At 74.3% G+C, this 115,343-nt stretch carries 88 protein-coding genes, 2 tRNA genes and 1 pseudogene (1 of these 91 running past the window's edge); 65 read left to right on the plus strand and 26 right to left on the minus strand.

The window, feature by feature from the left end; genetic code table 11:
* The first annotated feature begins 22 nt into the window (after positions 1-22).
* The 5 genes from ACZ7LB_RS00005 to ACZ7LB_RS00025 all read left to right on the plus strand — a co-directional run bounded on the left by ACZ7LB_RS00005 (position 23) and on the right by ACZ7LB_RS00025 (position 4,752).
* On the plus strand, positions 23-1,084 hold the full coding sequence (locus tag ACZ7LB_RS00005; RefSeq protein WP_471464236.1) for an iron-containing alcohol dehydrogenase family protein: 1,062 nt from the start codon (positions 23-25) through the stop codon (positions 1,082-1,084).
* A gap of 243 nt (positions 1,085-1,327) precedes the next feature.
* A complete protein-coding gene (gene rplU / locus ACZ7LB_RS00010) occupies positions 1,328-1,648 on the plus strand; it encodes a 50S ribosomal protein L21 (protein WP_004931419.1) in 321 nt (106 codons plus the stop codon).
* A gap of 14 nt (positions 1,649-1,662) precedes the next feature.
* Positions 1,663-1,917, plus strand: a complete 255-nt coding sequence (gene rpmA / locus ACZ7LB_RS00015) for a 50S ribosomal protein L27 (RefSeq protein WP_006132816.1) — start codon at positions 1,663-1,665, stop codon at positions 1,915-1,917.
* A gap of 102 nt (positions 1,918-2,019) precedes the next feature.
* Complete coding sequence (gene obgE / locus ACZ7LB_RS00020; RefSeq protein ID WP_471464239.1) at positions 2,020-3,456, plus strand: GTPase ObgE; 1,437 nt, start codon at positions 2,020-2,022, stop codon at positions 3,454-3,456.
* 132 nt (positions 3,457-3,588) lie between these two features.
* Positions 3,589-4,752 (plus strand): glycosyltransferase family 2 protein, encoded by a 1,164-nt coding sequence (locus tag ACZ7LB_RS00025; RefSeq protein WP_471464241.1) that lies wholly within the window; start codon positions 3,589-3,591, stop codon positions 4,750-4,752.
* Positions 4,753-4,843: 91 nt separating this feature from the next.
* On the opposite strand, the gene ACZ7LB_RS00030 is transcribed toward ACZ7LB_RS00025, so the two are convergent.
* A complete protein-coding gene (locus ACZ7LB_RS00030) occupies positions 4,844-8,407 on the minus strand; it encodes a bifunctional glycosyltransferase/CDP-glycerol:glycerophosphate glycerophosphotransferase (RefSeq protein ID WP_471464243.1) in 3,564 nt (1,187 codons plus the stop codon).
* Between the two features lie 23 nt (positions 8,408-8,430).
* A complete protein-coding gene (locus ACZ7LB_RS00035; RefSeq protein ID WP_471464245.1) occupies positions 8,431-10,662 on the minus strand; it encodes a bifunctional glycosyltransferase/CDP-glycerol:glycerophosphate glycerophosphotransferase in 2,232 nt (743 codons plus the stop codon).
* Positions 10,663-11,640: 978 nt separating this feature from the next.
* On the opposite strand from ACZ7LB_RS00035, the gene proB reads away from it, so the two are divergent.
* The 5 genes from proB to ACZ7LB_RS00060 all read left to right on the plus strand — a co-directional run bounded on the left by proB (position 11,641) and on the right by ACZ7LB_RS00060 (position 16,643).
* The gene (gene proB / locus ACZ7LB_RS00040; RefSeq protein WP_471464247.1) at positions 11,641-12,744 is read left to right on the plus strand and encodes a glutamate 5-kinase; all 1,104 of its coding nucleotides are present in this window, start codon (positions 11,641-11,643) and stop codon (positions 12,742-12,744) included.
* 241 nt (positions 12,745-12,985) lie between these two features.
* Positions 12,986-13,483, plus strand: coding sequence for a hypothetical protein (locus tag ACZ7LB_RS00045; protein ID WP_471465091.1), 498 nt, complete (start codon positions 12,986-12,988; stop codon positions 13,481-13,483).
* Positions 13,484-13,578: 95 nt separating this feature from the next.
* Positions 13,579-14,865, plus strand: a complete 1,287-nt coding sequence (locus tag ACZ7LB_RS00050) for a glutamate-5-semialdehyde dehydrogenase (protein WP_471464248.1) — start codon at positions 13,579-13,581, stop codon at positions 14,863-14,865.
* Between the two features lie 77 nt (positions 14,866-14,942).
* A complete protein-coding gene (locus ACZ7LB_RS00055) occupies positions 14,943-15,503 on the plus strand; it encodes an SCO2584 family spore wall biosynthesis protein (RefSeq protein ID WP_471464250.1) in 561 nt (186 codons plus the stop codon).
* Between the two features lie 84 nt (positions 15,504-15,587).
* The gene (locus ACZ7LB_RS00060; RefSeq protein WP_471464252.1) at positions 15,588-16,643 is read left to right on the plus strand and encodes an SCO2583 family membrane protein; all 1,056 of its coding nucleotides are present in this window, start codon (positions 15,588-15,590) and stop codon (positions 16,641-16,643) included.
* Positions 16,644-16,881: 238 nt separating this feature from the next.
* On the opposite strand, the gene ACZ7LB_RS00065 is transcribed toward ACZ7LB_RS00060, so the two are convergent.
* Positions 16,882-18,084, minus strand: coding sequence for a M48 family metallopeptidase (locus ACZ7LB_RS00065; protein WP_471465092.1), 1,203 nt, complete (start codon positions 18,082-18,084; stop codon positions 16,882-16,884).
* 198 nt (positions 18,085-18,282) lie between these two features.
* On the opposite strand from ACZ7LB_RS00065, the gene ACZ7LB_RS00070 reads away from it, so the two are divergent.
* From ACZ7LB_RS00070 to holA, 19 genes are all read left to right on the plus strand, one after another.
* Positions 18,283-18,444 carry a hypothetical protein gene (locus ACZ7LB_RS00070; RefSeq protein WP_471464253.1) on the plus strand — a complete coding sequence of 54 codons (162 nt, stop codon included), beginning with the start codon at positions 18,283-18,285 and terminating at the stop codon, positions 18,442-18,444.
* Positions 18,445-18,564: 120 nt separating this feature from the next.
* Positions 18,565-18,732 (plus strand): hypothetical protein, encoded by a 168-nt coding sequence (locus ACZ7LB_RS00075; protein ID WP_471464255.1) that lies wholly within the window; start codon positions 18,565-18,567, stop codon positions 18,730-18,732.
* 65 nt (positions 18,733-18,797) lie between these two features.
* On the plus strand, positions 18,798-19,514 hold the full coding sequence (gene nadD / locus ACZ7LB_RS00080; RefSeq protein ID WP_471464257.1) for a nicotinate-nucleotide adenylyltransferase: 717 nt from the start codon (positions 18,798-18,800) through the stop codon (positions 19,512-19,514).
* A gap of 16 nt (positions 19,515-19,530) precedes the next feature.
* A complete protein-coding gene (locus ACZ7LB_RS00085; RefSeq protein ID WP_471464259.1) occupies positions 19,531-21,570 on the plus strand; it encodes an LCP family protein in 2,040 nt (679 codons plus the stop codon).
* A gap of 87 nt (positions 21,571-21,657) precedes the next feature.
* Positions 21,658-22,101, plus strand: coding sequence for a ribosome silencing factor (gene rsfS / locus ACZ7LB_RS00090; RefSeq protein ID WP_471464260.1), 444 nt, complete (start codon positions 21,658-21,660; stop codon positions 22,099-22,101).
* Positions 22,098-22,772 (plus strand): histidine phosphatase family protein, encoded by a 675-nt coding sequence (locus ACZ7LB_RS00095; protein ID WP_471464262.1) that lies wholly within the window; start codon positions 22,098-22,100, stop codon positions 22,770-22,772. Before rsfS ends, ACZ7LB_RS00095 begins: the two co-directional genes overlap by 4 nt.
* A 387-nt stretch (positions 22,773-23,159) precedes the next feature.
* Positions 23,160-23,232: transfer RNA gene (locus ACZ7LB_RS00100), tRNA-Ala, on the plus strand.
* A gap of 197 nt (positions 23,233-23,429) precedes the next feature.
* Positions 23,430-23,594 (plus strand): hypothetical protein, encoded by a 165-nt coding sequence (locus ACZ7LB_RS00105; protein WP_161224679.1) that lies wholly within the window; start codon positions 23,430-23,432, stop codon positions 23,592-23,594.
* A 3-nt stretch (positions 23,595-23,597) separates the two neighbouring features.
* Entirely contained in the window at positions 23,598-23,831 is a 234-nt protein-coding gene (locus ACZ7LB_RS00110; RefSeq protein WP_003976229.1) for a hypothetical protein, read from the plus strand.
* Between the two features lie 246 nt (positions 23,832-24,077).
* Positions 24,078-24,150, plus strand: a tRNA-Ala gene (locus ACZ7LB_RS00115).
* A gap of 344 nt (positions 24,151-24,494) precedes the next feature.
* Positions 24,495-27,380 (plus strand): leucine--tRNA ligase, encoded by a 2,886-nt coding sequence (gene leuS / locus ACZ7LB_RS00120; RefSeq protein WP_471464264.1) that lies wholly within the window; start codon positions 24,495-24,497, stop codon positions 27,378-27,380.
* Between the two features lie 345 nt (positions 27,381-27,725).
* Positions 27,726-28,457 carry a hypothetical protein gene (locus ACZ7LB_RS00125; protein ID WP_471464266.1) on the plus strand — a complete coding sequence of 244 codons (732 nt, stop codon included), beginning with the start codon at positions 27,726-27,728 and terminating at the stop codon, positions 28,455-28,457.
* A gap of 72 nt (positions 28,458-28,529) precedes the next feature.
* The gene (locus tag ACZ7LB_RS00130; RefSeq protein ID WP_471464268.1) at positions 28,530-29,375 is read left to right on the plus strand and encodes a DegV family protein; all 846 of its coding nucleotides are present in this window, start codon (positions 28,530-28,532) and stop codon (positions 29,373-29,375) included.
* Between the two features lie 1,674 nt (positions 29,376-31,049).
* Entirely contained in the window at positions 31,050-31,706 is a 657-nt protein-coding gene (locus ACZ7LB_RS00135) for a ComEA family DNA-binding protein (protein WP_471464270.1), read from the plus strand.
* A gap of 638 nt (positions 31,707-32,344) precedes the next feature.
* A complete protein-coding gene (locus ACZ7LB_RS00140; RefSeq protein ID WP_471464271.1) occupies positions 32,345-34,858 on the plus strand; it encodes a ComEC/Rec2 family competence protein in 2,514 nt (837 codons plus the stop codon).
* A 4-nt stretch (positions 34,859-34,862) separates the two neighbouring features.
* Entirely contained in the window at positions 34,863-35,690 is an 828-nt protein-coding gene (locus tag ACZ7LB_RS00145; protein WP_471464273.1) for an arylamine N-acetyltransferase family protein, read from the plus strand.
* Positions 35,691-35,790: 100 nt separating this feature from the next.
* Positions 35,791-36,672 (plus strand): YceI family protein, encoded by an 882-nt coding sequence (locus ACZ7LB_RS00150; RefSeq protein WP_471464275.1) that lies wholly within the window; start codon positions 35,791-35,793, stop codon positions 36,670-36,672.
* Between the two features lie 41 nt (positions 36,673-36,713).
* Positions 36,714-36,959 carry a hypothetical protein gene (locus ACZ7LB_RS00155; RefSeq protein WP_471464277.1) on the plus strand — a complete coding sequence of 82 codons (246 nt, stop codon included), beginning with the start codon at positions 36,714-36,716 and terminating at the stop codon, positions 36,957-36,959.
* An 88-nt stretch (positions 36,960-37,047) separates the two neighbouring features.
* Positions 37,048-38,037: a DNA polymerase III subunit delta gene (gene holA / locus ACZ7LB_RS00160; RefSeq protein WP_471464279.1), complete on the plus strand. Its 990-nt coding sequence runs from the start codon at positions 37,048-37,050 to the stop codon at positions 38,035-38,037.
* 817 nt (positions 38,038-38,854) lie between these two features.
* Here the strand turns inward: holA and rpsT are convergent.
* Positions 38,855-39,121 (minus strand): 30S ribosomal protein S20, encoded by a 267-nt coding sequence (rpsT, locus tag ACZ7LB_RS00165; protein ID WP_471464281.1) that lies wholly within the window; start codon positions 39,119-39,121, stop codon positions 38,855-38,857.
* 298 nt (positions 39,122-39,419) lie between these two features.
* On the opposite strand from rpsT, the gene lepA reads away from it, so the two are divergent.
* From lepA to hemW, 4 genes are all read left to right on the plus strand, one after another.
* Positions 39,420-41,288 carry a translation elongation factor 4 gene (gene lepA, locus ACZ7LB_RS00170; protein ID WP_471464283.1) on the plus strand — a complete coding sequence of 623 codons (1,869 nt, stop codon included), beginning with the start codon at positions 39,420-39,422 and terminating at the stop codon, positions 41,286-41,288.
* Between the two features lie 319 nt (positions 41,289-41,607).
* A complete protein-coding gene (locus ACZ7LB_RS00175; RefSeq protein ID WP_471464285.1) occupies positions 41,608-43,485 on the plus strand; it encodes an AMP-dependent synthetase/ligase in 1,878 nt (625 codons plus the stop codon).
* A gap of 365 nt (positions 43,486-43,850) precedes the next feature.
* On the plus strand, positions 43,851-45,794 hold the full coding sequence (locus ACZ7LB_RS00180; protein ID WP_471464287.1) for a SpoIIE family protein phosphatase: 1,944 nt from the start codon (positions 43,851-43,853) through the stop codon (positions 45,792-45,794).
* 366 nt (positions 45,795-46,160) lie between these two features.
* A complete protein-coding gene (gene hemW / locus ACZ7LB_RS00185; RefSeq protein WP_471464289.1) occupies positions 46,161-47,393 on the plus strand; it encodes a radical SAM family heme chaperone HemW in 1,233 nt (410 codons plus the stop codon).
* A 610-nt stretch (positions 47,394-48,003) separates the two neighbouring features.
* Here hemW and ACZ7LB_RS00190 read toward each other — a convergent pair.
* Both ACZ7LB_RS00190 and ACZ7LB_RS00195 read right to left on the minus strand, forming a co-directional pair.
* Entirely contained in the window at positions 48,004-48,804 is an 801-nt protein-coding gene (locus tag ACZ7LB_RS00190) for a DUF3097 domain-containing protein (protein WP_471464291.1), read from the minus strand.
* A 34-nt stretch (positions 48,805-48,838) separates the two neighbouring features.
* Positions 48,839-49,573 (minus strand): MBL fold metallo-hydrolase, encoded by a 735-nt coding sequence (locus tag ACZ7LB_RS00195; protein ID WP_471464293.1) that lies wholly within the window; start codon positions 49,571-49,573, stop codon positions 48,839-48,841.
* 146 nt (positions 49,574-49,719) lie between these two features.
* Between ACZ7LB_RS00195 and hrcA the strand changes: the two genes are divergently transcribed.
* From hrcA to ACZ7LB_RS00235, 8 genes are all read left to right on the plus strand, one after another.
* Complete coding sequence (gene hrcA, locus ACZ7LB_RS00200) at positions 49,720-50,736, plus strand: heat-inducible transcriptional repressor HrcA (RefSeq protein WP_471465093.1); 1,017 nt, start codon at positions 49,720-49,722, stop codon at positions 50,734-50,736.
* Positions 50,737-51,873, plus strand: coding sequence for a molecular chaperone DnaJ (dnaJ, locus tag ACZ7LB_RS00205; RefSeq protein ID WP_471464295.1), 1,137 nt, complete (start codon positions 50,737-50,739; stop codon positions 51,871-51,873).
* A gap of 202 nt (positions 51,874-52,075) precedes the next feature.
* Positions 52,076-53,158 (plus strand): nitronate monooxygenase, encoded by a 1,083-nt coding sequence (locus tag ACZ7LB_RS00210; protein WP_471464297.1) that lies wholly within the window; start codon positions 52,076-52,078, stop codon positions 53,156-53,158.
* On the plus strand, positions 53,158-53,907 hold the full coding sequence (locus ACZ7LB_RS00215) for a 16S rRNA (uracil(1498)-N(3))-methyltransferase (protein WP_471464298.1): 750 nt from the start codon (positions 53,158-53,160) through the stop codon (positions 53,905-53,907). The genes ACZ7LB_RS00210 and ACZ7LB_RS00215 overlap by 1 nt, the downstream gene beginning before the upstream one ends.
* A 525-nt stretch (positions 53,908-54,432) precedes the next feature.
* Complete coding sequence (locus tag ACZ7LB_RS00220; protein WP_471464300.1) at positions 54,433-57,627, plus strand: S41 family peptidase; 3,195 nt, start codon at positions 54,433-54,435, stop codon at positions 57,625-57,627.
* 178 nt (positions 57,628-57,805) lie between these two features.
* Complete coding sequence (locus ACZ7LB_RS00225) at positions 57,806-58,159, plus strand: histidine triad nucleotide-binding protein (RefSeq protein WP_471464302.1); 354 nt, start codon at positions 57,806-57,808, stop codon at positions 58,157-58,159.
* 10 nt (positions 58,160-58,169) lie between these two features.
* Positions 58,170-59,075: a ribonuclease Z gene (locus ACZ7LB_RS00230; RefSeq protein WP_471464304.1), complete on the plus strand. Its 906-nt coding sequence runs from the start codon at positions 58,170-58,172 to the stop codon at positions 59,073-59,075.
* A 20-nt stretch (positions 59,076-59,095) separates the two neighbouring features.
* On the plus strand, positions 59,096-60,088 hold the full coding sequence (locus tag ACZ7LB_RS00235; protein WP_471464306.1) for an adenosine deaminase: 993 nt from the start codon (positions 59,096-59,098) through the stop codon (positions 60,086-60,088).
* 64 nt (positions 60,089-60,152) lie between these two features.
* Here the strand turns inward: ACZ7LB_RS00235 and ACZ7LB_RS00240 are convergent, their stop codons facing one another.
* A complete protein-coding gene (locus ACZ7LB_RS00240; RefSeq protein ID WP_471464308.1) occupies positions 60,153-61,514 on the minus strand; it encodes an MFS transporter in 1,362 nt (453 codons plus the stop codon).
* A gap of 250 nt (positions 61,515-61,764) precedes the next feature.
* On the opposite strand from ACZ7LB_RS00240, the gene ACZ7LB_RS00245 reads away from it, so the two are divergent.
* Entirely contained in the window at positions 61,765-63,000 is a 1,236-nt protein-coding gene (locus tag ACZ7LB_RS00245) for a carbohydrate kinase family protein (protein WP_471464310.1), read from the plus strand.
* A gap of 348 nt (positions 63,001-63,348) precedes the next feature.
* Here ACZ7LB_RS00245 and era read toward each other — a convergent pair whose 3' ends face one another.
* The 10 genes from era to ACZ7LB_RS00295 all read right to left on the minus strand — a co-directional run bounded on the left by era (position 63,349) and on the right by ACZ7LB_RS00295 (position 73,684).
* Entirely contained in the window at positions 63,349-64,302 is a 954-nt protein-coding gene (gene era, locus ACZ7LB_RS00250) for a GTPase Era (protein ID WP_265291303.1), read from the minus strand.
* Between the two features lie 430 nt (positions 64,303-64,732).
* Positions 64,733-65,596: an alpha/beta fold hydrolase gene (locus ACZ7LB_RS00255; protein WP_471464313.1), complete on the minus strand. Its 864-nt coding sequence runs from the start codon at positions 65,594-65,596 to the stop codon at positions 64,733-64,735.
* A gap of 333 nt (positions 65,597-65,929) precedes the next feature.
* A complete protein-coding gene (locus tag ACZ7LB_RS00260) occupies positions 65,930-66,283 on the minus strand; it encodes a cytidine deaminase (RefSeq protein ID WP_471464315.1) in 354 nt (117 codons plus the stop codon).
* Positions 66,284-66,653: 370 nt separating this feature from the next.
* On the minus strand, positions 66,654-67,013 hold the full coding sequence (locus tag ACZ7LB_RS00265) for an MmcQ/YjbR family DNA-binding protein (RefSeq protein ID WP_471464317.1): 360 nt from the start codon (positions 67,011-67,013) through the stop codon (positions 66,654-66,656).
* Positions 67,010-68,314 carry a hemolysin family protein gene (locus tag ACZ7LB_RS00270; RefSeq protein ID WP_471464319.1) on the minus strand — a complete coding sequence of 435 codons (1,305 nt, stop codon included), beginning with the start codon at positions 68,312-68,314 and terminating at the stop codon, positions 67,010-67,012. The genes ACZ7LB_RS00265 and ACZ7LB_RS00270 overlap by 4 nt, the downstream gene beginning before the upstream one ends.
* The gene (gene ybeY, locus ACZ7LB_RS00275) at positions 68,311-68,808 is read right to left on the minus strand and encodes an rRNA maturation RNase YbeY (RefSeq protein ID WP_471464320.1); all 498 of its coding nucleotides are present in this window, start codon (positions 68,806-68,808) and stop codon (positions 68,311-68,313) included. Before ybeY ends, ACZ7LB_RS00270 begins: the two co-directional genes overlap by 4 nt.
* Positions 68,809-68,820: 12 nt before the next feature.
* A complete protein-coding gene (locus tag ACZ7LB_RS00280) occupies positions 68,821-69,897 on the minus strand; it encodes a PhoH family protein (RefSeq protein WP_471464322.1) in 1,077 nt (358 codons plus the stop codon).
* Between the two features lie 147 nt (positions 69,898-70,044).
* Entirely contained in the window at positions 70,045-71,355 is a 1,311-nt protein-coding gene (locus ACZ7LB_RS00285; RefSeq protein WP_471464324.1) for a GH1 family beta-glucosidase, read from the minus strand.
* Positions 71,356-72,325: 970 nt separating this feature from the next.
* Positions 72,326-72,592: a protealysin inhibitor emfourin gene (locus ACZ7LB_RS00290; RefSeq protein ID WP_161224645.1), complete on the minus strand. Its 267-nt coding sequence runs from the start codon at positions 72,590-72,592 to the stop codon at positions 72,326-72,328.
* A 21-nt stretch (positions 72,593-72,613) separates the two neighbouring features.
* A complete protein-coding gene (locus ACZ7LB_RS00295) occupies positions 72,614-73,684 on the minus strand; it encodes a M4 family metallopeptidase (protein ID WP_471465094.1) in 1,071 nt (356 codons plus the stop codon).
* Positions 73,685-74,035: 351 nt separating this feature from the next.
* Here ACZ7LB_RS00295 and leuA point away from each other — a divergent pair, with 351 nt between their 5' ends.
* A complete protein-coding gene (gene leuA, locus ACZ7LB_RS00300) occupies positions 74,036-75,757 on the plus strand; it encodes a 2-isopropylmalate synthase (protein ID WP_471464326.1) in 1,722 nt (573 codons plus the stop codon).
* A 185-nt stretch (positions 75,758-75,942) separates the two neighbouring features.
* Complete coding sequence (locus ACZ7LB_RS00305; protein ID WP_161224642.1) at positions 75,943-76,638, plus strand: TerB family tellurite resistance protein; 696 nt, start codon at positions 75,943-75,945, stop codon at positions 76,636-76,638.
* 731 nt (positions 76,639-77,369) lie between these two features.
* Here ACZ7LB_RS00305 and ACZ7LB_RS00310 read toward each other — a convergent pair.
* Positions 77,370-77,939 (minus strand): GNAT family N-acetyltransferase, encoded by a 570-nt coding sequence (locus ACZ7LB_RS00310; protein WP_471464328.1) that lies wholly within the window; start codon positions 77,937-77,939, stop codon positions 77,370-77,372.
* Between the two features lie 322 nt (positions 77,940-78,261).
* On the opposite strand from ACZ7LB_RS00310, the gene ACZ7LB_RS00315 reads away from it, so the two are divergent.
* The 6 genes from ACZ7LB_RS00315 to ACZ7LB_RS00340 all read left to right on the plus strand — a co-directional run bounded on the left by ACZ7LB_RS00315 (position 78,262) and on the right by ACZ7LB_RS00340 (position 85,228).
* Positions 78,262-79,011, plus strand: a complete 750-nt coding sequence (locus tag ACZ7LB_RS00315) for an SCO2525 family SAM-dependent methyltransferase (protein ID WP_471464330.1) — start codon at positions 78,262-78,264, stop codon at positions 79,009-79,011.
* 50 nt (positions 79,012-79,061) lie between these two features.
* Complete coding sequence (locus ACZ7LB_RS00320; RefSeq protein WP_471464332.1) at positions 79,062-80,912, plus strand: SCO2524 family protein; 1,851 nt, start codon at positions 79,062-79,064, stop codon at positions 80,910-80,912.
* Between the two features lie 2 nt (positions 80,913-80,914).
* The gene (locus tag ACZ7LB_RS00325; RefSeq protein WP_471464334.1) at positions 80,915-81,832 is read left to right on the plus strand and encodes an SCO2523 family variant P-loop protein; all 918 of its coding nucleotides are present in this window, start codon (positions 80,915-80,917) and stop codon (positions 81,830-81,832) included.
* Entirely contained in the window at positions 81,829-82,827 is a 999-nt protein-coding gene (locus ACZ7LB_RS00330; protein WP_471464336.1) for an SCO2522 family protein, read from the plus strand. Before ACZ7LB_RS00325 ends, ACZ7LB_RS00330 begins: the two co-directional genes overlap by 4 nt.
* A 1-nt stretch (position 82,828) precedes the next feature.
* Positions 82,829-83,809 (plus strand): SCO2521 family protein, encoded by a 981-nt coding sequence (locus tag ACZ7LB_RS00335; RefSeq protein ID WP_471465095.1) that lies wholly within the window; start codon positions 82,829-82,831, stop codon positions 83,807-83,809.
* A gap of 246 nt (positions 83,810-84,055) precedes the next feature.
* Complete coding sequence (locus tag ACZ7LB_RS00340; RefSeq protein ID WP_471464338.1) at positions 84,056-85,228, plus strand: hypothetical protein; 1,173 nt, start codon at positions 84,056-84,058, stop codon at positions 85,226-85,228.
* 296 nt (positions 85,229-85,524) lie between these two features.
* On the opposite strand, the gene ACZ7LB_RS00345 is transcribed toward ACZ7LB_RS00340, so the two are convergent.
* Complete coding sequence (locus tag ACZ7LB_RS00345; protein WP_471464339.1) at positions 85,525-86,133, minus strand: helix-turn-helix domain-containing protein; 609 nt, start codon at positions 86,131-86,133, stop codon at positions 85,525-85,527.
* A 91-nt stretch (positions 86,134-86,224) separates the two neighbouring features.
* Between ACZ7LB_RS00345 and ACZ7LB_RS00350 the strand changes: the two genes are divergently transcribed.
* The 5 genes from ACZ7LB_RS00350 (at position 86,225) to ACZ7LB_RS00370 (ending at position 89,620) form a co-directional block, all read left to right on the plus strand.
* Positions 86,225-87,199, plus strand: coding sequence for an NAD(P)/FAD-dependent oxidoreductase (locus tag ACZ7LB_RS00350; RefSeq protein WP_471464341.1), 975 nt, complete (start codon positions 86,225-86,227; stop codon positions 87,197-87,199).
* Between the two features lie 359 nt (positions 87,200-87,558).
* The gene (locus ACZ7LB_RS00355) at positions 87,559-87,777 is read left to right on the plus strand and encodes a hypothetical protein (protein WP_471464343.1); all 219 of its coding nucleotides are present in this window, start codon (positions 87,559-87,561) and stop codon (positions 87,775-87,777) included.
* Positions 87,774-87,989: a hypothetical protein gene (locus tag ACZ7LB_RS00360; RefSeq protein WP_161224634.1), complete on the plus strand. Its 216-nt coding sequence runs from the start codon at positions 87,774-87,776 to the stop codon at positions 87,987-87,989. The genes ACZ7LB_RS00355 and ACZ7LB_RS00360 overlap by 4 nt, the downstream gene beginning before the upstream one ends.
* Positions 87,990-88,011: 22 nt before the next feature.
* Positions 88,012-88,758, plus strand: coding sequence for a DNA repair protein RecO (recO, locus tag ACZ7LB_RS00365; RefSeq protein ID WP_471464345.1), 747 nt, complete (start codon positions 88,012-88,014; stop codon positions 88,756-88,758).
* A 31-nt stretch (positions 88,759-88,789) separates the two neighbouring features.
* On the plus strand, positions 88,790-89,620 hold the full coding sequence (locus ACZ7LB_RS00370) for an isoprenyl transferase (protein ID WP_471464347.1): 831 nt from the start codon (positions 88,790-88,792) through the stop codon (positions 89,618-89,620).
* 140 nt (positions 89,621-89,760) lie between these two features.
* Here ACZ7LB_RS00370 and ACZ7LB_RS00375 read toward each other — a convergent pair whose 3' ends face one another.
* From ACZ7LB_RS00375 to ACZ7LB_RS00390, 4 genes and pseudogenes are all read right to left on the minus strand, one after another.
* Positions 89,761-90,177, minus strand: a complete 417-nt coding sequence (locus ACZ7LB_RS00375; RefSeq protein WP_471464349.1) for a Fur family transcriptional regulator — start codon at positions 90,175-90,177, stop codon at positions 89,761-89,763.
* A 119-nt stretch (positions 90,178-90,296) separates the two neighbouring features.
* Positions 90,297-91,196 (minus strand): annotated as a pseudogene (locus ACZ7LB_RS00380) (metal ABC transporter permease); the annotation flags it as partial.
* A 10-nt stretch (positions 91,197-91,206) separates the two neighbouring features.
* The gene (locus tag ACZ7LB_RS00385; protein WP_471464351.1) at positions 91,207-91,974 is read right to left on the minus strand and encodes a metal ABC transporter ATP-binding protein; all 768 of its coding nucleotides are present in this window, start codon (positions 91,972-91,974) and stop codon (positions 91,207-91,209) included.
* Positions 91,975-92,024: 50 nt separating this feature from the next.
* A complete protein-coding gene (locus ACZ7LB_RS00390) occupies positions 92,025-92,978 on the minus strand; it encodes a metal ABC transporter substrate-binding protein (protein WP_471464353.1) in 954 nt (317 codons plus the stop codon).
* Between the two features lie 273 nt (positions 92,979-93,251).
* On the opposite strand from ACZ7LB_RS00390, the gene ACZ7LB_RS00395 reads away from it, so the two are divergent.
* The 5 genes from ACZ7LB_RS00395 to ACZ7LB_RS00415 all read left to right on the plus strand — a co-directional run bounded on the left by ACZ7LB_RS00395 (position 93,252) and on the right by ACZ7LB_RS00415 (position 99,283).
* Positions 93,252-94,634: a glycine--tRNA ligase gene (locus tag ACZ7LB_RS00395; protein ID WP_471464355.1), complete on the plus strand. Its 1,383-nt coding sequence runs from the start codon at positions 93,252-93,254 to the stop codon at positions 94,632-94,634.
* A gap of 154 nt (positions 94,635-94,788) precedes the next feature.
* Positions 94,789-95,520: an NUDIX hydrolase gene (locus tag ACZ7LB_RS00400; RefSeq protein WP_471464357.1), complete on the plus strand. Its 732-nt coding sequence runs from the start codon at positions 94,789-94,791 to the stop codon at positions 95,518-95,520.
* Positions 95,521-96,690: a 5'-methylthioadenosine/S-adenosylhomocysteine nucleosidase family protein gene (locus ACZ7LB_RS00405; protein WP_471464359.1), complete on the plus strand. Its 1,170-nt coding sequence runs from the start codon at positions 95,521-95,523 to the stop codon at positions 96,688-96,690.
* Positions 96,687-98,672 carry a hypothetical protein gene (locus ACZ7LB_RS00410; RefSeq protein WP_471464361.1) on the plus strand — a complete coding sequence of 662 codons (1,986 nt, stop codon included), beginning with the start codon at positions 96,687-96,689 and terminating at the stop codon, positions 98,670-98,672. The genes ACZ7LB_RS00405 and ACZ7LB_RS00410 overlap by 4 nt, the downstream gene beginning before the upstream one ends.
* A gap of 74 nt (positions 98,673-98,746) precedes the next feature.
* Positions 98,747-99,283: a hypothetical protein gene (locus ACZ7LB_RS00415; RefSeq protein ID WP_471464362.1), complete on the plus strand. Its 537-nt coding sequence runs from the start codon at positions 98,747-98,749 to the stop codon at positions 99,281-99,283.
* Positions 99,284-99,401: 118 nt separating this feature from the next.
* Here ACZ7LB_RS00415 and ACZ7LB_RS00420 read toward each other — a convergent pair whose 3' ends face one another.
* Entirely contained in the window at positions 99,402-100,484 is a 1,083-nt protein-coding gene (locus ACZ7LB_RS00420; protein WP_471464363.1) for a chitinase, read from the minus strand.
* 475 nt (positions 100,485-100,959) lie between these two features.
* On the opposite strand from ACZ7LB_RS00420, the gene ACZ7LB_RS00425 reads away from it, so the two are divergent.
* Both ACZ7LB_RS00425 and ACZ7LB_RS00430 read left to right on the plus strand, forming a co-directional pair.
* Positions 100,960-101,757 carry a hypothetical protein gene (locus ACZ7LB_RS00425; protein ID WP_471464365.1) on the plus strand — a complete coding sequence of 266 codons (798 nt, stop codon included), beginning with the start codon at positions 100,960-100,962 and terminating at the stop codon, positions 101,755-101,757.
* 921 nt (positions 101,758-102,678) lie between these two features.
* Complete coding sequence (locus ACZ7LB_RS00430; protein WP_471465096.1) at positions 102,679-107,019, plus strand: HAD-IC family P-type ATPase; 4,341 nt, start codon at positions 102,679-102,681, stop codon at positions 107,017-107,019.
* Between the two features lie 105 nt (positions 107,020-107,124).
* Here ACZ7LB_RS00430 and ACZ7LB_RS00435 read toward each other — a convergent pair whose 3' ends face one another.
* Positions 107,125-108,519 carry an MFS transporter gene (locus tag ACZ7LB_RS00435; protein WP_471465097.1) on the minus strand — a complete coding sequence of 465 codons (1,395 nt, stop codon included), beginning with the start codon at positions 108,517-108,519 and terminating at the stop codon, positions 107,125-107,127.
* Positions 108,520-108,744: 225 nt separating this feature from the next.
* Here ACZ7LB_RS00435 and dusB point away from each other — a divergent pair, with 225 nt between their 5' ends.
* Both dusB and ppdK read left to right on the plus strand, forming a co-directional pair.
* Positions 108,745-109,911 (plus strand): tRNA dihydrouridine synthase DusB, encoded by a 1,167-nt coding sequence (dusB, locus tag ACZ7LB_RS00440; protein ID WP_471464367.1) that lies wholly within the window; start codon positions 108,745-108,747, stop codon positions 109,909-109,911.
* An 800-nt stretch (positions 109,912-110,711) separates the two neighbouring features.
* Positions 110,712-113,432 (plus strand): pyruvate, phosphate dikinase, encoded by a 2,721-nt coding sequence (gene ppdK, locus ACZ7LB_RS00445; RefSeq protein ID WP_471464369.1) that lies wholly within the window; start codon positions 110,712-110,714, stop codon positions 113,430-113,432.
* Positions 113,433-113,895: 463 nt separating this feature from the next.
* On the opposite strand, the gene ACZ7LB_RS00450 is transcribed toward ppdK, so the two are convergent.
* Positions 113,896-114,888: a LuxR C-terminal-related transcriptional regulator gene (locus tag ACZ7LB_RS00450; RefSeq protein ID WP_471464371.1), complete on the minus strand. Its 993-nt coding sequence runs from the start codon at positions 114,886-114,888 to the stop codon at positions 113,896-113,898.
* Positions 114,889-115,035: 147 nt separating this feature from the next.
* On the opposite strand from ACZ7LB_RS00450, the gene ACZ7LB_RS00455 reads away from it, so the two are divergent.
* Positions 115,036-115,343 carry the 5' portion of a hypothetical protein gene (locus ACZ7LB_RS00455; RefSeq protein ID WP_471464373.1) on the plus strand. Its footprint extends 73 nt past the window's final position, so the window shows 308 of its 381 coding nt (coding positions 1-308); it begins with the start codon at positions 115,036-115,038; the stop codon falls past the right edge of the window.

Consider the following 115,343-nt stretch of genomic DNA (forward strand, 5'->3'; position numbering starts at 1 on the left):
TGGCCCGGGGCAGGGAGATCGCGTGCCGGTACTGACGCGGCTCATCCCGTCGCCGGTCGTCGTCGACATCCGCCCCGGAGCCCTCGACGACCTCGCCACCGTCCTCGCGGACCAGCGGGTCTCCCAGTCCGGCCGGCTCGCCGTGGCGATCAGCAGCGGCTCCGGCGCGCGGCTGCGCGAGCGGGTCGCCCCGTCGCTGCCCGGCGCCGAGTGGTTCGAGGTGGGCGGCGGCACCATCGACGACGCGGTGCGGCTGGCCGACGCCATGAAGAGCGGCCGCTACGACGCGGTCGTCGGGCTCGGCGGCGGCAAGATCATCGACTGCGCCAAGTTCGCCGCCGCCCGCGTCGGGCTGCCCATGGTGGCCGTCGCCACCAACCTCTCCCACGACGGCATCTGCTCGCCCGTCTCGATCCTCGACAACGACGCGGGGCGCGGCTCCTACGGGGTGCCGACGCCCATCGCGCTGGTGGTCGACCTCGCGGTGATACGCGAGGCCCCGATCCGCTTCGTGCGCTCCGGGATCGGCGACGCCGTCTCCAACATCTCGGCGGTCGCGGACTGGGAGCTGGCCCACCGGGTCAACGGCGAGCGGGTCGACGGCCTGGCCGCCGCCATGGCCCGCCAGGCCGGGGAGGCGGTCCTGCGCCACCCCGGCGGCTGCGGCGACGACGGCTTCCTCACGGTGCTCTCCGAGGGGCTGGTGCTGTCGGGCATCGCCATGTCGATCGCCGGGCACACCCGGCCCTCCTCCGGCGCCTGCCACGAGATCAGCCACGCCCTGGACCTGCTGTACCCCCGGCGCGCCGCCAGCCACGGCGAGCAGGTGGGCATCGGCGCGGCCTTCGCCACGCACCTGCGGGGCGACGAGGAGGGCTCCCGGCTGATGGCGGAGGTGCTGCGGCGGCACGGGCTGCCGGTGCTGGCCGGGGAGATCGGCTTCGACGACGACGAGTTCGCGCGGGCGGTGGAGTTCGCCCCGCAGACCCGGCCCGGCCGCTACACCATCCTGGAGCACCTCGATCTGCCGCCCGGCCGGATCAGGGCGGCGTACGCCGAGTACACGGCCTCCGTCGGGGGCTGAGCCGCGCGGGACGTCCGGGCTCCGGCCGTGCGCGCGGCCGGGGCCGCCGGGCCCGGTTTGACCCCGGTCGGACGGGACCGTAATCTTGACCGTCGGCGTGTCGACTGACCCGCCACATCTCCGTAAACCTCTTCCTTCCGGGTGAGGGCCCTCGTCGGCCGCCATCGGGAGAGGCCGTCCGCGTGTGTCACCGGGTGGCTGGACTGCGGGGGTGCCGTTCCCGAGCGAGAGAGTGAGATCCGCGTGTACGCCATCGTGCGCAGCGGCGGTCGCCAGCACAAGGTTGCTGTCGGCGACATCGTCGAGGTTGACAAGATTTCCACCGCCAAGGTCGGCGACACGGTCGAGCTCTCGACCCTGCTCGTCGTCGACGGCGACGCGGTCACCAGCGACCCGTGGGTGCTGGCCGGGATCAAGGTCCAGGCCGAGGTCGTGGACCACCACAAGGGCCAGAAGATCGACATTCTGCGCTACAAGAACAAGACCGGCTACCGCCGTCGTCAGGGCCACCGCCAGCAGTACACGGCGATCAAGGTCACTGAGATCCCCGCGGCCGCGAAGTAAGGGACTGAAGAGACATGGCACACAAGAAGGGCGCATCGTCCACCCGGAACGGTCGCGACTCCAATGCCCAGCGGCTCGGCGTGAAGCGCTTCGGCGGTCAGGTCGTGAACGCCGGTGAGATCCTCGTCCGCCAGCGCGGCACCCACTTCCACCCGGGCGCGGGCGTCGGCCGCGGCGGCGACGACACGCTGTTCGCCCTGCAGGCCGGCTCGGTGCAGTTCGGCACCAGCCGCGGCCGCAAGGTCGTGAACATCGTTCCGGTCGCCTGACCCGAGCGCTTCGCGAGGCGGACCTCACTTCCCGGCCGGGAAGCGGGTCCGCCTTTCGCGTGTTGATACTGAGACATCCGCACTTTCTGGAGGCACCCCACCATGACCACCTTCGTGGACCGCGTCGAGCTGCACGTCGCCGCGGGTAACGGAGGCCACGGCTGTGCCTCCGTCCACCGTGAGAAGTTCAAGCCGCTGGGCGGGCCGGACGGCGGCAACGGCGGCCGGGGCGGCGACGTGATCCTCACCGTCGACCAGTCGGTCACCACGCTGCTGGACTACCACCACTCCCCGCACCGCAAGGCCACCAACGGCAGGCCCGGCGAGGGCGGCAACCGCTCCGGCAAGGACGGCCAGGACCTGGTGCTGATGGTCCCCGACGGCACCGTCGTCCTCGACAAGGCGGGCAACGTCCTGGCCGACCTGGTCGGGCACGGCACCTCCTTCGTCGCCGCCCAGGGCGGCCGGGGCGGCCTCGGCAACGCGGCGCTCTCCTCGGCCCGGCGCAAGGCGCCCGGCTTCGCGCTGCTCGGCGAGCCGGGGGACCTGCGGGACGTCGTCCTGGAGCTGAAGACCGTCGCCGACGTGGCGCTGGTCGGCTACCCGAGCGCCGGCAAGTCCTCGCTGATCTCCGTGCTCAGCGCCGCCAAGCCGAAGATCGCCGACTACCCGTTCACCACCCTGGTCCCCAACCTCGGTGTGGTGACCGCCGGTTCGACCGTCTACACCATCGCCGACGTACCCGGGCTGATCCCCGGCGCCAGCCAGGGACGCGGCCTGGGCCTCGAGTTCCTGCGCCACGTCGAGCGGTGCAGCGTGCTGGTGCACGTACTGGACACCGCGACGCTGGAGTCGGACCGCGACCCGGTCTCCGACCTGGACACCATCGAGGAGGAGCTGCGCCAGTACGGCGGGCTCGGGAACCGGCCGCGGCTGGTCGTCCTCAACAAGACCGACGTGCCCGACGGACGGGACCTCGCGGAGCTGGTCCGGCCCGATCTGGAGGCGCGCGGCCTGCGGGTCTTCGAGGTGTCGGCGGTGGCCCACAAGGGGCTCAAGGAGCTGTCGTACGCGCTGGCCGAACTGGTCGCCAAGGCGCGCGCCGACCGCCCCCGGGAGGAGGCGACCCGCATCGTCATCCGGCCGCGGGCCGTCGACGACACGGGCTTCACCGTCACCCAGGAGGAGGACGGGCTGTTCCGGGTCCGCGGCGAGAAGCCCGAACGCTGGGTCCGCCAGACGGACTTCACCAACGACGAGGCCGTCGGCTACCTCTCCGACCGGCTGAACCGCCTCGGTGTCGAGGCCGCGCTGATGAAGGCCGGGGCGCGCGGCGGCGACGGCGTCGCCATCGGCCCCGAGGAGAACGCGGTCGTCTTCGACTGGGAGCCCTCGGTGACCGCCGGGGCCGAGATGCTGGGCCGGCGCGGTGAGGACCACCGCTTCGAGGAGCCCCGCCCGGCCGCCCAGCGCCGCCGCGACCGCCAGGCCGAGCGCGACGAGTACCAGCGCGAGTTTGACGACTTCGAGCCCTTCTGAGTCCGGAAGACAACGCAACCAATTGTCCGTTGCGTAATCTTGAATCAGTGTTCGACCCGTGGTGAAACCGGTTGCCCCAGAGTTCGCTCTTAGGGAGAAAGTCCCTTTGTCGCGCGCTCTGGGGGAGACGATATGGGCTTCGCGCCCGCCGACACCCAACCGGCCGACCACCCCAAGGTGTCGGTGATCATCCCGGTCTACAACGCCGCCGAACACCTGCCGCAGTGCCTCCAGTCGATCGTCGACCAGTCGATCGGCTTCGGCAGCGTCGAGGTCGTGACGGTGGACGACGGCTCCACCGACGGGGGCGGTGCGCTGCTCGACGCCTGGGCCGAGCGGCACCCCGGCCGGATCAGGGTGGTCCACCAGGAGAACTCCGGCGCCCCGGGCGGCCCCCGCAACCGGGCCATCGCCATGGCGCGCGGGGAGTTCCTGTTCTTCGCGGACCCGGACGACTACCTCGGCACCGAGGCGCTGGAACGGATGGTGGCGGCGGCCGAGCGCAACCGGTCCGACGTGGTGCTCGGCCGGATCAAGGGGGTGGGCCGCTCGGCCCCCGTCACCCCCTTCCGCCGGAACGTCGAGGGCGGCGACGTCTTCACCGCCAAGGCCGTCTGGTCGCTGACCGCCCAGAAGCTCTTCCGGCGCTCGCTGGTCGTGGAGCACGGGCTGCGGTTCGCGGAGGGCCTGCGGCTGGCCGAGGAGCAGGTCTTCGTCGTCCCCGCCTATCTGCTGGCCCGTTCCATCTCCGTGGTCGCGGACTACGACTGCTACTACCTCGTCCACCGCGACGACTTCCCCCACCTGACCCAGCAGGTGCCCGACCCGGAGCCGTTCTACGGCAACGTCCGCGACGTGGTGGAGATCGTCGCCCGGCACGTCCCGGCCGGTGAGCGGCGCAACTCGCTGCTCTACCGCTGGCTCAGCCTGGAGGTGCTCGGCCGCTTCGGGGGGCGGTTCGCCGCGTTGCCCGAGCCGACGCGCCGCCGGTACATGGAACTGGCCGACGAGCTGATGGACGCCTGCTTCCCCGGTGAGGTGGTCGACTCGCTGCCGCCGCTGGCCCGGCTCCGGTGCCGGCTGATCCGCGAGGGCTCCCTGGAGGAGCTGACCGCCCTGACCACCCTGGTCCCCCGGCCGAAGAAGGCCGTCAAGCCGAAGCCGGCGCCCGCCGCCCCGGCCGCCTCCGCCGCCGCGCCGTGCCGCACCCCCCGCCGCCGTTGCACCCCGTCCCGCATCCTGGCCGCCGGGCGGCGGCGCATCCGGCGGCGACTGCGCGGCACGGGGGACGGCTGACCGCCGCTGACCGGCGGGCGCGGTCACGGGAACGGGCCGGGCCCCGCGCGTCACGCGCGGGGCCCGGCCCGTTCCGGGGCTCAGGGCCGGGTCACAGCTCCCGGGCCTGCTCCAGCATCCGGTCCACGACCCGCGCCGAGGCGCCGCCGTCGTCCAGGTCGCAGAAGAGGTGGTGGAAGCGGTCGAACCGCTCCTGGTACTCCGTCCGCACCCGGTCGACGTCCCGGATCGCGTCCACCAGCTCCTTGGAGTTGTTGATCAGAGGTCCGGGGGAGTCCTGCTCGAAGTCGAAGTAGAACCCGCGCAGCGTGTCCCGGTAGTGCTCCAGGTCGTAGGTGAAGAACAGCATCGGCCGCTTCAGGTGCGCGTAGTCGAACATCACCGACGAGTAGTCCGTGATCATCATGTCGGCCGCGAGGTAGAGGTCCGCGATGTCCGGGTACTCCGAGACGTCGAAGACGAACCCGTTGCCCGCGCCCGGCACCGCGTCCACCACGTTGGAGTGGCGGCGGATCAGCAGCACGTGGTCGTCGCCCAGCCGCCGCCGCGCGTCGTCCAGGTCGATGCGCAGGTCGAAGCGGTACTGCCCGGCGCTGTGCGACTGGTCGTCCCGCCAGGTCGGCGCGTACAGCACGACCTTCTTCCCGGCGGGCAGCCCCAGCCGCTCCCTGACCCGCTCCGCGATGGCGTCCCGCTCGGGCGAGTACAGGTAGTCGTTGCGCGGGTAGCCCGACTCCTGGATCTCGCCCTCGTAGGAGAAGGCGCGCTTCAGGATCGGCGTGGAGAAGCGGTTGGAGGAGACGAGCAGGCTCCAGTTCTTCGCCTCCAGCGCCAGGCGGTTCTGGTACTCGCGGTCGAAGTGCAGCGTCTCGATGTCGTGCCCGATCTTCTTCAGCATCGTGCCGTGCCAGGTCTGCACGATGACCTGGCCGGGACGGCGCACCACCCAGTCGGGCAGGTGGGCGTTGGTGACGATGTAGCGGCTGGAGGCCAGCGCCTCGTACCACTCCCGGCCCCACATCCGGACCGGCTCCACGCCCTCGGGCAGCGTGACCTGGCCGTCGCGGACCGCCCAGAGGTGCTTCAGCTCCGAGTCGCGGCGCACCAGTTCCTCGTACATGGCGCGCGGGCTGTCGGAGAACTGCTTGCCGTTGTAGCTCAGGTAGAAGACCTGCTCCTTGAGCGGCTGCTGGAACAGCGGCTCGTAGACCTCGGCGCGCAACTGCCGCTGGCGGTACGGTCCGCGCTCCAGGTCGCTCAGCTCGGAGCGGGCGTTGAGCTGCGGGAAGTCGCCCCAGCGGTTCTCCAGCCAGTAGCGCCGGCCGCGCAGTTCGGCCTGGACCGGGAAGGCGTCGGAGGCCAGCCGGTCGATGACGAAGGGCACGTCGGGCACGCCCTCCTCGTCCGGCCGCAGGAAGATGTTCCAGCGTCCGGCGCGCAGCGGAGCCCCGCCGTCGCCGCCGAGGAGGGACGGGTCGAAGGCCACCTCGAAGCGGCCGTCCTCGCCCCAGGTGGTCTCGACGAACCGCTCCTCGTACCGGCTGCGCGGCTTGAGCAGGAAGCGGGAGCCGGTGAGCCGCGGGTCGACCCGGGCGGAGAGGGTGATCCGCCCGTCCCGGACGTCCGCGCCCTCGAGCACGGCCCGGCGGGTGCGGCCGGAGAACTTCAGGAAGCCGGTGTGGCCCGCGATCACCGCGACCTGCACCAGGTGCGCCTGCTCCCCGAGGGAGTCGGGCAGCGGGAACTCGGCGTCGCCCAGCCCCTCGCGCATCACGGTGCCGAAGCGCCGCTCGCCGCCCCGCGCGTCGGTGGCGACCAGCACGGTGGACCAGGTCCGCTTCTCCGGCTGGGCGATCTCGTCGACGCCCTCGTGGAAGACCAGGGCCACGTCGGCGACCGGCACCAGGACGGAGAACTCCTGGCGGTCCCCGACGCGTTCGACGGTGACGGGGTAGTCGAAGGTCTCGGCGCCCTTCTGGTTCTTGACCCGCAGCGTCACCCGCTCGCCCTCGGCCAGCGGCTCGCGGATCTCACCGGTCACCCGGATCCGGTCGCCCTCCAGGGCGCGGTCGGTGATCAGGGCGCGGACCTTCTCGATGCGCAGCTTCAGCGCGCCCCGCTCGACGGCCGGCATCAGCCGGAAGTCCGGGCTCAGCCAGTGGTACGGCGGGAAGTTGCACGGCGCGCCGCCGCTGGAGTGGACGGAGTGCCGGCGCACCAGGCCGGAGGCGAAGATGCCCAGGCCCACGTGCCAGAGCGCCTCCTGCCACTCGCCGCCCTTGCGGAGCTTGGCCGGGTCGAGGGTGACCTCCCAGCCCGCCCAGTCGTAGTTGTAGCGGTCCTGGCCGGAGTTGGTGGTGACCTCGGGGCGCTGCACACCGCGGGCCGGCAGCAGGACGCGGCGCCGGGAGCGGTCCTTGCGGAGCTGGAGGACCTTGACCGAGGAGTGCCGCGAGGCCAGGTCGATCTTGTCGATCCAGGCGTTGCCGGACAGCACCAGCTTGCCGTCGACCCACTTGATCTCCTGGAGCGGGGCCCGCATCCGGAGGTGCTGGTCGATGCGGAGGGCGCCCCGGGGGAGCTGGAGGTCCGCGCCGGCCAGCGAGGGGAACGAGGCGTACTTCCGGAGCAGGCCGCTGACCTCGGGCGTCTCCCGGCGGCGCTGCCCGGCCAGGAGGGCGATCAGCTCCTCCATCTGGTGCTTGCGCACCAGCAGCCACTGCACGCGCAGTTCGGCCGGCAGCTCCATGACGAGCTTGGGGTCGATGCTGTCGAGGAAGCGGTTGGCGGAGCGCAGGAACTCGGCGCGGTACTCCTCGTCGCCGTCCGGCACCACGTTGAGGAACAGCCGCAGGTCGTCCATGAGGACGCGGGTGTCGTACTCGCGCTTGAGCCGGGCGTTGGTCTCACCGCTCCGTCCGGCGAGGAAGGAGCTGATCTCCATGACGGAGGTGACGCGGTCGCGGACACCGGCCGGGTCGGTGCGGCGCTGCGTGATCGAGGGGGCGGACTCGCCCTCGCGCAGCCGCCAGTAGTAGCAGGGCTCCGAGATGACGTCGACGTTCTCGGCCAGGTAGTGGGCCCGCAGGGTGACCGGGGTGTCCTCGTACAGCCGGCCCTCGGGGAAGGCGAAGCCGTGCTTGTCCCAGAAGGAGCGGCGGAAGACCTTGTTGCAGGCGATGCGGTCGGCGACGAGCTTGGCGTAGCGGGATATGTGGGTGCTCACCCGGGCCTCGCCGGCCAGCATCCGCATCAGCGGGACCTGCCAGGACTTCTCGCCCTTGAGGTGGAAGACGTTGCCGGTGGCGAAGTCGGAGCCGCTCTCGTCCAGGCTGCCGACCATCAGCCGGTAGGCGTCCGGGGGTATGAGGTCGTCGCTGTCGACGAAGGTCAGGAACTCCGACTCGGGCGCCAGACGGGAGGCGCCGGTGTTGCGGGCCGCGCCGAGGCCGCCGTTCTCCTTGCGTATGAGCTTGAACCGCGGGTCCCGGGAGGCGTATTCCGCGGCGATGTCGGCGGAGCCGTCGGGCGAACCGTCGTCCACCATCAGGACCTCGAAGTCGCGGAAGGTCTGCGCCGCGAGCGAGTCCAGGCAGTCGGGGAGGTAGCGCTCCACGTCGTAGATGGGGACGATGACACTGAGCCGAGGGGCCATGGCTTGGTGATCTCCTTTCCGGGTCAGGCCCGCTCGACCGGTGCGAGCGCCTGGGCGGGGGTCGGGGCGTGGGAGCGGTCGTCGAACGGGACGATCGGCAGGGGGCTCTCGTCACCGAGGAAGACGCGCCGGACGACGCGTTCGGCCGCGTGCCCGTCGTCGAACTCGCAGAAACGACGGCGGAAGGCGTCGCGCCGCGCGGTCGCCTCCGGGCTGTCGTACGCGCCCGACGCGAGCAGCCCGATCAGTTCCGCCTGGGTGGTGGCGACCACGCCGGGCGGCTCCCGGAGCAGGTCGAAGTAGGTGCCGCGGACGGCCGAGTACACGTCCCAGTCGGGGACGTAGCTGATGACGGGCCGGTCCAGCACGGCGTAGTCGAACATCGCCGAGGAGTAGTCCGTGATCAGCGCGTCCGCGGCGAGGTACAGCTCCTCCACCCGGGCGTGCCCGGAGACGTCCACGACGCGTCCGGTGCGGCGCAGCTCCGCGATGTGCGGGGAGCCGCCGTAGAAGTAGTGGCCGCGGACCAGCACCGTGGCGTCCGGGCCGAGTTCGGTGGAGAGCCGGGCCAGGTCCAGCGGCGGGGTGAAGCCCGGCTGGTACTCGCGGTGCGTCGGCATGTACAGGAACACCCGGGCGCCGTCGGCCAGTCCCAGCGTCGCCCGCGCCGCGCGCACGTCCTCGGCGGTGGCGCTGACGAGCACGTCGTTGCGCGGGTAGCCGGTCTCCAGGGTGGTGTACGAGCAGGGGTAGACCCGCTCCCACACCACCGTGGAGAAGCGGTTGGAGCTGACGCTGAAGTCCCAGCGGTCGCACCGCTCCAGGAGCTTCTCGAAGTCCATGTCGGTGGAGGCCGGGTACTTCTGCTGGTCCAGGCCCATGGTCTTCAACGGGGTGCCGTGGTGGGTCTGCACATGGACCTGGCCCTCGCGCTTGACGACCGAGTCCCCGAAGTTCACGTTGTTCACGAGGTACTTGGCGCGCGCCACGGCGGCCCAGTACTCCCGCGAGCCCACCCGGACCGCCCGCACGCCCTCCGGCACGGCGGCCGCGGACTCCGGCCGGATCGCCCAGACGCGGCGCATGTGCGGTGCCCGGCGGGCCAGTTCGGCGTCGATGGCGGCGGGGTTGCAGGAGACGCTGCGGCTCCAGTACGCGGAGAACAGCACCAGGTCCTCGTCCAGCGGCAGCCGGAGCTGCGACTGGTAGAAGGCACCCATCGCGCCGCGCTTGGAGCGGTTGAGGGCGGTGCGGGCACGGGTCCGCACGCGCTGGCGGAACTTCACCGCGGCCAGGGCGCTGACCATGGTGGCGTAGGCGTCGCGCTCCAGCAGGGCGTACTTGTGGCCGCGGCCGGCGGCCGGGCGCTCGAACCCCTCGGGGAGACGGGCGCGGTAGTCCGCCGAGGCGCGGTGGAAGAACTCCGCCCGCGCGTCCTGCGGGAGGCGGCCGGGGCGCTCCAGGACGGTCAGGTAGTGGTCGGCCATCTTGCGGAACAGCGGCGCGCGCCACCGGGCGAGTTCCTCGTGGGCGTCGAGGTAGTCGAAGACCCGCTGGTACTGGTCGAAGACGTCGAAGTGCTTGCGGCTGACGGTCTTGAGGATGTTCCCGCCCTCGCGGCGCTGCCGGTAGAGCACGCAGACCCGGTCCAGGACGGCGATCCGCTCGGCGCTGATCATCGAGCAGAACGTCCAGGGGGCGTCCTCGTAGTACCCGGGCGGGAAGGTCAGGCCGGTGCGGGTGATGAAGTCCCGCCGGTACGCCTTGTTCCACACGATCTGGAGCAGGTCCAGCAGTTGCGGGCGCTCGGTGAGCGGGAAGACGTCGGGGCCCTGGACCTTCAGCAGATCGGCGCGGAGGTTGGGGCGGACCCGCCCGTCCCAGTAGGTGCGGGCGTAGTCGAAGACGAGGATCTCCGGCTCTCCGGTGGCCTCGATCCGGTCGCTGATCGCGGACAGCGCGCCGGGGGACAGGGTGTCGTCACTGTCCAGGAACAACACGTAATCGCCGGTGGCCTTTTCCAGCCCCGCGTTGCGCGCCCGTCCCAGACCGACATTCTCCGTGAGGTGAATCACATGAATGCGGGAGTCCCGTGCCGCGTACTCGTCGAGAATTGCGCCGGACCCGTCGGGCGAGCAATCGTCGACCGCGATGATCTCGAAGTCCGCGCGGTCCTGTCCGAGTACGGAGTCGAGGCACTCGGGCAGATAGCCCTGCACCTTGTAGACCGGGACGACGAGAGAGAGTTTGGGCATCCTTACAACCTGTTCCGAGAACTGACCACGGGACCGCGGGCTGGTACCGGAAGCGTTCCGGGCGCCGGTCGGCCGGGAGCGCGCCGCCGCATCAGCGTAAAGGATTCACGTGGAGTTACGGCGGGCACGGTAGCCGGACGGCCCGTGCCGTGCCACCGAGGCAATTGCCCCGCGCGGGACGGATGAATCGCTCCGGGCGCCGCGCGGGGAGAACTTCCTCACATCCGGGAACCTGTTGGGCTTTCCGCACTCCGCGTCCCCCGGGCCCCGCGTGCCCCGGCGGCTTTCCCCGGCTCGGGGGCGGGACCGCGCGCGGGCCCAACTCCCGGGTGGCGCCGCGCGGAACGAAGGGGCCGGTCACGGGAGGAACGGGACACGCGGCGGGACGGAAGGGGCGGGAGGTCCCCGGGGCGGGGGCGCGGAGCGGGGCGGGCGGACGTCCGGCGGCCCGGGGCCCGGCCGTTCACCGACCGCGCGGGACGGCGCGCCGCCGGGCCCCGCGCACCGCACCGGCCGACGGGACGGACGGGTCCGGCGGTACGGACGGGGCGGCGCGATTCGTGACGAGGCTGTGACAGGTACGGGGGTGCCGTCGGATGAGGCGGGGCGGCCGCTCCGGCACGCAGGCGACCGCCGTGGGATGGCGGCGCCTGCGGCCGGGACGGGGCGACGGCGGGGGCAGGCGCGGCGGGGAGGGACGGGCGCGGTGCGGCGGCGCGGGCGTTGCGGGCCATCACGGGCCGCGCGCCCCGGACCGCCGGACCGGCACCGCTCCCACCCCGTCCGGGACCGTCCCCGGCCGGCCGCCGGGTGCGCGTCCGGGGCCCTTCCGGCGCCGGGTCCCGGGGTGTCGCGTCCGGGCTGCGGACGGGCACGCGGGGCGGCGCGGGTTTCGCGTAGATTACCCGGCGAGCGACCGGACCGGCCGCGGGGCGACGGGAGAGGGCGGGCGGCACTGTGGCAGGGGCGAGGGAGAGCGTGGGAGAGGCCCGCAGGGTCGTGGTGAAGGTCGGCTCCTCCTCGCTGACCACCGCGTCCGGCGGACTGGACGCCGACCGGGTCGACGCGCTCGTCGACGTGCTGGCCAAGGCGCGCGGCGGGGACCGGGAGGTCGTCCTCGTCTCCTCCGGCGCCATCGCCGCCGGGCTCGCCCCGCTGGGTCTGCGCCGCCGCCCCCGCGACCTGGCCCGGCAGCAGGCCGCCGCCAGCGTCGGCCAGGGCCTCCTGGTCGCCCGCTACACCGCCTCCTTCGCCCGCTACGGCGTCCGGGTCGGCCAGATCCTGCTGACCACCGACGACATGAGCCGCCGCTCCCAGCACCGCAACGCCTCGCGCACCCTGGACAAGCTGCTGGCGATGGGCGCCTTCCCGGTCGTCAACGAGAACGACACCGTCGCCACCGACGAGATCCGCTTCGGCGACAACGACCGGCTCGCGGCCCTCGTCGCCCACCTCGTCCACGCCGACCTGCTGGTGCTGCTCTCCGACGTCGACGGCGTCTACGACGGCGACCCCTCCCGCCCCGGGACCTCGCGGATCGCGGAGGTGCGCGGCCCCGCCGACCTCGCGGACGTCGAGATCGGCAGCGCCGGCCGGGCCGGGGTGGGCACCGGCGGCATGGCCACCAAGGTCGAGGCGGCCCGGATCGCCGCCGCCGCCGGCATCCCGGTCGTGCTCACCAGCGCGGTGCACGCGGCCGAGGCGCTGGCCGGCGGCGACACCGGCACCTACTTCCACCCCACCGGCCGCCGCTCCGCCGACCGGCTGCTCTGGCTCCAGCACGCCTCCGCCCCGCAGGGCGCCCTGGTCCTGGACGACGGGGCGGTGCGGGCGGTCGTGGAGGGCCGCAAGTCACTGCTGCCGGCCGGGATCGCGGGCGTCGAGGGCGACTTCGGCGCGGGCGACCCGGTGGAGCTGCGGGACACCGCCGGACGCGCGGTCGCCCGCGGCATGGTCAACTTCGACGCCCGGGAGATCCCCCGGCTGATCGGCCGCTCCACCCGCGAACTGGCGCGCGAACTGGGACCCGCGTACGAACGCGAGGTCGTACACAGGGACGATCTGGTGATCCTGCACCCGTAATGGGCCGAATCGTCCCCGAATCGGTGGTGGACGTTCCGCAAAACCGCCCCGGGATCTTCCGGGGCCTGCTCAACTTTCCTCACAGTGACGGGGCCCGGCCGACCACCGGGCCGACGTGTGGGTGAAGGAGGCCGTCGTGAGCGGAGCGCGCCCAGGGCCGGCGTCCCGCGGGGGACCCGGCCACCGCGGCGGCACGGGCTCCCGGGCCGGGGGCGGCCCCGGCGGCCGCACCGGCTCCCCGGTGAGCGGGCGGGCCGGGGGCGGGCCGGGAGGCCGCGGCGGAAGCGGCGGGGGACGGGGCGGCGGGAGCCGCGGCGGGTCCCGCCAGCCCGGCGAGGAGCGGACCCTGACCAGCGTCGCCGCCGGCGACCGGTTCCGGGGCGAGGAGCCCGCGCACATCCCGCGCCTCTGGCACGTCACCCTCAGCGTCAGCGGCGCCCGCGCCCCGCTCACCGAGGTCCGCCGCGCCCTGGAGCAGCTCGCCCACGACCACCCCTTCCTGCTCACCAGCCGCTACGCCGACGACCACGCCGAGATCCGCTACTGGGAGGAGGCCCGGGACCTGCACGACGCCGCGGCCGTCGCCCTGCGCCTCTGGGGCGAGCACCGGCAGACCGCGGGGCTGCCGCCCTGGGAGATCGTCGGCCTGGAGGTCATCGACCGGGCCACCTACCACCAGCGCATCGCCGCCGGATACGGGCCCGCCCCGGCCACCCCCGTCGGCGTCCACCCCTTCTGACCGGCCCCGCCCCCGCCCGGCGACCGGGCTCCGGCCATGTCTCGGGGTGTGGAACGGGAGCGGGACCCCGGGCCCGGCGCACTACCCTTCCCCTCATGACCACGCTCTCGCCGTACGACTCGATGTCCCCGGTCACCCGGGCCGCCTACCGGGCCAAGGCCGCCGCGGCCGACCTCGCGCCGCTGCCGCGGGCCGCGAAGGACGACGCGCTGCTCGCCGTCGCCGACGCGCTGGAGGTCCGCACGAGCGAGATCGTCGAGGCCAACGCCCAGGACGTGGCCGCGGCCCGGGCCGGGGGCACCCCCGAGGCCATGATCGACCGGCTGGTCCTGACCCCGGAGCGGGTCCGCGCCGTCGCCGCCGACGTCCGCGACGTCGTCGCGCTGCCCGACCCGGTCGGCGAGGTCGTCCGCGGCTCCACCCTGCCCAACGGCATCGACCTGCGGCAGGTCCGGGTCCCGCTCGGCGTGGTCGGCATCATCTACGAGGGCCGGCCCAACGTGACCGCCGACGCCGCCGCCCTCTGCCTGAAGTCCGGGAACGCGGCACTGCTGCGCGGCTCCTCCTCCGCGTACCGCTCGAACACCGCCCTCGTCCGGGTGATCCGCGACGCCATCGGCGGGGCCGGGCTGCCCGCCGACGCCGTGCAGCTCGTGCCGGGCGAGAGCCGGGAGAGCGTGCGCGAGCTGATGCGCGCCCGCGGGCTGGTCGACGTGCTGATCCCGCGCGGCGGCGCCTCGCTGATCAACACCGTCGTCCAGGAGTCCACCGTCCCCGTCATCGAGACCGGCACCGGCAACTGCCACGTCTACGTCGACGCGCAGGCCGACCTCGACACGGCCGTCGACATCCTCGTCAACTCCAAGGCCCAGCGGCCCAGCGTCTGCAACGCCGCCGAGACCCTCCTCGTCCACCAGGACATCGCCGCCGCGTTCCTGCCGCGCGCCCTGGACGCCCTCGCGGACGCCGGGGTCACCGTGCACGCCGACGAGCGGGTGGCGGCGTACGCCCGGGGCTCCCGGGCCACCGTCGTCCCGGCCACCCCCGAGGACTGGGAGACCGAGTACCTCTCCTACGACATCGCCGCCGCGGTGGTCGACTCGCTGGACCGGGCGGTCGAGCACATCCGGCTGTGGACCTCCGGCCACACCGAGGCCATCGTCACCACCTCGCAGCAGGCCGCCCGCCGCTTCACCCAGCTGGTCGACTCCACCACGGTCGCCGTGAACGCCTCCACCCGCTTCACCGACGGGGGCCAGTTCGGCTTCGGCGCCGAGATCGGCATCTCCACCCAGAAGCTGCACGCCAGGGGTCCCATGGGCCTGCCGGAGCTCACCAGCACCAAGTACATCGTCACCGGCGACGGACACGTCCGGCGCTGACCGGACGGGGCGTGGGCCGCCGGGCGGATTTCCCCCGTCGCCTGTCCGAAGCGACCCCCCGGGTCTACTCTGGATCCGTGCCGGAGGACGTGGGGGGTTCGCCGTTTCCCGACGGCTGGAATCCCGACGACGACCACGACCGCGGAGGGTCGGACGAAGAGTTCGCCTCCGTGGTCTTCGACGAGGACTTCGTACGCGCCGCCACGGTCCGTGAGCCGAGCGCCGTCGAACGCCTGCTGGCCGCCGCCGAGGCGCGGGCCGAGGCCGCCGAGGCGGAGGCCGCCCACCGGGGCCACGCCCGGGGCGAGCGCTACGACGACGGCTACGACCCCTTCGGACCCGACTCCGACCTCCCGGACCCCGACGACGACGTCGACCCCCTCGACCGGCCCTACGGCGCCCCCGCGACCTACGGGCCCGTGCGCTGGCACCGGCCCGTCGCCTGGCTGCTCGCCCTCCTGATGGGCATCGGCATGGTCGCCCTGGCCTTCGTCGCCGTCTACCGCGGCGCCGCCGCGGGCGGAGCCCCCGGCCGGGCCCCCGCCTCCACCGGCCCGGAGCAGGGCGGCGCCCTCGGCCCGTCCGGCGCCGCCGACCGCGTCCCCTCCGCCGTACCGGCGCTGCCGGGCGGCCCCTGACCTGCCCGGCCGCCCCCGCGGCGCCGGACGAAGTCGCCCGCACCGGCGCGTTTACCGGGGCCCGCGGAAACCTACCCTGAAGGTATGGGAGGGCCTGGTGACCCGCCGGAGGGCACTCCTCCGGGCGGAGAGGACGAATACCGATCCGTCGTCTTCGACGAGTCGTTCATCCGCGCTGCCCGGCTCCAGGAGTTCTCCGCCCGCGAGCGCCTGGGCGACCACACGCCCGCCGTGCGCCGCCGCCCGCCGCTGCACCGGGGCCTGCCCCGGCAGGCCATCGCCCTCGTCGTCCTGATCGCCCTCGCCTTCGGCACCGCGATCTACCTCGGCGTACGGCACTCCATCCAGGAGCCGGGCGGGGGAGCGGCGAACCGCCCGGCGCGCACCACCGTCGTCCCGCTCGCCCCCCAGGACCGGGTCCCCGGCGCGGACGACGCCGCCGAGCTGTACGCGCACAGCCCCGCCGCCCGGCTGAGTGCCGGGGCCGCGGGCATCCCGCTGCCGGACACCCGGCCCACCGCGCACTTCTCCGACGAGCAGGTGCGGGACGCCCTGATCACCGCCAAGGACTACATCGTCCGCTCCTCGCTCGACCCGGCCGTGCTCGCCGGACGCGACATCCGCCCGGTGCGGACGCTGCTCGACAGCCGCCAGTTCGCCCAGTTCGACGAGGGCCTCGCCCATCCCGCCGCGGACGGGCGGCACGCGCCCACCGGATGGCTGGTGCGCTTCGACCCGTCCCGGGCCGTGCTCGCCGACGACGAGATCCGGGTGCGGGGCGTGCTGCGCGCCCGGGAGAGCGACTCCTCCACCCTGGAGGTCACCGCCGACCACGTCTTCGTCTACGCGCTGCGGGCGCCCGGCGACCCCCACGCCCGGGTCTCGCTGTTCACCGTGCGGCGCGAGCTGCGCCTCCACTTCGACCGGGAGAACCTGCGGCTGCACCGCACGCGGCTGGTCAGCGCCCAGGTCCAGGCGGGGCCGCTGTCCTGCGGGGAGGACGCCGCGAGCCGGCTGCGCCCGCTGCTCGCCGGGCAGACCGCGGGGCCCGCGGCGCCCGCCGTCACCGACCCGTACAGCACCTCCGGGGCCACGGTCCTGTGCGGGACGCTGGCGCGGGAGGCCCAGCCCAGGGTGTGAGCGGGGGCCGGGCGGGGGCGGTGGCCCCCGCCGGGGGCGGGGCCACGGGCGGCGCGAGGGGTCACCGGTTCACGCCGGGGCGCCCGCCTCACCGCCGGTGGGGTAAGCGAGCGGGGTCCGGGCCGTCCACCGGCCGCGCCCCGGGCCGCCCCGGCGGCCGGAGCCGCCGTGGCGTCACCGCCGGAGCGGGGCCGCGCAGCCGCCGGTCGCAGCCGGCGCGGGCGCCACCGGCGGACGCTCAGTCCCTGCCGCCGGGGGAGACGTCGCCGGGACCGCCGGGACCGCCGGGACCACCGGTGCCGCCCGCGCCCCCGGGCCCGTCGGGACCGCCCGTGCCACCCTCCGTGCCCGGACCGGACCCGCCGGATGCCGCCGGGCCGTCGCCGGACTTCCCGGAGCGGGCCGAGGCGAAGCCGCCGAAGCCTCGGCGGACCCGGTCGCCCAGGTCCCCGGCCCCGCCCGCGATGTCGTTGACCAGCTTCATCAGCGGGTCCTTGGAGCCGCGCACGTGCGCGGCGTAACCGGCCGCCGACTCGCGGAAGGAGTCCCGGACCGAGGCGTCCCCGTCCTCCTCGCGGCGCGGGTAGTGGCCCTCCGTGATCCGCTGGAAGTCCCGGGAGGACTCCCACTTCTTCAGCTCGGCCGCGCGCACCGTGGTGAACGGGTGCGAGCGGGGCAGCACGTTCAGGATCTTCAGCACGGAGTCGCGCAGGTCGCCCCCGGCCTCGTACTCCTCGGCCTGCTCCAGGAACGCGTCCACGTTCATCTCGTGCAGGTGGTTGCCGCCCGCGATCTTCATCAGGCCCCGCATCGAGGCGTGCAGGTCCTGGCCGACCAGGAGCCCGGCGCGGTCGGCGGACAGCTCCGACTTGCGGAACCACTCGCGCAGCGCCGTCACGATCGCCATGATCGCGAGATTGCCCAGCGGGATCCACGCGACCCGGACCGCGAGGGAGGTCAGGAACAGCAGGATGGTGCGGTAGACGGCGTGCCCGGAGAGCGCGTGCCCGACCTCGTGGCCGACGACCGCGCGCATCTCCTCCTCGTCCAGCAGCTCGACCAGCCCCGTGGTGACGACGATGATCGGCTCGTCCAGGCCGACGCACATCGCGTTCGGCACCGGGTCCTGGTTCACGTACATCGGCGGGACCTTCTCCAGGTCCAGGATGTGGCAGGCGTCCCGCAGCATGTCGTTGAGGTGCGCGAACTGCCGGTCGGAGACCCGTACCGAGTCGGACAGGAACAGCAGCCGCAGGCTCCGCTCGGGCAGCAGGCCGCTCAGCGCCTTGAAGACCGTGTCGAACCCGCTGAGCCTGCGCAGCGCGACGAGGGCGCTGCGGTCGGCGGGGTGCTCGTAGGCCCGCGAGGAGATCCCGGGGTAGCGCCTGCGCTGCCTGCCCGGTGTCCTCTCCCGCCCGGTGTGCTGCTGGCCGTCGGACATGTCTTCCCCCATGTGCGTCTGTGTGACCGTGTGGCGGCCGGTTGACGGCCGGTGTGGGCGGCCGGTGCGGGCGGCGCGCCCCGGACCGTCCGGGGCCGGGCCCCCGCGGGACCCTCCCGGGTCCGCCGTGCCCCCGGGGCCGGGTCCAGCCTAGGCGGCGCTACCGTGGACGGGCAGCACAGCGAAGGAGTACACGCCATGGAGCACTTCCCCCACGCCGTCCGGCTCGCGGAGGCCGCCGCCGCGGCCGAGCACGAGGGGGCGGGCAACCTCCTGCGGACACTGCTGATCGTGATGGTGGTGGGCTCCGCGCTGACCGCGTGGTTCCTGCTGAGGGGCTACAAGCAGAAGGACGACTGAGGCGCTCAGGAGGTTCCCCGGCCCGGCCCAACGGCGGAGTCGGCGTGATCGTCCGTGGACGGCCCGCATACGATGAGCCGACGTCCTTGTCCCGCCCACACCTGATAGGTCCTGCCGAAGATGAGCTTCCACAGCACTGCTGTCCAGTTGGTCACCGTCGCGTCCGAGGGGGGCGAGGGCCACGGCGGCAACCACAACAGCCTCAACCCCCTCGCCGTCGGCCTGAGCGCGTTCATCATCCTGATGCTCCTGTTGTGGATCACGACCCGTTTCAACCGCGATCGCTGAACCCGCCGCGTTCCGGGGGATCTGGCGGCCGGGGGGTCCTGGCCGGGCCGGTAGGGTCTGCACGCATGGGAGAGCAGGACATGCCTACCGGCCCGGCGCACGACACGGCGAGAGGCGAGCGGGACCGCACGCCGACCGGCCGCGCCCCCGGCCCGCACCCGGTGACGGGCCCGGCGGGCACGACGGCGGTGCCCGGCAGACGCAGGCTCGGCGTCATGGGCGGCACCTTCGACCCGATCCACCACGGGCACCTGGTGGCGGCCAGTGAGGTCGCCGCGCAGTTCCGGCTGGACGAGGTGGTGTTCGTCCCCACCGGCCAGCCCTGGCAGAAGAGCCACCGCACGGTCTCCGCGGCGGAGGACCGCTATCTGATGACGGTCGTCGCCACTGTCGAGAACCCGCAGTTCTCGGTCAGCCGCATCGACATCGACCGCGGCGGCCCCACCTACACCGTGGACACCCTGCGCGACCTGCGGGCCCTCAACCCGGAGTCCGACCTCTTCTTCATCACCGGTGCCGACGCCCTCGCCCAGATCCTCACCTGGCGCGACAGCGACGAACTCTTCTCCCTGGCACACTTCATCGGCGTCACCCGGCCGGGACACCATCTGACGGACGCCGGACTGCCCAAGGGCGGGGTCTCGCTCGTCGAGGTGCCGGCCCTGGCCATCTCCTCCACCGACTGCCGGGCCAGGGTCGCCAAGGGCGACCCCGTCTGGTACCTGGTGCCGGACGGCGTCGTGCGCTACATCGACAAGCGACAGCTCTACCGCGGCGAGTGAACCGAGAGGGCCACCGGTGAACGACCGATACGACGCGGGACACGACGACGGCACCGCCACCCCGTACGACATCGTTGGCTACGACGAGTACGGCCGCCCGGTGTACGGCCGGACCGAACCCCAGCGGCCGTCCCCGGGCCGGTTCCCGGCCCAGGGCGCGCCCCAGCAGCCGTACGACCCCTATGGGCAGGGCACCCCGTACGACGGCCGGGGCGGGCACGTCGACCAGGGCGTCCAGGGCGGGCATGCCGACCAGGGCGGCGGCCACGGGGCCGGGCAGGGGCAGGGGCAGGGGCAGGGGCAGGGGTACGGCTACGGGTACGACCCCTATGCCGCCGGGCAGCAGCAGCCCGCCGACCCCTACGACCCCTACGGCACCCGGGGCGGCTACGGCACGGGCGTCCAGCAGCCCGCCCAGGACCCCTACGGCACCCACGGGACGTACGACGGCTACGGCGGCACCGCCGCCCCGCAGCAGCAGCAGGCGTACGACCCCTACGGGCAGCGGGCGTCCGACGGCGCCCGGCCCCCCGCGACCGGGCAGGGCCACGGCATTCCGCACCAGACGGGACCCGACGGACGGTCCGCCCACGCCGCGCCGCCCGACGGCTTCGACGGCCGGGGCGGACCGGGCGGCGAGCACGGCCCGGACGGGTCCGGGGGCCCCGGCGCCGACGGCCGCGGCACCCACGGGAACGCGGCCGACGGCCACGGCGGCGCGGACGGGGACCCGTCGGCCGGGGACCCCGGCGGTCCCGTCCCGGACGACTACCGCACCGAGCAGTTCGCCTTCGTCGAGGAGCCCGCCGGGGACTCCGAGGACGTCATCGACTGGCTCAAGTTCACCGAGAACCGCACCGAGCGCCGCGAGGAGGCCCGTCGCCGGGCCCGCCGCCGCGTCCTCGTGCTGACCGTCGTCCTGGCCCTGGTCGTGGCCGGCGGCGCCGGGGCCCTCTGGTACACCGGGAAGCTGCCCGGGGCGTCCTCGTCCGGTGCCGGGAGCAAGACCCCGGCGGCCGCCGGCGCCCAGAAGCGCGACGTGATCGCCGTCCACCTGCACGACACCAAGCGGGGCTCCACCTCCACCGCGCTGCTGGTGAACAACACCACCACCCGGCGCGGCACCGCCGTGCTGCTGCCCAACTCCCTGGCCCTGACCGGCGACGACGGCAGCACCACCACGCTCGCCGACTCGGTGGACGAGGCCGGTCCCGACGCCACCCGGACCGCGCTGGACTCGGTCCTCGGCACCGAGATCGAGGGCACCTGGCGGCTGGACACCCCCTTCCTGCAGATCCTCGTCGACCTCGTCGGCGGCATCGAGCTCGACACCGACGCCGACGTGCCCGACCCCGACGCCGGGAAGAAGGGCGCCGCGCCCCTGGTGCACCGGGGCGCCAAGCAGAGCCTGAGCGGCAAGATGGCCGTCGCCTACGCCACCCACCGGGGCAAGGGCGAGTCCGCCGACGCCCAGTTGCAGCGGTTCGGCCAGGTCCTGAACGGCGTGCTGCGCAAGCTCTCCTCCGACCCGGAGGCCGCCACCGTCACCGTGCAGACCCTCGGCCAGGTCCTCGACCCCCCGCTGACCGAGAAGGACCTCGGCACCTTCCTCGCCGGGCTCTCCGACCTCGCCAAGGGCGGTGACTTCGGCACCGCGCTGCTGCCCGTCGGGGAGGGCGGCGCGCTCGGCCCGGAGGCGGGCGACGGCATCGTCAAGGACGTCCTGGGCGGCACCGCGAAGAGCCCCGACGAGGACGCCCCCGTCAGCGTCCGCGTCCGCAACGCCACCGGCGTCGAGGACCGCACCGGCAAGGCCCGCGTCACCCTGGTCAACGGCGGCTTCACGGTCGTGCAGGGCGGCAGCGCGGGGAGCGCCGCGGCCACCTCCGAGGTGCTCTACGCGGAGCCCGGTGGCAAGGAGGACGCCGTCCAGGTCGCCCAGACCCTCGGCCTTCCCGTCTCCGCGGTCCGCCAGGGCGAGGTCGGGTCCAACGCGGACGTCGCCGTCACCCTCGGCCAGGACTACCGCCCGGCGGAGCAGGGCGACAGCCCCTAGGGGACCGGTGCCCCCGCGGCGGGCCGGGCGCCGTCGGCGGTCGTGCGATCCTTGGGATTCACACGACCGCCGACGGAAAGCCACGCAGTGACCGCGACCGACCGCTCTCTGGAACTCATCACCACCGCCGCGCAGGCGGCGGCCGACAAGCTCGCGCACGACATCATCGCCTACGACGTCAGCGACGTGCTGTCGATCACGGACGCCTTCCTGCTGGCCTCCGCCCCCAACGACCGCCAGGTCAAGTCGATCGTCGACGAGATCGAGGAGCGGCTCAGCAAGGAACTCGGCGCCAAGCCGGTGCGCCGCGAGGGCGACCGCGAGGCCCGCTGGATCCTCCTCGACTACGTCGACATCGTCGTCCACGTCCAGCACAGCGAGGAGCGGGTCTTCTACGCCCTGGAGCGGCTGTGGAAGGACTGCCCCGAACTGGAGCTGCCCGAGGACGCGCGGGCGACCCGCGGCAAGGCCGAGGAGCACGCCAAGCGGCAGGCCGAGGAGGAGGCGGCGGAGCCCGGGGACGACTGGTGACCGGCGCGGCGGGCGGGGCGGCGCCGGGCACCCCGGGCCGGGGCCGCCGCATCGTCCTCTGGCGGCACGGCCAGACCGACTGGAACGTGGAGCACCGCTTCCAGGGCTCCACCGACATCGGGCTGAACGCGACCGGCGTGGCCCAGGCCCGCCGCGCCGCCCGCCTGCTGGCCGCCCTGGACCCCGACGCCATCGTCGCCTCCGACCTGCGGCGGGCCGCCGACACGGCCGCCCACCTGGCCGCGCTCACCGGCCTGGAGACCGTCCACGAGAAGGACCTGCGGGAGACCTACGCCGGCGTCTGGCAGGGGCTTACCCACGACGAGATCATCGCCCGGCACGGCGAGGAGTACGCGGCGTGGAAGCGCGGCGAGCCGGTCCGCCGGGGCGGCGGCGAGCTGGAGACGGAGGTCGCCGACCGCGCCGCCCCCGTCGTGCTCCGGTACGCGGAGCGGCTCCCGGAGGACGGCACGCTCGTCGTGGTCAGCCACGGCGGCGCCATCCGCACCACCATCGGCCGCCTCCTCGGCCTGGAACCGCGGAGCTGGGAGGGCCTGGGCGGCCTGATCAACTGCTGCTGGTCCGTGCTGGGCGAGGGCGCCCGCGGCTGGCGGCTGCTGGAGCACAACGCCGGCACCCTGCCGGAACCGGTCCTCGGCGACGACGACTGAGGTCCCGGCGGGGTCCGGTCCCGGGGCTCGGTCCCTCAGGGCTCGGTTCCTCCGGGGCCGGAACGTCCCGGGCCGGACCGTCCGGGGCCGGGGCGGCGCGGGCACGGGTGCCGGTGCGGACGTGGGATGCGGGGCGCCGCCGGGCGCCGGAACCCGGTCCGCGCCGGGTGCGTCCGGGTCCGTCCGGGTCCGCTCACGGGCCGGTCCATGGGCCTGCCCGGGGGCGCGCCACCCGTCTCCCGCCCGTCCTCCGCCCGCCCGTCGAAGGGCCGGGAGGGGCCCGGGACCCCGGATTTCACTTTCCGGCAGGTCACAGGCTAAAGTTCTTCTTGTTCGGCCCGCGGAGCGGAGCGAACAGGACCACACGGCCCGGCCGGGTGGTGGCGAGGGGCTATAGCTCAGTTGGTAGAGCGCCTGCATGGCATGCAGGAGGTCAGGAGTTCAATTCTCCTTAGCTCCACAGTTCACGGACGAATCCCGTCCCCCTCGGGGGGCGGGTTTTTTCGTGCCCCCAGGCGTGAGCCGCCCCGGTCACTGGGCATACGTTCCACCAGGTCCGTGTCCGGACCGGTACCGAAGCGTCGCTGACCGTGTCGGCCCGGTCATGGCAGAATCAAACGGCCGGAAGGGGACGCGGCCCGACGGGAGGGAGTGGCGATGTCTGCGAGCATCCTCGGGGAGGTCGGTCACCTCACCGACGGAGCGGTGACACCGCGCACCACCAGCCTTCCCCTTCCCGGTTCCGCCCGGGCGGCGCGGGTTCCCGCCGGTCCCGTCGGCGGCTGCCGCGCGAGCGCGGCCCTCGGCCACCGCCGGGGCTGAGCCATGGGTGCACACAGGCGGAAGTGCGACTGGTGCGGCAGCGGCACGCCGATCGTCCGCGACATGGAACCGGTCAACCCGGACTACCAGTACTGGTGCGAGGAGTGCGCGCGGGCGCTGATCATAAAGGGCGACCCGATCGAGACGTACCGCGAGCTGGAGGGTGAGCCGATCTACGGCCGGCTCCTGGAGGAGCACTGCACCCTCAAGCGCTTCTACTCCTTCGTGACGGCCTGAGCGCCCGGCGGCCCGGGCGCGGCCCGAGGGGGGCCGGGAGCGGTCGGGGGCGCACGGCCGGCCGGAGGGGCCGGGCGGCGCCCGGTCCGGGGCCGCGCGTCCGCAGGCCCGCCCGCCGGTACCGCGCGGCGATCGCGGGGCCGCATCCGCGCCGTATCCGGGCAGAACGGAAACGATTTGGTGTTGGGCCCCGGTGACCGTGTAATGTTGGCGTCGCCGCCGGGGAGACCGGGCGGACAAAAGCAAGGGGCTATAGCTCAGTTGGTAGAGCGCCTGCATGGCATGCAGGAGGTCAGGAGTTCAATTCTCCTTAGCTCCACAGAGAACCCCCCGGATCGGTGACCATCAATGATCCGGGGGGTTTGCCGTTCCCCCTTTCCCCGCCGCCCCTTCCGTCTCCCGCGCCCGCCCTTTCCCCGGCCCCTTCGCCCCGGCGGCGGTCACGCAGGGTGAGGCCGCTCGTCGCGGCCCTCTCGACGACTGCGGTACCCTGACGCCATGCGTGCCGTACGCCTTCTGCTTAGCGAGCCGCGCTGATCAGTCCCGACCCCGGCCGAAGCCCGGTGGCCGGAATCGGCGCGGCGTCCCCTCCTGTGCGAGGGGATTTTTCATTTCTGGAAGTCGCGGCCGACGGCAGAGACGATCGATGGAGCTTTGAGGATCATGAGCGAGACGAACCCCGCGGCGACCGCCCCCGTGGCGGCCGACACCGCGCCGCACCGCTACACGGCCGCCCTGGCCGCCGAGATCGAGGCACGCTGGCAGGACTTCTGGGACGCCGAGGGCACCTACGCCGCGCCGAACCCCAAGGGCGACCTGGCGGGCGACCCGGAGCTGGTCGCCCGGCCCAAGAAGTTCATCATGGACATGTTCCCGTACCCCTCGGGCGCGGGCCTGCACGTCGGCCACCCCCTGGGCTACATCGCCACCGACGTCTCCGCCCGCTTCCAGCGGATGACCGGCCACAACGTCCTGCACACCCTGGGCTTCGACGCCTTCGGCCTGCCCGCCGAGCAGTACGCCGTGCAGACCGGCACCCACCCCCGCGTCTCCACCGAGTCCAACATCGGCAACATGCGCGCCCAGCTGCGCCGCCTGGGCCTGGGCCACGACCAGCGCCGGTCGTTCGCCACCATCGACCCGGAGTACTACCGCTGGACCCAGTGGATCTTCCTGCGGATGTTCAACTCCTGGTACGACGAGGAGGCGCGACGGGCCCGCCCCATCGACGAACTGGTCGCGCAGTTCGCCTCCGGCGAGCGCGCCCTGCCCGGCGGCGGCTCCTGGGACGGGCTGACCGGGGCCGAACGCGCCGACGTCCTGGGCGGGTACCGCCTGGCCTACGCCTCCGACGCCCCCGTCAACTGGTGCCCCGGCCTGGGCACCGTGCTGGCCAACGAGGAGGTCACCGCCGACGGGCGCTCCGAGCGCGGCAACTTCCCCGTCTTCAAGTCCAAGCTGCGCCAGTGGAACATGCGGATCACGGCCTACGCCGACCGCCTGCTGACCGACCTGGACGAGCTGGACTGGCCCGAGGCCATCAAGCTGCAGCAGCGCAACTGGATCGGCCGCTCCGAGGGCGCCCGCGTCGACTTCCCCCTGGACGGCGAGCGCGTCAGCGTCTTCACCACCCGCCCGGACACCCTGTTCGGCGCGACGTACATGGTGCTGGCGCCCGAGCACCCGCTGGTCGAGAAGTTCACCGGGGACACCTGGCCGGAGGGCACCCGGGAGGAGTGGACCGGCGGCCACGCCACCCCGGCCGAGGCCGTCGCCGCCTACCGCGCGCAGGCCGCCGCCAAGTCCGACGTCGAGCGCCAGGCCGAGGCCAAGGACAAGACGGGCGTCTTCATCGGCGCCCACGCCACCAACCCGGCCACCGGCGAGCCCGTCCCGGTCTTCATCGCCGACTACGTCCTGATGGGCTACGGCACCGGCGCCATCATGGCCGTCCCGGCCGGTGACCAGCGCGACTTCGAGTTCGCGCGCGCCTTCGGCCTGCCCGTCCGCTGCATCGTCGAGCCCACCGACGGCCGCGGCACCGACACCGCGACGTGGGAGGACGCCTACGCCGCCCACGACGCGAGGATCATCAACTCCGCCAACGGCGAGATCTCCCTGGACGGCCTGCCCGTCGCCGAGGCCAAGGCCCGCGTCACCGAGTGGCTGGAGCGGTCCGGCACCGGCGAGGGCACCATCAACTTCCGGCTGCGCGACTGGCTGTTCAGCCGCCAGCGCTACTGGGGCGAGCCCTTCCCCATCGTCTACGACGAGGACGGCGTCGCCCACGCCCTGCCCGAGTCGATGCTGCCGCTGGAGCTGCCCGAGGTCGAGGACTACTCGCCGCGCACCTTCGACCCGGACGACGCCGACACCCGGCCCGAGACCCCGCTGTCGCGCAACGAGGAATGGGTCCACGTCACCCTGGACCTGGGCGACGGGCGCGGCCCCCGCCGGTACCGCCGCGAGACCAACACCATGCCCAACTGGGCCGGTTCCTGCTGGTACGAGCTGCGCTACCTGGACCCGCACAACTCCGAGGAACTGGTCGACCCGGAGATCGAGCGGTACTGGATGGGCCCGCGCGACGGCATGCCCCACGGCGGCGTCGACCTGTACGTCGGCGGCGCCGAGCACGCCGTGCTGCACCTGCTGTACGCGCGCTTCTGGTCCAAGGTCCTGTTCGACCTGGGGTTCGTCTCGTCGGCCGAGCCCTTCCACCGCCTGTTCAACCAGGGCATGATCCAGGCCTACGTCTACCGCGACGGCCGGGGCATCGCGGTGCCGGCCGCCGAGGTCGAGGAGCGCGACGGCGCCCACTACTACCAGGGCGAGCGGGTCTCCCGGCTGCTGGGCAAGATGGGCAAGTCCCTGAAGAACGCGGTCACCCCGGACGAGATCTGCGCCGAGTACGGGGCGGACACCCTGCGCCTGTACGAGATGGCGATGGGGCCGCTGGACGTCTCCCGGCCGTGGGAGACGCGCGCCGTCGTGGGCCAGTACCGGCTGCTGCAGCGGCTGTGGCGCAACGTCGTCGACGAGGACACCGGCGAGGTGACCGTCGTCGGCACCGAGCCCGCCGAGGACACCCTGCGCGCGCTGCACAAGGCGGTCGACGGGGTCCGCGGCGATCTGGAGGGCATGCGGTTTAACACCGCCATCGCCAAGATCACCGAGCTGAACAACCACCTGACCAAGACGGGCGGCGCCGTGCCGCGCGCGGTGGCGGAGCCGCTGGTGCTGATGATCGCGCCGCTGGCCCCGCACATCGCGGAGGAGCTGTGGCGCAGGCTGGGCCACACCGACTCCGTGGTGCACCGGGACTTCCCGGTGGCCGACCCGGCGTACGTGACCGACGAGACCGTGACCTGCGTCGTCCAGGTCAAGGGCAAGGTCAAGGCCCGGCTGGAGGTCGACCCGGCCATCTCCGCGGAGGAACTGGAGAAGGCGGCCCTGGCCGACGAGCGGATCACCGCCGCGCTGGACGGGGCCGGGGTCCGCAAGGTCATCGTGCGGGCGCCGAAGCTGGTGAACATCGTCCCGGCGTGACCGGGAGCGGGAGCGGGGCGGCTCCGGGAGACCCGGGCCGCCCCGGCGCGGACGCGGGGCCCGGTCGCCGGTCGGCCGGGCCCCCGCCGCTGTGCGGGGCCGCGGGCGCGCGGGCCGCCGTCCGGGCGGGGCCGGTTCCGGGAGGTGCCGGTTCCGGGGGCGCCGGTCCCGAGGGGTGCCGGTCCCGGGAGGTACCGGTTCCGGGCGGGGCGTGGGTGGCGGGCGTGCCTCGGGGTAGTCCCCTACGGGCAGGGTCCGGGTTCCCGGAGCCCCACGGGACCGGTCGTTGCGGTTACCGTGGAGGAGCGGCGCGGAACGCGGCCGGCCGGTCGGAGGAGGAGCTTCGTGGAAGCAGTGATCACCATCGTCGCCCTGCTCTTCGTGCTCGCGGTGGTGCTGGGCGTCTACGCGACGGTCAAGGCCGTGGGCGCGGCCAAGCGCAGCGCCGACCGCCACATCCACCAGGCGCGCCGCACGGTCGAGGACCACACGCTGCGGGCCAGGTCCTTCCTCCAGGCGGGCCCGGCGGCCGAGATCGCGGAGCTGCGTCTCTCGCTGCGCACCTCGATGCGCGCCACCCAGGACGCCCTGCACGCGGGCGTCGCCGAGGACGCCTCGCTCAAGGAGTCCCTGGCCCTGTTCGAGCGGCTCAGCGCCCACGGGCACGAACTCGACGACGAGTTGCGCCGGCTGGAGGGCGAGCCCGACCGCACCACCCTGGCCGCCCGGCTGCCCGAACTGCGCGAGCGCACCGAGCGGGTGACCGGCTCCGCCGAGTCCCTCCGCTGGGCCGCCCGGGACCGCGCCCGCCGCTTCGCGGAGGACGACCTGGACACGCTGAGCGCGCAGATCGACGTCGAGGCGGGCGCCCTGCGGCACTGGACCGAGCCCCCGCCCGCCGACCCGGCCTCCCCGCCACCGCCCGTCACCCCGTATTCCGGCACCGCGCATTCCGGCACCGCGCCGTCCTGGCCGAAGGCCCCGGCGCAGGAGGATCCGCGCCCCGCCATCACCCCGCCCGCCCCGCGCCCCGTCCCTCCCTGGCAGCGGCGGACCCGCCCGGAGAACACGACCTGATCGGCGGCCCGGGGCGACCGGGCGCCGGGGCCGGGCTGCCGTGTCGTCACTACGGCAGGTAACCTCCAGCTCATGTCCCGCCATGTCGCGATCGTCACCGATTCCACGGCCTACCTCCCGGCCGAGACGATGGGACGGCACGGGATCACGGCGGTGCCGCTGACGGTGGTCCTGGGGGACCGCGCCCTGGAGGAGGGCACCGAGATCTCGACCCGCTCGCTCGCCCTGGCCCTGCAGAAGCGGCGCCCGGTCACCACCTCGCGCCCCAGCCCCGAGCTGTTCGCGGAGACCTACCGCAGGATCGCCGACACCGGCGCCGAGGGCATCGTCTCCCTCCACCTCTCCGCCGAACTCTCGGGCACCTACGACGCCGCCGTGCTCGCCGCGCGCGGGGCGTCCGTCCCGGTGCGGGTGGTGGACACCCGCATGCTCGCGATGGCCCTCGGCTTCTGCGCGCTCGCCGCCGCGGAGACGGCGGAGGAGGGCGGCACCGTGGACGAGGCCGTCGCCGCCGCGGAGAAGCGCGCGGCGGGCACCTCCGCCTACTTCTACGTCGACACCCTCGACTATCTGCGCCGGGGCGGGCGCATCGGGGCGGCGCAGGCCCTGCTCGGCTCCGCGCTGGCCGTAAAGCCGCTGCTGCGGCTGGCCGACGGGCGGGTGGAGCCGTTGGAGAAGGTGCGGACCGCCTCCAAGGCCATCGCCCGGCTGGAGGAGATCGCCGCCGAGCGGGCCGGGAGCGGCCCGGTCGACATCGCCGTCCACCATCTCGCCGCCCCCGACCGGGCGTCGGCCCTGGCCGACCGGCTGCGCGAACGCGTACCGGGACTGGCCGACCTGCATGTCAGCGAGGTCGGCGCGGTGATCGGGGCGCATACGGGGCCGGGGTTGCTGGGAGTGGTGGTGTCGGCGCGGTAGGGCGTCGGCGGGGTGCGTCGGGGTGCGCGTCGGCGGGGTGCGCGTCAGGGATGTGGTGACGCGTCCGGGGGCGACGTGGGTGCGGGGTGCCACGGGGTGGTGTGGTGCGGGCGGTGTCGCGTGGGCCGGACACGGGGTGAAGCGCCGATGATCCTGACTCGGCGGTCGGCGGTCGGCGGTCGGCGGTCGGCGGCTGGCGGGTGAGCGTATGGGCATCGGGTGACGCGGTGTTCGGCGGTGGGGCCGGGGATTCGGTTCGGGGTGACTGGTGGTTCGGTTCAGCCCGGGGGAGTGACGGCACGATCGCGCGGACGAGTGAGTCGTCGTCAGTCGCGGGGAGGTTCCTCACCTCCGAGGGTGGTGGAGTTATCCACAACCGGGCGGTGATCCACCGGAATTGACCATGATCATCGCCAAGGGGCCGAGCCGATCCATCCTCGGCCCATGGCACTTCGATCTCCTTCCCGCACGGGGGCCGCGACCAGTGGTCCGGGCCGGGCATCCGCCTCCGACGGCCGTCTCCGCCACCGGCGCGCGGCCCGCGCCCGGTTGCCGGAGCCCGGGGACACGGCACCGCCCGGCGCCCCGCACCCACCCACCGGGGCGGACGGGATCCGTCGACGGGCGGAGGCCCTCTTCGCCCCACCCCGACGGATCGCGCACGCCGAGGAGTTCATTGCGGCGGACGGAGCCACCGGTGCGCGGACACCCCTGCGGGCGGACACGGCGCACCACTCCGAGCCGGTCCCGCACGCCGGGGACCACTGGGCGGTACCGAGCGACGGGCCCGTTCACTGGACGGGGCGGCAGAGCGGAACCGCGAGGACGGAGGAAGCGGGGCCGGGGACGGACGGAGAGCCTGGACGGGTGCCGAGTCCGATCGCCCCACCAGAGGCGGAAGGAGATGACGACGGCCGGGCGGCCGATACCAGGGACGGGTCGGCCGGTGCTGCCCGGCGGACGGGGCCGTTGGACGACTGGGAGCCGGAGTCGGGGACGTTTCCGGAGGACGGGGGCCGGCAGGGTGAGGAGGTGACGGCCGGCTCATGGGACGGAGCCGTTGGCACCTGGGCGGCCGGACGGGCGGGGCGGGCGGAAGGGCCGGAGCCGTCGGAGGGCCGGCAGCCGGACACTTTCCCTGTTCGCGTCCCCGCCGCTGTCGCTGTCTCAGCTCCTGTTCCCGCCTCAGCCTTGGTCCCGGCTGCGGCCCGGACTTCGGCCCCGGCCCCCGCGTCGGACGAGGGCTTGGTGCGGGGGTATCGGCGAGGGGCCGTGTCGTGGGACGGAGCCGCTCCGGAGGACATGGCCGAGAGGTGGCACGAGACCGGGAGGGTGCCGCGCTTCGCCGAATCGCCTCCGGAGGGTGCCCACGGGGACGTTCCTCCGGAGGAGAACCGCGCCGAGCAGCGCCGTGCCGAGGGAACCCGCACCAACAGGGTTCGCGTCGAAGCGGCTCGTGCCGACGGGACCCGCGCCGACCGGACTCGTGCTGAGGACACCCGTGCGGAGAGGCCCGGCGCGGAGGCGTACCGGTCGGAGACGTACCGCGGGGAGGCGGTCCTCCGCCCGGGGAGGTCCGGCGACGGAGAGGCCGGGACCGGGGAGGCCGGTGCCGGGGCGAGCGGCGCGGGGGCCGCCTGGCGGGAGCGGGCCGGGTGGGCGCTGCGGGAGCGGATGCCGGTATGGCTCCAGGCCCGGTGCGGGATGGAGCGGCGCGGTGTGGCCGCCCTCGCCGTACTGCTGCTGGTCGCCGCGGCCTTCGCCGTCCAGCACTACCGGGCCGCGCGCCCCCACTCCGTGGCCGCCCCCGAGGTGGTCCGGCAGGCGGCCCTCGATGTCAGGGCCCCGGAGGCGGGACCGGTCCCGGCCACGTCCGCACCCGCGGCGTCGGCGGCGCCCGGGATCGTGGTGGATGTCGGCGGCAAGGTCCGCGAGCCCGGGGTGCACCGGCTGCCGGCCGGGTCCCGCGTCGCGGACGCCCTGCGCGCGGCCGGCGGGGTGCGGCCCGGCACGAGTACCGACGGGCTGAACCGCGCCCGTTTCCTCGTGGACGGTGAGCAGGTGATCGTGGGCGCGACCCCGCCGCCCGATCCGGGCCCGCAGGGGGCGGGCACCGTGCCGGGAGCCCCGGCCCCCGGCGCTCCGGTCTCCCTCGGCACGGCCACCGTCGATCAGCTCGACACACTGCCCGGCGTCGGCCCCGTGCTGGCCCAGCACATCGTCGACTACCGCACCCGGCACGGGGGCTTCCGCTCCGTGGACGAACTCCGGGAGGTCAACGGGATCGGCGAGCGCCGCTTCGCCGATCTGCGCGACCTCGTACGGCCATGAGGCCGCCGCTCGCGGCCCCGGGCCCCGATCCTGGCCTCCGCCCCGGTGCCGCCTTCCGCCCTGGTGCCGCCCTCCGTCCCGGCGCCGCCCTCCGTCCCGGTGCCGGCCCGGGCTCCCGCTCCGGCCCCGACGCTCACCGGGACCACGGGATCAGCCCCGGTGCCGGCCTTGGCCCCGCCCCCGGCTTCAGCCCCTGTGCCGACCACGCCCCCGGCTCCGGCTTCTGCCCCGGTTCGGTCCCGGGGCCCGCACCCGGCCTCGGTCCCGGATCTGCTCCCGGCTCGGGTCCCGTGCCCGGCCGCCGTCTCGGGGCCGGTCCCGTCCCCGCTTCCGACCGTCATCCCGACGCGGGCTCCCACTCCGGTCCGCGCCCCGCTTCCGGACGATCCGTCCCCGGCCGTGATGCCGACAAGGGGCCCGCTCCCGGCGGGGGCGGTCGGGGTGGCCGAGGTTCCGGCGCTCTCCCGGACCGCGGTCCTGGCGGGGATGGCAGGGGTCCCCGCCCCCGCCGCGCCCCCGGTCCTGACAGGAGCGGTCGAAGGCCCGGTCCCGGCCCCGACCCCGGCCCCAGTCCCGGCTCCGGCAGGTATCCAGGCCCCGGCCGTCCCGCCGGAGCCACCGGTGGCGGGCGGGCGTCCGTGCACGCCGCCTCCGGGCACCGGCTCGGTGCCGCCCGGCCCCGGCAGGAGGCACCGGCGGACCTGCGGCTGGTGCCGCCCGCGCTCGCGGCCTGGGCGACGGCGGCGGTGGCCACGGGGCTGCCGTCCGGATGGGCCGTCGGCCTCGTGACCGGCTGCGCGGTCCTGGCGGGCGCGCTGCTGCTGACGGCGCGCAGGGACCGGACGCACCGGCGCACGGCGTGGGGGCGGCCGACCAGGGTGGCCGTCGCCGCCGTCCTGCTCTGCGTCGCCGCTGCCGCCGCCTCGGCCGCGCTGCACGGCGCCGACCTGCGCCGGGGCCCGCTGCCCGGGCTGGCACGGCGGGCGGCCACCGTCACCGCAGAGGTGGAGGTCACCTCCGACCCCCGGCTCACCCGGCCCCGGGTGAACGGGGACCGGGCGCTGCCGCCCACCGTCCTCATCGAGGCCGACGTGCGCCAGGTGACCGGCCCCGACGGAGCGGCGGCGGTGACCAGGACACCGGTGCTGCTCCTCGTCGACGTGGGTGGTGTGCGGCCGGGCGCCGCCGCCGGGGGGCCGGTCACCCCGAGCTGGCTCGGGCTGCTGCCGACGACCCGGCTGCGGGTGACCGCGCGCACGGCGTCGCCGCTGACCCGCGGGGACCGGATCGCCGCCGTGCTGCGGGTGCGGGCCCGGGGAGCGCCGGAGGTGACGGCGGGCCCCTCCGGCCCGCAGCGGTTCGCGGGACGGCTGCGCGCCGGGCTGCGCGAGGCCACCGGCGGTCTGCCCGGGGACGCGCGGGCGCTGCTCCCCGGGCTGGTCGTCGGGGACACCTCGCGGATCACCCCGGAGCTGGACCGGGCGTTCAAGGAGACGGATCTCGCGCACGTCCTGGCCGTGTCCGGCGCGAACTTCACGATTCTGCTGGCCCTGCTGCTGGGTCCGCCCGGTCTCGCCCGGCACAGCGAGCGGCGCGGTCTGGCGCCGCGCGTCGGCCTGCCGCTGCGGGCCACCGCGCTGCTCGGCGCGCTGCTCGCGGTGGGCTTCGTCCTGGTGTGCCGCCCGGACCCGAGCGTGCTGCGGGCAGCGGCCTGCGGCTCCGTCGCGCTGCTCGCCCTCGCCACCGGGCGGCGCCGGTCCCTGATTCCGGCCCTGGCCACGGCGGTCCTGCTGCTGGTGCTGTACGACCCGTGGCTGGCGCGCGCCTACGGCTTCCTGCTCTCCGTGCTCGCCACCGGGGCCCTGCTCACCATCGCCCCGGGATGGAGCGCGGCCCTGCGCCGCCGCAGGGTCCCGCCGAGGCTCGCGGAGGCGCTGGCCGCCGCCGCTGCCGCCCAGGCCCTGTGCGCGCCGGTGGTCGCCGTGCTGTCGGCGCGGGTGAGCCTGGTGGGGGTGCCGTGCAATCTGCTCGTGGAGTTCGCGGTGGCGCCGGCCACCGTGCTGGGCTTCGCGGCGCTGGCGGCGGCCCCGCTGGCGATGCCGGTGGCCGAGGCGCTGGCCTGGTGCGCCTCCTGGCCCGCCCGGTGGATCGCCGGGGTGGCCCGCGCCGGGGCGGCGCTGCCCGGGTCTGGGGTGGACTGGCCGGGGGACTGGGGCGGGGCCGCGCTGCTCGCCCTCGTCATCGCGGTCCTGCTGCTGATCGGCCGTCGGCTGCTCCGGCACCCGTGGTGGTGCGCCCTGTGCGCGGTGCTGCTGGTGCTGGCGGTGGTGCGGCCGCCGCCCCTGGTCCGGGTCCTCACGGGCTGGCCGCCGCCGGACTGGAGGCTGGTGATGTGCGACGTCGGCCAGGGGGACGCGCTGGTGCTCGCGGCGGGCGGGGGCACGGGCGTGGTGGTGGACGCCGGTCCCGATCCGGAGCGCGTGGACCGCTGTCTGCGTTCGCTCGGTGTCACCCGCGTCCCACTCGTCGTCCTCACCCACTTCCACGCCGACCACGTCGCCGGGCTGCCCGGGGTGCTGCGGGGCCGCTCGGTGGCGGCGATCGAGACGACGGCCCTGGAACAGCCGCCGGAGCAGGCGGAGTCCGTCCGGCGGCAGGCGGCGGCCCGGCACATTCCCGTGCGGCGGGCGGTGGCCGGGGAACGGCGCCGAACGGGGACCCTGGAGTGGCGGGTGCTCTGGCCGGGGCCGGAGCCCCCGGTTCCGGGGGAGGGCCCGAACGACGCCAGTGTCACCCTGCTGGTCCGCACCGGGGGACTGCGCCTGCTGCTCCTGGGCGACCTCGAACCCCCTTCGCAGCGGAGGCTGTTGGCCTCGCCGGGCGCGACGGGGGCCGTGGGGCGGGTGGACGTGGTGAAGGTGGCGCACCACGGCTCCGCCCACCAGGACGCGGGCCTGATGCGGAGTGCCGCCCCGAGGCTGGCGCTGATCAGTTGCGGCGCGCACAACTCCTACGGCCACCCCGCCCCCGGGACCCTCGCCGCCCTGCGCGCGCTGGGCGCGGCCGTGCTGCGGACGGACCGCGAGGGCTCGGTGGCGGTCATGGGCACCGCGACCTCCCTGCGGGTGGCGACGGAGCGGGAGGCAGACTGAACCCATGGAAACCGCGCAGGCAGACCTCCTCCTCCGCCGCATCGGCGCCCGGCGCCCGGACCGGCCCACCGCCGGGGCGCTGCGGGAGCTGCACCTGCGGCACCTGGTGGAGGTGCCCTTCGAGAACCTGTCCGTGCACCTCGGCGAGGAGATCGTGCTGGAGGAGGGGCGGCTGTGGGAGAAGGTGGCGGGCGCCCGGCGCGGCGGGTTCTGTTACGAGCTGAACGGGCTCTTCGGGGCCCTGCTCCGTTCGCTCGGCTACGAGGTCGAGCTGCTCGCCGCCCGGACCTACGGGGACGGCGGCCGGCTCGGCATCCCGTACGACCACATGGCGCTGCGGGTGCGGCCGGAGGACGGCGGTGACCTGCTGGCCGACATCGGGTTCGGCGCGCACAGCCACCATCCGCTCGACCTCGGGGAGCGGGGCGACCAGCACGAGCCGGGGGGCGTCTTCCGGGTGACCGGGGCGGGCCCCGCGCCCGGCGGCCGGGACACGGCGGGCGGCGTGGCGGGCCCCGGCGACCTCGACGTGCTGCGCGACGGGACGCCGGTCTACCGGCTGGAGACGACGCCCCGCGCGCTGTCGGACTTCGTGACCGGGGCGTGGTGGCACAGCACCTCGCCGCGGTCGCGGTTCGTGACGTCGCCGGTCTGCTCCCGGCTCACCGAGGACGGCGGGCGGGTCACGCTCCGCGGCCGCAGACTGGTGACGACGGCCGCCGACGGGCACCGGGAGGAGCGGGACCTGGCGACGGACGAGGAGGTGCTGACGGTGTACCGGGAGAGGTTCGGCATCGTGCTCGACCGAGTGCCGGATGTGTCCGGAGTGTGAGAATTCACACCCTGTGACCCTGTGTTGGCGGGAAAGCGTCATAGATGTTCGAATGGGCTTTTGGTAACAGTCCTTTCGTGTCACACAGAGGGTGTCGCAGATGATCGGCCGCTGGCTGGGAAACCGAACACGGCGCGCGCGACGGACGGGTCCCCTGGCGGCGGTGCGGACACCGCCGAGCGCCGGGGTGCTGAGCTGCCGGGTGCTCGACCCGGTCGACGAGCCGGTGCCGCACGCGGAGTTCTCGGTCACCGACGCCATGGGACGCAAGGTGGTCGGCGGCGGCACGGACCCGTACGGGTCGTTCGTGGCGACGGTGCCGGCGGGGGAGTACCGGCTCGCGGTGTCCGCCGAGGGCCACACCCCCTACCGGGCGTCCGTGACGGTGGCCGAGGACTCCCTCGCCCCGCTCGGTGACATCACGCTCCAGGTGGCCCGGCCGCCGGAGCTGCCCGCGCCGGGCGACTGGGAGATCGAGCCCACGCACTCCTCGATCGCGTTCACCGCGCGGCACATCGGACTGGCCCGCGTCCACGGGCGGTTCAACTCCTTCGCCGGGGCGGTGCGCATCGCGGACGAGGCGGAGCGCAGCGCGATGCACGTGGTGATCGACGCGGCCTCCATCGACACCAACGTGCGGATGCGGGACGACCATCTGCGCTCGGCCGACTTCCTGGACGTGGAGCGGTTCCCGGTCCTGGAGTTCTACGGCGACCGGCTCGCCCACCGGGGCGGCAACAAGTGGGGCCTCACCGGCGCCCTGTCGCTGCACGGCGTGACGCGCACCGTCACGCTGGACCTGGAGTACCTCGGGCTGGGCAACGGCATGGAGGGCGAGGTCCGCGCGGCCTGCCGGGCCACCACCGAACTGCACCGCGACGATTTCACCGTGAGCTGGCAGACGATGCTGGCGCGGGGGATCGCGGTGGTCGGGCCGAGCATCCGCGTCGAACTGGACGTGCAGTTGGTGCCCAAGGGCTGACCGGTCCGCCGCGCCCCCGGCGGTGCCCGAGAATGGCTTCCGTGAACGATGTGCGACATGTGCTGGTGCTGCCCGACCGCGACGCCGCGGAGGAGGCGGCGGAGGCGCTCGGGGAGCGATTCGGGGTCGAGGAGGAGCCGCGGCTCGTCCGGGACGCCCTGGCCGGCGAGGACGACGCCGAGGACGCCCAGTGGCTCGTCGTCCTGCGGGACGCGGCCGGGCGGCTGGACGCCGCCGCGCTGGACGCGTTCGCGGGCGAGTGGGACGGCTGGCGCGAGGAACCGTGACGCCCGCCGCCTGACGGGAGGCACCGGCCGACGGCCTGAGGCACCGGGGCGGGACGCGTTGTCAGTGGCGCGTGGGATGCTTGGCGCGATGGCCAGGAAGACTGCGAACGACGACCTCCTCGCCCCGGTGACGCTCGCCGTGGGCCAGGAGGACCTGCTGCTCGACCGCGCCGTGCAGGAGGTGGTGGCCGCGGCGAGGGCCGCCGACGCCGACACGGACGTGCGCGATCTAACCCCCGACCAGTTGCAGCCCGGCACTCTCGCCGAACTCACCAGCCCCTCGCTCTTCTCCGAGCGCAAGGTCGTCGTCGTGCGCGACGCGCAGGACCTGTCGGCGGACACGGTCAAGGACGTGAAGGCGTACCTCTCCTCGCCCGCCGAGGAGATCACCCTCGTCCTGCTGCACGCGGGCGGCGCCAAGGGCAAGGGCCTGCTGGACGCCGCGCGCAAGGCGGGCGCGCGCGAGGTGGCCTGCCCGAGGATGACGAAGCCCGCGGACCGGCTGGGCTTCGTACGGGCCGAGTTCCGCACGGCGGGGCGGTCGGCCACGCCCGAGGCGTGCCAGACGCTGGTGGACGCGATCGGCAGCGATCTGCGGGAGCTGGCGTCGGCGGTGTCGCAACTCGTGGCGGACGTGGAGGGCACCGTCGACGAGGCGGTCGTCGGCCGCTACTACACCGGGCGGGCCGAGGCGTCCAGCTTCACCGTCGCCGACCGCGCGGTCGAGGGCCGGACGGCGGAGGCGCTGGAGGCGCTGCGCTGGTCGCTGGCGACGGGCGTGGCGCCGGTGCTGATCACCAGCGCCCTGGCGCAGGGCGTGCGGGCCATCGGCAAGCTGTCGTCCGCGCGCGGCGGCCGTCCCGCCGACCTCGCCCGTGAGCTGGGCATGCCGCCCTGGAAGATCGACCGGGTCCGGCAGCAGATGCGCGGCTGGACCCCCGACGGCGTGTCCGTGGCGCTGCGCGCGGTCGCCGAGGCCGACGCGGGCGTCAAGGGCGGCGGGGACGACCCCGAGTACGCCCTGGAGAGAGCCGTGGTCACCATCGCCCGAGCAGCCCGCTCCCGGGGCCGGAGCTAGGGCCTCTCGTCTGGATCATGCCGGGCTCGCGGGCCCTGGCGCCGTACCTCGCCGCGTTGCCGTCGGTCGCCGGGGCTCCGCCCCGACTCCCTCCTCCGCCTCGCGACGCACGGCGCCGGACCCCGCTCCCCGATCCGGCCCGATCCGAACGAAAGAGCCTAGTGACCTGAGTCAGAGATTCTTCGTCAGATCGCGACCATCAGCCGGATGCCCTGCGGCCGGCAGGTCCGGCCCGGCCTGCCGACATCCGGCCTCCGGCACGCCGGGCAGCTCGCGAGAACCACCCGAACATCTCTGACTCAGGTCACTAGTCCCCGCCCCCGCCCGGCCCGACCGGCACACCACGGCGCGCCCCGTGCCGCCTTGCGCCGGTCGGCCGACGAACCCGGGGCGCCGGGGTCCGGGAACGGCCCGCCCGGTGACGGTTGCCTTCACCGGAACGGAGGACGCCGAAGGCGCCGAGGAAGCGCTCTGCGGCGATCCTGCGGGCCCTGCTCACCCGCTCCCCCCGCGTGCACCGAGCACCCTCGGCACGGGCGGCTCCCGCCCTTGGCCCCCTGGCCGGCACCCGGGTCGCTCCGGCCTCCCGGCCGCTCCGCGCCGTGAACAGCGTGCCCCCGTACGGCCCCGTACATCCCTCAACGCCGAAGAACCCCGGCACCCGTCCTGGGGAAGGACGGGCACCGGGGTTCCCGGTCACGCTCGATGGTCCCGTGCCCGCGTGGCGAACGCAGGCCGCGCACGGGTCCGAGATGCCGGGTGGGAGCGGATGAGAGAGGGCCCGCTCTGGTTCCGCCCGGCGGTCAAGTCAGGAACTTCAGCCCTTGAGGGCGACGACCTTCTGCGCCAGCGCCGACTTCTTGTTGGCGGCCTGGTTCTTGTGGATGACGCCCTTCGAGACGGCCTTGTCGAGCTGACGCGCGGCGACGCGCTGGTACTCGGTGGCCTTCTCGGTGTCACCCGCGGCAGCGGCCTCGCGGGCCTTGCGGATCGCGGTCTTCAGAGAGGACTTGACGGCCTTGTTGCGCAGCCGGGCCTTCTCGTTGGTCTTGTTCCGCTTGATCTGGGACTTGATGTTCGCCACGAAATGAGCCTTCTCTTTCGATATGTACCGACGTGTCCCGTACCGATCGAGGGCACGGGACACAGCCACCCACACTACCAGTGGCCCGCCGGACCTCCCAAAAGCGCCCGGCCCCCGCCCCGCGGACCGCCCGGCCCCCCGCCCCCGGGAGTCCGGAGGCGGCCTCCGGCCCGACCCCGACCCGGCCGGGGGCCGCCCGGACCCCGCCACGGTCCTCACCCGTGGGACGATGGAGGCTGCGTAACGATCCGACCCGAGACCGCAGACACTGCGGACGCCTCAAGAATCAGGACCCTGCGTGCCCGCGATCCCTAGCCATGTGCCCGAGCCGAGCCGTACCGACCCGGCTCTGATCCGCAACTTCTGCATCATCGCGCACATCGACCACGGCAAGTCCACGCTCGCCGACCGGATGCTCCAGCTGACCGGTGTGGTCGAGCAGCGGCAGATGCGCGCCCAGTACCTCGACCGCATGGACATCGAGCGCGAGCGCGGCATCACGATCAAGTCCCAGGCGGTGCGCCTGCCGTGGGCCCCCACCCACGACAAGGGCAGCACGCACATCCTCAACATGATCGACACCCCCGGGCACGTCGACTTCACCTACGAGGTCTCGCGCTCGCTCGCCGCGTGCGAGGGGACGGTCCTGCTCGTCGACGCCGCCCAGGGCATCGAGGCGCAGACCCTCGCCAACCTGTACCTGGCGATGGAGAACGACCTCACGATCATCCCGGTGCTGAACAAGATCGACCTGCCGGCCGCGCAGCCCGAGAAGTTCGCCGAGGAGCTGGCCAACCTGGTCGGCTGCGAGCCCGGCGACGTGCTCAGGGTGTCCGCGAAGACCGGTCTCGGGGTCGAGGCGCTGCTGGACAAGGTGGTCGCGGAGATCCCCGCCCCGGTCGGCGTCAAGGACGCCCCGGCCCGCGCGATGATCTTCGACTCGGTCTACGACTCGTACCGCGGCGTGGTCACCTACGTCCGTGTCATCGACGGCCAGCTCAACAAGCGCGACCGCATCCGGATGATGTCCACCGGCGCGACCCACGAGCTGCTGGAGATCGGCACCAACTCGCCGGAGATGCTCCCCGCCGACGGTCTCGGCGTCGGCGAGGTGGGCTATCTGATCACCGGTGTGAAGGACGTGCGCCAGTCCAAGGTCGGTGACACCGTCACCACCCAGCACAAGGGCGCCGAGGAGGCCCTCGGCGGGTACAAGGACCCCAAGCCGATGGTCTTCTCCGGCCTCTACCCGCTGGACGGGTCGGACTACCCGGAGCTGCGCGAGGCCCTCGACAAGCTCCAGCTCAACGACGCCGCGCTGGTCTACGAGCCGGAGACCTCCGCCGCCCTCGGCTTCGGCTTCCGCGTCGGCTTCCTCGGCCTGCTGCACCTCGACGTGATCCGCGAGCGCCTGGAGCGCGAGTTCGGCCTCGACCTGATCGCCACCGCGCCCAACGTGGTCTACCGGGTGATCATGGAGGACGGCGTGGAGCACGTCGTCACCAACCCGAGCGAGTTCCCCGAGGGCAAGATCGAGGAGGTCTTCGAGCCCGTCGTCCGGGCGACGGTCCTCGCCCCGACCGAGTTCATCGGCGCCATCATGGAGCTGTGCCAGACCCGGCGCGGGGCCCTCCTCGGCATGGACTACCTCTCCGAGGACCGGGTGGAGATCCGCTACACCCTCCCCCTCGCGGAGATCGTCTTCGACTTCTTCGACCAGCTCAAGTCCAAGACCCGCGGCTACGCCTCCCTGGACTACGAGCCCACGGGCGAGCAGAGCAGCTCCCTGGTCAAGGTCGACATCCTGCTCCACGGCGACAAGGTGGACGCCTTCTCCGCCATCACCCACAAGGACCAGGCGTACGCGTACGGGGTCCGGCTCGTGGCCAAGCTGCGGGAGCTGATCCCGCGGCAGAACTTCGAGGTGCCGGTCCAGGCCGCCATCGGCTCCCGGGTCATCGCCCGCGAGACCATCCGCGCCATCCGCAAGGACGTCCTCGCCAAGTGCTACGGCGGTGACATCTCCCGCAAGCGGAAGCTGCTGGAGAAGCAGAAGGAGGGCAAGAAGCGGATGAAGATGGTCGGCTCGGTGGAGGTGCCGCAGGAGGCCTTCATCGCGGTGCTGTCGAGCGACGACGGCTCGGCTTCGGCCAAGAACAAGAAGTAGCGCCCGGTCCGCCGCCCGCCGCGGGCGCGGGGGACACCAGGGGCCCGCCGCGCCCGGTGCGCGGCGGGCCCCTTCGCACGTCACGGGCGGGTCCCCGGCGGAAGTGACCGGGCGCGGAGTCTTACGTCCCGGCCGGTCGCCCCTTAGTCTGAATCCACCCCCGTAGTTACTCGCGAGTTAAGCAACGGCCCGGGGCAGGCCGTGCCCTCACCCCGAACCGTGCCGTCCCGGCCGCACCCGCACCGCACCGAACCACCGTCCGAGAGTGAAAACCAGCCACACCTGAGCCAGCCGCACCGTCGCGGGCCCGGAGGATGTCGTGAGCGACACACAAGCACTGATCGAGAACCGTCCGCCCTCCGTGGCGGGACTCTTCCTGGAGCGCGTGGCGGCCACGCCGGACGCCGAGGCGTACCGCTACCCGGTGCCCCCCGCGTCGGGCGAGGGCCCGGACGAGTGGCGGTCGATGACCTGGGCGCAGGCCGCCGAGCGGGTCGACCGGATCGCCGCCGGGCTGATCGAGCTGGGCGTGCGGCCCGAGCAGCGGGTCGCCCTCGCCTCCTCCACCCGGCTGGAGTGGATCCTCACCGACCTCGGCATCATGTGCGCGGGCGCCGCGACGACCACGGTCTATCCGCAGACCAACTCCGACGAGTCCGCCTACATCCTGTCCGACTCCGAGAGCCGGGTCCTGGTCGCCGAGGACGCCGTCCAGCTCGCCAAGGCCCGGGAGCGGCTGGCCGAGCTGCCGGACCTCACCCATGTCGTGGTGATCGACCCGGAGGGCGCCGACACCTCCGACGAGCGGGTGCTCACCCTGGACGAGCTGGAGAGCCGGGGCGCGGCCCGCCTGGAGCGGGAGCCGCAGCTCATCAAGGAGCGGGTGGGCTCGCTCACCGGGGACCAGCTCGCCACCCTGATCTACACCTCCGGCACCACCGGCCGCCCCAAGGGCGTCCGCCTGCCGCACGACAACTGGTCCTACATGGCCAAGGCCATCGCGGCCACCGGCCTGATCAACGGGGACGACGTCCAGTACCTCTGGCTGCCGCTCGCCCACGTCTTCGGCAAGGTGCTGCTCTCCGGCCAGATCGAGGTCGGCCACATCACCGCCGTCGACGGCCGGGTCGACCGGATCATCGAGAACCTGCCGGTGGTGCGGCCCACCTACATGGCGGCCGTGCCGCGCATCTTCGAGAAGGTCTACAACGGCGTCGCGGCCAAGGCGAAGGACGGCGGCGCCGCCAAGTACCGGATCTTCCAGTGGGCCGCCGACGTCGCCCGCGAGTACGCCCGGGTCACCCAGGACTCCTTCCGGCGGACCGGCACCGCGAGCGCCCCGCTCGGCCTCACCGCCCGGCACGGCGTCGCCGACCGGCTCGTCTACGCCAAGCTGCGCGCGGCGTTCGGCGGGCGGCTGCGCGCCTGCATCTCCGGCAGCGCCGCCCTCGCCCCCGACATCGGCTACTTCTTCGCCGGCGCCGGCGTGCACATCCTGGAGGGCTACGGCCTCACCGAGTCCTCCGCCGCCTCCTTCGTCAACCCGGGCGAGGCCTACCGCACCGGCACCGTCGGCAAGCCGCTGCCCGGCACCGAGGTGCGCATCGCCGACGACGGCGAGATCCTCATGCGCGGCCCCGGCATCATGGAGGGCTACCACCGGCACCCCGACAAGACCGCCGAGGTGCTGGAGCCGGACGGCTGGCTGCACACCGGCGACATCGGCGAGCTGTCCGTCGACGGCTACCTGAGCATCACCGACCGCAAGAAGGACCTGATCAAGACCTCCGGCGGCAAGTACATCGCCCCGGCCGAGATCGAGGGCCGGTTCAAGGCGGTCTGCCCCTACGTCTCCAACATCCTCGTGCACGGCGCCGCCCGGAACTACTGCACCGCGCTCATCTCCCTGGACGAGCCCGCGATCATGAAGTGGGCGGCGGAGAACGGCCTGGAGGGGCGGACCTACGCCGAGGTCGTCGGGGACCCGGCGGCGGTCGCGATGGTCGACGGCTACGTCACCGAGCTGAACCGGGGGCTCCAGCGCTGGCAGACCATCAAGAAGTTCCGCCTCCTGCCCCGCGACCTCGACGTGGAGCACGGCGAGGTCACCCCGAGCCTGAAGCTCAAGCGGCCGGTGGTGGAGCGCGAGTACAAGGACCTCATCGACCAGATGTACGAGGGCGCGCGCGAGGCATAGCCGGGCGCGGGGCGGCGCGGGGACGGCGCGCCCGGCCGCGGCGGACGCGCCGCGCGGGATCCGGCCGGGCGGGGCCGCCCCGCGCCGGGCCCGGGCGCGCGGCCCCGTGCGGGCCCGCCCGGCCCGGGCGGCGAGGGGCGGGTCCGCGGCGTCGGGGCCGGTCCCCGGCGTCCCTTCCGGATGGAAGACGAATATGCCCGTCGCTCAAATATGTCCGGTTTCCGGACGGATTCGGCCATCCGGGTAGCAGGGTTCTCCCCCAAGGTGGACCACTTCGGTAACTCCTTGCTTCCGTACGGGGTCGGTCTGTCACTCTGGCGGCGACTGCGGACCCACCGCACGCACTTGCCCGGGGGAGACCGCCCATGGGGGCCATTCCGACGCAGAGGGAGACCGTTCCACGCGCCGAGGGGGCGCACCCGCCCGCCGCCGGTGCGCCCGGGGGCACGACCGGCGCGCCCGCGACGGAGGACGCGCGGGCCCACGCGATCCTGCTCGGCAGCTCCCTCGCCCCGGGCTCCGCCCGCGCGCTGCTGCGGGCCGCCTTCACGGAGTGGACCGCGCGCGGCCTGCCCGGCGCCGCGCTCCTCACCGAGCGGCTGGCCTCCGACGCCCTGCTCACCGTCAGCGAACTGGTCACCAACGCCGTGGTGCACGCCGGTACGGACGTCGAGGTGGCCTGTCTGCTGGAGGAGTCCGGCACGCTCGTCGTCGAGGTCATGGACCGCCACCCCGACTGCGCCTCGCACGGCGGCGAGGGACCGGGCGGCGTGCCGGGCGGTCTCCCCGAGGAGTACGGCCGCGGCCTGCGCCTGGTCGCCCGGCTCGCGGACTCCTGGGGCGTCACCCACCGCGCCGGCGCCAAGACGGTGTGGGCCCGGCTGCCCGCCGCCGACGGGGAGGGCGCGGCCGGCGCCCCCGGACACGACCTCCGGCGGTGGCCCGGCCCCGGGCGCCCCCCGTGGCCAGGCACCGGCCCCGGCTCCGACTGGCGCGGGGTCCGGGACCGGGAGTGGCTCGGCCGGGGCGCCCTCTCCTTCCTCGCGGAGGCGTCCGACCTGCTGGCCGGGCAGCTCGACGAGGACCTGGTCGCCTCCCTCGCCGGGCAGCTCATCGTGCCCCGGCTCGCGGACTGGTGCGCGGTGTGGCTGGAGGACGAGGCCCGCGGGGCCTGGGCCGACGGCACCGGCGGCACCGCCGGGCTGCGCCCGCCCCGCGTCTGGCACGGCAACGAGGACCACGTCGACGAACTGCGCCGCGCCCTGGAGAAGGACCCGCCCCGCCCCGGCGGCCCCTGGCACGCGGGCCCCGTCGTCCACCCCTGGCCCGGCGGCTCGCTCGGTGCCCACGGCGCCGCGCTCGCCTACCGCCTGGCCGCCGGGGGCAGGCCGCTGGGCACCCTGGTCATCGGGCGGGCCGGCACCCCCTGCTTCCCCGACGAGATCGGCGGCCTCGTCGAGGACCTCGGCCGCCGGGTGGCGCTCGCCATCGGCGCCGCCCGCCAGTACGCCCGGCAGGCCACCATCAGCGCCGTCCTCCAGCGCGGTCTGCTGCCCGGCGCGGTGGCCGAGATCCCCGGGGTGCGCAGCGCCCTCGTCCACGAGCCGTGCGACAAGGGCGGCCCCAGCGGGGACTTCTACGACCTCTTCCCGGCCGGTGAGGGCCGCTGGTGCTTCGCCGTCGGCGACGTCCAGGGCAAGGGTCCCGAGGCCGCCGTCGTCATCGGCCTGGCCCGGCCCTGGCTGCGGCTGCTCGCCCGCGAGGGGTACGAGGTCCCCGACGTGCTCGACCGGCTCAACCAGCTGCTCCTCGACGACGCCACCGAGGCCGCCGACGCCGCCGCGCGTGCCCTGGTCGCCGCCGGAGGCCGTCCGGTTGCCCCGGGCGACGGTCCGCAGACCCGCTTCCTGTCCCTCCTCTACGGCGAGCTGGTCCCCGTCGACGGCGGCGTCCGCTGCACCCTGGCCTCCGCCGGGCACCCGCTGCCGCTGCTGCTCGCGCCCGACGGCACCGTGCGCGCGGTCGCGGAACCGCAGACCCTCCTCGGCGTCGTCGAGGACGCGACGTACACCAGCGAGACGTTCGAGCTGCGCTCCGGGGACGTCCTGCTGTGCGTCACCGACGGCGTCACCGAGCGGCGCGACGGCTCCCGCCAGTTCGACGACGGCGACGGGCTCGCGACGGCGCTCGCCGGGTGCGCGGGGCTGGACGCGGGGCTCGTCGCGGAGCGGATCAGGCGGCTGGTGCACGAGTTCGGCGCCGAGCCCCCGGGGGACGACCTGGCGCTGCTGGTGCTCCGGGCCGAGTGACGGCACGGGCGCCCGCCCCGGTGCGGCCCGGGGACCGGATCCGCCGTGCGTCCCCGGGCGCCGCCGCGCCGCCCCTCCGCCCCCGCCCCGCTCCGCCCCCGCCCCGCTCCGCCCCCGCCCCGCTCCGCCCCCGCCCCGCTCGCGCGGGCCGTGGCCTTGGCCGCGCGGGCCGCGCGAGCGCTCCCGTGCTCACCGCTCCCGTGCTCACCGCTCCCGTGCTCACCGCTCCCGTGCTCACCGTGCCCCGTGCTCGCCGGGTCCGCGCTCCCCGCCTGCCCGGCCGCCGCCCCCGCCGTCCCCGCCCGTCCCGGCCCGTCCCGGAGGACGCGGGAACCGCACCCGCGGGCGTACGGGACAATGGAACGCATGCCCTCCGCACTTCCCGACGGCGAACCCGTCCCCGCCGACGGCGCGCTGCCCGCCTCCGCGCTCGCCGGGGCGGCGGACCGCCCCCTCGGCTTCTATCTGCACGTCCCGTACTGCGCCACCCGCTGCGGCTACTGCGACTTCAACACCTACACCGCCACGGAGCTGCGCGGCACCGGCGGCGTCCTCGCCTCCCGCGACAACTACGCCGCCACCCTGGCCGACGAGGTCCGCCTCGCCCGCGCGGTCCTCGGCGACGACCCCCGGGAGGTCCGCACCGTCTTCGTCGGCGGCGGTACGCCGACCCTGCTGGACGCCGCCGACCTGGTCCGGATGCTGAGCGCGGTGCGCGAGGAGTTCGGGCTCGCGGCGGACGCGGAGATCACGACGGAGGCCAACCCGGACTCGGTCGGCCCCGAGTACCTCGCCGCCCTGCGCGAGGGCGGCTTCAACCGGATCTCCTTCGGCATGCAGAGCGCCAGGCGCCACGTGCTGGAGGTGCTGGACCGCACCCACACGCCCGGCCGCCCCGAGGAGTGCGTCGCGGAGGCCCGCGCGGCGGGCTTCGAGCACGTCAACCTCGACCTGATCTACGGCACCCCCGGCGAGTCCGACGACGACTGGCGGGCCTCCCTGGACGCGGCGCTCGGCGCGGGGCCCGACCACGTCTCCGCCTACGCGCTGATCGTCGAGGAGGGCACCGGGCTCGCCCGGCGCATCCGGCGGGGCGAGGTGCCCATGACCGACGACGACGAGCACGCCGACCGGTACCTGATCGCCGAGGAGACCCTGTCGGCGGCGGGCTTCTCCTGGTACGAGGTGTCGAACTGGGCCTCCTCCGAGGCCGGGCGCTGCCTGCACAACGAGCTGTACTGGCGGGGCGCGGACTGGTGGGGGGCCGGACCGGGCGCCCACTCGCACGTCGGCGGGGTCCGCTGGTGGAACGTGAAGCACCCCGGCGCCTACGCGGCGGCCCTGGCGGCCGGACGCTCCCCGGGGGCCGGGCGGGAGGTGCTCACCGAGGAGGACCGGCGGGTGGAGCGGGTCCTGCTGGAACTGCGGCTGCGCGAGGGCGTGCCGCTGGACCTGCTGCGCGAGGCGGGGCTCGCCGCCTCCCGCCGCGCCCTGTCCGACGGGCTCCTCCAGGAGGAGGCGTACGGGCGGGGCCGGGCGGTGCTGACCCTGCGCGGACGGCTGCTGGCGGACGCGGTGGTGCGCGACCTGGTCGACTGAGCGGGCCCCTTTTGGGCCCGCCGCCCCGCCGGCGCACTCCGGGCCCGCCCCGTCCCACCGTGCCCACCGGTGCCCACCGGTGCCCCGGGCCCGCCGCCCCGCCGGTGCGCCCCGGGGTCCGCACGGTGGGGGAGCGGGGCTCTCCGCAGGAGATACGGACCGGTGGGGGCTGCCCCCTCACGGGGCGTTCCCACCCCCGGCACTGGGGTTCCTCCGGCGGGGCCGCTTCCGCGCCGCCCCTGCCGCGAGAGGTTCCCCGCGGTACCGCCCCGCGCCGTCCCCGACCGCGTGCCGCCCGTCGTACGGGCCGTGTCCTGAGGGCCCCGCCCCATGAGCCGGCCCGGGCACGAGTCCGTGCAGGATCGCCCGCCACGCTGCCGGTCCCTCCGGGCCGCCGCCCCACGGGCTCACGCCTCACGGGACATCCTCCTACGGGCTCCCGTTCCACGGGCCGCCCTCGCGGACCCGGCGCCACGGGCCGTCCCGGCGGTGAGTCCGGACCCGGTGCGAAGCGTGCGTGCGCCGCTGCCCGCCGCCCGCCGCCACCGCCCGGCGGCGGAGCACGCGCCGACCCGTCGCGGGGGCACCCCGGAGGGCGCCCCGCGCGGAATCACGCCGTCACGTGGTCGATCAGCCGCTCCACGCTGCCCAGCAGCTCCGGTTCGAGGTCCTTGTACGAGCCCACCCGGCCCAGGATGTGCTGCCACGCGGCGCCGGTGTTGTCGGCGGGCCATCCCAGCGCCCGGCAGACCCCGGTCTTCCAGTCCTCGCCCCTCGGCACCCGCGGCCACGCGGCGATGCCCACGGACGACGGCTTCACCGCCTCCCAGACGTCGATGTAGGGGTGGCCGACCACCAGCACGTCGTCACCGGTCACCGCCCGGGCGATGCGCCACTCCTTGGAGCCCGGCACCAGATGGTCCACCAGCACGCCGAGCCGGGCGTCCGGGCCGGGCGCGAACTCGTCGACGACGGACGGCAGGTCGTCCACGCCGCCCAGGTACTCCACGACCACGCCCTCCACGCGCAGGTCGTCGCCCCACACCTTCTCGACCAGCTCCGCGTCGTGCCGCCCCTCCACGTAGATGCGCCCGGCGCGGGCGACCCGGGCGCGGGCGCCGGGGACGGCGACCGAGCCGGACGCCGTGCGGGTGGGGCGGACCGGGCCGCGGCCGGGGCGTGTCAGGGTCACGACGCGGCCCTCCAGCAGGAAGCCGCGCGGCTCCATGGGGAAGACCCGGCGCCTGCCGAAGCGGTCCTCCAGGGTGACCGTGCCCGCCTCGCAGCCCACCACCGCGCCGCAGAACCCGGTGCCGGGCTCCTCGACGACCAGGCCCGGCCCGGCGGGGACCTCGGGCGCGGGACCCGGCTTCTTCCAGGGAGGGGTCAGATCGGCGGAGTACTGGCGCATTGGGGTGACGATACGAGGAACGCGCGGCGCCCGATCAGCGCGACACGCCGAACCGGTCGGCCAGCGCGTCCCGTTGGTCCCGGACGAACGCGGCGTCGACCACCGCTCCGTGACCGGGCACGTACCGGGCGTCCTCCCCGCCCAGCTCCAGCAGCCGGTCCAGCGCCGCCGGCCAGCGCGAGGGCGCCGCGTCCGGCCCGGCCTGGGGCGGGCCGGACTCCTCGACCAGGTCGCCGCAGAAGACCACCGCCGGGTCGCCCGGCACCAGCACCGCCAGGTCGTGCCCGGTGTGCCCGGGTCCCACGGCGGCCAGCAGGGCGCGCCGCCCGCCGCCCAGGTCGAGTTCCCGCCCGCCGGGCACCTCGTGCCGCACCGGCGCCAGCGCGTCCACCGCCTCCGCCGCGAGCCGCGGGTCCAGCCCGTTGGCCACCGCGTCCGCCCGCAGCGCGTCCCGGCCCTGTCCGCCCGGCGCGAACAGCGCCCGGGTCCCGGCCGCCCCGAGGACCTCCGCACCGGCGAACACCGCCGCCCCGAGGACGTGGTCGAAGTGCGGGTGGGTCAGCGCGACATGCGTCACACGGCGGCCGGTCAGCCGCCGGGCCGCCGCCCGCAGCCGGGCGCCCTCGGCCAGGCTCGATCCCGCGTCGACCAGCAGGACCGCGTCCGCGCCGACGACCAGCCCCGCCGTGCAGTCCCACACCGGCAGCCGGCGCCGCCCGACCCCGGCCGCCACCCGTTCCCAGCCCGACTCTTCCCATCGCACGCTCATGTCGACGACGCTAGCGGCGCGGCACCGGCCTTGCCCCGGGCGTACCCCACGGCCGTACACTGGGCCGGGGAAGTCTGGCACTCGCGCCCGATGAGTGCCAAGGCGGACCAGGCGACGTGGGGCGACGACTTCAGGAGGTGCGCGCGGTGCTCAGTGAACGCAGGCTGAAGGTCCTGCGCGCCATCGTCCAGGACTATGTCGGCACCGAGGAGCCCGTCGGCTCCAAGGCCCTCACCGAGCGGCACAACCTCGGCGTCTCCCCGGCCACCGTGCGCAACGACATGGCGGCCCTGGAGGAGGAGGGGTTCATCGCCCAGCCGCACACCAGCGCCGGGCGCATCCCCACCGACAAGGGCTACCGGCTCTTCGTCGACCGGCTGGCGGGCGTCAAGCCGATGACCGCCCCGGAGCGGCGCGCCATCCAGAACTTCCTGGGGGGCGCCGTCGACCTCGACGACGTGGTGGCCCGCACGGTGCGGCTGCTCGCGCAGCTCACCCGGCAGGTCGCCGTGGTGCAGTACCCCTCGCTGACCCGCTCGACCGTGCGGCACGTGGAGCTGCTGGCCCTCGCGCCCGCGCGGCTGATGCTCGTGCTGATCACGGACACCGGCCGGGTCGAGCAGCGTGTCGTCGACTGTCCGGCGCCGTTCGGCGAGGTGTTCCTCGCCGACCTGCGGGCGCGGCTCAACAGCCGTGTCGTGGGGCGCCGGTTCACGGATGTGCCGAGCCTGGTCGAGGACCTGGCGGACGCCTTCGAGGCCGAGGACCGCGGTACGGTCTCGACCGTGCTCTCCATTCTCCTGGAGACGCTGGTCGAGGAGAACGAGGAGCGGCTGATGATCGGCGGCACCGCCAATCTCACCCGCTTCGGGCACGACTTCCCCCTTGTGATCAGGCCCGTCCTGGAGGCGCTGGAGGAGCAGGTCGTGCTCCTCAAGCTGCTCGGTGAGTCGAAGGACGCGGGCGTGACCGTCCGGATCGGTCACGAGAACGCCCACGAGGGACTCAACTCCACGTCCGTCGTGTCGGTCGGTTACGGTTCGGGCGGCGAGGCGGTTGCCAAGCTCGGCGTGGTCGGACCGACCCGCATGGACTACCCGGGAACGATGGGAGCGGTACGCGCAGTGGCACGGTACGTCGGACAGATCCTGGCGGAGTCGTAGGTGGCCACGGACTACTACGCCGTACTCGGCGTGCGCCGCGACGCGTCCCAGGACGAGATCAAGAAGGCGTTCCGGAGGCTCGCGCGCGAGCTGCACCCGGACGTCAACCCCGATCCGAAGACGCAGGAGCGGTTCAAGGAGATCAACGCCGCCTACGAGGTCCTCTCCGACCCGCAGAAGAAGCAGGTCTACGACCTCGGCGGCGACCCGCTGTCCCAGTCGGGCGGCGCGGGGGCCGGCGGCTTCGGCGCGGGCGGCTTCGGGAACTTCTCGGACATCATGGACGCCTTCTTCGGCACGGCGTCGCAGCGCGGACCGCGCTCGCGCACCCGCCGGGGCCAGGACGCCATGATCCGCATCGAGGTGGAGCTGGACGAGGCCGCGTTCGGCACCACCAAGGACATCCAGGTCGACACCGCGGTCGTCTGCAACACCTGCAACGGTGAGGGCGCGGCGCCCGGCACCTCGGCGCAGACCTGCGACATGTGCCGCGGACGCGGTGAGGTCTCGCAGGTCACCCGGTCCTTCCTGGGCCAGGTCATGACCTCCCGGCCCTGCCCCCAGTGCCAGGGCTTCGGCACCGTGGTCCCCACCCCCTGCCCCGAGTGCGCGGGCGACGGGCGCATCCGCTCCCGGCGGACGCTCACGGTGAAGATCCCGGCGGGCGTCGACAACGGCACGCGCATCCAGCTCGCGGGCGAGGGCGAGGTCGGCCCCGGCGGCGGTCCGGCCGGCGACCTCTACGTCGAGATCCAGGAGCTGCCGCACCCGACCTTCCAGCGCCGGGGCGACGACCTGCACTGCACGGTCACCATCCCCATGACGGCGGCTGCCCTCGGCACCAAGGTGCCGCTGGAGACGCTGGACGGCATGGAGGAGATCGACATCCGCCCGGGCACCCAGTCCGGCCAGTCGATCCCGCTGCACGCCCGGGGCGTCACGCATCTGCGCGGCGGCGGCCGGGGCGACCTGATCGTGCACGTCGAGGTCACCACCCCGACCAAGCTCGACCCCGACCAGGAGCGCGTGCTGCGCGAACTGGCCGAGCTGCGTGGCGAGGAGCGCCCCCAGGGCCAGTTCCAGCCCGGGCAGCAGGGCCTGTTCTCCCGGCTGAAGGACGCCTTCAACGGCCGCTGACACCCGTGCGGGCCGGGCGTGCCTCCGGGCGGGCCCGGCCCCGCGCCGTCCGGGCCGCGGGTCCGTCCGGCGGGGTCCGCCCGGCCCGCCGCCGCTTCCCCGGGTGTGTTCGGGATTGTCCGGCTTGCCCGGGGCCCGGGCCGCCGGTGCCGGGCGGACGGTCGGGTTCGGGCTTGTCCCGGAGGCATGACACCATGCGGTCATGTCCTCCGCACTGACCGATCTCTTCCCCTACCCGATCGTGCAGGCGCCCATGGCCGGCGGCGTCGCCGTGCCGCGGCTCGCCGCCGCGGTCTCCGAGGCGGGCGGGCTCGGGTTCCTGGCCGCCGGGTACAAGACCGCGGACGGGATGTACCAGGAGATCAAGCAGCTCCGGGGACTGACGGGCCACCCCTTCGGGGTCAACCTGTTCATGCCGCAGCCGGAGACCGCCGACCCCGCCGCCGTCGGCGTCTACGCCCACCAGCTGGCCGGGGAGGCCGCCTGGTACGAGACCGAGCTGGGCGACCCCGACAGCGGACGCGACGACGGCTACGACGCCAAGCTCGCGGTGCTGCTGGACAACCCGGTGCCGGTGGTCTCGTTCCACTTCGGCGTCCCCGGGCCCGAGACCGTCGAGTCCCTGCACCGGGCCGGCAGCTTCGTCCTGGCCACGGCGACCACCGCGGAGGAGGCCAGGGCCGTCGAGCGGTCCGGCGCCGACGCGGTGATCGCCCAGGGTGTGGAGGCCGGCGGCCACCAGGGGCGGCACCGGGACGACCCGGAGACCGACGCGGCCGGGATCGGGCTGCTGGCGCTGATCGCCCAGGTCCGCGAGGCCGTGGACCTGCCGATCGTCGCCGCGGGCGGCATCATGCGCGGCGGCCAGATCGCCGCCGTGCTCGCCGCCGGCGCCGACGCGGCCCAGCTCGGCACCGCCTTCGTCGCCGCCTCCGAGTCCGGCGCCCACGCCCTGCACAAGCGGGCCCTCACCGACCCGCTGTACGTCCGCACCGAACTCACCCGCGCCTTCTCCGGCCGCCCGGCCCGCGCCCTCGTCAACCGCTTCGTGCGGGAGCACGGGCCGTACGTCCCCGCCGCCTACCCGGACGTCCACCACCTCACCGCGCCGCTGCGCGGGGCGGCGGCCAGGGCGGGCGACGCGCAGGGCATGGCGCTGTGGGCGGGTCAGGGCCACCGGCTGGCCCGGGAGCTGCCCGCCGGGCGGCTGGTCGAGCTGCTGGCCGACGAACTGGCCACCGCCGGGGCCGAGTTGGCGCACTACACCGGGGGAGGGGCGGGCTGATGACGGCGCCCGTGTTCGTGGTCGGCTCCCTGCGGCCCGAGGACGTCCCCGGCGGGGAGTACGTCCTCGACGGCCCCGAGGGGCGGCACGCGGTCTCCGTGAAGCGGCTGCGGCCCGGCGAGGCGCTCGTCCTCACCGACGGGCACGGACGCTGGGCCGAGGGCCTGGTCCGGGCCGCCGAGGGGAAGGACCGCCTGGTCGTCACCGGCCTGGGGACGGTCCGCGAGGACGCCCCCGAGGAGCCCCGCGTCACCGTCGTCCAGGCCCTGCCCAAGGGCGACCGCGGGGAGTTGGCGGTGGAGACGATGACCGAGGTCGGCGTCGACGCGATCGTGCCCTGGGCGGCGTCCCGCTGCGTCACGCAGTGGCGCGGCGAGCGCGGGGCGAAGGCGCTCGGCAAGTGGCGGGCGACGGCCCGCGAGGCCGGGAAGCAGTCCCGGCGCACCCGCTTCCCCGAGGTCGCGGACGCGATGACCGGCAAGCAGGTCGCCGCGCTGCTGGCCACCGCCGACTTCGCCGCGGTGCTCCACGAGAGCGGCGACGAACCGCTGGCCGGTGCCGCGCTGCCCGCCACCGGTCACCTGGTGCTCGTCGTCGGGCCCGAGGGCGGGGTCTCCCCGGAGGAACTGGCGCTCTTCGCGGAGGCGGGCGCCCGCCCGTACCGGCTGGGCCGCAGCGTCCTGCGCACCTCCACCGCCGGCACGGCGGCGGCGGCCCTTCTGCTGACCCGCACGGGCCGCTGGTCCTGATCCGCGACGGCCGCCGGTCCGGCCCCTCCGGGGCGGGCCGGGCGGCGCCGGGGCGCGCCGGAGGCCCACGGTGCCGCGCGTGCCCTGCGCGGGCGTCCGCCGGGCCGAGCACGTCGGTCGGGCGCCGCCGGTCGCGCGGTGCCGCCCTCCCGGTGGTGCCCCGTCCCAGTGGCCGTGACCGGCCGCCGTCTCGCTCCCGCGCCGTGTCCGGCGCCCGGCCGCCCGACGGCGTGCGCCCCCGCCCCGGCCGCCGGTGCGCACTCCGCCCCGACCGGCGTCCCGGCCGGCCGGGACGTCAAGGGCCGGGCGGCGCCGGGGCGCGCCGGAGGTCCATGGTGCCGCGCGTGCCGTGCGCGGTGTCCGCCGGGCCGGAGCCCGGTGTCCCGGCCGGCCGGGACGTCAAGGGCCGACCGGTGTCCCGTACCCGTCCCACCCCCCCCGGTCAGGGGCCCCGTCCCGCCCTCGACGTGGTGAAGTGATCCGAACCCCTGTCGGTCGGCCGCCGGGGCTGCATAGGCTGAGGGGGTGACACAGCCCGCAGCGCCTGCCTATCTCCGGTTCCCGCATCCGCACGGTGAGTTGGTCGCCTTCACCGCCGAGGACGACGTGTGGCTCGCCCCGCTCGACGGTGGCCGCGCCTGGCGCGTCAGCGCCGACAACGTACCGGTCAGCCATCCGCGGATCTCGCCCGACGGCACCACGGTCGCCTGGACCTCCACCCGCGACGGCGCCCCCGAGGTGCACGTCGCCCCCGTGGACGGCGGCCCCGCCCGCCGGCTCACCCACTGGGGCGGTGCGCGCACCCAGGTGCGCGGCTGGACCCGGGACGGCCGGGTCCTCGCCCTCGGTGCCCACGGCGAGGCCAGCGTCCGCCGCACCTGGGCCCGCGCCGTGCCCCTCGACGGCGGCCCCGCCGAGACCCTCCCCTACGGCCACGTCGGGGAGGTCGCCCTCGGGCCGCGCACCGTGCTGCTGTCCGCGGCGAGCCGTGACGCCGCCTGGTGGAAGCGCTACCGGGGCGGCACGGCCGGCAAGCTCTGGATCGACGCCCAGGGCGACGGCGAGTTCGTCCGGCTGCACGAGGACCTCGACGGCCAGATCGAGTACCCCTTCTGGGCCGGGGACCGCCTCGGCTTCCTCAGCGACCACGAGGGCACCGGCGCCGTCTACTCCTCCCTCGCCGACGGCACCGACCTGCGCCGCCACACCCCCCTCGGCGGCTTCTACGCCCGGCACGCCGCCACCGACGGAACCCGCGTCGTCTACTCCAGCGCCGGCGAGCTGTGGACGCTGGACGACCTGGACGGCGCCGAGCCGCGCCGGCTCGACATCCGCCCCGGCGGCTCCCGCACCGACCTCCAGCCCTACCCGGTCAACGCCGCCCGCTGGCTCGGCGCCGCCTCCCCCGACCACACCGGCCGCGGCAGCGCCGTCTCGGTGCGCGGCGGAGTCCACTGGGTCACCCACCGCTCCGGCCCCGCCCGCGCCCTCGCCGCCACCCCCGGGGTGCGCACCCGGCTGCCGCGCGCCTTCCGCGCCGACGGCGAGGAATGGGTGGTGTGGGTGACGGACGCCGAGGGCGACGACGCCCTGGAGTTCGCCCCCGCCACCGGTCTCGCCCCCGGCGCCACCCCGCGCCGCCTCGCCGCCGGACGGCTCGGCCGGGTCCTCGCCCTCGCCGTGGCACCCGACGGCAGCCGCGCCGCCGTCGCCTCGCACGACGGCCGGGTGCTGCTCGTCGAGCGCGAGTCCGGCGAGGTCCGCGAGGTCGACCGGAGCGAGAACGGCGACGCCACCGGCCTGGTCTTCTCGCCCGACTCCTCCTGGCTCGCCTGGTCCCACCCCGGCCCCGACCCGCTGCGCCAGCTCAAGCTGGCCAACACCACCGACCTGTCGGTCAGCGAGGCCACCCCGCTGCGCTTCCGGGACCACGCGCCCGCCTTCACCCTGGACGGCAAGCACCTCGCCTTCCTCTCCACCCGCTCCTTCGACCCGGTCTACGACGAGCACGCCTTCGACCTGGCCTTCGTCGAGGGCGCCCGCCCCCACCTGATCACCCTCGCCGCGACCACCCCCTCGCCCTTCGGACCGCAGCGCCACGGCCGGCCCTTCGAGACGCCGGACCGCGAGGAGACCCCCGACAGCGAGGGCACCCCCACCACCCGCATCGACATCGAGGGCCTCGCCGACCGCATCGTGCCCTTCCCGGTCGAGGCCGGCCGCTACTCCCGGCTGCGCGCCGCCAAGGACGGCGTCCTCTGGCTGCGGCACCCGGTCACCGGCGTCCTCGGCGCCTCCCGCGCCACCCCGGACGCCTCCGACCCGGGCAACGACCTGGAGCGCTACGACCTCACCCAGCTCCGCGTCGAGCACCTGGCCGGCGACGCCGACGGCTTCGAGGTCAGCGGCGACGGCAAGCGCCTGCTGCTCTGGACCGAGGGCCGCCTCAAGGTCGTCCCCAGCGACCGCCGGGCCTCCGGCGACGAGGACAGCGACACCAACATCACCGTCGACCTCGGCCGGGTCCGCCAGATCGTCGACCCGGCCGCCGAGTGGCGCCAGATGTACGAGGAGACCGGCCGTGTCATGCGGGACAACTTCTGGCACCCCGGCCTGAACGGGGTCGACTGGGAGGGCGTGCTCGACCGCTACCGGCCCGTCCTGGACCGCGTCGCCACCCATGACGACCTCGTCGACCTGCTCTGGGAGGTCCAGGGCGAACTGGGCACCTCCCACGCCTACGTCATCCCGCGCGGTGGCCACGGCGGCGGCACCCGGCAGGGCCTGCTCGGCGCCGACCTCTCCCGCCACGAGGACGGCCTCTGGCGCGTCGACCGGGTGCTGCCCTCCGAGACCTCCGACCCGGAGGCCCGCTCCCCGCTCGCCGCGCCCGGCGTCGCGATCCGCGCCGGGGACGCGGTCGTGGCCGTCGCCGGACAGCCCGTCGACCCGGTCACCGGACCCGGCCCGCTGCTCATCGGCACCGCGGGCAAGCCCGTCGAGCTGACCGTCCTGCCGGCCGGCGGCGGCGAGGCGCGGCACGCGGTCGTCGTCCCCCTCGCGGACGAGGAGCCGCTGCGCTACCACGACTGGGTCGCCGGCCGCCGCGCCCACGTCCACGAGCTGTCCGGCGGGCGGCTCGGCTACCTCCACGTGCCCGACATGGTCGGCTCCGGCTGGGCCCAGCTCCACCGGGACCTGCGCGTCGAGGTCGCCCGCGAGGGCCTGGTCGTCGACGTGCGCGAGAACCGCGGCGGCCACACCTCCCAGCTCGTCGTGGAGAAGCTGGCCCGGCGCATCGTCGGCTGGGACCTGCCGCGCGGCATGCGCCCGCAGAGCTACCCCCTGGACGCGCCCCGGGGGCCGGTCGTCGCCGTCGCCAACGAGTTCTCCGGCTCGGACGGCGACATCGTCAACGCCGCCATCAAGGCGCTCGGCATCGGCCCCGTCGTCGGCACCCGCACCTGGGGCGGCGTCGTCGGCATCGACAGCCGCTACACCCTGGTCGACGGCACCCTGATCACCCAGCCCAAGTACGCCTTCTGGCTGGAGGGTTACGGCTGGGGCGTGGAGAACCACGGCGTCGACCCCGACGTCGAGGTCCCGCAGCGCCCGCAGGACCACGTCGCGGGCCGCGACGCCCAGCTCGACGAGGCCGTCCGCATCGCGCTGGCCGCCCTGGCGGAGAACCCGGCGAAGACCCCGCCCGAGCTGCCCTGACGGGGGCGCCCCGGGACGCGCGGCCCCCTGCGGGCGGGTGCGCGGCCCGGGGCGCCCTTGCCGTACCCCCCCCGCGGCGCCGTAGCCTCCCGGCCCCGGCGGTAGTGACGGCGCCCGGCACCCCGTGGCCGCCGCTCGCTACCATGCCCCCAGAAGATCACCACATAAGGAGCGCCAGATGGCAGGGGAGCCGCATGAGGACTGCCTGTTCTGCAAGATCGTCGAAGGGCAGATCCCCGCGACGATCGTCCGCGAGACGGAGACCACCGTCGCGTTCCGCGACATAAACCCGCAGGCGCCCACCCACGTCCTGGTGATCCCCAAGGTCCACTACCAGGACGCCGCCGCCCTCGCCGCCGGGGCCCCCGAGACCGCCGCCGAGGTGCTGCGCGAGACCCGGGCCGTCGCCGAGCAGGAGCGGCTCGACAGCTACCGCACCATCTTCAACACCGGCGCCGGGGCCGGCCAGACCGTGTGGCACGCCCACGCCCACGTGCTCGGCGGGCGCGGCCTCGAATGGCCCCCCGGATAACCGGCGCCCCGTGTCCGTCCGCGAACTCGTCGTCCTCGGCACCGCCAGCCAGGTCCCGACCCGGCACCGCAACCACAACGGCTATCTGCTCCGCTGGGACGGCGAGGGCATCCTGTTCGACCCCGGCGAGGGGACGCAGCGCCAGATGCTGCGCGCCGGGGTCGCCGCGCACGACCTGAACCGGATCTGCGTCACCCACTTCCACGGCGACCACAGCCTCGGCCTCGCCGGGGTGATCCAGCGGATCAACCTGGACCGGGTCCCGCACCGGGTCACCGCCCACTACCCGCGCTCCGGACAGCGCTTCTTCGAGCGGCTGCGGTACGCCACCGCCTACCGGGAGACCGTCGGGGTCACCGAGGCCCCCGTCGACGGGGACGGCCCGCTCGCCGTCACCCCCGCCTACACCCTGGAGGCGCGGCGGCTCTCGCACCCCGTCGAGTCCTACGGCTACCGGCTGACCGAGCCCGACGGCCGCCGCATGCTGCCCGAGCGGCTGGCCGCCCACGGCATCGCCGGCCCCGACGTGGGCCGCCTGCGGCGGGAGGGCTCGCTGAACGGCGTCGCGCTCGACGAGGTCAGCGAGGTGCGGCGGGGCCAGCGGTTCGCGTTCGTCATGGACACCCGGCTGTGCGAGGGCGTCCACGCCCTCGCCGAGGGCTGCGACCTGCTCGCCATCGAGTCGACCTTCCTCGACGAGGACGCGGCGCTCGCCGAGGAGCACGGCCACCTCACCGCCGGGCAGGCGGCCCGCGCCGCCCGGGACGCGGGCGTGCGGCACCTCGTCCTGACCCACTTCAGCCAGCGCTATCCCGACCCGGCCGAGTTCGAACTGCGGGCCAGGGCGGCCGGGTTCGAGGGCGAGCTGACCGTGGCCCGCGACCTGCAGAGCATCCCGGTTCCGAAACGTCGGTGAACCGGCCGTACGATGCTTTGATGCCCCTGCCCAAAGCCGAACTGCACCTTCATGTCGAAGGCACACTGGAACCCGAGCTGGCCTTCGAACTGGCCGCGCGCAACGGCGTGTCCCTGCGCTACCCGGACACCGGGGCCCTGCGCGAGGCGTATCGCTTCGAGGACCTCCAGTCCTTCCTGAACCTGTACTACGAGCTGATGACCGTCCTGCGCACCGAGCGGGACTTCGAGGACCTCGCCGACGCCTACCTCGCCCGCGCCGCCGCCCAGGGCGTGCGGCACGCGGAGATCTTCTTCGACCCGCAGGCCCACCTGGCCCGGGGCGTGACCATGGACACCGTGGTGGAGGGCCTCTGGCGGGCGCTCGGCCGCAGCCGCTCGACGCACGGCGTCTCCACCCGCCTGATCATGTGCTTCCTGCGCGACGAGTCCGCCGAGTCGGCCCTCGCGATCCTCGACGCCGCCCGGCCCCACCTCGGCCGGATCACCGGTGTCGGCCTGGACTCCGCCGAGGTCGGGCACCCGCCCGCCAAGTTCCGCGAGGTCTACCGGGCCGCCGCGGAGCTCGGACTGCGCCGGGTCGCGCACGCGGGCGAGGAGGGCCCGCCGGAGTACATCACCGAGGCCCTCGACGTGCTCGGCGTCGAGCGGATCGACCACGGGCTGCGCTGCGCCGAGGACCCGGCGCTGGTCGAGCGGCTGGTGCGGGAGCGGGTGCCGCTGACCCTGTGCCCGCTGTCCAACGTCCGGCTGCGCACCGTCGACACCCTCGCCGACCACCCGCTCCCGGCCCTGCTCGACGCCGGGCTGATGTGCACGGTCAACTCCGACGACCCGGCCTACTTCGGCGGCTACGCCGGCGACAACTTCGACGCGGTCGGCGCCGTGCTGGGGCTCGGCCCGGAGCGGCTGCGGGAGCTGGCCCGCAACTCCTTCCTCGCCGCCTTCCTGGACGACGAGGAGGAGCTGAGGGCGCGCTACCTCGCCGAGGTGGAGGCGTACGACTTCCCGTAGCCCGTAGCCCGTAGCCCGTAGCCCGTAGCCCGTAGCCCGTAGCCGTACGGTCCGGGGCGCCGGGTCAGATGCCGGGGCCGGGGCCCGGCGCGGTGCCGGACTGCCAGGGTCCGGCCGTGCCGTAGGCCTGCTGGACCGGTGCGGCGGGCGCCTCCACGGCGATCTCCACCACCGGCTGCTCCACCGCCCCGACCTCGGGCACCGCACCGCCGGACGTGCCGGTGGTGGCGGCGACCAGGGCGGCCGGGGTGCCGCCGCGGCGGCGGACCGCGCCCGGCAGCAGCGGCCGGCCGCCGGTGTGCAGGGCGACGGCGGTCATCGGCGCGGCGACCAGCAGCAGGCCCGCGGCCAGGACCAGGCCCATGCCCGCGTAGCCGGCCTGCGCCGAGAGCACGCTGCCGGTCAGCGGACCGGCGGCGGTGCCCAGCGCGGAGGCCGAGCCGACCAGCGCCGCCCAGCGCCCGCGCGGGTCCAGCGAGGCGGCCAGGCCGATCAGGTACGACAGGACCACCGGGTAGAGGGTGTTCCAGGCGATCTCGCCGGTGGCGAAGACGGTGGGCGTGGTCGCCGCCGCGCTCAGCGCGATGCAGCCCGCGATCAGCACCGTCCCGCCGCCTATCGGTACGGCACGGCCCAGCCGGGGCCCGATCGCGCCCGCCGCCAGCACACCGATCAGACCCGCGCCCAGGGCGGCGGCGAGCACCGCGCCGAGGGCCGCCTCGCTCAGTCCGGCCTGGCTCAGTCCGATCCGTCCGCTGACGCCCCACAGGGAGTTCTGCGCCAGGGCCCAGAACAGCACGGTGACGGCGAGCACCGCGCCCGAACGGCGGTGGGGGAGCGGGGCGGCGGCGGCCGGATCGGTGCCCGGCGCGTCGGGTCCGCCGGCGGCGGCGCCGGGCAGCCGGCCGGTCAGCGGCCACACGGCCAGCGCGGTGAGCGCGATGGCGGCCAGGGGCAGCCCGTGCGACCGGCCGAGGTGCGGCACCGTCAGATAGACGGCCCCGGCCAGCGCGGAGACGCTCAGCAGTCCCAGCGTGGAGGCCCGGTGCGGATCGCGCTCGGCGGCGATCCGGGTGGCGGCGACCGTGGTGGCCGTACCGGAGCCGAAGCCGCCCACGACGAGTCCGGCGACGACGGCGGGCACGGCGGTGGTCAGCGCGGCCCCGCCGTAGCCGAGGACGGCCAGCAGCAGTCCGAGGCGGGACAGGGCGCGCGGGCCGGTGCGCTGCACCCGGGAGGCGAGCAGGAAGCCCGCCGACGCCGAACTGAGCAGCAGCGCGCTGCCGACGGCGCCCGCCTGGGTGGCGGAGAGGGGGAGGCCGGTGTCCAGCCTGCCGACGGTGGTCGGCAGCAGGTAGGGCGGCATGTACCCGGCGGTGAAGAGGGCCACGAGGGGCCGGGGTGCGGTGGTGCGGGGGGCGAACACGGGCGTTCCAGGGCGTGCGGAAGGGAGGGGAGTGGGCGCCGACCGTCGACGTGGACAGGGACGTGGACAGGAACGCGCGCGCAATTTGTATCAAGCGGGGGCCGGTGCGAAACAGATGAGATGATGTGATCTAGGTCACATCGCGGTTTGACGTGCCGGATGCTGGGTAGCAGGGTGGGCCACCCGATCATGGAAAGGGGCCCCGGGACCCCCTCCCACCGGGCCGTGAGCCCTCCGGCGGCGGCCGGCGATGGTGCACACTGTGCTGATCCGCACCACGCTCAGGAGCGCCATCGTGACCGCGTCCACCGTGTCCGCAGCGTCCGACGGGAGCGCCGCCCTCCCCGTCGTGCCCACCGTCCCCGCCGATGAGCGGACCCACCGCCATCCGCCGGGGGGCCACCGCCACACCCAGGTCGACCCGCTGGCCGCGGTGCGCACGCCGCACGACCCGCCCTGGGACGTCTACCTCACCGGCACGGTCTTCCTCGACATCATCTTCACCGGGCTCGACTCGGCCCCGGTGCGCGGTACCGAGTCCTGGGCGCGGGGCATGGGCTCCAGCCCCGGCGGCGTGGCCAACATGGCGACCGCGCTGGCCCGCCTCGGCCTGCGCACCTCACTGGCGGCGGCCTTCGGCGACGACCACTACGGCGACTACTGCTGGGACGCGCTCTCCCGGGGCGAGGGCATCGATCTGACCCCCTCGCGCACCGTACCCGGCTGGCACTCGCCGGTCACGGTCTCCATGGCGTACGAGGGGGAGCGCACCATGGTCTCGCACGGCCACGAGCCGCCGCCGGGGGAGCCGGTGCCGGACTGCCCGCCCCGCGCGCGGGCCGCCGTCGCCTCCCTCGCGCCGGGCGTCCGGGACCCGTGGATCGCGGAGGCCGCCGGGCGCGGCACCCGGGTCTTCGCCGACGTCGGCTGGGACGACACCGGCGCCTGGGACCTGGCCGGGCTGGCCGACCTGGCGCACTGCGAGGCGTTCCTGCCGAACGCGGCCGAGGCCATGCGCTACACCCGCACCGACTGCCCGCGCGCCGCGGCGCACGCGCTGACCGCGCACGTCCCGGTCGCGGTCGTCACCCTGGGGGCGGAGGGCGCGTACGCGGTGGACCGGCGCACCGGGGAGACCGCCGAGGTCCCGGCCATCGCCGTGGAGGCGCTGGACCCGACCGGCGCGGGGGACGTCTTCGTCGCCGGGTTCGTCGCCGGCACCCTGGCCGGCTGGCCCCTGGCCGACCGGCTCTCCTTCGCGGGGCTGACCGCGGCGCTCTCCGTCCAGGAGTTCGGGGGGTCGCTGTCGGCGCCGGGCTGGCCCGAGATCGCCACCTGGTGGCACGAGGTCCGCTCGGTCCAGGAGCAGGACCCGGCCGCCCTGCGCCGCTACGCCTTCCTGGCCGGCCTGCTCCCCGGCGACCCGGTCGCCCCCTGGCCCCGCCGCCGTGCGGTGCCCACCATCGGCTACCGCCCTCCGGTCTGACCGGAGGGGCGGGCCCGGGGCGGGGTCCCGCCGGGCTGCGGGGGCGCCGCGGGCCCGGAACGGGGCGTCCGGGCCGGTGGGGTGACGGGGCCCCAGGGGGTGGCCCCGGGTGTGCCGTGGCGTCTTCGCGTGCTGGCGCCCCGGTGTCGCTCCCGGGGAGGGAGTCCCGGGCATCCGCCGGAGGTTCCGGGCGCTTCCGGCCGGAGCCGCGAGCCCTCCGTCGGAGCCCCGCGACCTCGCGGAGCCCTTGCCCTCCTCGTGGACCCGGTTCCTCCGGCGGACCCGGTTCCTCCGGCGGGCCCGGTTCCTCCGGCGGGCCCGGCCCTTCCTGCGCGGGGCCCGGTCGGCTCAGAAGCCCAGGCGACGGAGCTGCTTGGGGTCGCGCTGCCAGTCCTTGGCGACCTTCACATGGAGGTCGAGGAAGACCGGGGTGCCGAGCAGGGCCTCGATCTGCTTGCGGGACTTGATGCCCACGTCCTTGAGGCGCTTGCCCTTGGGGCCGATGATGATGCCCTTCTGGCTGGGCCGCTCGATGAAGACGTTGGCGTGGATGTCCAGCAGCGGCTTGTCGGCGGGGCGGTCCTCGCGCGGCAGCATCTCCTCGACGACGACGGCGATGGAGTGCGGCAGCTCGTCGCGCACGCCCTCCAGCGCGGCCTCGCGGATCAGCTCGGCGACCATGACCTGCTCGGGCTCGTCGGTGAGGTCGCCCTCCGGGTAGAGCGCGGGACCCTCGGGCAGCAGCGGGACCAGCAGCTCGGCGAGGAGGTCCACCTGTTTGTTGGCGGTGGCGGACACCGGGACGATCTCCGCCCAGGTGATGCCCAGCTCCTCGCCCAGCCGGTCCACGGCGATGAGCTGCTCGGCGAGGGTCTTGCTGTCGACCAGGTCCGTCTTGGTGATGATCGCGACCTTGGGGGTCTTCCGGATCCCCGCCAGCTCCTTGGCGATGAAGCGGTCACCGGGGCCGAGCTTCTCGTTGGCCGGCAGGCAGAAGCCGATGACGTCGACCTCGGCCCAGGTGGCGCGCACCACGTCGTTGAGCCGCTCGCCCAGCAGGGTGCGCGGCTTGTGCAGCCCGGGGGTGTCCACGAGGATCAGCTGCGCGTCCGCGCGGTGCACGATCCCGCGGACGGTGTGCCGGGTCGTCTGCGGGCGGTTGGAGGTGATCGCCACCTTCTGCCCGACCAGAGCGTTCGTGAGGGTGGACTTGCCCGCGTTGGGGCGGCCCACGAAGCAGGCGAAGCCGGCCCTGTGGACGCTCTCGGCCGGTTCTTCGGATGACTGGGTGCGCACGCTCATGGCGTCCATTGTCCCTGATACCCGGGCCCCGCCCGCACCACCGGCCCACGGCGCCGGCCGGGACCCCCACCGGCCCCGGCCCACCCGCGCGGACCGGGCCGGGTCGGGTGCCCGGGGGACGCGCGCGGCCGCCCGGACGCCCCGTCCCACGCCGACCCACCGCCGGGACGGCTCGGGAGCCGCCGACGCCGCCCGGGGACGACCGCCGGGGCCGTCCCCCGCCCAGCGGGAGCGGGACCGGTCCGGTCGCGCTCCCGCCTCCCGCTCCGCGGTTGCTCCGGCAGGACTCGGCGTCGATCGCCCGGACCGCCGACCCGCCGGGGCGTCATCTGTGCGGAGGGCGCCCTCAGCGATCTGATTCGGGTGCGTCCAGCAGGACCTGTTCGGTGACTCCGCAGGTCTTCGCCAAGCGTGCTCGATTCCACCGTCGTCACCGGGCGTGGGCCAGCAAGGTGCGCAGGACGGCCTCGGCGTGTGTCCAGAGCAGGGATCCCGCGGCGGCGGGGAGCAGGTGCCGGGTCGCCGTCGGGATCATCTGGGCGAGCGTTTCGCCCAGGTCCGGGGAGTGGACCGGGCTGGTGTCCTGCTGTCCGTACCAGAGGTCGACCGGGACGGCGATGTCGGCGGGGTCGAATGGCCAGCGGCCCATCGCCAGGACGGTGTCGCGGGCATAGCCTGCTGGCCCCTGGCGGAAGGCCTCGTCCATCGCGTGCCGGAAGGCGTGCTGGAAGACCGGGTCGGTGTAGACCGTGCGATCTGCCTCGGGGCTCGTCGTGATGATCAGGTCCCACAGCGCGTCGGCGCTGCCGAAACCGGCGAAGGAGGCCTCAGCGGCGCCGGGGTCGGCCGCGACGGCGTCCACCATGTCCCTCACCTGCGGGTTCAGCGAGTGGGCGAAGCGAGGATGGGCGAGTTCGTCGCTGCCGGACACCACCGCCACCGCGTTCACCAGACCGTTTGCCGCCAGGGCGAGGGCGAACGGTGCCCCCTGCGAGAACCCCACCGCCGACGGCGCCCGCAGCGCCCGCTCTTGGATGAGGTGCCGGATGTCGGCGGCCCAGCTGGTCAGGGTCCGGCCGGAGGCCGGGTCGGAGGCGCCGAGGCCGGGCCGGTCCACGCTGATGAGCCGGACACCTGCTGCGTCGACGACGCCGCCGCCCAGACCGAGCCATCTGCTGGTGGCCGCCCCCGGGCACAGCAGCACGGGGGTGCCGTCGGCTGGTCCCCATTCCGCCCAGCCCAGGAGTCGACCATCCGGCAGCCGGACCTGTCCGAGCCGCACTGGTTCACACACGCCGTAATCCATGATCCCCATTGTCCCGTGCCCGCCTCCCGGCTTCCGTCCCTCCCCCACCGGCCACGGCAGCGAGGAAGGGAACAGCACTCGGCGCTGGAAAGCCCACATGCTGCGCGAATCAGCGGCACGAGTCAGTGACGAGTGAGACGTCCGCGGCGCTCCCTCACGGCGGGCGGGGTCTCGGTGATCCGGGACTCCGCGGTTCGGACTTCGGGGTGTCCCGAGCCCGGCCGCCCGGCCCGTGAGGTGCTCCTCGGGCTCGGCCCGCAGAGGGGGCGGAGCCCCGGGACGGAGGTATCCCCGAGCCCGGGGCCGGACGGCCGGGTCCTGTCAGGGGGCCGGGATGGTCTCGCGGACGGTTCCGTCCGGGGCGGCCAGCAGGACCGGGGTGCCCGTGCCGCCCAGGTCGCGGACCGCGGCCAGGTCCTCGGCGGAGGCCGACTCCGCGGCGGTCACCACGGCCGCCGCCTCCAGGGACGTCGCTCCGGAGGCCACCGCCATCGCCACCGCCGTGCGCAGCGCGCTCAGCCGCAGGGAGTCCAGGGCGACCGTCCCGGCGACGTACGTGCGGCCGGTCTCGTCGCGTACGGCCGCGCCCTCCGGCACGCCGTTGCGGGCCCGGGCCGAGCGGGCCAGGGTGACGATCTTGCGGTCCTCGGGGTCGAGGTCGGGGGTTTCGGTCATGGGTCGAGCATACGGAGCCGTCCTGCCCGCCCGGTATACGGCCGCCCTGTCCGAGGGACCAGGGACTCCCGGTGCCGCAGCCGTCCTGTTGAGCGACGCCCCTCGTGCCCGCCGCCGCCTCGTGGGGCGACCGGCCCCAGCGCCGCGGACGTCCTGTCGGGCGAACGCCCCCAGCGCCGTAGCCCTCCCGTCGAACGACGGGCCCGGTACGGCGGTCGTACCGTCGGGTGGCCGGGTGGCCGGGTGGCCGGGTGGCCGGGTGGCCGGCCTGGCGTTCGGCGGGCGGCGCGTTCGCGCGGTGACCGGCCGTTCCGGCGGGCCGCGGGAGCCGCCATCGGCCGCCCCTCGCCCGCAGCCCGGCCCCCGGTCGTCAGGGGCGGTCGAGGCGCAGCCGGGCCGCCCGGGGGAGGCCCGCCACCACCAGGTCGTAGGAGTCCTCGGTCAGCTCCCGCACCACGCGGTCCGGCAGGTCCGCGTCCGCCGTCACCGTGTTCCAGTGCCGCTTGTTCAGATGCCAGCCCGGCACGATCAGCTCCGGGTGCTCCCCGCGCAGCCGCACCGCCTCGTCCGGGTCGCACTTCAGGCTGACCTTGAGCGGGCTCGCGTCCAGCGCGGTCAGCGCGAACATCCTGCCCTCCACCCGGAAGACCGACGTCGCCGCGTCGAAGGGGAAGTCCTCCGCCGATCCGTTGAAGGAGAGGCAGAAGGTCCGCAGTTCCCCGGGGGTCATTCCGGGTCCTCCGGTCCGGCCGGCTCCGCCGGGTCCACCGGCTCCACCAGCACCGTCACCACCTTGTTCCGGCGGCCCGCCGCCGCCTCCGCCGTCAGCCGCAGCTCATGCCCGTCGGGCAGCTCCACCCGCGCGGTGGCACCCGCGATCGGCACCCGGCCCAGCGCCTTGGCCAGCAGCCCGCCGACGGTCTCCACGTCCTCGTCGTCGAACTCCTCCAGCCCGTACAGCTCGCCCATGTCCCCGATGTCGAGGCGGGCGGTGACCCGGAAGCGGCCCCCGCCCAGCTCCTCCACCGGCGGCAGCTCGCGGTCGTACTCGTCGGTGATCTCCCCGACGATCTCCTCCAGGATGTCCTCGATGGTGACGATCCCGGCGGTGCCGCCGTACTCGTCGACGACGACGGCGACGTGGTTGCGCGCCTTCTGCATCTCGCGCAGCAGATCGCCCGCGTTCTTGGTGTCGGGCACGAAGACCGCGGGCCGTATCGCGGTGGAGACCAGCGCGTTCTCCGCCTCCCGGCTGACATGGGTGCGGCGGACCAGGTCCTTGAGGTACACGATGCCCACGATGTCGTCCTCGCTGTCCCCGGTGACCGGGATGCGGGAGAAACCGGAGCGCAGGGCCAGGGTGAGCGCCTGGCGGATGGTCTTGTAGCGCTCTATGACGACGAGGTCGGTGCGCGGGACCATCACCTCGCGCACCAGGGTGTCGCCCAGCTCGAACACCGAGTGCACCATGCGGCGCTCCTCGGCCTCGATCAGCGACTCCTTCTCCGCGAGGTCCACCATGGCCCGCAGCTCCGCCTCGGAGGCGAACGGGCCCCGGCGGAAGCCCCTGCCGGGGGTGAGCGCGTTGCCGAGGAGGATCAGCAGCGAGGGGACCGGGCCCATGACCCGGGCCAGCGGCAGCAGCACGTACGCCGCCGCCGTCGCCGTGTTCAGCGGGTGCTGGCGGCCGATGGTGCGCGGCGAGACGCCGACGGCGACGTAGGAGACCAGGACCATCACCGCGATGGCGACGACCAGTGCCCGCGCGGTGCCGTCGAACTGCCTCAGACAGGCGTAGGTGACCAGGGCCGCGGCGGCCATCTCGCAGGCCACGCGGACCAGCAGGGCCACGTTCAGATAGCGGGTCGGATCGGCCGCGACCCGCGCCAGCTTGGCGCTGCCCCGCCGGCCCGACCGGACGGCCTCCTCCGCGCGGAAGCTGGAGACCCTGGCGAGCCCCGCCTCCGCGCACGCGGCGAGCCAGGCGATCACCACCAGGGCGACCGCTCCGGCGACGAGCGGGAGGCTCATGAGACGGTGGGGGCCGGGGACGGGCCGGTCAGGCCCTTCTCCGCGCGCCAGCCGTCCACGATGGCGGCCTGCAGACCGAACATCTCGGCCTTCTCGTCCGGTTCCTCATGGTCGTAGCCGAGCAGGTGCAGCACCCCGTGGACGGTGAGGAGCTGCAGCTCCTCGTCCATGGAGTGCCGCGTCGGCGCCTCCTCGCCCTGCCGGGCGGCGACCTCCGGGCAGAGCACGATGTCGCCGAGCAGGCCCTGCGGCGGCTCCTCGTCGTCCTTCGACGGCGGACGCAGCTCGTCCATCGGGAAGGACATGACATCCGTCGGGCCGGGCAGGTCCATCCACTGGATGTGCAGCTGCTCCATGGCGTCGGCGTCCACGACGATCACCGACAGTTCGGAGAGCGGGTGGATGCGCATCCGCGCGAGGGCGTGGCGGGCGATGTCGAGGATCGCCTGCTCGTCGACCTCGGTTCCGGACTCGTTGTTGACGTCGATCGACATGGTTGCGCTGGTCTACTTCCCCTTGGCCTTGGCGCCGGGTCCGTCCTGCGTGCCCTGGTGGGCGTCGTTCCCGGTGCCGTTCCTGCTGTCGTACTTCTCGTAGGCGTCGACGATACGGCCCACCAGCCGGTGCCGGACGACATCGTGGGACGTCAGCCGGGAGAAGTGGACGTCCTCGACGCCGTCCAGGATGTCCTGGACCTGCCGCAGCCCGGACTTGGTGCCGCCGGGCAGGTCGACCTGGGTCACGTCACCGGTGATCACGATCTTCGAGTCGAAGCCGAGCCGGGTCAGGAACATCTTCATCTGCTCGGGGCTGGTGTTCTGCGCCTCGTCCAGGATGATGAACGCGTCGTTCAGCGTCCGGCCGCGCATGTACGCCAGGGGCGCGACCTCGATGGTGCCCGCCGCCATCAGCCGCGGGATGGAGTCGGGGTCGAGCATGTCGTGCAGCGCGTCGTAGAGCGGGCGCAGATAGGGGTCGATCTTCTCGTACAGGGTGCCCGGGAGGAACCCGAGCCGCTCGCCGGCCTCGACCGCCGGGCGGGTCAGGATGATCCGGTTGACCTGCTTGGACTGGAGCGCCTGCACGGCCTTGGCCATGGCCAGATAGGTCTTGCCGGTGCCGGCGGGGCCGATGCCGAAGACGATGGTGTGCTTGTCGATGGCGTCGACGTACCGCTTCTGGTTGAGCGTCTTGGGACGGATGGTGCGTCCCCGCGAGGACAGGATGTTCTGCGTGAGCACCTGGGCCGGGGTCTCCTGCCCCTCGCCCTCCCCGTTCCCGCTCGCCCTGAGCATGGCGATCGAGCGTTCCACTGCGTCCTCCGTCATGGGCTGCCCCGTGCGCAGCACCAGCATCATCTCGTCGAACACGCGCTGGACGAGGGCCACCTCGCGCGCGTCGCCGACGGCGCTGATCTCATTGCCCCGGACATGGATGTCGGCCGCCGGGAAGGCCTTCTCGATCACGCGCAGCAGCGAATCTCCCGACCCGAGCACGGTCACCATGGGGTGCCGGGCGGGGACGGTGAACTGTGCTCTCGCCTGCCCCTGCGCGGGCGGGTGAGCTGAGGGTGTCTGCGTCATGGGCCGGCGCTCTAGGCCTGCTCGTCCTCCTCTGCGGCGGGTGCCGCGTGACGGGTGGGTCTGCTGACTCCAGCGTACGACTCCACGCCGACACCGCCGAGGGCTTTTCCCCGGCGGCTCCCGGGACGGCCCCGGCGGAGCGCCCGCTCAGGCGCCCCGCTGCCGCCGCAGGACGTCCCGGAACCAGTGGTACGACGTCTTCGGGGTGCGCTCCAGCGTCGCGAAGTCCACGTGGACCAGCCCGAAGCGCCGTGCGTAGCCCTCCGCCCACTCGAAGTTGTCCAGCAGCGACCACACGAAGTAGCCGCGCACGTCGACCCCGGCGGTGAGCGCCGTGTGCAGGGCGCGGAGGTGGCCGTCGAGGTAGGCGACGCGGTCGCGGTCGTCGAGGCCCTCGTAGGAGCAGCCGTTCTCGGTGATGACCACGGGCGGCAGCCGGTCGCCGTAGCGGTCGCGCAGTCCGGTGAGGAGCCCGGTCAGGGCCTCCGGGACGACCGGCCAGCCGAAGTCCGTCAGGGGGTGGCCCTCGGGGGGCCGCAGGGAGAAGGGCAGCCCGGCGGGGAGGGTGACGCCGCCCGCCCCGCTCGGAGTGCCGAGCGGGGCGCCCACCCGGGCGGGGGCGTAGTAGTTCACGCCGTACCAGTCCAGGGGCTCGGCGATGGCCTCCAGGTCGGCCGCCACGTCGCCCGGCAGCAGCTCCGCGATGCCGTCGGGGTAGCGGCCGGTGAGCAGCGGGTCGGAGAAAAGGTGGTTGAGCAGCAGGTCGTAGAAGCCGGCCGCGGCCCGGTCGGCGGGGTCGTCGGAGGCGGGCCGGACCGGGGTGTGGGAGTTGGCGATGCCGATGTCCGCGGCGCCGTGGGCGCGCAGCGCGCGCACCGCGAGGCCGTGGGCGAGGAGTTGGTGGTGGGCGGCGGGCAGGGCGTCGAACAGCAGGGCCCGGCCGGGGGCGTGGGTGCCCAGGGCGTGGCCCAGCAGGGTGTGCTCGGCGGGTTCGTTGAGGGTGATCCACCGGGTGACGCGGTCGCCGAGCCGCTCCGCGACAGCCGCCGCGTGCTCCGCGAAGCGCGGGGCGGTGTCGCGGTCGAGCCAGTCCAGGCCGAGCGGCAGATCCCAGTGGAAGAGGGTCGGCACCGGGCGCACCCCCGCCGCGCACAACTCGTCGACCAGGCGGTCGTAGAAGTCCGCGCCGCCGGGGGACTCCGTCCGGGGCCAGGAGACCGAGAAGCGGTAGGCGTCCACGCCCAGGTCCGCCAGGAGCGCCACGTCCTCGCGGTAGCGGTGGTAGTGGTCGCAGGCCACCGCCGCCGTGGAGCCGTCCTTGATCCGGCCGGGCTCGTCCGCGAAGGCGTCCCAGACGGAGGGAGCGCGCAGGTCCGCGGCGCCCTCGATCTGGTGCGCCGAGGTCGCCACCCCCCACTGGAAGCCGTCCGGGAACCGGGGCAGGGGTTCGGTCGCCATGCACGGATCATCCGTACCGGCGGTAAGGGAAGTCAACGGCCGTGCGGGGAAAGGGATCCGGGGTGACGGGGGCGGGCCCGAGAAGGGCCGGGGGCGGTGTCCGCGGCGCGGGGCGGGGGCCGCGTGGGGGCCCGCGGGGCCGGGTGCGGGGGGTGACGGAGGCGCGTCGGCGGTGTTCGGCGCGGTGTCCTCGGCGGAGGGGGCGGGCGTGGCTGTGGCGGAAGGATCCCGAGGAGCCCGCGGAGGTGTCCCACGGGGACGGCCGCGGAGCCCGCGGCCACGGCCTCGGGGCCTGCCGGGCGGGGTCTGCGACGACAGCCGCGGGGCCTGCGGGAGGTCCCGGGGGCGTTGGGGGCCCGAGGGGGCCGCGGCGGGGGTCCGCGCCCCCGTGCGGGGCCGGTGCGCCAGGGTGGGGGCGCGTGCGCGGACCCGTGCGGGCGCGCGGACACCTCCGTGCGGCGCGCCGGTCCACCGCCCGCACTCGGGACCGCCGCTCGTGCGCCCCGACCCGGCCCGGGGCGCCCCACCGGTGCGGCCCGGGGCGCCCCATCGGTCCCACGGGTCCCGGTCCCCGACGGCGCGCGCCTCCGGGGGCGGCGGGGCAACCGCCCGTAATGGCCCGGGCGGCGTCGCGTCCCCGACCCCGCCGCACGGGCCCGCCGTCAGCGGCGGCCCCTTTACGGGCGCCCGGTCCCCGCTGGTCGCGGACCGCTGGCGGATAGTGGCACGGCCTCCGCCCGCCCCGCGCCCGCGCCCGGCGGGCCGCCGTGACGCGTGAAGCCCCGGCCCGGCGGCCCGGCCCGGAGCCGTGTGCCCGGGCCGATGGCCCGGCCCTCCGCCCCTGTGCCGTGGGTCGGGCTCCCGCTCTGCGCCGCACGCAGGGCATCCACCCCTGCGCCGCAGGGCGGGCCCATCCCCGGCGCGGTGCCTCAGGCATCCGCCCCCTCCGCCGCGCGTCGGGGCTTCGCCTCTACGCCCCCTCCTTCAACACCCTTGAGATCAGCCTGCGCTGCTCGTCCGTCAGCCGGGGGTCGGCGGTGTACACCGTCCTGCCGTCGACGGTGATCTCGTAGCCGAAACCGTCCGGCACGCCGGGCGGCGGCGCGCCCCGGCCGCTCGCGACCACCCGCTCGGCCAGGGCCCGCCACTCGTCCGCGTCGGGCCGCCCCGCCGTGTCGATCTCCGCGTGGCGTTCGATGCCCGCGAAACCGCCCGTGCGCCTCACCTGAATCCGCATGGCTCAGTGTCCCGTACGGGGCTACGACGTGGGCACCCCGACCTGCTCCCACGCCTTGGCCACCGCGTCCAGGTCGTCGCCCTCGCCGAAGCGCTCGCGGGCGGCGGCCACGGTCAGCGCGGCGAAGTCCGCGAACTGGGCGTCCTGGGCCAGCTCGCCGCCGGCCAGCACGTCGTACCAGACCTGGCCGGCCTTCTCCCATGCCTTGCCGCCGAGGGCGGTGGCGAGGAGGTAGAAGGCGTGGTTGGGGATGCCGGAGTTGATGTGGACGCCCCCGTTGTCGCGGCCGGTGCGCACGTAGTCGTCCATCGTCGCGGGCTGCGGGTCCTTGCCGAGGACGTCGTCGTCGTACGCCGTGCCGGGGGCCTTCATGGAGCGCAGCGCGACCCCGGTGACCCGCTCGGCGAGCAGCCCGGCGCCGATCAGCCAGTCGGCCTCGGCGGCGGTCTGGCCCAGCGTGTACTGCTTGATGAGGGAGCCGAAGACGTCGGACACCGACTCGTTGAGCGCGCCCGGCTGCCCGTAGTAGGTGAGGTTGGCGGTGTGCTGGGTGACGCCGTGGGCCAACTCGTGGCCGATGACGTCGACGGGGATGGTGAAGTCGAGGAAGATCTCGCCGTCGCCGTCGCCGAACACCATCTGCTCGCCGTTCCAGAAGGCGTTGTTGTACTCCCGGTCGTAGTGCACCGTCGCGTCCAGCGGGAGCCCGGCGCCGTCGATGGAGTCGCGCCGGAAGGCGGTGAGGAACAGCTCGAAGGTGGCGCCGAGCCCCGCGTAGGCGCGGTTGACGGTGGCGTCCTTGCCGGGCTCGTCGCCCTCGCGGCGGACCTTGCGGCCGGGCAGGTCCGTCCCGTGCCGCGCGTCGTAGATGGTGCGGTGGGGCTTGCCGGCCTCGGCGCCGGCCCGCGGGGCGACGCCGGGGGCGCCGATGACGGTGGTCAGACCGCGGTGGGTGCGCTCGAAGGCGTCGCGCTGGAGGGTGCGGCGGGCGGGCCCGGCGAGGACCGGGTCCGCGTGCCGGGCGAGCCGGTCGAGGACGTGCGGCGGCACGATCGTGCAGAAGACGGGCTCGAAGCGCCCGTGGGTGGTGATGCCCGAGGAGGTCGTCATGGAAAAACCATCGCACTGCGTGACGCTCCTGTCACCAGAAGCAACCGTGATGGATGAACTGCGGTGCGCGGGGGGTTCCGTGGCGATCGCGATGGTGGTATGGAGCACGTTTTGTCCGGGTTACCCGTGTGGTCCCGCATACTGGGACGGACCCGCGCGACCGGCGTGGCTCGGCTAAGGTGCGGAGCATCATGCGATTCGGGCTGCTTCTCCTTAGCTGCCGCGGCGAGGGCCTGTAGAAGGCCGACTCCCTCCCCGCGGAGCTTGGTGGTGCCGTCGGCCGTCCTTCCGGACACGCGGACACCGCGGCTATCACGAGGAGCCCACACCATCATGGTCAACCGCCAGCAGCCCAGCCCCATGCCCACCGGCAAGTACCGCGGCTACGAGCAGGTCGACATCGCCGACCGCACCTGGCCCTCCCGCCGGATCACCGCCGCCCCCCGCTGGCTCTCCACCGACCTGCGCGACGGCAACCAGGCCCTGATCGACCCGATGTCGCCCGCCCGCAAGCGCGCGATGTTCGACCTGCTGGTCAGGATGGGCTACAAGGAGATCGAGGTCGGCTTCCCGGCCTCCGGCCAGACCGACTACGACTTCGTACGCTCGATCATCGAGGACCCGGACGCCATCCCGGAGGACGTGACCATCTCCGTCCTGACGCAGGCCCGCGAGGACCTGATCGAGCGCACCGTGGAGTCCCTGAAGGGCGCCCGCCGGGCCACCGTCCACCTGTACAACGCCACCGCGCCGGTGTTCCGCCGGGTGGTCTTCCGGGGCTCCAGGGACGACATCAAGCAGATCGCCGTCGACGGCACCCGGCTGGTCATGGAGTACGCCGAGAAACTGCTGGGCCCGGAGACGGAGTTCGGCTACCAGTACTCGCCGGAGATCTTCACCGACACCGAGCTGGACTTCGCGCTGGAGGTCTGCGAGGCGGTGATGGACACCTACCAGCCCGGCCCGGGCCGCGAGATCATCCTCAACCTGCCCGCCACGGTGGAGCGTTCGACGCCGTCCACGCACGCGGACCGCTTCGAGTGGATGGGCCGCCACCTGTCCCGCCGCGAGTACGTCTGCCTGTCCGTGCACCCGCACAACGACCGCGGCACGGCGGTGGCGGCGGCCGAGCTGGCGCTGATGGCGGGCGCCGACCGCGTCGAGGGCTGCCTGTTCGGGCAGGGCGAGCGGACCGGCAACGTCGACCTGGTCACCCTGGGCATGAACCTGTTCTCCCAGGGCGTGGACCCGCAGGTCGACTTCTCCGGCATCGACGAGATCCGCCGCACCTGGGAGTACTGCAACCAGATGGAGGTCCACCCGCGCCACCCGTACGTGGGGGACCTGGTCTACACGTCCTTCTCCGGCTCCCACCAGGACGCCATCAAGAAGGGCTTCGACGCGATGGAGGCCGACGCGGCGGCCCGCGGCGTCACCGTCGACGACATCGAGTGGGCGGTGCCGTACCTGCCCATCGACCCCAAGGACGTGGGCCGCTCCTACGAGGCGGTCATCCGGGTCAACTCGCAGTCCGGCAAGGGCGGCATCGCCTACGTCCTGAAGAACGACCACAAGCTGGACCTGCCGCGCCGGATGCAGATCGAGTTCTCGAGGATCATCCAGGCCAAGACCGACGCCGAGGGCGGGGAGATCACCCCGGCGGCGATCTGGGACGTCTTCCAGGACGAGTACCTGCCCAACCCGGACAACCCCTGGGGCCGCATCCAGGTCGCCCAGGGCCAGACCACGACCGACCGCGACGGCGTGGACACGCTGACCGTGGAAGCCGCCGTGGACGGGCGGGAGACCACCCTGGTCGGCTCCGGCAACGGGCCGATCTCGGCGTTCTTCCACGCGCTGGAGGGCGTCGGCGTCGACGTGCGGCTGCTGGACTACCAGGAGCACACGATGAGCGAGGGCGCCTCCGCCCAGGCCGCTTCCTACATCGAGTGCGCCGTCGGCGACAAGGTTCTGTGGGGCGTCGGAATCGACGCGAACACCACGCGCGCCTCGATGAAGGCTGTGGTCTCGGCCGTCAATCGCGCGTCTCGCTGACCAGCCGAATCAGTGGTTTGGAGCCCCGCCCGCCCGAAAAATGGCGGGCGGGGCTCCGTCGTTTACCGGCCAGGGTGACGCCAAGGTCACAGAAAGGTCTCCTCCTGGGTACTGACTCCACGTCGGCGATGTGGCTAACATCACGCCAGCGCGGCGATGCTGCCGTGCGGTTATGGAGGTGCGACGTGCTGCCTGGACGGGGACGAGACGACCGAACTGCCCGGCTGCCACGCGTCGTGGGCACGCGCACCGCCTGGACCCCCATCGGTGACGGCGAGTTCTTCTGCCCCGGCTGCGGCGGCGACCGCAACTACCAGCGGCTCACCGGCCGCCGGCGGCTGACCGTGCTCGGGGTGCCGGTGCTGCCCCGGGGCGAGTCCGCGCCCACCGTGGAGTGCGCGGCGTGCCGCGGTCACTACGGCACCGAGATCCTGGACCACCCGACCACCACCCGCTTCTCCGCGATGCTCCGCGACGCCGTGCACACCGTCGCGCTCGCGGTGCTCACGGCGGGCGGCACCTCCTCGCGCACGGCGCTGGAGACGGCCGCCGTCGCGGTGCGGGCCGCGGGCTTCGAGGACTGCACGGAGGAGCGGCTGAGCGCCCTGGTCGAGGCGGTGGAGGCGGACACCGGGCGCATCCACGGGGAGCCGTGCGTGCCCGGGCTGGCCATAGAGCTGCACGAGGCGCTGGACCCGCTGGCCCCGCACCTGGCGGCGCCCGGCCGCGAGTCGATCCTGCTGACCGGCGCCCGCATCGCCCTGGCCGACGGCCCCTACACCCCCGCCGAGCGCGACGCCCTCGCCACGGTCGGCGCGGCCCTGACCCTGCCCTCCGCCGACGTCAGCCGCCTCCTCCACTCGGCGGGCACCCCGTCCTGACGGGGCGGCCGGACACCCGCTCACCGAGGGGCCACCGGGCCGCCGGACCCCGGCGGGTGCGGCCGGTGCCGTAGCACCGGACGGCCGTGGGGCTGATCCGTGCGCCGCCGCACGGTCGGGGCCGCCGCGCGTCCGGCGCCACTCGGCCGCCGGGTGGCCGCGGAGCCACCGGGCAGCCGGGGGGTCGCCGAGGCTCTCGTTCGGCCGCCGGGCCGCCGCGGAGCCGCCGCGGAGTCGCCGGGCCGCCGGGGCGACGCCGGGGGTGCCGAGCTGGCGGGGGTCGCCGAACCTCCGGATCCGCTTCGTTCGGCCGCCGGGCCGCGCCGGACCGCCGGGCCCTCCGGATCGGCGATCCGCACCGCCGCCCGTCCGCCGCCCGGCGGGGGCGCCCGCGCCGAGGAGACCGGGCCACCGGGGTGGGCACCGCACGACGCCCGGTCGCCTGCGCCGCCTCTTGCTGGGCCTCGCGGCGGGCCGCCTCGCCGGGTCACGCGGGCCGCTGGACCGCACGGGGGCCGCACCGGACCGCGTCGTACCGCCGGGAGCCACGCGGGGCGGCGCCGCCGCGTTCGTCGGCGACGCCGCGGGGCCGGGGCCGGGCCGGGGCCGGGACCCCGCGGGCCCGGGCGTCAGGACCGGCGTGGCTCCGGGCCACGGGGCCGGCGTGGGTCCGGTCCGTGGGGCCGGGGCCACGCGTCGGCCGCCCCCGCGCGGCGCGACCCCGGCGCGCCTCACACCTCGGCCGGGGTGAGCGGCAGCCCCAGTACCAGCCGGTGCATCCCGGGGCCGAAGTAGTCCGGCCGCAGCCCCGCGTCCGGGTCCTCGGGCCGGAAGCCCAGCGAGCGGTAGAGGCGGATCGCGGCCCGGTTGGCGGGCTCCACGGTCAGCCGCACCCGCGCGACCCCGTCCCGGCGCAGCCGGGCGATGATCTCCGTCATCAGCTCCCGCCCCAGCCCCCGGCGGCGGCGGTCCCGGGCCACGCACAGGCCCAGGACCCAGCTGTCCAGGCCCAGCGCCGGCGTCGTGGTGGCGGCCAGCACGTAGCCCCGCAGCCGCCCCTCGCCCGCGTCGAGGACGAGGAAGTGCTCGGCGTACATGTCCCACATCTGGCGCAGCAGGAAGCCGGGGTAGGCGACGTCCTGGAACACCTCCCGGTCCAGCCGCAGCAGTTCGGGCAGGTCCTCCTCGCGAGCCGTGCGCAGCACGAGCCGCGCCCGGTCCGCGGACGGTGTCCGCCCGTCCCGCCACTCGCGGCGGTCCGAGGGGATCCCCAGGGGACGTTCCAGTGATTCGGCGGTCATGCCACCTCCCGGTCGCGACGGCGTCAATGTCGGTGATCTGCCGTCACACCCCCGGAAGAATGGACGGTTCGGTGGCGGCAGGTGACGCGATGTCGCTACAGTGAGCGCTCAACTTCCTTCATTCAAGGGGAAGTTGGCGTATGCATCGATGCGCCCGACGTGCCCCCGGCACTGGAGGACTGGCGAGTTCGCGGCTGTCCGCGGCCGCCTCGGTGGCCTACCGTGCGACCAATGGAGGCGCCGCCGCCCACGGTCGGCGTTCACGGGCCGCGCGCGGCACACGGTCCGTCCACACATCGAGCGGAAACACGGCAGGGTGATTATGGATCGCAACGCCGACGCGCCCTGGTCGAAGTTCGATCCGGAGACGTACGTCGACAACAACTACCGGACGCCACTCGATGTCGACGTGCTGATCGTCCGGCTGATGCGCGACCATTTCGGCCGGTGCTTCTCCGGGGGAATTCCGGATTCCGTGCGCGGGGTCGACGTGGGCGCCGGGGCGAACCTCTACCCCGCGCTCTCGATGCTCCCCTGGTGCCACAAGGTCCTGCTGCTGGAATACGCCCCGCCGAACGTCGCCTACCTGGAAAGACAGCTCGCCCCCGGAGGATACGACTCCGCGTGGGACGCCTTCTGGGAGGTGCTGGCGGAGGCGCCCGCCTACGCCGCGGTCGAACCGAGGGAGAGATTCGGCGAGATCGTCCGGGTGGAGCGCGCCAACCTCTTCGACCTCGACGGACGGCGCCGCTGGGACATCGGGACGATGTTCTTCGTCGCCGAGTCGATGTCGGAGTATCCCGAGGAGTTCGAGGCCGGCGTGCGCAACTTCATGAGCAGCCTCAACGACGGCGCGCCGTTCGCCGCCGCCTTCATGAAGGAATCCGTCGGATACCGGGTCGGGGAACACCGTTTCCCGGCCTTTCGCGTGAACGAGGCGCGGGTGAGGGAAAGCCTGGAACCCTTCGCCGGGGAACTGGAGATCCACGATCTCCACCACATGGTGCGCCCGGGACACGAGGGAATGCTCCTCGCCCTGGGACGGCGCGATATGGGGATTGCCGCCCCCTAGGAACGGGGACGGACCGACAAGGGGCACCGGGATCTGTCTGAGGGGGGCGGATGCAGATCAAGCCGCGCCAGCATCTGCTGGACATCTGGCGGGCCATGGCCCGGCACTCGTTCGAGGACGGAAAGCCCATCCTGGGCGAGACCGACGGGACGAGCAGTGTCGCGGACGCCGAGCGGCTGCTCTGCCTGCTCTACCCGGCCACGGAGGTGCCCGCCTTCCGGCTCGACCAGCCGGACACCACGGAACGGGACGTCCTGCGGGCCCTGGACCGGATCGGGACCCGGCTGGAGATCCCCGCCAACATCATCTCCGCGCTCGCCCACTTCATGCGCACCCACACCGACGCCGACAACCGGCCCACCTTCCCCGGCGGCCACTACTTCCGCCCCAGCGGACCCGACGTCGAACTCTCCGACGAGCAGAGCCGGCTGGGCGTGGTCGACTCCTACTCGATGTCGATCACGCTCTGCCTCGCCACCCTCGGCTTCCTCAAGGTCTACGAGGCCAGCACCGCCCGGCCCGAGATGCGCCGGGCCATCGGCGAGCTGCGGGAGACCACCAACACCCGGCTGACCGCCGCGATGATCAGCCTGCTGCGCTCCTTCACCGTCAACGTCTTCGACGCCGAGTCCGAACAGGGCAAGCGGCTGATCCAGGTCATCGGGCAGGGCAGCCAGTCCGACCGGCAGGTCCTCCAGCAGTTCTCCCGCCGGCTGCGCCCGCTGCGCGCCACCATCATCGAGAGCCTGACCCGCGGCATCCAGTTCGACGAGAGCATCCGCGACGAGAGCCAGCTCTTCGAGTGCGGCTGGGCCTGGGGCGTGGTGCACGGCGCCCCGGAGGTCACCGACCTGGAGGCGCCCTTCCCCGGCCAGCCCGACGGCTTCGCGGACCGGCTGCCCTACGTGTACTTCACCGTCGTCGCCCTCGACGGCATCCAGGACCTCTTCTCCGAGCGCACCCTGACCCTCGGCCTCCTCGGGCCCGACCAGCAGAAGCTCGCCGAGGCCCTGCGGCTGCGCTGGGAGCTGAGCCAGCAGTACTGGTCGGCCATCGCCCGCTTCGGCGCCGCCCGCTGGCCGCTGGAGGACCTGCCCTGGCAGACCACCGGACTGCGGCTGGAGTCCGAGTACTTCTCGCTCACCGTCGCCGCGATCCTCGTGCACGACCTGGTCCGCCGGAAGGCCACCGACGACGACCTCACCCGCACCGTCGCCATCATGGAACGGCTCGCCGACCGCGGCCGGGTCACCAGCCGCATGACCCGCGACGACCCCGCCGTCCGGCTGCACCACCCCGGCGTCACCATGCCGCTCGCGGGCTCCGAGCGCACCGGCGGGCTGCTGCTGTGGAGGATGACCGACTTCTCCGCCCAGCTCCTCAAGCGCAGCATCCAACTGGCCGAGCTGTCCCGGAACATCGCCGCCCAGGACCGGCTGCTCCGTCTGGCCGAGCAGGTCTTCGAGCACCTGTGGAACCGCCGGATCGAGGACGAGGAAGCGGACGGCGCCGGCCTCTGGGACGACGCGCGGGCCGTCTACCCCGACGCCCGTGACGTCGGCCCCCGGATGTCCTGGAGCATCACCGAGCGCATCACCGAATGCCTGGTCGCCGCCCGCAACCTCTACGAGCAGCAGCCCATCCGCAGCCCCGAACTCGCCGACCTGGCAAGGGAACTGCTCAGCGAGGCCACCCACCTGTTCGGCAGGGAGCAGTTGGAGGCCGGCTCCACCCGGGACGGGAGCCGCGCCCGCGCCCTGCGCAACATCGAGAACCGCCTCGAACACGCCCGCGAACTGGTCGACGAACGCCCCGCCACCGCCTTCGCCCTGGCCCTGCCCGTGCTCCAGGAGCTGGACACCCTGGCCCAGGCCAGAGGCGCAGCGGCGCGGGAGGTGTGAGGATGCTCGTCTTCGCCGCCTCCGACAAGGGGGGCACCGGCCGCTCGGTCACCAGCGCCAACCTGGCCTACCAGCGCGCCCTGGCCGGGGACCACGTCGCCTACGTGGACTTCGACTTCGGCTCGCCCACCGCCGCCGCCGTCTTCGACGTGCCCGACGCCCTGCGCGGCACCGGCGAGCAGGGGCTCCACTCCTACCTGGAGGGCACCGCCGCGGAACCGGTCCGCGTCGACGTCTGGCGGCGGACCGAGCACCCCCAGCTGCGCGCCCGGCCCAACCGGGCGGGCCGTCTGGTGCTGTTCCCGGGCGACGCGGGCGGCGGCGAGTTCGCCACCGGCGAGGAGGTGCGGGACCGCTGCGTCGACCTGCTGCTGCGCCTGCACAGCGAGTTCGACATCGTCCTGGTCGACCTCAGCGCCGGACGCAGCTACGCCGTCGACATGATCCTCGCCGCGACCGCCCACCCGCGGATGCGCTACGTGCCCTTCCGCTGGCTGGTCTTCCACCGCTGGACCCGCCAGCACGTCATCGCCGCCGCCGGACTGGTCCACGAGGCCCACGGCCTCCTCGCCTCCGGCGTCGAACGCGGCCACGACGAGGACGCGCTGCGGTCCGCGATCCGCTTCGTGCGGGCCGCCGTCCCCGACCCCGAGTCGCCCATCTGGGCCCAGGGCTCGCCCGCCCAGTCCGCCTGGATGCAGGCCTGCGACGACGCGCTGCGCCGGCTGGCCGCCGAGCAGCGCGTGGGGGACAGCGTCGTCCTCGGCATCGTGCCCCTGGAGCCCACCCTCCAGTGGCGCGAGCAGCTGATCACCGAGGAGGACGTGCTCTCCACCCAGATCGCCAACAAGGAGACCCTGGAGGCGCTGGAGGAGATCGCCCGGCGGCTCACGGACGACGAGCACTGGGGGCGGCCGTGAGCGACGGCGGACATCCGGCGGCGGACGGGGACGACGGCTTCCGGGAGACGGCGGCCGAGCCCCGGGTGGAGGCGGTGCCGCTGGCCCACCTCTCGCTGGAGCTGGGCCACCTGTACATGGAGGACTTCGAGGCCGGGCCCGAGCGGCTGCGGCGGCACTTCGCCCAGGTGCGGCCCTGGGCCGAGGCGGCGCGGGCCGCGGCCACCGCGCGGGCCGGCGGGAAGCGGCCCCGGATCAGCACCTGCTTCCTCATCGACGACTACTTCACCCGCTTCGCCACCCCCGCCGAGGTGGTGCCCATGCTCCTGGCGGAGGCCGAACGCGCCGGGCTGACCGTCGACTACCTCGCCCGCGAGTCGGGCTGCGCCGTCACCGGCACGGTGCCCGTCGCGGAGGCGGTGGCCGGGCGGATCGTCGAGTCACCGCCGCCCGGCAGCCACGGGCTGCGCCCCCCGGCCGCCGAGACCGGCTGGCTGGCCAACGGCGAGCGCGGCCCCGCCGCCCGCGCCCCGCAGGCGATGAAGCGGGCCGCCGCCTGGCAGCCGCCCCGCGAGACGGCCGCCTGGCGCCACTCCGTCTTCCTGGACGCCGAGCTGTGGAGCGAGGACGACGACGGACGGCGCACCTGGTCCTGCCCGTTCCTCGCCGCGGTCTGGCAGCTCGCCCGGCTGGGACTGCTGCGCCACGAGGGCGAGGCGGTCCTCGTGCCCCGCCCCCGTACCGGCCCCGGCTTCCCCGCCGACTGGGACGAGCTGCCCGCCCTGGTGCAGCTCACCGAGCGGCCCGCCGCGTTCTCCGCGTACCGGACCTGCTCGGTGCTGCCCAACCGGTTCCTGCCCGTCGAGCACGCGGTGCGCGTCGTCCTCGACCAGATCGAGGTGGACGCCACCGCGCTGGCGCAGGCCACCGGGCGCTCCCGGCAGGAGGAGCGGGACGCGGCCGTGCCCGACTCGGTGGCCGACCGGATCTCCTATGTCTTCTACGCGGGCCGGTGACATGGCGCCGGGGGAGGGGACACCGCGCGCCGTGCTCGCCTGCGGCGAGGTCCGCACCTGTCTGCTGCCCGCCCGGCAGGCCCTCGACATCCGCTCCGCCGCCCAGCTCCTCGGGCTGCGCGCCGACGAACGCGTGCTGCTCTCCGAGCGCCCCAACCTGTACGCCAGGTCCCCCGGCACCCTGACCGGCGTCGACTGTCCGCTGCCCAGCGCCACCGGCGCCCGCGTCCGCGCCGTCGGCACCGTCGCCGCGCGGGCCTCGCTCACCGAGGGGCGGGTGCTCCAGAGCTCGGCGTACTTCCGGCTGCCCGCCTCCGGGCCCGACCAGCGGCGCCCCTGGGGCGAGTACCTGGTGCGGCCCGGTCTGGTCGAGCCCCTCGGCCGGCTGCCCCGCGACGCGGTCGCCGCCGGGGTCCTCGGCGGCGGGCGCCGGGGCGACCTCGACGCGGGGCTGATCGCGGACGGGCTGCTCACCCGGCTGCTGCGCCACCCGCTGCTGGACCACCGGCCGCCGCTGAAGTCCCGCCCCACCCGGCTGCGCTGGGTGGCGCTGCCCGCCGACCCCGGGGAGGAGCCCTCGCTGGAGCGGCTCACCCTCGCGGAGGACGAGCTGCGCACCCTGCGGCTGCGGGTGCCCGAGGACACCCCCGGCGCCGACCTCGCGGACCTCTGCGACGACCTCGCCCTGCACGACTGGCTGCTGACCACCCTGGTCCGGATGCTCGACGGTGTCCGCTTCGGCGCCGGGACGGCCCAGGACGGCCCCGCGGTCGTCCGCGCGGTCCGCCCCGCCGTCGACCACCTGCTGCACCTCTGGATGCCCGGGGCCCGGGTCCCGGCGTACCTGGCGCCGTTGTGGGAGCCCCTGGAGACCCGGCCGGGGTTCACCCGCCAGTGGCGGACCCTCGTCCAGCGCATCCGCGACCAACTGGCCCTGTACGCCGTCCTCCAACCGGCCCGGGAGGTGGAACCGGCACCCTGACCCGGCGCCGCGCCGCCACCGCCGTACGGCGGTCCGGGCCGGCGCCGCCCCCGCGGCGGCACCGGCCCGGCACGAGGGAACGCCGTACACCCGTCCACCAGCCCACCATCCGGCACCGCCACCACCGCACGACCCGCCACTTCACGATCCTCACCACCCCGCACCGCACCGCCTTCCGCACCACCGTCCCCGCACATCACCGCACCACGCCCGATCCGAGCGCGTCCCGACGGGGGGAGCAGCGAGATGAGCACGGCACAGTCACCGCGGCCCGACGAGGCAGGCCGTACACCGGAAGGACCCGGACGGCTCCGGGCATGGCGGGGCGCAGCCCGGGGCGCGCCCGCCGTCGTCCGCTGGGGGCCGCTCGCGGCGCTCGGGCCCGTCGTCGGGGGCGGCGCCTGGGGCGTCATGGCGCTGATCGCCCCGGACTCCGGCACGGCGCGACAGGCCGGGGCCGCCGCGCTGTGCGCCGTCGTGGCGGTGCTCGCCCAGTACCTCCTGGCCCTGGACCCGCGCGCCCGCGCCCGCGACCGGGCGGCGGCCGAGCACCTCCGCCGGGTGGAGAACGCCCTGGCCGGGCAGGGCGCCACCGTCCGCGACGGCCTGCACCGGCAGGAGGAGGACCTCCGCGGCGCCCTGCACCAGCAGGAGGAGCATCTGCGCGGCGCGCTGGGCCGCCACACCGAGGAGGTCAAGCGGGCGCTGGTGGAGCAGCGGCGGGCGCCCCAGCCCTATCCGCGGCTGGACCGGGCCCGCGCCGACGGGGTGCCCGAACTGGCCAAGAACTTCGCGGAGGTGCTGGCCCCCGGCCCCGCGATCCTCCACTCCTTCGTCCGGCTGGAGATGAAGCGGGTCCTCGGCCACATGGCCGACCTCACCGGTCTGAGCGCCGAGTGCGCGGGCGAGAACCACGACTGGATGCTCACCCTCACCCGGGCCGCCGAGCAGTCGATCAGCGCCATCAGCACCTCCGTGGACCGGGAGTTCTGGAGCAGCGAGCCCGCCGGGCGCTACCTCCAGGCCCAGCAGCGGGCCATCGAGGAGCAGGACGTGCCGGTGCGCCGCCTGTTCCTGCTGGGGGGCGCCGCCGACCTGGACGACCGGCTGCTGCGGCTCTGCGAGGAGCAGGAGCTGCTGCGCATCGAGATCCGGGTGGCCGTCCTGCCGGAGCTGCCGCCGAACCTCCAGCGCGGCACCACCGACGACTTCATCGTCTTCGACGAGCAGGTCTCCTTCGAGATCGAGCAGGACCTGCGCGACGTGAACGTCCGCACCCGGCTGCTCGCCCGCCAGGACCATGTGCAGGGCCGGATGAAGCGCTTCCGGGAGCTGTGGGACGCCGGGATGGGCCTGCGCGAGCTGGAGGTCCGGGTCGACGCGGAGCAGGACGGCAACTGGATGGTGGACCACGGCTGAGACGGCCGGCGGGCCACACGGGGCCCGCAGGGTCCGTCGCCGCCCCCGCGGGGACGACCCGGGGCGGCGGTCGGCGGCCCGTCCGGGGGCGTCCCCGTGGCCCCGCGGTGCCCCCTCGCGGTGCCCTCCTCGCCGTGGCGCACCGCGCACCGACGGGCCGCCCACCGCCCACCGTCGCCCGCCTGCCGCCTGCCGCCTGCCGCCTGCCGCCTGCCGCCTGCCGCCTGCCGCCTGCCGCCTGCCGCCCCGGCGCGGTCCCGGCCCGTCCCGTGCCGCCGCGTCCCCGTCCGCCCGGCCTATCCGGTGGACGGGGGCCGCTCCCGGCGCGTGCCGGGCCCGGCCCGGACGTGCACGCGTTCCCCCTGCGGGCCGAACAGGCTGAGGATCTCCACGGGGGACCCGTCCGCGGGGCCGAACCAGTGCGGCAGACGGGTGTCGAACTCGGCGGCCTCGCCCGGCCCCAGGACCAGATCGTGGTCGGCCAGGACCAGCCGCAGGCGCCCGGACAGGACGTACAGCCACTCGTACCCCTCGTGGGTGACCGGTTCGGGCCGGTCCTGCTCCGGGGGGATGACCGACTTCCACGCCTGGAGCCCGCCGGGCCGGTGCGAGAGCGGGATCACCGTCCGCCCGTTGCGGACCCGGGGCCTCGGGCGCACCCGGGGGTCGCCGACCTCGGGCGCCCCGACCAGCTCGTCCAGCGGCACCTGATGGGCCTGGGCGAGGGGCAGCAGCAGCTCCAGGCTGGGGCGGCGCAGGCCCGACTCCAGCCTCGACAGGGTGCTCCTGGAGATGCCCGTCGCCTCGGCCAGCGCGCCCAGGGTCATCCCCCGCCCGGTGCGGATCCGGCGGAGCCGGGGGCCCACCCCGGCCAGCGCGGCGGCGATCTGCGACTGCTCGTCCATGCGCTCATTCCACCGCCTCCGTTGCGGAAACGGCAACAGGAGTTGTCGCCCCCGCACCCGGCGCGCACCATCGCGGCAGGAGGTTGTTCCCATGATCGATACGAAGCACGACCCGAACGGCACGGCCCCGCGCGGCGACCGGGACGGGACCCACGACGTGGTGGTGGTCGGTGCCGGAGCGGCCGGCCTGAGCGCCGCCCTGCTCCTGGGCCGCGCCCGCCGCCGGGTGATGGTGGTCGACGCCGGTGAGCCGCGCAACGCCCCCGCCGCCCACATGCACGGCTTCCTCTCCCGCGACGGGCTGCCCCCGGCGGCCCTGCTCGACCTGGGGCGGGCCGAGGCCGAGCGCTACGGCGTCCGGTTCGTCCGGGGGCGGGTGGAGGGGATCGACCCCGGCTTCCTCGTCCGGATGGCGGGCGGGGTGGTCCTCGGGGCCCGCCGCCTGCTGGTCGCGACCGGGCTGCGCGACGAACTGCCCGCCATCCCCGGAGTGCGCGAGCGGTGGGGCAGGGACCTGCTGCACTGCCCCTACTGCCACGCCCACGAGGTCCGCGACCAGCCCCTGGCCGTCCTCGGCACCCACCCGGGAGCGGTGCACCAGGCCCTGCTGCTGCGGCAGTGGAGCGACGACGTCGTCCTCTTCCCGCACACCCTGGACCTGACCGCGCAGGACCGGGAGCGGCTGGCGGCGCGTGGCCTGCGGCTCGCGGAGGGCGAGGTCACCCGGCTCGTGGTCGACGGCGACCGGCTGCGCGGTGTCGAACTCCGCGACGGCCGGGTCGTCCCGCGTACCGCCGCCTTCGTCTTCCCCCGCCCGGTGCCGCACGACGACCTGCTGACCGGACTGGGCTGCGCCCGGGGCGACGACGGCTGGGTCGCCACCGACCGCACCGGCCGCACCGGCGTCGCCGGGGTCTGGGCGGCGGGCAACGTCGTCGACCCGCGCGCCCAGGTCGTCACGGCCGCCGGGATGGGGTCCGCCGCCGCCTTCGCCCTCAACACCGACCTGCTGGAGGAGGACGTCGACCTGGCCGTCGAGCGGCACCGCGCGGCCGCCGCCCGGTAGCCGCCCGGTCCCGCCGGGCCTGCCGCCGCCCGGCGGGACGGTGGTGCCGGGGAGCGTGCCGGCGCCCCTCGGTGCGGGCCTCGCCGTCCGGTCCCCGCCACCGCGTAAGTGCTCCCGCGCCGAGGGGCGTTGCCCGCCTCCCGGGGACGAGGACCGGCACGCCCGGCCCCGCCCGGACGGCGGCGGCGTCCTCCCGGCGCCGGTTCGGCCCTCGTGCCGAAGCGCTCCCGCGTCGCCTGCCGCGAACCGTTGGCCATGACCAACCCCCTCGGGCCGATCGGCACTTGCGGTGACCGATCCGTTCCGGACGCGGACACGCTGCGCCACCATGAGGACACGAAGCGTGAAGGCGGGCGAGAATGGGGAGCACCGTGGAGGTACGGCACGCGACGGCCCGTGTCGAGGAAGCGGAGGACATCGTGAGGGAATTGCGCGAGCTGCTCGCGACGGCGGGAGCCACCCCGCCCTCGCCCGGACCCGGCCCGGTCACCCCGGCGGGGGAGGCGCCCCGCCCGCCCGCGGAGCCGGTCCGGCGCTCCGTCACCCCCGCGCGGCGGCCCGCGGCGGTGCCGAGGTGATGCCGCCCGTCGGCGCGCACGCCGTCGACACCCGCATCGGACGGGTCGGCGTCGTCATGGGACGGCAGGGCCCCTACGTGCAGCTCCGCCCCTACGGCGGCGGCCGGGAGTGGGACGCCGTGCCCGGCTACGTGCGCTACGCCACCCAGTCCGAGCGGCTGAGGGCGGCCACGGCGCACGCCAACGCCCGCAGCCGGGGCGAGGTGCTCTGAGCCATGCGCGAGAATGGACGCCATGAGTCTGTTCCGCGACGACGGCATCGTGCTGCGCACCCAGAAGCTGGGTGAGGCGGACCGGATCATCACCCTGCTCACCCGCGGTCACGGACGCGTGCGCGCCGTGGCCCGGGGAGTGCGCCGCACCAAGTCGAAGTTCGGCGCGCGGCTGGAGCCCTTCTCCCACGTGGACGTGCAGTTCTTCGCGCGGGGGAGCGAACTGGTCGGGCGCGGGCTGCCGCTGTGCACGCAGAGCGAGACCATCGCGCCGTACGGCGGGACCATCGCGACGGACTACACCCGCTACACCGCGGGCACCGCCATGCTGGAGACCGCCGAGCGGTTCACCGACCACGAGGGCGAGCCGGCGGTGCAGCAGTACCTGCTGCTGGTGGGCGCGCTGCGGACGCTGGCCCGGGGCGAGCACGCGCCGGGCCTGGTGCTGGACGCGTTCCTGCTGCGCTCGCTCGCGGTGAACGGGTACGCGCCGACCTTCGGGGACTGCGCCCGGTGCGGACTGCCCGGCCCCAACCGGTTCTTCTCGGTCGGCTCCGGCGGCTCCGTGTGCGCCGACTGCCGGGTGCCCGGCAGCGTCGTACCCTCGCCGCAGGCCCTGGTCCTGCTCGGGGCGCTGCTCACGGGGGACTGGGCGACGGCCGACGCGTGCGAGCCGCGGTACGTGCGGGAGGGGAGCGGACTGGTGTCCGCGTATCTGCACTGGCACCTGGAACGCGGTCTGCGCTCGCTGCGCTACGTCGAGAAGTAGACCGGGAAGACACCGAGGAGACGAGAGACACATGTCCGTACGCGGGATTCTGGGGCGGCAGCGCCGCGAGTACCGGGCACCCGAACCCCACCCGTCCGGCGCGCGGCCCCCGGGCCTCGGTGAGCTGGTGCCGCAGCACGTGGCGATCGTCATGGACGGGAACGGCCGCTGGGCCAAGGAGCGCGGACTGCCCCGCACCGAGGGGCACAAGGTCGGCGCCGAGCGCGTGGTGGACGTGCTCCAGGGCGCCATCGAGATCGGTGTGCGCAACATCTCCCTGTACGCCTTCTCCACCGAGAACTGGAAGCGCTCCCCGGAGGAGGTCCGCTTCCTGATGAACTTCAACCGCGACTTCATCCGCAAGTCCCGCGACACCCTGGACGGACTGGGCGTGCGGGTGCGCTGGGTGGGGCGGATGCCGCGGCTGTGGAAGTCGGTCGCCAAGGAGCTCCAGGTCGCACAGGAGCAGACCCGGGACAACGACCTGCTGACGCTGTACTTCTGCATGAACTACGGCGGCCGGGCGGAGATCGCGGACGCGGCGAAGGCCATCGCGGAGGAGGTGCGGGCCGGGCGGCTCGACCCGGCGAAGGTCAGCGAGAAGACCCTCGCCCAGTACCTCTACTACCCGGACATGCCGGACGTGGACCTGTTCCTGCGGCCGAGCGGCGAGCAGCGCACCTCCAACTACCTGCTGTGGCAGAGCGCCTACGCCGAGATGGTGTTCCAGGACGTGCTGTGGCCGGACTTCGACCGGCGCGACCTGTGGCGGGCCTGCCTGGAGTTCGCCTCCCGGGACCGGCGGTTCGGCGGGGCGATCCCCAACGAGGAGCTGCTCGCGATGGAGGGCCGCGCCGAATAGGGCGCGCCCGCGCCCGCCGGGCCGTGCGGACGGACGGCCCGGTCGGGCCGGATCGCGCGGACGGGCCGGGACACCCCTGGTGCCCCGGCCCGTCGTCCGTTCCGTCAGCCGCCGCCCGGTCCGGCGGCGGCCGCCGGTCGTCAGCCGTCGGCCTTCGCGCAGTCCGCGCAGGTGCCGAAGATCTCCAGGGTGTGCGCCACGTTGACGTAGCCGTGGTCGGCGGCCACGCTCTCGGCCCACTTCTCCACCGCCGGCCCCTCCACCTCGACGGCCTTGCCGCAGGTGCGGCACACCAGATGGTGGTGGTGGTCGCCGGTGGAGCACCGGCGGTAGACGGCCTCGCCGTCGGCGGTGCGCAGGACGTCCACCTCACCGGCGTCGGCGAGGGACTGCAGGGTGCGGTAGACCGTGGTGAGCCCGACGGAGTCGCCCTTGTGCTTGAGCATGTCGTGCAGCTCTTGGGCGCTGCGGAACTCCTCGGCCTCCTGGAGTGCTGCCGACACAGCGGCCCGCTGCCGGGTGGCGCGGCCTCTCACGGGCGGTCCAGCGGTCGTCACCGGATTCCTCCTCAGTCTGTGGCTTGGCTGGCCCATTGTGCCAGCCGGGCCCGCCGGAGTCAGGGCCCGCCGACCGGGTCGCCCCCCGGGGCCGTCCGCGCGGGGGCCCCGGCGGCCGGGACACCGGCCCCGTCGGAAGGCGTCCGGCCCGCCGGGATCACGCACTCCGCGGGGTCGGCGGCGGGCCCGGCCGCGGCGGCGGCCCGCGCGCGCCGCCGGGCCAGCGGGGCGGCCAGCGCGGTGAGCACGAGGAAGGCGCCGATGGTCAGCAGCACGATCGTCGCGCCGGGCGGAACGTCCTGGTAGTACGAGGTGACGGTGCCCCCGAGGGTCACCGCGACCCCGATCGCGACGGCGGCCGCGAAGGTGGCCGCGAAGCTGCGGCCGAGCTGCTGCGCGGCGGCCACCGGCACCACCATCAGCGCGGAGACCAGCAGCAGCCCCACCACGCGCATGGCCACCGTCACCGTCACGGCGGCGGTGACCGCCGTGAGCAGGTTCAGCGCCCGCACCGGAAGCCCCGTGACCCGGGCGAACTCCTCGTCCTGGCTGACCGCGAAGAGCTGGCGGCGCAGTCCGACGGTGACCAGCACCACGAAGGCGGCCAGCAGGCAGATCGCCGTGACGTCGGACTCGGACACCGTGGACAGGGAGCCGAACAGGTACGAGGTGAGGCTGGCGTTGGAGCCGGTCGGGGCGAGGTTGATGAACATCACGCCGCCGGCCATGCCGCCGTAGAAGAGCATCGCGAGGGCGATGTCGCCGCGGGTGCGGCCGTACCAGCGGATCAGCTCCATCAGGACGGCGCCGAGGACGGAGACCAGGGCCGCCGTCCACACCGGGGACCAGGAGAGCAGGAAGCCGAGGCCGACGCCGGTCATCGCCACGTGGCCGATGCCGTCGCCCATCAGGGCCTGGCGGCGCTGGACCAGGTAGATGCCGACGGCGGGGGCGGTGACGCCGACCAGCACGGCGGCGAGCAGCGCCCGCTGCATGAAGGCGTAGTTCAGGATTTCCATGGGGGCCTCGTCAGCTCAGCAGTCCGGTGCGGAGGGGTTCGGCGCCCTCCGGGGCGTGCGGGTGCACGTGGTCGTGGCCCGGCAGCGCGTGCTGGCCCACGGCCTTCGGGGGCGGGCCGTCGTGCAGGACGCAGCCGTCGCGGAGCACCACCGCGCGGTCGATCAGCGGTTCCAGGGGGCCCAGTTCGTGCAGGACCAGCAGGACGGTGGCGCCCGCGGCGACCTGTTGCCGCAGCGTGGCCGCCAGCACCTCCTGGCTGGCCAGGTCGACGCCCGCCATCGGCTCGTCCATGATCAGCAGTTCGGGTCCGGCGGCGAGGGCGCGGGCGATCAGCACCCGCTGGTGCTGGCCCCCGGACAGGGCGTCCACCGGGTCCCCGGCGCGGTCCGCCATGCCGACCAGCTCCAGGGCCCGGCGGACGGCCTCGCGGTCGGCCCGGCGGAACAGCCCGAAGCGGGTGCGGGAGAGGCGGCCGGAGGAGACGACCTCGGTCACCGTCGCCGGGACGCCGCCCGCGGCGGTGGTGCGCTGGGGGACGTAGCCGACCCGGGCCCAGTCGCGGAAGCGCGGCAGGGGCGTGCCGAACAGCTCGACCGTGCCGTCGGTGAGGGGGAGCTGGCCGATGAGCGCGCGCACCGCGGTGGACTTGCCGGAGCCGTTGGCGCCGAGCAGGGCGACGACCTCGCCGCGCCGCACGGTCAGGTCGATGCCGCGCAGCACGGGACGGGAGCCCCGGTCGGCGCGGGCGCCGCGCAGGGCGACGACGGGTTCGTTCATGACCGCTCCCCGGTCGTCGGGACGTGTGGCGGAGTCGTCGCGCGGTGTGCTCATGCGGCGCCCAGGGCCTTCTGGAGCGCGGTGAGGTTGGACTCCATGACCTGGAGGTAGTCGTCGCCGCGGGAGTGCTCGGTGATCCCCTCGATGGGGTCGAGGACGTCGGTGCGCAGCCCGGCGTCCCGGGCGAGGGTCCGCGCGGTCCGGTCGCTGACCAGCGTCTCGTGGAAGACGGTGGTGACGCCGTCGGCCTTCGCGGTCCGCTGGAGGTCGCGGACGCGGGCGGCGCTGGGCTCGGCCTCGGGGCTGAGCCCGCTGATGGCCCGCTCGGTCAGTCCGTAGCGGTCGGCGAGGTAGCCGAAGGCGGCGTGGGTGGTGATGAAGACCTTGGTCCTGGTGTTCCTCAGGCCGGTCTCGAAGCGGGTGTCCAGCTCGCCGAGCCGCTTCACCAGGGCGGCGGTGTTCTTCCGGTAGTCGGCGGCGTGGCCGGGGTCGGCCTTCTCGAAGGCCCGGCCGACACCCTCGGCGACCTCGGCGTAGCGGACCGGGTCGAGCCAGAGGTGGGGGTCCGTGCCGCCGTGGTCGTGGCCGTCGTGGTCCTCGTCGCCGTGGCCGTCGTCGTCGTGGTGGGCGTCCACGAGGGTGGTCAGGGAGGCGGCGTCGATCTTCGTGGCGATGCCGGACTGGGATATCGCCTCGTCGACGGCGGGCTGCAGGCCCTTGAGGTGGAGGGCGGCGTCCGCGTCCTCCAGCCGGGCCCGCTGCCTGGCGCTGACCTCCAGGTCGTGCGGCTCCTGGCCGGGCTGGGTGAGGCTGGTGACGCTGACGTGGTCACCGCCTATGCGCTCCGCGAGGAAGGCCATGGGGTAGAACGACGCGACGACGTCGAACCGGTCCGTACCGCCCGCCCCGGTGTCGTCGCCGGCGCAGGCGGAGAGGGTGCCGAGGCCGAGTGCTGCGGCCACGGCGACTGCTATGCCGGATATGCGGCGTCGTCGTACGTTCATGACAGTCATTTTCAATGATTTTGGAAACCGTTGTCAACAAGCATCCGCACGGGTGGCCCGGGAGGTGCCCATGGAGGCGGCCGGGGAGGCGGTCCGGAGCGGGCCGGGGGCCGCGCCGGAGCCGGGCGGTGGCGGTGCCGGGGAGGTGCCGGGGTGTGCCGGGACCCCGGCGGGGCCCCCGATTTGGCCGGGGGGTGTCCCACGCCGGTAACCTGGGGCATTCGCTGGAAGCAATCTCGCTTCGTCGCCCGTCGTCGTAATGAAGAGAGCACCGTGGCCGCCGACAAGATCGACACCATCGTCAGCCTGAGCAAGCGCCGTGGCTTCGTTTTCCCCTGTAGTGAGATCTACGGCGGCCAGCGTGCCGCCTGGGACTACGGTCCGCTGGGTGTCGAGCTCAAGGAGAACCTCAAGCGCCAGTGGTGGCGCTACATGGTCACCTCCCGCGAGGACGTGGTGGGTATCGACTCGTCCGTGATCCTCGCCCCCGAGGTGTGGGTGGCGTCCGGTCACGTCGCCACCTTCTCCGACCCGCTGACCGAATGCACCGCCTGCCACAAGAGGTTCCGCGCGGACCACCTGGAGGAGGCGTACGAGGAGAAGAAGGGCCGCGCCCCCGAGAACGGCCTGGCCGACATCAACTGCCCCAACTGCGGCAACAAGGGCCAGTTCACCGAGCCCAAGCAGTTCTCCGGGCTGCTCTCCACCCACCTCGGCCCGACCCAGGACACCGGCTCCGTCGCGTACCTGCGGCCCGAGACCGCGCAGGGCATCTTCACCAACTTCGCCCAGGTGCAGACCACTTCGCGCCGCAAGCCGCCGTTCGGCATCGCCCAGATGGGCAAGTCCTTCCGCAACGAGATCACGCCCGGCAACTTCATCTTCCGCACCCGCGAGTTCGAGCAGATGGAGATGGAGTTCTTCGTCAAGCCGGGCGAGGACGAGAAGTGGCAGGAGTACTGGATGGAGCAGCGCTGGAACTGGTACACCGGCCTGGGCCTGCGCGAGGAGAACATGCGCTGGTACGAGCACCCGGCGGAGAAGCTCTCCCACTACTCCAAGCGCACCGCCGACATCGAGTACCGCTTCCAGTTCGGCGGCAGCGAGTGGGGTGAGCTGGAGGGCGTCGCCAACCGCACCGACTACGACCTCTCCTCGCACGCCAAGGCCTCCGGCCAGGACCTCTCCTACTACGACCAGGAGGCCGGCGAGCGCTGGACGCCGTTCGTCATCGAGCCGGCGGCCGGTGTCGGGCGCGCGATGCTCGCCTTCCTGCTGGACGCCTTCATCGAGGACGAGGCGCCCAACGCCAAGGGCAAGATGGAGAAGCGCACCGTGCTGCGCCTCGACCCGCGGCTGTCCCCGGTGAAGGTCGCGGTGCTGCCGCTGTCCCGCAACGCGGACCTGTCGCCCAAGGCCAAGGGCCTCGCGCAGGCGCTGCGCCAGCACTGGAACATCGACTTCGACGACGCCGGTGCCATCGGCCGCCGCTACCGCCGCCAGGACGAGATCGGCACGCCGTACTGCGTCACCGTCGACTTCGACACCCTTGAGGACAACGCGGTGACGGTGCGCGAGCGCGACTCGATGAAGCAGGAGCGCGTGTCGCTGGACCAGATCGAGGGCTACCTGGCCTCCCGCCTGATCGGCTGCTGACCCTCCTCCTCCGCACCACCAACCCCTGGGGCCCCGCTCGCACACCGAGCGGGGCCCCAGGGGTTCTTTTGGTGCGTGGTCGAGGTGCTGGATCCCATCGGCGCCTTGGCCTCTCTTATTGTCTATCTGACAGAAATCAACTACCTTGAGGGGCATGGAAGATGACGTATGGTCACCGCCAACTGTTCTGCTCACTGTTGACCTGGTGATTCTCACGCTGCGTGAGGGGCGGCTGTGCGTCCTGCTCGTGGAACGGGGCGAGGATCCGTTCCGGGGCATGTCGGCGCTGCCTGGAGGATTCCTGGGCCATGAGGGCGAAGCGATCCTGGACGCCGCACATCGTGAGCTGGCCGAGGAGACCGCGCTGGACGGGGGGCCGCTGCATCTGGAGCAGTTGGCCGTCTACGGTGACCCGGGCCGCGATCCACGGGGACGGATCGTCTCCGTGGCTCATCTGGCCATCGCCCCGGGACTTCCTGAGCCGGTCGCGGGCACGGACGCCAGGAACGCCTCGTGGATCCCCGTGGACACCATCCTGTCCGGCCAGGTGAATCTGGCGTTCGATCACCACCGGATCGTGGCGGACGGCGTCGAACGCGCCCGTACGAAGCTGGAGTTCTCGGCACTCGCCACGGCGTTCTGCGGAGACCTGTTCACCATCAGTGAGCTGCAGCAGGTGTACGAGGCGGTCTGGGGCACCGCACTCGACACCCGGAACTTCTACCGGAAGGTCCAGGCGGTGAAGGGGTTCATCGTTCCGGCCGAGTCGGAGCACAGGTCCACGGGAGGCCGGCCCGCGCGGCTGTTTCGTGCCGGACCGAGAACGCTGCTGTCCCCGCCGCTCGTCCGGACCGTGCCGCCGATGACGGAAGGCGAAGGGGAGTAGATGCCGAAGGACCTGGTGGTGGTGCTCACCGCCCTCAATCTCGAGTACGAGGCCGTGCGCCGGAATCTGGACGGGCCGCAGTTGCACCGCCACGGAAGTGGTACGCGGTTCGAGGTGGGGACCGTGCGGGGCACATCGCATCGCGTGGCCGTCGGTCTGACGAGCAAGGGGAACCATTCCGCTGCAGTGCTGGCGGAGCGCGCGATCCAGGAGTTCTCACCGCTGGCCGTGATGTTCGTTGGCGTCGCCGGAGCCCTGTGGGGCACCACCCGGCTGGGTGATGTGGTGATGGCCACTCATGTGTACGCCTACCACGGGGGAACGAGCGAGGACAGCGGACTCAAGGCACGCCCCCGGGTCTGGGAGGCGGAGCACGGCATCAGTCAACTCGCCGCCCATCTCGCCCGTACGAAGAACTGGAGTGACATCGCCCGCGGCGGCGGAAACGCGCCGCGGGTGCACTTCGGGGCCGTTGCTGCCGGCGAGATCGTCCAGAACTCGCGGGTCTCGGCCGAGGCCCGGTGGATCAGACAGCACTACAACGACGCGCTGGCGATCGAGATGGAGGCCGCAGGTGTGGCGCAGGCCGGACACCTCAACGGGTCGCCGGTGGCCATCATCCGCGGCATCAGCGACCGGGCGGACGGGACGAAGAGCAGCGCCAAGGACCATAACTGGCAGCCGCGGGCAGCGGCGAACGCCGCGGCCTTCGCCCTTCGGCTTGCCACGGAACTGATCGGAGAGCAGATGCGGTCCGCCGAATCCCACGACGGCCAGGACGACGGAAGCAGAGGCGGCAGAGTGAGTGGACACATCCGGAACACGGCCCATTCCAGTGCCGTGGGAATCATGGCGGGGTCGGTGCATGGGAGCCATGTCCACATGAACGCGGCTCCGCAGCCGTTCCGTCCACGTGACCTTGTCGCGGAACTGGAAGGCTTCGGAGTGAGGCTGAGAGAGCGGCATGACAGCCGGGCCCTGGACACCGACACCTACCAGGAGGCACTGGCGGACTGGGACATCGCCGTCCGGGCCGCGAGGAGCCGGACGCCCGACTCGCCGAAGAAGACCGTCATGGCACTCAGGAGACTGCGGGGGCTGATCGCGGACGACGTGGAACTGGCGTTGGCCCTGGCGCCGCTGATCACGGCAGCGGGTGGATTAAAGTGACGGACTTCGCCGACTTCACGCACCAGGCGACCGCCGACCACTCCAACGTCGGCATCATGGCCGGGGTCGTGCACAACTCGACCGTGAACTTCGTCCATCCGGAGGCTTCTCCTGAGGAGAAGTATGCGGTGGGCCTGCAGTTCCTGCTGAACGGCGTACCCGGCCGTGCCTGCCAGATGATCGAGGACGCGATCGCCCACGGGCACGACACCGCGGAGACCCGCTTCCACCTCGTGCTCGCCATGCTCAGCAAGCGTGCCCGCCGGGACCTCAGCGCCGAGGAGAACCAGCAACTGCACGAGGTCTCGGATCGGGCGCAGGACTATGCCGACGGCGAGTGGAAGACCGCTCTGTACGTCATCTTCGACCTGCTGGGCACCTCCGGCGACACCGACGGCGAAGTCAGGACTGTGCTCAAGCGGCTGCGTGAACTGCCGGACGCACAGCGCGTTCCGATCCTCCACCACCTCGATCTCGTCCTCACCGGGCGCATGAAGGCCGGCCTGTGGGCGGAGACCTGTGACACCGCGATGTCCATGCGCTTTGACGGCCACCGCGCCGGACGGGTCTGGGCCTACTTCGAGCCCGAGCCCATCGGTCCACGGGCTCTGCCGCCCCGGGCGAACACCGCTTCCGGGGAGTCGTTGAATCTCGCCGTCCGGGCGGGTCTGTCCGGCGCCGCCGCCGTCTTCCTCTGGGTTTCCGCGTTGGTGGCGTCGCCCGGTGCGGCGATTGTCGAACTGCTGACAGGGCTGGGAGCCGGTCTCGTCGCGGGACGTTCGGGTCTGCGGTGGTGGTACCTGGAGCACCGGCTGAGGGAAAGGAACAGCGCCTACCAGTACGCGGCGTGGAGGGGGTACGCCGTCGAGGAGGACGGGTTCACCAAGCGCGTCCGCCACTCCTTCGACCACTACTTCAGCGTCCGTGTGCCCGCCGGGCTCGACCCGCACCAGTGGAGGTCCCACACGGACGGGCTGCGCAACAGCCTCATCGGAGAGGTCGCCTTTCTCTACCGTGAGAGCCGGATTGGAGTGGACCGGGTCAACTGGCTGATCCGGCACCTGGCCCAGGACGCCCGGGACCGGTACAACAACGGCACTCTGTTCGACCACCATCAACGGTATCGGACACCAGTGACGGCCAAGGCCCAGTGTGTGGCCGCGCTCGTGGTCCTGGGAGCCACGGCCGTAGCACTGATCGCCACCATGGCCATGGCCGTCGAACCGCCCGTCGTGCTGCTGGGGATCGCCGTTCTGGCAGGTGCGACGTGGTCCGGACGCGCGGCGGCGTTGCTATGGCTGCGTGCGTGCAGTGAGAAGCGGCGAGTCGTCGACGAGATGGCGGAGTACCAGGAGCACCTGGCGGATCGGCAGGCCGCGTACCGGAGCTGGAAGGAATTCCTGGACACCACACGTCCCAGTGAGGAGGAGATGGAGAACTGGCTCACGTGCGACAAGACCCTGTTCATCGATGATGCGCTCCGCCACCATCGGCTCACCTGGGACAGCATCATCGCCCACACCATCCTGCTGACGCCCGCGCGGTCCTCGAGTCGGGGGCGCGAACGAGGTGGTCCCTGGCGCTACTCGCGATACAGCCTTCGTCTCTTCCTGATCACGTGGGACGGTGTGCGGGAGATCAGCGTTGAACTCGACTTCACCCATGGCCAGAGCGCGAACGAAGAGCGGATCAACTACCGCTTCGACGCGCTCTCCTCCGTACACGTCACCGACCGGGCCGACACCGGATACGACCTGGAACTGTTCCTCTCCAATGGGCCGTCCAGGAGCATCCGGGTCAAGGACGCCGATACGCATGAACTGGCACCGGACGAGAACGCCCAGGCTCTCTCCGAGATCAACCTCAGGGCAGCCGGCTTCAGCCATACCTTCCGCCTGCTGGAGGGAATCGCGGCGGACGGCAAAGTCTGGCTGAAACGGAACACGCCCGAGGACCAGCCACCGTTCGGCGCCGATCACTGAGGCTTCAGAACCGCCGGGGCCCGACCGGCCTGCGCAGGTCCGGTTCCGGCTGGGACATATCGGAAGGAGAGGCCGTGCAGGCCACGGAGGAAGTCACCGAAGGCGGGCTGTTACTGGCAGAGTACGACCGTATTAAGGAGGAGCAGAAGGCTCGCATCGGCTTCCGTGACAACCTGATCTACGCCACGTTGGCCGCTTCCACCGCGATCCTTGCGATCGCCGTCCAGAACGGTGACAGCCCCGCCCTGCTCGCCGTTCCCGTGATCTGCCTGATCCTGGGATGGACCTATCTGGTCAACGACGAGAAGATCTCCGCGATCGGGCGCTACATCCGGGACCGGCTGGGGCCCCGGCTCGCCGAGCTGAGTGGCACGACCCGGGACACGGTGTTCGGGTGGGAGGAGTACCACCGGCGCGACGCCGGCCGTTCCACACGCAAGCGCCTGCAGACCGTCGTCGACTCGGTGACCTACACAGGTCTGCCTCTGATCTGCGTCATCGGGTTCTGGACCTCTGATGGCATGCACCCCTTGCTGCTGGTCGTCTCCATTGCGGAGACGCTCGCCCTCGGGGTACTGGGGTGGCAGCTCGTGCACTACGCCGAGAGCTAGGACGAAGGAGACGGCTTCCGGGAGATCCCGTCGGTGGGCCCGGCCGGGGGCCGAAGGCAGCGCCCACCGGCCGGCGGGGCGGCGGTGGGCGCGGGTGGGGCGTGTGGCGGGGCCGGGGTCAGCGGCCCTGGAGGGCCTTGACGTTGTCGCCGAAGGTCCAGTTCCGCGAGCCGTCCCAGTTCATCGACCAGGTCATCAGGCCCTTGAGGCTGGAGCCGTAGCGGCTGTAGGCCTGGGAGACCAGGGAGGGGCTCATGTAGCCGCCGCCGGCGCCGGCCTGGGCGGGCAGGCCCGGGACCTGCTTGTCGTAGGGCACCTTGATGGTGGTGCCCTGGATGACCAGGCCCTTGTTCAGGCAGTCGGTCTGAGCGGTGAAGCCCTGGACGGTGCCGGCCGAGTAGGAGTCGCCGGAGCAGCCGTACATGGCGCCGTTGTAGTACTGCATGTTCAGCCACCACAGGCGGCCGTTGTCCGCGTATTTCTTGACGATGGGCAGGTAGGCGCCCCAGATCGAGCCGTACACGATGCTGCCGCCGGTGACGTAGGCGGTCTCGGGGGCCATGGTGAGGCCGAAGTTCGAGGGCATCTTCGCGAGGATGCCGTCGATGATGCGGATCAGGTTGGACTGCGAGGAGGACAGCGTGCTGATGCTGCCACCGGCCACCAGGCCGGTCTCGATGTCGATGTCGATGCCGTCGAAGTTGTACTTCTTCAGGATCGGCACGATGGTGTCGACGAACCGGTCCGCCACGGCGGTCGAGTTGAGGTCGATGCCGGCCGCGGCGCCGCCGATGGAGAGCAGGATGGTCTGCCCGGCGTCCTTCGCGGCGCACATCTCGGCGGGGGTGGCGACCTTGACGTTCTGGTCCATCCCGTCCTCCCACAGCGCGGTGCCGTCGGAGAGGATCACCGGGAACGCGGCGTTGACCACGTTGTAGCCGTGCTGCAGGAAGCGGGAGTCGTTGATCGGGGTCCAGCCGAAGGGCGGGTGCACGCCGTTCTTGGCGCCGTCCCAGTTCTCCCAGTAGCCCTGGAGGACCTTGCCGGCGGGCTTCGACTTCACCGCGCAGGTGTCGGCCGCGGCGGCGGAGCCCGGAGCCGTGGGGGCGGCGGGGGCTGCGGACGCGGAGGTGATCGCCAGGGGGGTGATGACGGCGGCCGCCAGCGCGGCGGCGAACAGGCGGAGTCTGCGACGGAACATGCGGGTGCCTCCTGTGGGGGGAAGGTGGGGGGCGGCGCGGGCATGACATGGCGCAGGCATGACAATGCTCTGGTCCAGACCATTCGTCAAGAGTTTCAGGAATCGCCGCGGGGGGCCGGGGCTCCGGGCGGCCGTGCCGGGCGGGACCCCGCGTCGCCCGACCGGAGCAGTTCGGCCCGTCGGCCGCCGGACGGTCCCCCGCGCCCCGGCCGGTCGCGCCGCCGAGCCCGCCCGGCTCTCCGCCCGACCCCTCCGACCTGCGGATTCGGCCACTGTTCGGGGTGCGGACGGCCCTCCGTGCCGTCTCCGGACCGCCCCGCCGGGAACCTGCGGAGCCGGCCCGGCCACCGCCGCCGCACGCGGGGAGAGGCCACCGGGTGACCCTCCGAAGTGCGGGAACCCGGGGCAATGCGGAGAGTGAGGTTCCGGGTCTCCATCAGGTGCCCGCGGTCGGACAGGGCGAGGACGGACAGTCATGGCTGAGCAGAAGTCGGCGCGGACCCTCCCGCGACCGTGGCACGCGGCGGCGTCGGTGTTGGGGAAGGTGCCCGGCGCGGGCACCGTCGGCAGGGCCACCGAGGCGGCGCTGGACCGGATCGGAGCCGTGTCCCCGCGCGCCCGCCGCGTGGTCGTGTACACCGGGGCCGGGGTGCTGGGCGTCGCCGGGGTGGTGGAGTGGCCGGTGGCGGTCACCGGGGCGGCGGTGGCCTGGCTGACCCAGTCCCGCCGGGGCCGGGACGCCGACGGCGCGGACGGCGGCTCGGCCGCCGGGCGGCGGACGGGCGGTGCGGAGGGCGCGCGGCGCGCGGCGAAGGGGACCGGGCGGGCCACGAAGCGCACCGCCACGAGACGTTCGGCCGCCGGGAGCGCGACGGGCGCCGCGTCCGGGAGCACGGCGTCCGGGAGTACGGTGCCCCCGGGCGCGGGGGAGAAGGGCGCGGCGTCGAAGAGCGGGGCGGGCAAGGGGACTTCGGCCGGAGAAACGGCCGCGAGCGCCGCCGGGAAGAGCGCCGCGCACGAGGGCGCCACCCGGAAGACCGCGGCGCGCAAGACGACCGCACGCAAGACGACCGCGCGCAAGACCGCCTCGCGCACCACCCCGGCCAAGGGCGCCGCCAAGCGCGCCACCGCCGCCCGTACCGCCCCCGCCCGGTCCACCGGCACCCGTGCCACCCCGGCGAAGAAGACCGCCTCCGGCAGCCGGTCCACCGGTCGCGCCACCGGCCGCACGTCGTCGGCGGCGGGCGGCGGACGCACCCGGAAGGCGGGCTGAGCCGCGGCGATGGTGGGTGGACTGCTGACGCGCTCCCAGGACGCCGTCGCCGGGTTCGTCCTGGCCGGACCCCGTCTGCTCGTCCGCGGCACCGCGCCCGCCGTCGGGGCCGCCGCGGGCGCGGTCGCGGGCGGTGCCCGGGCCGGGGTGCGCGGCGCCGAGTTCGCCGCGCGAGCGGCCCGCGCCACCCGTGCCGCGCTGCCCGGCGGCGCCCGGGAATGGCGCGCGGGCCCCCGAGCCCATCTGGCGCTGACGCTGGCCCCGGAGGGCACCGGCACCCCCGGGGGAGCCCCGGTTCGGGAGGGGGACGCCGCCCGCGAGGGAGGCAGCGCCCCGGACGGGACGAGGGCTCCCGGGGGGACCGCGGCCCGGGAGGAGGACACCGCCCGGGAAGGGACGACCGCTCCGGAAGGAGGCGGGATCTCCGAGGGGACCACCGCCCCGGAGGGGGCCGGCGCTTCTGAGGGGACCTCTCTCACCAGGGGTGTCGGTGTCCCGGAGGGGACCACCGCTCCCGGGACCACTGTCCCGGAGGGCGCCGACATTGAGGAAGGGGCTGCCGCGCCGGAAGGAGCCGCACTCCCGGAGCACGCTCCCGTCCGTCGGGGAGCCCCCGCTCGGGAGGGCTCCCGCGAGGGAACGGCTCTCCCGGGAGGGGGTGTTGCTCCGGCGTCGCCCTCCGTCTCCGGTCGTGCTTCCGTCCGTCGGGGAGCCCTCGCTCCGGAGGGCTCCCGCGAGGGAACGGCCTTCCGGGGAGGGGGTGTTGCTCCGGCGCGGACCCCCGCCCCCGAACGTGTCGCCGTCCGCCGGGGAGCCCCCGTCCGCCGGGGAACCGCCGTCCCGGAGGGATCCCGCGAGGGAACAGCCCCTCTGGAAAAGGGCGTTGCTCCGGAGGGGGCCGCCGCCCCGGCCCCGGAGGGGATCGCCGTCCCCGGGGGGCGGCCCCCCGCCACCCACGCCGAGCGCGTCCGTGTCGAGCGGGCCGCGCGGCGGGTCGCCGAGGCGCTGGCCGAGCACCCCGACGTGGCCCTCGCCTACTGGGATCACGGCCTCGCCCGGCTCGTCGTGACCGCCACCGAGGACACCCTGACCGACCGCGCCCTGGACCGGGCCACCGACCTCGCCGCACAGCACGGGCTGATCCGCCTCGACCCCGGGGCCGAGGAGACCAGTCACCCCGGCGACCCGGCCCCGGTGCGCGTGGCCGCCGCCGCGCTCGGCGCCGACGTCCTCGGCGTCGCCTACGCCGTCACCGCCGCCCGGCTGCGGCTGCCCGCCTCACCGCGCCTGGTGACCGCCGTGACGACGCTGCTGCGCGAGAACCCGGCCTTCCGCGGCCTGCTGCGCGACCGGATCGGCTACCACCGGATGGACGTGCTGCTCGCGGTCGCCAACGCGGCCGCCCACGGCGCCGGGCAGAGCCCGGCCTCGCTGGTCCTGGACGGGGGCCTGCGGGTCTGCCAGCTCGCCGAGGCCGTGACCCGCACGGCCGCCTTCGAGGCGGTCCACGACGACCTGTGCGTGCCCGGCCGCGGCAGCCTGCCCCCGGCCCCCTCGGCCCGCCCCCCGCTGCGCACCTCGCCCGCCCAGGACTACGCCGCCCACGCCTCCGCCGGAAGCGTGGCGGGCGCCGCCGCGACCCTGCTGGTCAAGCACGACGTGAGGGAGGCGGCCGAGGCGCTGCTCGCCGGTTCGCCCAAGGCCGCGCGGTACGGGCCCGCCGCCTTCAACGCCGTGCTGTGCGCCGCCCTGTCCCGCACCGGCGTCCTGGTGCGCGACCCCGAGCGGCTGCGGCAGTTGGAGATGGCCCGCACCGTCGTCCTGCACCCGAGCGCGCTGCGGACCCCCGGCGCCGGGGCGGACCCGTGGACGGAGGACGTCCTGGACGCGGCCCGGCGCGCCGGACTGCGGGTGGTGATGGTCGAGGACCCGGCGCTGGCCGACTTCACCGGCCTCGCCGACCAGGTCGTCCCCGCCGGGCGGCCCCTGCCGGACGTGGTGGCCGAACTGCGGGAGGAGGGCGGCGTCGTCGCCGTCGTCCGGCCCGGGCCCGGCGACGGACCGGACGTGGTGGCCGGACTGCACGCCGCCGACGTGGCCGTCGCGCTCGCCGACGGGGACTGCCCGGTGGCCTGGGGCGCGGACGTGCTGGCGCCCGGCGGCCCGGCGGACGTGTGGCGGCTGCTGCGCGCGGTGCCGGCGGCGCGGGCGGTCGGGCGCCGGTCCCAGACGCTCGCCCGGTCCGGCGCCGCGCTGTCCGGGCTGCTGGTGGCGGTCGGTCAGGCGCGCAGCAGGCGCGGTCCCTCGGCGCTGCTCGGACTGCGGCACGCGCCCGTCGACGTGAGCGCCGCGGTGGCCCTGTACTCCGGGACGCGCGCCGCCCTCGGCGTGGTGGTGGCCCGCGCGCCGCGCCCCCGGCCCCGGGTGGCCTGGCACGCGCTGGAGCCCGGTGCCGTACGGGAGCGGCTGGCGCGGGAGGGCGAGCCGGTGCCCACCGCCGTCGAGGCGGCCCTGGCCCGCGCGCGGGCGCTGGCCGGACGGGTGGGGCGGATCAGGGCCCTGGAGCCGCTGCGCTGGAGCTGGCAGCTGGCGGAGGCGGTGCGGGGGGAACTGGACGATCCGCTCACCCCCGTCCTGGCCGTCGGCTCGGCGGCCTCCGCCATCCTCGGCTCGGTCGTCGACGCGGCCCTGGTCATCGGCGCCCTCGATCTCAACGCCCTGGTCGGCGGCTTCCAGCGGCTGCGCGCCGAACGCGCCCTGTCCGGACTGCTGGCGGGGCAGCAGCAGAAGGCCCGCCTGACGGCGGAGGCGGGACCGGTGCCCGGACCCGCCTCCGGGAACTCCGCTGAACGGCCCGGCACCCCGGCCGGCGGCCCCCCGTCCGCCGGCCCGGAGACCGGTTCGGGCACCCGTCCGGCGACCGGCCCGGCGCGGGGCCCGTCCGGCCCCTCGTCCGGACGGCACCCGGAGTCCGCCGCGACCCGCGGCCCCGACCGCGCCACCGCCCGCACCGGCACGGGCACCGCCGCCCCGGCCCCCGGCGAACCCGGTACCGGCGCCCCCGCCACCCCCGGCCCCCGCATCGTGGACGCCGACCAGTTGCGCCCCGGCCAGGTGATCGAGCTGCAGGCCGACGACGTGGTCCCCGCCGACGCCCGGCTGCTCTGGGAGGACGGTCTGGAGGTCGACGAGTCCGCGCTGACCGGCGAGTCCCTCCCGGTGGACAAGTGCGTCGACCCGGCGCCGGAGGCGCCCGTGGCGGAGCGGCACTGCATGGTCTTCGAGGGCACCACGGTGGTGGCCGGACGCGCCCGCGCCGTCGTCGTCGACACCGGGGAGCACACCGAGGCCGCCCGCGCGGTCGCCCTGGCCGCGCGCACCCCGGCCGCGGCGGGCGTGCAGGCCCGGCTCCAGGAACTCACCCGCAAGGCGCTGCCGCTGACGCTGGCCGGGGGCGCCGCCGTGACCGGGCTGTCGCTGCTGCGCGGCACTCCGCTCCGGCAGGCCGTGGCCGGCGGGGTCTCCGTGGCCGTGGCCGCCGTGCCCGAGGGGCTGCCGCTGGTGGCGACCGTGGCGCAACTGGCGGCGGCCCGCAGGCTCAGCCGCCGGGGCGTCCTCGTCCGTGCCCCGCGCACCCTGGAGGCGCTGGGCCGGATGGACACCATCTGCTTCGACAAGACCGGCACCCTCACCGAGAACCGGCTGCGGCTGACCCGTGTCGCCGGGCCCGACGGCACCATCCGCCCCGCCGGGGACCCCGGCGCCGCCGGGACGGTGCGGGTCGCCGCCCGCGCCTGCCCCCGGCTCGACGGCGACGGCGAGCGCCCCGTCCACTCCACCGACGAGGCCGTCCTCACCGCCGCCGGGGACGACCCGGGCTGGACGCAGGAGGAGGGGCTGCCCTTCGAGACCTCCCGGGGCTACGCCGCCGCCGTCGGCCGGGACGGTGACGGGGCACCGGTCCTGGTGGTCAAGGGCGCCCCCGAGACGGTGCTGCCCGCCTGCGCCGCGCCGCCCGGCGCCGCCACCGGGGCGGCGCACGAGCTGGCCCGGGGCGGACTGCGCATCATCGCGGTCGCCCGGCGCCCCCTCGCCGCCGGCGAACGGCCCGGTGAGGTGCTCGAACGCCCGCTGTCCGGGCTGGAGTTCACCGGCCTGCTGGCCCTGTCCGACGTGGCCCGGGAGACCTCCCCGGCGCTGGTGCGCGGGCTGCGCGAGGCGGGCGTGCGGCCCGTGGTGCTCACCGGCGACCATCCGCAGACCGCCCGCGCCATCGCCGCCGGACTGGGCTGGCCCGAGGACGCCGTCGTCGTCACCGGCGACGAACTGGCCGCCGCCGACCGCTCGGCCCGTTCCCGGATGCTGCGCGACGCCGATGTCGTCGCCCGGGTGGCGCCCGAGCAGAAGCTCCAGGTCGTCGAGTCGCTGCGGGACGCGGGCCGGGTCGTCGGCATGGTCGGCGACGGCGCCAACGACGCCGCCGCGATCCGCGCCGCCGACATCGGCGTCGGCATCACGGCCCGCGGCTCGGCCGCCGCCCGCAACGCCGCCGACCTCGTCGTCACCGGCGACGACCTGCTGGTCCTGGTGGAGGCGGTGCGCGAGGGCCGCGCCCTCTGGCACAGCGTCGCGGACGCCATCGCCATCCTGATCGGCGGCAACGCGGGCGAGGTCGGCTTCGGCATCCTCGGCACCGTCCTCGGCGGCGCCGCCCCGCTGTCCACCCGGCAGATGCTCCTGGTCAACCTGTTCACCGACCTGTTCCCGGCGATGGCGGTGGCGGTCACGCCCACCGGCGACCCCGAGCGGGAGGACGCCGCCGCGGGCGCCCCGCTGGGCACCGCGGTGCTGGGCGCGCCCCTGCTCCGGCAGATCCGGCACCGGGCCATGACCACCGCCCTCGGGGCCACCGCCGCCTGGCTCCTCGGCCGCCTCACCCCGGGCACCGCCCGCCGCTCCACGACCATGGCGCTGTGCGCGGTGGTCGGCACCCAGCTCGCCCAGACCCTCACCGACCGCCGGGACAGCCGCCTGGTGCGGTTCACCTCGGTGGGGTCGGCCGCCGTGCTGGTCGCGCTGGTCCAGACGCCCGGCGTCAGCGCGCTGTTCGGCTGCACCCCGCTCGGCCCGGTCGCCTGGACGGGGGTGGCCGCCGCCATCGCCCTGGCCCTGGCCGGGCAGCGGGCCCTGCCCCGGGTCGAGGAGGCGGTGACGGCGTACTGGCCCCGGCTGGCCCGCCACCTCCCGCGCCCCGCGGTCTGATCCCGCCGACCGCCCCGCCGTCCACCTGGCCCGGACGCCCCGCCGTCCACCTGGCCGACCGCCCCGCGGAGGACACCGCGGACCACCGCGGCGGGTCCGTACGGCTCAGGCGCCGGTCCGCGCCGCCTCCCGGGCCGACGGGGACGCCAGGCGCACGGCGGTGTCCTCCGCGGTGCGGCGGGCCCAGCGGCCCGTGGTCAGGGCGCCCAGGACCAGCACGGTCAGCCCGCAGCCGGTCAGCACCCACCAGCCGGGGCGCGCGGCGGCGACGAACGTGTCGCGGAACGCCGACGCGCCCACCCCCGCCGCCAGGACCGCCCCGACCACCGCGACACCGAGGGTCTGCCCGAGCTGCCTGCTGGTGGAGGCGATGGCGGCGGCCACCCCGGCCTGGGAGCGGGGCATCCCGGAGACGGCGGTGTTGGTGATGGGCGCGTTGACGAAGCCGAAGCCGATCCCGAACAGGGCGTAGCCGAGGAGGAGCCCGGCGTCGGAGCGCTCCGCCCCGAAGGCGGCGAACAGCAGCGCGCTGGCGGTCATCGCGACGCCCGCGATCAGCAGCGGGGGCCGGGGACCGCGCGCCCCGACCAGCCGCCCGGACAGCGGCGCGCACAGGAACACCGGCACCGCCATCGGCAGCATCCAGAGGCCCGCGTGCAGGGCGCTCAGCCCCCGCACGTTCTGCAGGTACAGCGTGGACAGGAACAGGAACCCGCCGAGCGAGGCGAACGCGCCCACGGCGATGACGGTCGCCCCGCTGAACGGCGCCGAGCGGAAGAAGCGCAGGTCGATCAGGGGTTCGGCGCGCCGGGGCTCGTACACCAGCAGCCCCAGCAGCGCGGCCAGCGCGAGCGCGCCGAAGGGCAGCACCGCGAGGAACCCGGCGGAGGGCACCTCGATGATCGCGTACGTCAGGGCGCCGAACAGCAGGATGACCAGCGACTGGCCCACCGGGTCGGGGCGGCGGGCGTGGGCGGCCCGGGACTCCGGCACGAACAGCAGGGTGAGCAGCAGGGCCACCAGCCCCACCGGGACGTTGACCCAGAACACCGCACGCCAGCCCACCGAGTCCACCAGCAGGCCGCCGACCAGCGGACCGGCGGCCATGGACAGGCCGACCACGGAAGCCCACAGCCCGATGGCGCGGGCCCGCTCGCGCGGATCGGTGAAGGTGTTGGTGATGATCGACATGGCGACCGGGTTGAGCATGGAACCGCCCACCGCCTGCACGCCCCGGAAGACGACCAGCGAGGACAGGTCGGTCGCCAGCGAGCACAGCAGCGAACCGGCGGTGAAGACGACGAGCCCGGTCATGAAGACCCGCTTGCGGCCGATGCGGTCGGCGGTCGAGCCCGCCAGCATCAGCAGCGAGGCCAGGACCAGCGTGTAGACGTCGATGGTCCACTGGAGCCCGGACGTGCTCGCGTCCAGGTCGCGCTGGAGGGAGGGCAGGGCGACGTTCAGGATCGTGTTGTCGATGCTCACGATCAGCAGGCTCATGCAGCAGATGGCCAGGACGAGCGTCCGTCGTCGAGGGCCGAGCGGGTCGGTCACGTGTGCATCGTACGCATGTTTCGATAGTGCGGCTAACTAACGACCGGGGAAATGGTGCCACGGGATGAGGCGTCCGGGAGGCGCCCGTCGGGCCCCGGGCCGTGGCCGGAACACCGCCGCGCCGCGCTCCCGGTGCCGCGGGCACCGCCCGCCGTGCGGGACAATGGGGCAATGCCCACGTCCACCATGCCGTCCGCCACCGCCACGACACCGCCGCTTCGGGTGGGTCCGCTCCCCGTCGCGCCGCCCGTGGTGCTGGCGCCGATGGCGGGGATCACCAACGCGCCGTTCCGCACCCTGTGCCGGGAGTTCAGCGGCGGCAAGGGCCTGTTCGTGAGCGAGATGATCACGACCCGGGCGCTGGTCGAGCGCAACGAGAAGACGATGCAGCTCATCCGCTTCGACCCGAGCGAGAGCCCCCGCTCGATCCAGCTCTACGGCGTCGACCCGGCCACCGTCGGCAAGGCCGTCCGCATGATCGCGGACGAGGGCCTGGCCGACCACATCGACCTCAACTTCGGCTGCCCGGTGCCCAAGGTCACCCGCAAGGGCGGCGGCTCCGCCCTCCCGTACAAGCGGAACCTGCTGCGGGCCATCGTCCGCGAGGCGGTGACCGGCGCCGGGGACGTCCCGGTCACGATGAAGATGCGCAAGGGCATCGACGACGACCACCTGACCTATCTGGACGCCGGGCGGATCGCCGTCGAGGAGGGCGTCGCCGCCGTCGCCCTGCACGGGCGCACCACCGCCCAGCACTACGGCGGCACCGCCGACTGGGAGGCCGTCGCCCGGCTCAAGGAGCACGTCCCGGAGATCCCGGTGCTCGGCAACGGCGACATCTGGTGCGCCGAGGACGCGCTGCGGATGGTCCGCGAGACCGGCTGCGACGGCGTCGTCGTGGGGCGCGGCTGCCTGGGTCGGCCGTGGCTGTTCGCGGATCTGGTCGCGGCCTTCGAGGGGCGCCCCGAGGGCGCGGTGCGGCCCGGTCTGCGCCAGGTCGCCGAGGTGATGGTCCGGCACGCCGCCCTGCTGGGGGAGTGGCTCGGGGACGAGGCGCGGGGCGTCATCGACTTCCGCAAGCACGTCGCCTGGTACCTCAAGGGCTTCGCCGTCGGCTCCGAGATGCGCCGGCGGCTCGCCGTCACCTCCTCGCTGGCCGAGCTGCGCGCCGGGCTGGACGAGCTGGATCTCGGCCAGCCCTGGCCCGCCGGGGCCGACGGGCCGCGCGGCCGGACCTCCGGCAACAACCGGGTCGTGCTGCCCGAGGGCTGGCTCGGGGACCCGTACGACTGCACGGGCGTCGGCGAGGACGCCGAACTGGACACCTCCGGCGGCTGACGGGACCGCCCCGGCCGGGACCGCCCCGCCCGGGACCGCCCCGGCCGCCCCGCCCGGCGCGGCCCGGCGCCTGCCCACCCCACCCCCGGCCCGTCCGCACCCGGCCCGGTCCGCCCGGTGCCTCCGGAGCCACGGGGAACGGTTCCGCCGGGTTCTTCCGGGCACCCGCCGGACCCCGGCGCCCCGGGCGCACGCACGCCCCGGACCCCGGCCACCGCCCCCGGGCGCCCGCCACGGCGGGGGAGGCACCGACCACGGCGGAGGGAACACTCACCGCGGGAGAGGGGGAGGCGGGCGGTCCGCTCCCCGGGCCCACCGATCCGCGTCGGTGGGCCTTCTTCATGCCCCCGGTGGGCTCCGGCGGACCCCGCCCCGCCCCCGCGGCTCCGCGACGGCCCGGGCGTGCCCCGTCCGGACGCGTCCGCATGGTGGTATCCGGCGGTCTGTGACAGCGTGATCCTCGCCACCTCTGATAGGGGTTACGCTCAGATGAGCGGATCATGGCCGGGTCCACTTCTCCAAGGTGTGGCACTGAGTGCCAGGTGGTGATCGTTCATCGATCGAACTCAGATGTCTTGGATGACGCTCATGTGAGCGACATGTTCGGGGTGTCGTACCCCGTGTTCGTTCAAGAAGTGAAAACATGCGGGCCGGATCGCTTGCCAAGCCTTGACTTCCGGTCCACCGGCGGACGAGTGGTTACGGCCGGACGGCGCGCAGGTGTACGTATCCACGAGCCCGTGATCTGGGTACATTCCTCGACGTCAGGGCAGCCACCGCGTCTTCGAGGAGTCGAGACCGTGTCGGAAAACACCGCACCCCGTGCAGCGAAGTTCGTCTACGACTTCACCGAGGGCAACAAGGACTTGAAGGATCTTCTCGGCGGCAAGGGAGCCAACCTCGCCGAGATGACCAATCTGGGCCTGCCGGTACCCCCCGGTTTCACGATCACCACCGAGGCCTGCAAGGTCTACCTCGACAGCGGCGAGGAGCCGGCGGCACTGCGTGACGAGGTGAGTGCGCACCTCGACGCGCTGGAGGCCGGCATGGGCAAGCGCCTCGGCCAGGCCGACGACCCGCTCCTCGTGTCGGTGCGCTCCGGGGCCAAGTTCTCGATGCCCGGCATGATGGACACCGTCCTCAACATCGGCCTCTCCGACGAGTCCGTGGTGGGCCTCGCGCAGCAGGCCGGGGACGAGCGCTTCGCGTGGGACTCCTACCGCCGCCTGATCCAGATGTTCGGCCGGACCGTCCTCGGCGTCGACGGCGACCTCTTCGAGGAGGCGCTGGAGAAGGCCAAGGCCGCCAAGAAGGTCACGGTCGACACCGAGCTGGAGGCCGCGGACCTGAAGAAGCTGGTCGCCACCTTCAAGAAGATCGTCAAGAAGGAGGCGGGCCGGGACTTCCCGCAGGACCCGCGCGAGCAGATGGACCTCGCCATCAAGGCGGTCTTCGACTCGTGGAACGGCGAGCGCGCCAAGCTCTACCGCCGCCAGGAGCGCATCCCGCACGACCTCGGCACCGCCGTCAACGTCTGCTCCATGGTCTTCGGCAACCTCGGCCCCGACTCCGGCACGGGCGTCGCCTTCACCCGCGACCCCGCCTCCGGCCAGCAGGGCGTCTACGGCGACTACCTGCAGAACGCCCAGGGCGAGGACGTCGTCGCGGGCATCCGCAACACCGTGCCGCTCGCGGAGCTGGAGCGGATCGACAAGCAGTCCTACGACCAGCTCCTCCAGATCATGGAGGCGCTGGAGAACCACTACCTGGACCTCTGCGACATCGAGTTCACCATCGAGCGCGGCCGGCTGTGGATGCTCCAGACCCGCGTCGGCAAGCGCACCGCGGGCGCGGCCTTCCGGATCGCCACCCAGCTCGTGGACCAGGGGCTCATCGACGAGGCCGAGGCCCTCACCCGGGTCAACGGCGCCCAGCTCGCCCAGCTGATGTTCCCCCGCTTCGACGAGAAGGCCAAGGTCGAGCAGGTCGGCCGGGGCATCGCCGCCTCGCCCGGCGCCGCCGTCGGCAAGGCCGTCTTCGACTCCTACACCGCCGTCAAGTGGTCCCGCTCCGGCGAGAAGGTCATCCTGATCCGCCGCGAGACCAACCCCGACGACCTGGACGGCATGATCGCCGCCGAGGGCATCCTGACCTCGCGCGGCGGCAAGACCTCCCACGCGGCCGTGGTGGCCCGCGGCATGGGCAAGACCTGTGTCTGCGGCGCCGAGGAGCTGGAGGTCGACACCAAGCGCCGCCGCATGACCGTGCCCGGCGGGCACGTCGTGGAGGAGGGCGACGTGGTCTCCATCGACGGCTCCTCCGGCAAGGTCTACCTCGGTGAGGTGCCGGTCGTCCCGTCTCCGGTCGTCGAGTACTTCGAGGGCCGCATGCACCCGGGCGCCGACGACGCCGACGAGCTGGTCGAGGCCGTGCACCGGATGATGGCCTTCGCCGACCGCAAGCGCCGGCTGCGGGTGCGCGCCAACGCCGACAACGCCGAGGACGCGCTGCGCGCCCGCCGCTTCGGCGCCCAGGGCATCGGCCTGTGCCGCACCGAGCACATGTTCCTCGGCGACCGGCGCGAGCTGGTCGAGCGGCTGATCCTGGCCGACACCGACGCCGAGCGCGAGGAGTCCCTCAAGGCGCTGCTGCCGCTCCAGCGGCGGGACTTCGTCGAGCTGTTCGAGGCGATGGACGGCCTGCCCGTCACCGTCCGCCTGCTCGACCCGCCGCTGCACGAGTTCCTGCCCGACATCACCGAGCTGTCGGTCCGGGTGGCCCTCGCCGAGGCCCGCCAGGAGCCGCACGAGAACCTGCTCCGGCTGCTCCAGGCCGTGCACCGGCTGCACGAGCAGAACCCGATGCTGGGTCTGCGCGGTGTCCGCCTCGGCCTGGTCATCCCCGGCCTGTTCACCATGCAGGTGCGGGCCATCGCGGAGGCCGCCGCCGAGCGCCGGGCGGCCAAGGGCGACCCGCGCGCCGAGATCATGATCCCGCTGGTGGGCACCGTCCAGGAGCTGGAACTCGTCCGCGACGAGGCCGACCAGGTCATCGCGGAGGTGGAGAAGGCCGCGGGCACCTCGCTGCACCTGTCCATCGGCACCATGATCGAGCTGCCGCGCGCCGCGCTGACCGCCGCCCAGATCGCCGAGGCCGCGGAGTTCTTCTCCTTCGGCACCAACGACCTGACCCAGACGGTCTGGGGCTTCAGCCGGGACGACGTGGAGGCCAGCTTCTTCACCGCCTACCTGGAGAAGGGCATCTTCGGCGTCAGCCCCTTCGAGACGATCGACGTGGACGGCGTCGGCTCCCTGGTCGCCGCCGCCGCGAAGGCGGGCCGGGCCACCCGGCCCGACCTGAAGCTCGGTGTCTGCGGTGAGCACGGCGGCGACCCGGAGTCCGTCCACTTCTTCCATCAGGTGGGGCTGGACTACGTCTCCTGCTCGCCGTTCCGCATCCCGGTCGCCCGGCTGGAGGCGGGCCGCGCCGCGGTCACCGCGACCGGCAGCGACCACCGCTAGGGCCTCTCGTTTGGATCAGGCCGGGCTCGCGGGCCCCGGCCTGATCCAAACGAAAGACCCCCGGGCGGTCCGGGGGGAGAGCCCCCGGACCCCCGGCGGTCCACGGCTCCGGAGCCGTCGTCTGTCACCCGACCACGAACCGATCGGCGGCGGCTCCGGATCACACGAAGCGGGCGGCACCCCTGTGCGGGGGTGCCGCCCGCTCGTCGTGCTTCCCGGGCGGCGGGACGGTTCCGGGCGTGGGAGTGCGGGGCGCGGGAGCACCGGGAGCGCCCGGTGCGGCGGTGCGGAGCGGGCGGGGGCGGGCGTGTCCCGGGGGCGCCGGGCAGGGAGCGCGGGGCGTGGGGCGGGGGACCCGCGGTGCCCGGGCGCGGGGCTTCCCGGCCCTGGGAGGGGGGCGCGGGCCGCCGGGGGCGGGTGGCGGGCGGGGCGGTGCGCCGGGTGCCCGGCGCGGAACGGGGGCTCAGGGCTTCGGGAGCCAGCCGTGATGGGCCGCGTTGACGCCCGCCTGGAACCGGGAGCGGGCGCTGAGACGTTCCATCAGATCGGCGGCGACCCGGCGGGCGGTGCGCGGGGAGACGCCCAGGCGCTTGGCGATGGCCTCGTCGGTGTAGCCCTGGGCGAGCAGGTGCAGGGTGGCGGACTCCTGGGGCGGCAGGCCGTTGGGATCGGCCCGCGGGGTGTGGCCCAGGGGGGTGGCGGTCTGCCAGACGCTCTCGAACAGGGCGCAGAGCGCGGCCACCGTGCCCGCGCCGCTGAGCACGACCGCCCCGGCCCGCGCGTCGCTGGTGTCGATGGGCAGGACCGCGTTGCAGCGGTCCGCGATGATCATGCGGATGGGCAGGGTCGGGCTGGTGCGGACCTGGCCGCCGTGGTTGTTGAGCCAGTCGACGTGGTCCAGGGTCGGCTGGTGGTTGCGGACGCTGTCCAGGTAGACGGTGCGGATCCGCACCCCCCGTTCCAGCAGCTCGGCGTTGGGGCCGCGGCTGGCTTCGAGGTCGGCCGCGGTGTGGGCGCCGCCGGGGGCGAAGGTGGTGATCTCCTCGGTGGCGCGGGAGGCCAGCCGGGCGAGGCGTTCGCGGATCTCGTCGGGGCCGATGAGCTGCTCGGCGTCGGCGTCGGGGGAGCGGGGCCGTAACGCCGAACACTCCGCGATGAGCTGGGCGGCGGCGGCCCGTGACGCCTCCACCCGCATCTGCTGGGCGGCGAGTTCGGCCTGCTGGCGGGCGAGCAGCACCTCCATGGCGGTCTCCGGGCCCACCGCCCGGAAGCCCACGCCCTCCTGCGCGGAGGGGTGGACCAGGGCCAGTTCGCTGAGCCGGTCCAGGCCGGAGCGCACCCGCTCCTCGGACATGGACAGCAGCAGGGCCAGCTGGACCACGCCCTCCCGGGGGTGGCCGAGCATGGCGCGGTAGACGCGTTCGGCGTCCGTATCAAGTCCCAGTACGTCCAACACCGTTCGACCCTCTCCTCGGCCGGCTCAAAGTGCACGGATTGTAAAGGGATCGTGTCCATGCGGACAGGTGGACGGTTTATGCAGGGCCGGAAGCGGCCCGCCTTGTCCGCTTGTGATGCGGTATGGGGCGCGCGGAGGATCGGGTTCATGTATCTCGTGCACGCCCGGCTGAGGGCTCCCACCGGTCAGCGAATCCCTTCCCGCGCAGCCGAGTTCGTCACCCGCCAGGCGCGGGAGGCGGACCGGCTGGAGCACGTCAGCGTCCATGAGTCCGGCGACGACTGGGTGCTCGGGCTGTTCTTCACCACCGAGACCCTGGCCGAGGCCGAGGGCAACGCCGTCCGGCTGTGCGGGCGCGCCCTGAAGGCGGACGGCCCGCTGCGCGGCTGGGTGCTGCTCGGCTCCGGCGCGGCGCTGGTCGACGCCCCGTGGGACCCCTGGGCCGGTTCCGGCCC

Source organism: Streptomyces sp. NPDC107521, assembly GCF_055598485.1.

What these genes read in the sequence shown, in the direction of transcription:
- rpmA (WP_006132816.1), top strand. Translation starts at nt 1,663, where the DNA reads ATGGCACACAAGAAGGGCGCATCGTCCACCCGGAACGGTCGCGACTCC.
- obgE (WP_471464239.1), top strand. Translation starts at nt 2,020, where the DNA reads ATGACCACCTTCGTGGACCGCGTCGAGCTGCACGTCGCCGCGGGTAAC.
- ACZ7LB_RS00025 (WP_471464241.1), top strand. Translation starts at nt 3,589, where the DNA reads ATGGGCTTCGCGCCCGCCGACACCCAACCGGCCGACCACCCCAAGGTG.
- ACZ7LB_RS00030 (WP_471464243.1), bottom strand. Translation starts at nt 8,407, where the DNA reads ATGGCCCCTCGGCTCAGTGTCATCGTCCCCATCTACGACGTGGAGCGC.
- ACZ7LB_RS00035 (WP_471464245.1), bottom strand. Translation starts at nt 10,662, where the DNA reads ATGCCCAAACTCTCTCTCGTCGTCCCGGTCTACAAGGTGCAGGGCTAT.
- ACZ7LB_RS00050 (WP_471464248.1), top strand. Translation starts at nt 13,579, where the DNA reads ATGACCACGCTCTCGCCGTACGACTCGATGTCCCCGGTCACCCGGGCC.
- ACZ7LB_RS00060 (WP_471464252.1), top strand. Translation starts at nt 15,588, where the DNA reads ATGGGAGGGCCTGGTGACCCGCCGGAGGGCACTCCTCCGGGCGGAGAG.
- ACZ7LB_RS00065 (WP_471465092.1), bottom strand. Translation starts at nt 18,084, where the DNA reads ATGTCCGACGGCCAGCAGCACACCGGGCGGGAGAGGACACCGGGCAGG.
- ACZ7LB_RS00070 (WP_471464253.1), top strand. Translation starts at nt 18,283, where the DNA reads ATGGAGCACTTCCCCCACGCCGTCCGGCTCGCGGAGGCCGCCGCCGCG.
- ACZ7LB_RS00075 (WP_471464255.1), top strand. Translation starts at nt 18,565, where the DNA reads ATGAGCTTCCACAGCACTGCTGTCCAGTTGGTCACCGTCGCGTCCGAG.
- nadD (WP_471464257.1), top strand. Translation starts at nt 18,798, where the DNA reads ATGGGAGAGCAGGACATGCCTACCGGCCCGGCGCACGACACGGCGAGA.
- ACZ7LB_RS00105 (WP_161224679.1), top strand. Translation starts at nt 23,430, where the DNA reads ATGTCTGCGAGCATCCTCGGGGAGGTCGGTCACCTCACCGACGGAGCG.
- ACZ7LB_RS00110 (WP_003976229.1), top strand. Translation starts at nt 23,598, where the DNA reads ATGGGTGCACACAGGCGGAAGTGCGACTGGTGCGGCAGCGGCACGCCG.
- leuS (WP_471464264.1), top strand. Translation starts at nt 24,495, where the DNA reads ATGAGCGAGACGAACCCCGCGGCGACCGCCCCCGTGGCGGCCGACACC.
- ACZ7LB_RS00130 (WP_471464268.1), top strand. Translation starts at nt 28,530, where the DNA reads ATGTCCCGCCATGTCGCGATCGTCACCGATTCCACGGCCTACCTCCCG.
- ACZ7LB_RS00135 (WP_471464270.1), top strand. Translation starts at nt 31,050, where the DNA reads ATGCCGGTATGGCTCCAGGCCCGGTGCGGGATGGAGCGGCGCGGTGTG.
- ACZ7LB_RS00145 (WP_471464273.1), top strand. Translation starts at nt 34,863, where the DNA reads ATGGAAACCGCGCAGGCAGACCTCCTCCTCCGCCGCATCGGCGCCCGG.
- ACZ7LB_RS00150 (WP_471464275.1), top strand. Translation starts at nt 35,791, where the DNA reads ATGATCGGCCGCTGGCTGGGAAACCGAACACGGCGCGCGCGACGGACG.
- holA (WP_471464279.1), top strand. Translation starts at nt 37,048, where the DNA reads ATGGCCAGGAAGACTGCGAACGACGACCTCCTCGCCCCGGTGACGCTC.
- ACZ7LB_RS00180 (WP_471464287.1), top strand. Translation starts at nt 43,851, where the DNA reads ATGGGGGCCATTCCGACGCAGAGGGAGACCGTTCCACGCGCCGAGGGG.
- hemW (WP_471464289.1), top strand. Translation starts at nt 46,161, where the DNA reads ATGCCCTCCGCACTTCCCGACGGCGAACCCGTCCCCGCCGACGGCGCG.
- ACZ7LB_RS00190 (WP_471464291.1), bottom strand. Translation starts at nt 48,804, where the DNA reads ATGCGCCAGTACTCCGCCGATCTGACCCCTCCCTGGAAGAAGCCGGGT.
- ACZ7LB_RS00195 (WP_471464293.1), bottom strand. Translation starts at nt 49,573, where the DNA reads ATGAGCGTGCGATGGGAAGAGTCGGGCTGGGAACGGGTGGCGGCCGGG.
- ACZ7LB_RS00210 (WP_471464297.1), top strand. Translation starts at nt 52,076, where the DNA reads ATGTCCTCCGCACTGACCGATCTCTTCCCCTACCCGATCGTGCAGGCG.
- ACZ7LB_RS00215 (WP_471464298.1), top strand. Translation starts at nt 53,158, where the DNA reads ATGACGGCGCCCGTGTTCGTGGTCGGCTCCCTGCGGCCCGAGGACGTC.
- ACZ7LB_RS00225 (WP_471464302.1), top strand. Translation starts at nt 57,806, where the DNA reads ATGGCAGGGGAGCCGCATGAGGACTGCCTGTTCTGCAAGATCGTCGAA.
- ACZ7LB_RS00235 (WP_471464306.1), top strand. Translation starts at nt 59,096, where the DNA reads ATGCCCCTGCCCAAAGCCGAACTGCACCTTCATGTCGAAGGCACACTG.
- ACZ7LB_RS00245 (WP_471464310.1), top strand. Translation starts at nt 61,765, where the DNA reads ATGGTGCACACTGTGCTGATCCGCACCACGCTCAGGAGCGCCATCGTG.
- era (WP_265291303.1), bottom strand. Translation starts at nt 64,302, where the DNA reads ATGAGCGTGCGCACCCAGTCATCCGAAGAACCGGCCGAGAGCGTCCAC.
- ACZ7LB_RS00260 (WP_471464315.1), bottom strand. Translation starts at nt 66,283, where the DNA reads ATGACCGAAACCCCCGACCTCGACCCCGAGGACCGCAAGATCGTCACC.
- ACZ7LB_RS00265 (WP_471464317.1), bottom strand. Translation starts at nt 67,013, where the DNA reads ATGACCCCCGGGGAACTGCGGACCTTCTGCCTCTCCTTCAACGGATCG.
- ACZ7LB_RS00270 (WP_471464319.1), bottom strand. Translation starts at nt 68,314, where the DNA reads ATGAGCCTCCCGCTCGTCGCCGGAGCGGTCGCCCTGGTGGTGATCGCC.
- ybeY (WP_471464320.1), bottom strand. Translation starts at nt 68,808, where the DNA reads ATGTCGATCGACGTCAACAACGAGTCCGGAACCGAGGTCGACGAGCAG.
- ACZ7LB_RS00280 (WP_471464322.1), bottom strand. Translation starts at nt 69,897, where the DNA reads ATGACGCAGACACCCTCAGCTCACCCGCCCGCGCAGGGGCAGGCGAGA.
- ACZ7LB_RS00285 (WP_471464324.1), bottom strand. Translation starts at nt 71,355, where the DNA reads ATGGCGACCGAACCCCTGCCCCGGTTCCCGGACGGCTTCCAGTGGGGG.
- ACZ7LB_RS00290 (WP_161224645.1), bottom strand. Translation starts at nt 72,592, where the DNA reads ATGCGGATTCAGGTGAGGCGCACGGGCGGTTTCGCGGGCATCGAACGC.
- leuA (WP_471464326.1), top strand. Translation starts at nt 74,036, where the DNA reads ATGGTCAACCGCCAGCAGCCCAGCCCCATGCCCACCGGCAAGTACCGC.
- ACZ7LB_RS00310 (WP_471464328.1), bottom strand. Translation starts at nt 77,939, where the DNA reads ATGACCGCCGAATCACTGGAACGTCCCCTGGGGATCCCCTCGGACCGC.
- ACZ7LB_RS00315 (WP_471464330.1), top strand. Translation starts at nt 78,262, where the DNA reads ATGGATCGCAACGCCGACGCGCCCTGGTCGAAGTTCGATCCGGAGACG.
- ACZ7LB_RS00320 (WP_471464332.1), top strand. Translation starts at nt 79,062, where the DNA reads ATGCAGATCAAGCCGCGCCAGCATCTGCTGGACATCTGGCGGGCCATG.
- ACZ7LB_RS00325 (WP_471464334.1), top strand. Translation starts at nt 80,915, where the DNA reads ATGCTCGTCTTCGCCGCCTCCGACAAGGGGGGCACCGGCCGCTCGGTC.
- ACZ7LB_RS00335 (WP_471465095.1), top strand. Translation starts at nt 82,829, where the DNA reads ATGGCGCCGGGGGAGGGGACACCGCGCGCCGTGCTCGCCTGCGGCGAG.
- ACZ7LB_RS00340 (WP_471464338.1), top strand. Translation starts at nt 84,056, where the DNA reads ATGAGCACGGCACAGTCACCGCGGCCCGACGAGGCAGGCCGTACACCG.
- ACZ7LB_RS00345 (WP_471464339.1), bottom strand. Translation starts at nt 86,133, where the DNA reads ATGGACGAGCAGTCGCAGATCGCCGCCGCGCTGGCCGGGGTGGGCCCC.
- ACZ7LB_RS00350 (WP_471464341.1), top strand. Translation starts at nt 86,225, where the DNA reads ATGATCGATACGAAGCACGACCCGAACGGCACGGCCCCGCGCGGCGAC.
- ACZ7LB_RS00355 (WP_471464343.1), top strand. Translation starts at nt 87,559, where the DNA reads ATGGGGAGCACCGTGGAGGTACGGCACGCGACGGCCCGTGTCGAGGAA.
- recO (WP_471464345.1), top strand. Translation starts at nt 88,012, where the DNA reads ATGAGTCTGTTCCGCGACGACGGCATCGTGCTGCGCACCCAGAAGCTG.
- ACZ7LB_RS00370 (WP_471464347.1), top strand. Translation starts at nt 88,790, where the DNA reads ATGTCCGTACGCGGGATTCTGGGGCGGCAGCGCCGCGAGTACCGGGCA.
- ACZ7LB_RS00385 (WP_471464351.1), bottom strand. Translation starts at nt 91,974, where the DNA reads ATGAACGAACCCGTCGTCGCCCTGCGCGGCGCCCGCGCCGACCGGGGC.
- ACZ7LB_RS00390 (WP_471464353.1), bottom strand. Translation starts at nt 92,978, where the DNA reads ATGAACGTACGACGACGCCGCATATCCGGCATAGCAGTCGCCGTGGCC.
- ACZ7LB_RS00400 (WP_471464357.1), top strand. Translation starts at nt 94,789, where the DNA reads ATGGAAGATGACGTATGGTCACCGCCAACTGTTCTGCTCACTGTTGAC.
- ACZ7LB_RS00405 (WP_471464359.1), top strand. Translation starts at nt 95,521, where the DNA reads ATGCCGAAGGACCTGGTGGTGGTGCTCACCGCCCTCAATCTCGAGTAC.
- ACZ7LB_RS00420 (WP_471464363.1), bottom strand. Translation starts at nt 100,484, where the DNA reads ATGTTCCGTCGCAGACTCCGCCTGTTCGCCGCCGCGCTGGCGGCCGCC.
- ACZ7LB_RS00425 (WP_471464365.1), top strand. Translation starts at nt 100,960, where the DNA reads ATGGCTGAGCAGAAGTCGGCGCGGACCCTCCCGCGACCGTGGCACGCG.
- ACZ7LB_RS00435 (WP_471465097.1), bottom strand. Translation starts at nt 108,519, where the DNA reads ATGAGCCTGCTGATCGTGAGCATCGACAACACGATCCTGAACGTCGCC.
- dusB (WP_471464367.1), top strand. Translation starts at nt 108,745, where the DNA reads ATGCCCACGTCCACCATGCCGTCCGCCACCGCCACGACACCGCCGCTT.